103 protein-coding genes (2 of these 103 running past the window's edge) are annotated in these 115,343 nt (G+C 37.2%); 57 read left to right on the top strand and 46 right to left on the bottom strand.

The genetic code is table 11. From position 1 onward, the window contains the following. Both AC6I5C_RS09200 and AC6I5C_RS09195 read right to left on the bottom strand, forming a co-directional pair. On the bottom strand, positions 1-4,177 hold the 5' portion of the coding sequence (locus AC6I5C_RS09200; RefSeq protein ID WP_497904896.1) for a T9SS type B sorting domain-containing protein. The gene continues 818 nt to the left of window position 1, outside the view; the window shows 4,177 of its 4,995 coding nt (coding positions 1-4,177); its start codon is at positions 4,175-4,177; its stop codon lies off the left edge, out of view. A 113-nt stretch (positions 4,178-4,290) separates the two neighbouring features. Continuing rightward, the gene (locus AC6I5C_RS09195; RefSeq protein ID WP_497904895.1) at positions 4,291-6,099 is read right to left on the bottom strand and encodes a LysM peptidoglycan-binding domain-containing protein; all 1,809 of its coding nucleotides are present in this window, start codon (positions 6,097-6,099) and stop codon (positions 4,291-4,293) included. Positions 6,100-6,413: 314 nt separating this feature from the next. Here AC6I5C_RS09195 and AC6I5C_RS09190 point away from each other — a divergent pair, with 314 nt between their 5' ends. The 4 genes from AC6I5C_RS09190 to AC6I5C_RS09175 all read left to right on the top strand — a co-directional run bounded on the left by AC6I5C_RS09190 (position 6,414) and on the right by AC6I5C_RS09175 (position 12,140). Continuing rightward, positions 6,414-9,188, top strand: coding sequence for an alpha/beta hydrolase family protein (locus AC6I5C_RS09190; protein WP_497904894.1), 2,775 nt, complete (start codon positions 6,414-6,416; stop codon positions 9,186-9,188). 226 nt (positions 9,189-9,414) lie between these two features. Next, on the top strand, positions 9,415-9,780 hold the full coding sequence (locus AC6I5C_RS09185) for a hypothetical protein (RefSeq protein WP_053977825.1): 366 nt from the start codon (positions 9,415-9,417) through the stop codon (positions 9,778-9,780). Between the two features lie 61 nt (positions 9,781-9,841). Then, positions 9,842-11,647: an adenylate/guanylate cyclase domain-containing protein gene (locus AC6I5C_RS09180; RefSeq protein WP_497904893.1), complete on the top strand. Its 1,806-nt coding sequence runs from the start codon at positions 9,842-9,844 to the stop codon at positions 11,645-11,647. Then, positions 11,628-12,140, top strand: a complete 513-nt coding sequence (locus AC6I5C_RS09175; protein ID WP_497904892.1) for a Pycsar system effector family protein — start codon at positions 11,628-11,630, stop codon at positions 12,138-12,140. The genes AC6I5C_RS09180 and AC6I5C_RS09175 overlap by 20 nt, the downstream gene beginning before the upstream one ends. A 177-nt stretch (positions 12,141-12,317) precedes the next feature. Here AC6I5C_RS09175 and AC6I5C_RS09170 read toward each other — a convergent pair whose 3' ends face one another. Beyond that, positions 12,318-12,590 carry a hypothetical protein gene (locus AC6I5C_RS09170; RefSeq protein WP_053977828.1) on the bottom strand — a complete coding sequence of 91 codons (273 nt, stop codon included), beginning with the start codon at positions 12,588-12,590 and terminating at the stop codon, positions 12,318-12,320. A 316-nt stretch (positions 12,591-12,906) separates the two neighbouring features. Between AC6I5C_RS09170 and AC6I5C_RS09165 the strand changes: the two genes are divergently transcribed. Genes AC6I5C_RS09165 through AC6I5C_RS09155 form a run of 3 tightly spaced genes read left to right on the top strand, consistent with a single transcriptional unit; the run spans position 12,907 to position 15,684 of the window. After that, positions 12,907-13,794: a carbon-nitrogen hydrolase gene (locus tag AC6I5C_RS09165; protein ID WP_497904891.1), complete on the top strand. Its 888-nt coding sequence runs from the start codon at positions 12,907-12,909 to the stop codon at positions 13,792-13,794. Next, positions 13,794-14,822 (top strand): agmatine deiminase family protein, encoded by a 1,029-nt coding sequence (locus AC6I5C_RS09160; protein WP_497904890.1) that lies wholly within the window; start codon positions 13,794-13,796, stop codon positions 14,820-14,822. Before AC6I5C_RS09165 ends, AC6I5C_RS09160 begins: the two co-directional genes overlap by 1 nt. 13 nt (positions 14,823-14,835) lie before the next feature. After that, positions 14,836-15,684 carry a DMT family transporter gene (locus AC6I5C_RS09155; RefSeq protein WP_497904889.1) on the top strand — a complete coding sequence of 283 codons (849 nt, stop codon included), beginning with the start codon at positions 14,836-14,838 and terminating at the stop codon, positions 15,682-15,684. On the opposite strand, the gene AC6I5C_RS09150 is transcribed toward AC6I5C_RS09155, so the two are convergent. Then, positions 15,681-16,073, bottom strand: a complete 393-nt coding sequence (locus tag AC6I5C_RS09150) for a winged helix-turn-helix transcriptional regulator (RefSeq protein ID WP_497904888.1) — start codon at positions 16,071-16,073, stop codon at positions 15,681-15,683. The two genes, AC6I5C_RS09155 and AC6I5C_RS09150, sit on opposite strands and share 4 nt — an antisense overlap. A gap of 117 nt (positions 16,074-16,190) precedes the next feature. Between AC6I5C_RS09150 and AC6I5C_RS09145 the strand changes: the two genes are divergently transcribed. From AC6I5C_RS09145 to AC6I5C_RS09135, 3 genes are all read left to right on the top strand, one after another. Further along, positions 16,191-16,823, top strand: coding sequence for a nitroreductase family protein (locus AC6I5C_RS09145; protein ID WP_497904887.1), 633 nt, complete (start codon positions 16,191-16,193; stop codon positions 16,821-16,823). Between the two features lie 95 nt (positions 16,824-16,918). After that, on the top strand, positions 16,919-18,028 hold the full coding sequence (locus AC6I5C_RS09140; protein ID WP_497904886.1) for an alkene reductase: 1,110 nt from the start codon (positions 16,919-16,921) through the stop codon (positions 18,026-18,028). Between the two features lie 315 nt (positions 18,029-18,343). Next, positions 18,344-18,967, top strand: a complete 624-nt coding sequence (locus tag AC6I5C_RS09135; RefSeq protein ID WP_497904885.1) for a hypothetical protein — start codon at positions 18,344-18,346, stop codon at positions 18,965-18,967. Between the two features lie 99 nt (positions 18,968-19,066). On the opposite strand, the gene AC6I5C_RS09130 is transcribed toward AC6I5C_RS09135, so the two are convergent. Further along, positions 19,067-19,495: an FKBP-type peptidyl-prolyl cis-trans isomerase gene (locus AC6I5C_RS09130; protein ID WP_053977836.1), complete on the bottom strand. Its 429-nt coding sequence runs from the start codon at positions 19,493-19,495 to the stop codon at positions 19,067-19,069. Between the two features lie 238 nt (positions 19,496-19,733). On the opposite strand from AC6I5C_RS09130, the gene AC6I5C_RS09125 reads away from it, so the two are divergent. Further along, positions 19,734-20,783, top strand: coding sequence for an NAD(P)-dependent alcohol dehydrogenase (locus AC6I5C_RS09125; protein ID WP_497904884.1), 1,050 nt, complete (start codon positions 19,734-19,736; stop codon positions 20,781-20,783). Positions 20,784-20,798: 15 nt separating this feature from the next. Here the strand turns inward: AC6I5C_RS09125 and AC6I5C_RS09120 are convergent, their stop codons facing one another. Beyond that, a complete protein-coding gene (locus tag AC6I5C_RS09120; protein WP_497904883.1) occupies positions 20,799-21,182 on the bottom strand; it encodes a DUF3037 domain-containing protein in 384 nt (127 codons plus the stop codon). After that, on the bottom strand, positions 21,160-21,948 hold the full coding sequence (locus AC6I5C_RS09115) for a HipA family kinase (RefSeq protein ID WP_497904882.1): 789 nt from the start codon (positions 21,946-21,948) through the stop codon (positions 21,160-21,162). The genes AC6I5C_RS09120 and AC6I5C_RS09115 overlap by 23 nt, the downstream gene beginning before the upstream one ends. Positions 21,949-22,106: 158 nt before the next feature. Between AC6I5C_RS09115 and AC6I5C_RS09110 the strand changes: the two genes are divergently transcribed. Further along, positions 22,107-24,137 (top strand): M13 family metallopeptidase, encoded by a 2,031-nt coding sequence (locus AC6I5C_RS09110; protein WP_497904881.1) that lies wholly within the window; start codon positions 22,107-22,109, stop codon positions 24,135-24,137. Between the two features lie 100 nt (positions 24,138-24,237). Here the strand turns inward: AC6I5C_RS09110 and AC6I5C_RS09105 are convergent, their stop codons facing one another. Continuing rightward, on the bottom strand, positions 24,238-24,843 hold the full coding sequence (locus tag AC6I5C_RS09105) for a hypothetical protein (protein ID WP_497904880.1): 606 nt from the start codon (positions 24,841-24,843) through the stop codon (positions 24,238-24,240). Between the two features lie 169 nt (positions 24,844-25,012). On the opposite strand from AC6I5C_RS09105, the gene AC6I5C_RS09100 reads away from it, so the two are divergent. Beyond that, the gene (locus AC6I5C_RS09100; protein WP_497904879.1) at positions 25,013-25,864 is read left to right on the top strand and encodes a winged helix-turn-helix domain-containing protein; all 852 of its coding nucleotides are present in this window, start codon (positions 25,013-25,015) and stop codon (positions 25,862-25,864) included. A 153-nt stretch (positions 25,865-26,017) separates the two neighbouring features. After that, positions 26,018-27,826, top strand: coding sequence for a prolipoprotein diacylglyceryl transferase family protein (locus AC6I5C_RS09095; RefSeq protein WP_497904878.1), 1,809 nt, complete (start codon positions 26,018-26,020; stop codon positions 27,824-27,826). A gap of 35 nt (positions 27,827-27,861) precedes the next feature. Here the strand turns inward: AC6I5C_RS09095 and AC6I5C_RS09090 are convergent, their stop codons facing one another. After that, complete coding sequence (locus AC6I5C_RS09090; protein ID WP_497904877.1) at positions 27,862-28,761, bottom strand: EamA family transporter; 900 nt, start codon at positions 28,759-28,761, stop codon at positions 27,862-27,864. Between the two features lie 199 nt (positions 28,762-28,960). On the opposite strand from AC6I5C_RS09090, the gene AC6I5C_RS09085 reads away from it, so the two are divergent. The 6 genes from AC6I5C_RS09085 to AC6I5C_RS09060 all read left to right on the top strand — a co-directional run bounded on the left by AC6I5C_RS09085 (position 28,961) and on the right by AC6I5C_RS09060 (position 34,398). After that, positions 28,961-30,670, top strand: coding sequence for a hypothetical protein (locus AC6I5C_RS09085; protein ID WP_497904876.1), 1,710 nt, complete (start codon positions 28,961-28,963; stop codon positions 30,668-30,670). 13 nt (positions 30,671-30,683) lie between these two features. Further along, entirely contained in the window at positions 30,684-31,907 is a 1,224-nt protein-coding gene (locus AC6I5C_RS09080; RefSeq protein WP_497904875.1) for a radical SAM protein, read from the top strand. Positions 31,908-32,099: 192 nt separating this feature from the next. Further along, positions 32,100-32,636 carry a sterol desaturase family protein gene (locus AC6I5C_RS09075; protein WP_497904874.1) on the top strand — a complete coding sequence of 179 codons (537 nt, stop codon included), beginning with the start codon at positions 32,100-32,102 and terminating at the stop codon, positions 32,634-32,636. A 118-nt stretch (positions 32,637-32,754) separates the two neighbouring features. Further along, positions 32,755-33,243 carry a MarR family winged helix-turn-helix transcriptional regulator gene (locus AC6I5C_RS09070; protein ID WP_497904873.1) on the top strand — a complete coding sequence of 163 codons (489 nt, stop codon included), beginning with the start codon at positions 32,755-32,757 and terminating at the stop codon, positions 33,241-33,243. An 11-nt stretch (positions 33,244-33,254) separates the two neighbouring features. Continuing rightward, on the top strand, positions 33,255-33,998 hold the full coding sequence (locus AC6I5C_RS09065; RefSeq protein WP_497904872.1) for a hypothetical protein: 744 nt from the start codon (positions 33,255-33,257) through the stop codon (positions 33,996-33,998). A 10-nt stretch (positions 33,999-34,008) separates the two neighbouring features. Further along, entirely contained in the window at positions 34,009-34,398 is a 390-nt protein-coding gene (locus tag AC6I5C_RS09060) for a RidA family protein (RefSeq protein ID WP_497904871.1), read from the top strand. Between the two features lie 325 nt (positions 34,399-34,723). Here AC6I5C_RS09060 and AC6I5C_RS09055 read toward each other — a convergent pair whose 3' ends face one another. After that, a complete protein-coding gene (locus tag AC6I5C_RS09055) occupies positions 34,724-35,152 on the bottom strand; it encodes a hypothetical protein (RefSeq protein WP_497904870.1) in 429 nt (142 codons plus the stop codon). Positions 35,153-35,327: 175 nt separating this feature from the next. Between AC6I5C_RS09055 and AC6I5C_RS09050 the strand changes: the two genes are divergently transcribed. From AC6I5C_RS09050 to AC6I5C_RS09035, 4 genes are all read left to right on the top strand, one after another. Beyond that, positions 35,328-36,152: an OmpA/MotB family protein gene (locus tag AC6I5C_RS09050; protein WP_076663810.1), complete on the top strand. Its 825-nt coding sequence runs from the start codon at positions 35,328-35,330 to the stop codon at positions 36,150-36,152. Between the two features lie 270 nt (positions 36,153-36,422). Beyond that, positions 36,423-38,606 carry a T9SS type A sorting domain-containing protein gene (locus AC6I5C_RS09045; RefSeq protein WP_497904869.1) on the top strand — a complete coding sequence of 728 codons (2,184 nt, stop codon included), beginning with the start codon at positions 36,423-36,425 and terminating at the stop codon, positions 38,604-38,606. A gap of 48 nt (positions 38,607-38,654) precedes the next feature. Continuing rightward, positions 38,655-38,945 (top strand): DUF3817 domain-containing protein, encoded by a 291-nt coding sequence (locus tag AC6I5C_RS09040; protein ID WP_497904868.1) that lies wholly within the window; start codon positions 38,655-38,657, stop codon positions 38,943-38,945. A gap of 1 nt (position 38,946) precedes the next feature. Further along, complete coding sequence (locus tag AC6I5C_RS09035; RefSeq protein ID WP_497904867.1) at positions 38,947-40,197, top strand: mechanosensitive ion channel family protein; 1,251 nt, start codon at positions 38,947-38,949, stop codon at positions 40,195-40,197. Positions 40,198-40,228: 31 nt separating this feature from the next. Here the strand turns inward: AC6I5C_RS09035 and AC6I5C_RS09030 are convergent, their stop codons facing one another. From AC6I5C_RS09030 to AC6I5C_RS09015, 4 genes are all read right to left on the bottom strand, one after another. Continuing rightward, entirely contained in the window at positions 40,229-40,897 is a 669-nt protein-coding gene (locus AC6I5C_RS09030; protein ID WP_497904866.1) for a YiaD family glycine zipper/OmpA-like lipoprotein, read from the bottom strand. Positions 40,898-40,910: 13 nt separating this feature from the next. Continuing rightward, positions 40,911-41,414 carry a hypothetical protein gene (locus tag AC6I5C_RS09025; protein WP_497904865.1) on the bottom strand — a complete coding sequence of 168 codons (504 nt, stop codon included), beginning with the start codon at positions 41,412-41,414 and terminating at the stop codon, positions 40,911-40,913. A gap of 62 nt (positions 41,415-41,476) precedes the next feature. Beyond that, positions 41,477-41,866, bottom strand: coding sequence for an acyl-CoA thioesterase (locus tag AC6I5C_RS09020; RefSeq protein WP_053977853.1), 390 nt, complete (start codon positions 41,864-41,866; stop codon positions 41,477-41,479). Positions 41,867-41,871: 5 nt separating this feature from the next. Then, a complete protein-coding gene (locus AC6I5C_RS09015; RefSeq protein WP_497904864.1) occupies positions 41,872-42,762 on the bottom strand; it encodes a DUF72 domain-containing protein in 891 nt (296 codons plus the stop codon). 189 nt (positions 42,763-42,951) lie between these two features. Here AC6I5C_RS09015 and AC6I5C_RS09010 point away from each other — a divergent pair, with 189 nt between their 5' ends. Both AC6I5C_RS09010 and AC6I5C_RS09005 read left to right on the top strand, forming a co-directional pair. Beyond that, positions 42,952-43,353 carry a hypothetical protein gene (locus tag AC6I5C_RS09010; RefSeq protein WP_053977855.1) on the top strand — a complete coding sequence of 134 codons (402 nt, stop codon included), beginning with the start codon at positions 42,952-42,954 and terminating at the stop codon, positions 43,351-43,353. A gap of 3 nt (positions 43,354-43,356) precedes the next feature. After that, complete coding sequence (locus tag AC6I5C_RS09005; RefSeq protein WP_497904863.1) at positions 43,357-43,803, top strand: hypothetical protein; 447 nt, start codon at positions 43,357-43,359, stop codon at positions 43,801-43,803. Here the strand turns inward: AC6I5C_RS09005 and AC6I5C_RS09000 are convergent. Further along, positions 43,800-44,477: a DUF2461 domain-containing protein gene (locus tag AC6I5C_RS09000; protein WP_497904862.1), complete on the bottom strand. Its 678-nt coding sequence runs from the start codon at positions 44,475-44,477 to the stop codon at positions 43,800-43,802. The genes AC6I5C_RS09005 and AC6I5C_RS09000 overlap by 4 nt on opposite strands. An 83-nt stretch (positions 44,478-44,560) precedes the next feature. After that, positions 44,561-44,743, bottom strand: coding sequence for a hypothetical protein (locus AC6I5C_RS08995; protein ID WP_053977858.1), 183 nt, complete (start codon positions 44,741-44,743; stop codon positions 44,561-44,563). A gap of 375 nt (positions 44,744-45,118) precedes the next feature. Between AC6I5C_RS08995 and AC6I5C_RS08990 the strand changes: the two genes are divergently transcribed. Next, a complete protein-coding gene (locus AC6I5C_RS08990) occupies positions 45,119-45,343 on the top strand; it encodes a hypothetical protein (RefSeq protein ID WP_053977859.1) in 225 nt (74 codons plus the stop codon). A gap of 129 nt (positions 45,344-45,472) precedes the next feature. Further along, entirely contained in the window at positions 45,473-45,910 is a 438-nt protein-coding gene (locus AC6I5C_RS08985; protein WP_497904861.1) for a hypothetical protein, read from the top strand. 50 nt (positions 45,911-45,960) lie between these two features. Here the strand turns inward: AC6I5C_RS08985 and AC6I5C_RS08980 are convergent, their stop codons facing one another. The 22 genes from AC6I5C_RS08980 to AC6I5C_RS08875 all read right to left on the bottom strand — a co-directional run bounded on the left by AC6I5C_RS08980 (position 45,961) and on the right by AC6I5C_RS08875 (position 69,040). Next, positions 45,961-46,746, bottom strand: coding sequence for a tRNA pseudouridine synthase A (locus AC6I5C_RS08980; RefSeq protein ID WP_497904860.1), 786 nt, complete (start codon positions 46,744-46,746; stop codon positions 45,961-45,963). Between the two features lie 38 nt (positions 46,747-46,784). Then, on the bottom strand, positions 46,785-47,381 hold the full coding sequence (gene hisIE, locus AC6I5C_RS08975; protein WP_497904859.1) for a bifunctional phosphoribosyl-AMP cyclohydrolase/phosphoribosyl-ATP diphosphatase HisIE: 597 nt from the start codon (positions 47,379-47,381) through the stop codon (positions 46,785-46,787). A 37-nt stretch (positions 47,382-47,418) separates the two neighbouring features. Then, positions 47,419-48,174: an imidazole glycerol phosphate synthase subunit HisF gene (gene hisF, locus AC6I5C_RS08970; protein WP_497904858.1), complete on the bottom strand. Its 756-nt coding sequence runs from the start codon at positions 48,172-48,174 to the stop codon at positions 47,419-47,421. Positions 48,175-48,178: 4 nt separating this feature from the next. Beyond that, positions 48,179-48,910 (bottom strand): 1-(5-phosphoribosyl)-5-[(5-phosphoribosylamino)methylideneamino]imidazole-4-carboxamide isomerase, encoded by a 732-nt coding sequence (hisA, locus tag AC6I5C_RS08965; protein ID WP_497904857.1) that lies wholly within the window; start codon positions 48,908-48,910, stop codon positions 48,179-48,181. 12 nt (positions 48,911-48,922) lie between these two features. After that, complete coding sequence (gene hisH / locus AC6I5C_RS08960; protein WP_497904856.1) at positions 48,923-49,510, bottom strand: imidazole glycerol phosphate synthase subunit HisH; 588 nt, start codon at positions 49,508-49,510, stop codon at positions 48,923-48,925. Positions 49,511-49,524: 14 nt separating this feature from the next. After that, positions 49,525-50,658 (bottom strand): bifunctional histidinol-phosphatase/imidazoleglycerol-phosphate dehydratase HisB, encoded by a 1,134-nt coding sequence (gene hisB / locus AC6I5C_RS08955; protein ID WP_497904855.1) that lies wholly within the window; start codon positions 50,656-50,658, stop codon positions 49,525-49,527. Beyond that, the gene (hisC, locus tag AC6I5C_RS08950; protein ID WP_497904854.1) at positions 50,655-51,713 is read right to left on the bottom strand and encodes a histidinol-phosphate transaminase; all 1,059 of its coding nucleotides are present in this window, start codon (positions 51,711-51,713) and stop codon (positions 50,655-50,657) included. The genes hisB and hisC overlap by 4 nt, the downstream gene beginning before the upstream one ends. Then, entirely contained in the window at positions 51,710-53,011 is a 1,302-nt protein-coding gene (gene hisD, locus AC6I5C_RS08945; RefSeq protein ID WP_497904853.1) for a histidinol dehydrogenase, read from the bottom strand. Before hisD ends, hisC begins: the two co-directional genes overlap by 4 nt. Positions 53,012-53,031: 20 nt before the next feature. Next, entirely contained in the window at positions 53,032-53,889 is an 858-nt protein-coding gene (hisG, locus tag AC6I5C_RS08940) for an ATP phosphoribosyltransferase (protein WP_497904852.1), read from the bottom strand. Positions 53,890-54,114: 225 nt separating this feature from the next. Next, a complete protein-coding gene (locus AC6I5C_RS08935; RefSeq protein ID WP_497904851.1) occupies positions 54,115-54,723 on the bottom strand; it encodes a hypothetical protein in 609 nt (202 codons plus the stop codon). 36 nt (positions 54,724-54,759) lie between these two features. After that, positions 54,760-55,575: a prohibitin family protein gene (locus AC6I5C_RS08930; protein ID WP_497904850.1), complete on the bottom strand. Its 816-nt coding sequence runs from the start codon at positions 55,573-55,575 to the stop codon at positions 54,760-54,762. An 8-nt stretch (positions 55,576-55,583) separates the two neighbouring features. Further along, entirely contained in the window at positions 55,584-57,620 is a 2,037-nt protein-coding gene (locus AC6I5C_RS08925) for a VWA domain-containing protein (protein ID WP_497904849.1), read from the bottom strand. Between the two features lie 52 nt (positions 57,621-57,672). Further along, positions 57,673-58,419, bottom strand: coding sequence for a 3-oxoacyl-[acyl-carrier-protein] reductase (gene fabG / locus AC6I5C_RS08920; RefSeq protein WP_497904848.1), 747 nt, complete (start codon positions 58,417-58,419; stop codon positions 57,673-57,675). Between the two features lie 150 nt (positions 58,420-58,569). Continuing rightward, positions 58,570-61,539 carry a M16 family metallopeptidase gene (locus tag AC6I5C_RS08915; protein WP_497904847.1) on the bottom strand — a complete coding sequence of 990 codons (2,970 nt, stop codon included), beginning with the start codon at positions 61,537-61,539 and terminating at the stop codon, positions 58,570-58,572. Positions 61,540-61,646: 107 nt separating this feature from the next. After that, on the bottom strand, positions 61,647-62,519 hold the full coding sequence (gene sucD / locus AC6I5C_RS08910) for a succinate--CoA ligase subunit alpha (protein WP_053977874.1): 873 nt from the start codon (positions 62,517-62,519) through the stop codon (positions 61,647-61,649). A 71-nt stretch (positions 62,520-62,590) separates the two neighbouring features. Then, positions 62,591-62,998, bottom strand: a complete 408-nt coding sequence (locus AC6I5C_RS08905; RefSeq protein WP_497904846.1) for a nuclear transport factor 2 family protein — start codon at positions 62,996-62,998, stop codon at positions 62,591-62,593. Then, complete coding sequence (gene lpxD / locus AC6I5C_RS08900; RefSeq protein WP_497904845.1) at positions 62,995-63,936, bottom strand: UDP-3-O-(3-hydroxymyristoyl)glucosamine N-acyltransferase; 942 nt, start codon at positions 63,934-63,936, stop codon at positions 62,995-62,997. Before lpxD (AC6I5C_RS08900) ends, AC6I5C_RS08905 begins: the two co-directional genes overlap by 4 nt. 6 nt (positions 63,937-63,942) lie before the next feature. After that, positions 63,943-64,509: an elongation factor P gene (gene efp, locus AC6I5C_RS08895; protein WP_076663786.1), complete on the bottom strand. Its 567-nt coding sequence runs from the start codon at positions 64,507-64,509 to the stop codon at positions 63,943-63,945. A 4-nt stretch (positions 64,510-64,513) separates the two neighbouring features. After that, positions 64,514-65,299 carry an acyl-ACP--UDP-N-acetylglucosamine O-acyltransferase gene (lpxA, locus tag AC6I5C_RS08890; RefSeq protein ID WP_053977878.1) on the bottom strand — a complete coding sequence of 262 codons (786 nt, stop codon included), beginning with the start codon at positions 65,297-65,299 and terminating at the stop codon, positions 64,514-64,516. A gap of 61 nt (positions 65,300-65,360) precedes the next feature. Then, positions 65,361-66,767 carry a bifunctional UDP-3-O-[3-hydroxymyristoyl] N-acetylglucosamine deacetylase/3-hydroxyacyl-ACP dehydratase gene (locus AC6I5C_RS08885; RefSeq protein WP_053977879.1) on the bottom strand — a complete coding sequence of 469 codons (1,407 nt, stop codon included), beginning with the start codon at positions 66,765-66,767 and terminating at the stop codon, positions 65,361-65,363. Continuing rightward, the gene (gene lpxD / locus AC6I5C_RS08880; RefSeq protein ID WP_497904844.1) at positions 66,754-67,782 is read right to left on the bottom strand and encodes a UDP-3-O-(3-hydroxymyristoyl)glucosamine N-acyltransferase; all 1,029 of its coding nucleotides are present in this window, start codon (positions 67,780-67,782) and stop codon (positions 66,754-66,756) included. The genes AC6I5C_RS08885 and lpxD (AC6I5C_RS08880) overlap by 14 nt, the downstream gene beginning before the upstream one ends. Before the next feature lie 25 nt (positions 67,783-67,807). After that, complete coding sequence (locus AC6I5C_RS08875; protein WP_497904843.1) at positions 67,808-69,040, bottom strand: HD domain-containing protein; 1,233 nt, start codon at positions 69,038-69,040, stop codon at positions 67,808-67,810. A gap of 204 nt (positions 69,041-69,244) precedes the next feature. Here AC6I5C_RS08875 and porX point away from each other — a divergent pair, with 204 nt between their 5' ends. The 6 genes from porX (at position 69,245) to AC6I5C_RS08845 (ending at position 73,790) form a co-directional block, all read left to right on the top strand. Continuing rightward, entirely contained in the window at positions 69,245-70,798 is a 1,554-nt protein-coding gene (gene porX / locus AC6I5C_RS08870) for a T9SS response regulator signal transducer PorX (RefSeq protein WP_497904842.1), read from the top strand. Between the two features lie 99 nt (positions 70,799-70,897). After that, on the top strand, positions 70,898-71,353 hold the full coding sequence (tsaE, locus tag AC6I5C_RS08865; RefSeq protein ID WP_497904841.1) for a tRNA (adenosine(37)-N6)-threonylcarbamoyltransferase complex ATPase subunit type 1 TsaE: 456 nt from the start codon (positions 70,898-70,900) through the stop codon (positions 71,351-71,353). 158 nt (positions 71,354-71,511) lie between these two features. Then, the gene (locus AC6I5C_RS08860) at positions 71,512-71,655 is read left to right on the top strand and encodes a hypothetical protein (protein ID WP_497904840.1); all 144 of its coding nucleotides are present in this window, start codon (positions 71,512-71,514) and stop codon (positions 71,653-71,655) included. Positions 71,656-71,917: 262 nt separating this feature from the next. After that, positions 71,918-72,151, top strand: coding sequence for a hypothetical protein (locus AC6I5C_RS08855; RefSeq protein WP_497904839.1), 234 nt, complete (start codon positions 71,918-71,920; stop codon positions 72,149-72,151). Positions 72,152-72,211: 60 nt separating this feature from the next. Next, positions 72,212-73,411, top strand: coding sequence for an alanine dehydrogenase (locus AC6I5C_RS08850; protein ID WP_053977885.1), 1,200 nt, complete (start codon positions 72,212-72,214; stop codon positions 73,409-73,411). Between the two features lie 7 nt (positions 73,412-73,418). Continuing rightward, positions 73,419-73,790: a hypothetical protein gene (locus AC6I5C_RS08845; RefSeq protein WP_497904838.1), complete on the top strand. Its 372-nt coding sequence runs from the start codon at positions 73,419-73,421 to the stop codon at positions 73,788-73,790. A 92-nt stretch (positions 73,791-73,882) separates the two neighbouring features. Here the strand turns inward: AC6I5C_RS08845 and AC6I5C_RS08840 are convergent, their stop codons facing one another. Further along, positions 73,883-79,573 carry a T9SS type A sorting domain-containing protein gene (locus AC6I5C_RS08840; RefSeq protein ID WP_497904837.1) on the bottom strand — a complete coding sequence of 1,897 codons (5,691 nt, stop codon included), beginning with the start codon at positions 79,571-79,573 and terminating at the stop codon, positions 73,883-73,885. A gap of 416 nt (positions 79,574-79,989) precedes the next feature. Between AC6I5C_RS08840 and murJ the strand changes: the two genes are divergently transcribed. The 14 genes from murJ to AC6I5C_RS08770 all read left to right on the top strand — a co-directional run bounded on the left by murJ (position 79,990) and on the right by AC6I5C_RS08770 (position 96,086). Then, a complete protein-coding gene (murJ, locus tag AC6I5C_RS08835) occupies positions 79,990-81,327 on the top strand; it encodes a murein biosynthesis integral membrane protein MurJ (RefSeq protein ID WP_497904836.1) in 1,338 nt (445 codons plus the stop codon). Further along, the gene (locus AC6I5C_RS08830) at positions 81,320-82,204 is read left to right on the top strand and encodes a glycosyltransferase family 2 protein (protein ID WP_497904835.1); all 885 of its coding nucleotides are present in this window, start codon (positions 81,320-81,322) and stop codon (positions 82,202-82,204) included. The genes murJ and AC6I5C_RS08830 overlap by 8 nt, the downstream gene beginning before the upstream one ends. Further along, positions 82,201-83,325: an O-antigen ligase family protein gene (locus tag AC6I5C_RS08825; RefSeq protein WP_497904834.1), complete on the top strand. Its 1,125-nt coding sequence runs from the start codon at positions 82,201-82,203 to the stop codon at positions 83,323-83,325. The genes AC6I5C_RS08830 and AC6I5C_RS08825 overlap by 4 nt, the downstream gene beginning before the upstream one ends. A gap of 51 nt (positions 83,326-83,376) precedes the next feature. Beyond that, a complete protein-coding gene (locus tag AC6I5C_RS08820; protein ID WP_497904833.1) occupies positions 83,377-84,429 on the top strand; it encodes a glycosyltransferase in 1,053 nt (350 codons plus the stop codon). A 12-nt stretch (positions 84,430-84,441) separates the two neighbouring features. Further along, complete coding sequence (asnB, locus tag AC6I5C_RS08815; protein WP_497904832.1) at positions 84,442-86,289, top strand: asparagine synthase (glutamine-hydrolyzing); 1,848 nt, start codon at positions 84,442-84,444, stop codon at positions 86,287-86,289. Further along, complete coding sequence (locus AC6I5C_RS08810) at positions 86,289-87,371, top strand: glycosyltransferase (protein WP_497904831.1); 1,083 nt, start codon at positions 86,289-86,291, stop codon at positions 87,369-87,371. The genes asnB and AC6I5C_RS08810 overlap by 1 nt, the downstream gene beginning before the upstream one ends. Positions 87,372-87,516: 145 nt before the next feature. Next, the gene (locus tag AC6I5C_RS08805; protein ID WP_497904830.1) at positions 87,517-88,455 is read left to right on the top strand and encodes a glycosyltransferase; all 939 of its coding nucleotides are present in this window, start codon (positions 87,517-87,519) and stop codon (positions 88,453-88,455) included. A gap of 274 nt (positions 88,456-88,729) precedes the next feature. Further along, a complete protein-coding gene (locus AC6I5C_RS08800) occupies positions 88,730-89,620 on the top strand; it encodes a cupin-like domain-containing protein (RefSeq protein ID WP_497904829.1) in 891 nt (296 codons plus the stop codon). 24 nt (positions 89,621-89,644) lie between these two features. Next, positions 89,645-90,790 carry a glycosyltransferase family 4 protein gene (locus AC6I5C_RS08795; RefSeq protein WP_497904828.1) on the top strand — a complete coding sequence of 382 codons (1,146 nt, stop codon included), beginning with the start codon at positions 89,645-89,647 and terminating at the stop codon, positions 90,788-90,790. Positions 90,791-90,798: 8 nt separating this feature from the next. Next, positions 90,799-91,425: a sugar transferase gene (locus AC6I5C_RS08790; RefSeq protein WP_497904827.1), complete on the top strand. Its 627-nt coding sequence runs from the start codon at positions 90,799-90,801 to the stop codon at positions 91,423-91,425. 108 nt (positions 91,426-91,533) lie between these two features. Next, the gene (locus tag AC6I5C_RS08785; RefSeq protein ID WP_497904826.1) at positions 91,534-93,279 is read left to right on the top strand and encodes a carbamoyltransferase family protein; all 1,746 of its coding nucleotides are present in this window, start codon (positions 91,534-91,536) and stop codon (positions 93,277-93,279) included. 47 nt (positions 93,280-93,326) lie between these two features. After that, entirely contained in the window at positions 93,327-94,421 is a 1,095-nt protein-coding gene (locus AC6I5C_RS08780) for a GNAT family N-acetyltransferase (protein WP_497904825.1), read from the top strand. A gap of 9 nt (positions 94,422-94,430) precedes the next feature. Beyond that, positions 94,431-95,072: a sugar transferase gene (locus AC6I5C_RS08775; protein ID WP_497904824.1), complete on the top strand. Its 642-nt coding sequence runs from the start codon at positions 94,431-94,433 to the stop codon at positions 95,070-95,072. Positions 95,073-95,075: 3 nt separating this feature from the next. After that, entirely contained in the window at positions 95,076-96,086 is a 1,011-nt protein-coding gene (locus tag AC6I5C_RS08770) for an ATP-grasp domain-containing protein (protein WP_497904823.1), read from the top strand. On the opposite strand, the gene AC6I5C_RS08765 is transcribed toward AC6I5C_RS08770, so the two are convergent. Beyond that, positions 96,079-97,311, bottom strand: coding sequence for a GNAT family N-acetyltransferase (locus tag AC6I5C_RS08765; RefSeq protein ID WP_497904822.1), 1,233 nt, complete (start codon positions 97,309-97,311; stop codon positions 96,079-96,081). The genes AC6I5C_RS08770 and AC6I5C_RS08765 overlap by 8 nt on opposite strands. A 273-nt stretch (positions 97,312-97,584) precedes the next feature. Here AC6I5C_RS08765 and AC6I5C_RS08760 point away from each other — a divergent pair, with 273 nt between their 5' ends. The 5 genes from AC6I5C_RS08760 to AC6I5C_RS08740 all read left to right on the top strand — a co-directional run bounded on the left by AC6I5C_RS08760 (position 97,585) and on the right by AC6I5C_RS08740 (position 105,079). Next, a complete protein-coding gene (locus AC6I5C_RS08760; RefSeq protein ID WP_497904821.1) occupies positions 97,585-98,709 on the top strand; it encodes an aminotransferase class I/II-fold pyridoxal phosphate-dependent enzyme in 1,125 nt (374 codons plus the stop codon). Further along, positions 98,706-100,601: a polysaccharide biosynthesis protein gene (locus AC6I5C_RS08755; RefSeq protein ID WP_497904820.1), complete on the top strand. Its 1,896-nt coding sequence runs from the start codon at positions 98,706-98,708 to the stop codon at positions 100,599-100,601. The genes AC6I5C_RS08760 and AC6I5C_RS08755 overlap by 4 nt, the downstream gene beginning before the upstream one ends. A gap of 19 nt (positions 100,602-100,620) precedes the next feature. Continuing rightward, positions 100,621-101,424, top strand: coding sequence for a polysaccharide biosynthesis/export family protein (locus tag AC6I5C_RS08750; protein ID WP_307899228.1), 804 nt, complete (start codon positions 100,621-100,623; stop codon positions 101,422-101,424). A gap of 6 nt (positions 101,425-101,430) precedes the next feature. After that, positions 101,431-103,791, top strand: coding sequence for a GumC family protein (locus AC6I5C_RS08745; protein ID WP_497904819.1), 2,361 nt, complete (start codon positions 101,431-101,433; stop codon positions 103,789-103,791). Positions 103,792-103,882: 91 nt separating this feature from the next. Then, positions 103,883-105,079, top strand: a complete 1,197-nt coding sequence (locus tag AC6I5C_RS08740) for an IS256 family transposase (protein ID WP_497904818.1) — start codon at positions 103,883-103,885, stop codon at positions 105,077-105,079. 64 nt (positions 105,080-105,143) lie between these two features. Here the strand turns inward: AC6I5C_RS08740 and AC6I5C_RS08735 are convergent, their stop codons facing one another. After that, entirely contained in the window at positions 105,144-106,319 is a 1,176-nt protein-coding gene (locus AC6I5C_RS08735; protein WP_497904817.1) for a proline dehydrogenase family protein, read from the bottom strand. 93 nt (positions 106,320-106,412) lie between these two features. On the opposite strand from AC6I5C_RS08735, the gene aroB reads away from it, so the two are divergent. Beyond that, positions 106,413-107,489, top strand: coding sequence for a 3-dehydroquinate synthase (gene aroB, locus AC6I5C_RS08730; protein WP_497904816.1), 1,077 nt, complete (start codon positions 106,413-106,415; stop codon positions 107,487-107,489). A 119-nt stretch (positions 107,490-107,608) separates the two neighbouring features. On the opposite strand, the gene AC6I5C_RS08725 is transcribed toward aroB, so the two are convergent. Beyond that, entirely contained in the window at positions 107,609-108,088 is a 480-nt protein-coding gene (locus AC6I5C_RS08725; RefSeq protein WP_053977912.1) for an Lrp/AsnC family transcriptional regulator, read from the bottom strand. A gap of 73 nt (positions 108,089-108,161) precedes the next feature. Continuing rightward, entirely contained in the window at positions 108,162-109,304 is a 1,143-nt protein-coding gene (locus tag AC6I5C_RS08720) for a M14 family zinc carboxypeptidase (protein WP_497904815.1), read from the bottom strand. A 302-nt stretch (positions 109,305-109,606) separates the two neighbouring features. Between AC6I5C_RS08720 and AC6I5C_RS08715 the strand changes: the two genes are divergently transcribed. The 3 genes from AC6I5C_RS08715 to AC6I5C_RS08705 are packed head-to-tail and all read left to right on the top strand — an operon-like array spanning position 109,607 to position 111,214. Further along, entirely contained in the window at positions 109,607-110,005 is a 399-nt protein-coding gene (locus AC6I5C_RS08715) for a helix-turn-helix domain-containing protein (protein ID WP_497904814.1), read from the top strand. Between the two features lie 33 nt (positions 110,006-110,038). Continuing rightward, a complete protein-coding gene (locus AC6I5C_RS08710) occupies positions 110,039-110,425 on the top strand; it encodes a hypothetical protein (protein ID WP_497904813.1) in 387 nt (128 codons plus the stop codon). Between the two features lie 3 nt (positions 110,426-110,428). Beyond that, positions 110,429-111,214, top strand: a complete 786-nt coding sequence (locus tag AC6I5C_RS08705) for a TerC family protein (RefSeq protein WP_497904812.1) — start codon at positions 110,429-110,431, stop codon at positions 111,212-111,214. A 214-nt stretch (positions 111,215-111,428) separates the two neighbouring features. On the opposite strand, the gene AC6I5C_RS08700 is transcribed toward AC6I5C_RS08705, so the two are convergent. The 3 genes in view from AC6I5C_RS08700 to AC6I5C_RS08690 are tightly spaced (at most 7 nt apart) and all read right to left on the bottom strand, a layout consistent with a single transcriptional unit that may run on beyond the window. Continuing rightward, positions 111,429-114,080: a DNA gyrase/topoisomerase IV subunit A gene (locus AC6I5C_RS08700; RefSeq protein ID WP_497904811.1), complete on the bottom strand. Its 2,652-nt coding sequence runs from the start codon at positions 114,078-114,080 to the stop codon at positions 111,429-111,431. 3 nt (positions 114,081-114,083) lie between these two features. Further along, positions 114,084-114,563 (bottom strand): hypothetical protein, encoded by a 480-nt coding sequence (locus AC6I5C_RS08695; protein ID WP_497904810.1) that lies wholly within the window; start codon positions 114,561-114,563, stop codon positions 114,084-114,086. A gap of 7 nt (positions 114,564-114,570) precedes the next feature. Then, positions 114,571-115,343 carry the 3' end of a DNA topoisomerase IV subunit B gene (locus tag AC6I5C_RS08690; RefSeq protein WP_497904809.1) on the bottom strand. 1,084 nt of this gene lie beyond the right edge of the window, so 773 of the gene's 1,857 nt are visible here — the last part of the coding sequence; its start codon lies beyond the right edge, outside the window — the gene reads right to left on this strand; it ends in the stop codon at positions 114,571-114,573.

The raw sequence follows: 115,343 nt of genomic DNA, 5'->3' as shown, positions 1-115,343 counted from the left end.
GTATTCGGGCGTCGGAAATAATAGGACTGTTCACAACAGTGACAATTACAATTGAAGAAACTTCAGTAGTACAACCAGAATTGATAACGGTGTAAGTATATTCTCCTGCAGGATCTATCGTGGGATTAAAAACCCCCGTGCCACTGGCAAGGGCAGGGGACCATGTTCCTCCCATATCAGGAGTTCCACCTAAGGTGTCGAACAAATCTTGAGGGCCATTGTTTTCACAAATTTCCAGTGAACCATCTGTTCCTGCATTGGGGTCTTCAATAATACTAACGGTCACTGATGCAGAAGCATCGCCGCAAGGATCGGTTTCAGAAATGGTATAAGTATAGGTTCCTTCGGAATCCACTGTTGGATCAAAAACTCCTGTACCACTGGCAAGTGCTGGCGTCCAAGTTCCACCTGTATCTGGAATTCCTCCCAAGCTGTTAAACAGGTCATAGGTAGTTGTATCGGAAGCACAAATTTCTAGAGCACCATCTGTTCCCGCATTGGCAGTTGGAATAATGATTACGGTTACAGAAGCTGAACTGTCGCTACAAGGTGCCGTTCCAGAAATGGTATAAGTATAAGTTCCTGCAGAATCCACAGACGGGTCAAAAATTCCCGTGCCACTGGCAAGTGCAGGGGACCAGGTTCCGCCTAAATCGGGAGTTCCTCCCAAACTATCAAATAAATCTTGGGAGTCATCGTTTTCACATACTTCCAGTGTACCATCCGTTCCAGCATTTGGTTCGTCTACAATAGTCACTGTCACGGAAGCAGAAGCATCAGCACAAGAATTGGTTCCTAAAATAGTATAGTTATAGGTTCCTTCGGAATCCACTGCTGGATCAAAAACTCCTGTACCACTGGCAAGGGCAGGAGACCAAGCTCCACCTGTATCGGGAGTGCCTCCCAAACTATTGAAAAGGTCGTAGGTTGCTGTATCGGAAGCACAAATTTCTAGAGACCCATCGGTTCCGGCATTCGTATTTGGAATGATGGTTACCGTTACAGAAGCTGAACTGTCACTACAAGGCGCTGTTCCAGAAATGGTATAAGTATAAGTTCCTGCAGAATCCAAAGACGGGTCAAAAATTCCCGTGCCACTGGCAAGTGCAGGGGACCAGGTTCCGCCTAAATCGGGAGTTCCTCCTAGACTTTCGAATAAATCTTGAGGGGCATCGTTTTCGCAAACTTCCAGTGTACCATCCGTTCCTGCATTTGGTTCGTCTACAATAGTCACTGTTACGAAAGATGAAGCATTACCACAAGGATCAGTTCCTAAAACAGTATAAGTATAGGTTCCTTGGGGATCAACTGTTGGATCAAAAACTCCCGTACCACTAGCAAGTGCTGGCGTCCAAGTTCCACCTGCATCAGGAGTGCCTCCTAAAGTATTAAACAGGTCATAGGCTGCAGTGTCCGAAGCACAAATTTCTAGAGACCCATCGGTTCCAGCATTCGCATTTGGAATAATGGTTACGGTTACAGAAGCTGAACTGTCACTACAAGGCGCGGTTCCAGAAACGGTATAAGTATAAGTTCCTGCAGAATCCACAGACGGGTCAAAAATTCCCGTGCCGCTAGCAAGGGAAGGAGACCAGGTTCCTCCGATATCAGGAGTTCCTCCTAGACTTTCGAATAAATCTTGAGGGGCATCGTTTTCACATACTTCCAGTGTACCGTCCGTTCCAGCATTTGGCTCGTCTACAATAGTTATGGTTACGGAAGCAGTAGCGTCACCACAAGGATCAGTTCCCGAAAAGGAGTAAGTATAGGTTCCTTCGGAATCCACTGTTGGATCAAAAACTCCCGTACCACTGGCAAGGGCAGGCGTCCAAGTTCCACCTGTATCAGGATTGCCTCCTAAACTATTAAATAGGTCATAGGTGGTTGTATCGGAAGCACAAATTTCTAGAGACCCATCGGTTCCGGCATCCGCATTTGGAATGATGGTTACCGTTACAGAAGCTGAACTGTCGTTACAAGGCGCAGTTCCAGAAATAGTATAAGTATAAGTTCCTGCTGCATCAATGGCAGGGTCAAAAATTCCCGTGCCACTGGCAAGTGCAGGGGACCAAGTTCCGCCTAAATCAGGAGTTCCTCCTAGACTTTCGAATAAATCTTGAGGGCCATCGTTTTCACAAACTTCTAGGGTCCCATCCGTTCCAGCATTTGACTCATCTATAATAGTCACAGTTACGGAAGCAGAAGCATCACCACAAGGATCTGTTCCAGAAACGGTATAGGTGTAGGTTCCTTCGGAATCCACGGTTGGATCAAAAACTCCAGTACCACTGGCAAGGGCAGGAGACCAAGCTCCACCTGTATCGGGAGTGCCTCCCAAACTATTGAACAGGTCGTAGGTTGCTGTATCAGAAGCACAAATTTCGAGAGAACCATCGGTTCCTGCATTGGCATTTGGAATGATGGTTACCGTTACAGAAGCTGTACTGTCACTACAAGGCGCAGTTCCAGAAATGGTATAAGTATAAGTCCCAGCTGTATCAATGGCAGGGTCAAAAATTCCCATGTCACTGGCAAGTGCAGGGGACCAAGTTCCACCCATATCAGGAGAGCCTCCAAGAGAGTTAAATAAATCGTATGTTGTGGTGTCTTCTTCACAAATTTCCAAAGCACCATTAATTCCCGCATTAACGGAAGGAATAATGTTCACAATAACAATGGCAGAAGCATCTTCACATGGAGCAGTCCCCGATACAGTATAGGTATAAAGACCTGCGGGGTCCATTGTAGGGTCAAAAATTCCTGAACCACTGGAAAGGGCAGGAGACCAAGTTCCTCCAATATCAGGAGTCCCTCCTAAGCTATCAAATAAATCTTGAGGTGAGTCATTGGAACAGATATCAAATGTATTATCATTTCCTGCATTAGGTTCTGAAATAATGGTAACCGTAACTGTTGCGGTTACATCGCCACAAGGAGGGATTCCTAAGATGGTATAGGTATACACACCGGCAGAGTCCAGAGAAGGGTCAAAAATACCCGTTCCACTATTTAATGCTGGTGACCAGGTACCCCCCATTTCAGGTGCACCTCCTAAACTATTAAATAAATCTTCAGGGTTACCATTGCTACAAAGTACTAAGGTTCCGTCAGTACCTGCATTCGAGTTTTCGGTTACGGTTAGTGTAACTGTTGCTGTAGCGGTAGGGCAATTGGCCGTGTCCTCTACTGAATAGGTGAATACATATGGACTTCCTGTAGCAGTAAGTCCAGTCATATCAATAGTTCCTGTACTTCCATTGGAAGTAGATATTGGACCAGTCCAAGTTCCTGTATTAGAAGGAGACCCTTCCAGGTAATCAAATAAGTTTACGAGAGGATTTGTGATTATTTCATTTTCGCAGACTTCCAAGGAGCCGTCTTCACCTGCCTCATTGGCTAAATTGATCACTACGGTAACTTCAAATCGACCTAAACTTTCACAAGGAGGGTCTATGGTAGTAGCATAATAATTTTCACCATCAATTAAAGGAGTAGATGGATCTAGAGGCAAAAATGAAAAAGATGTAGCATACCAATTATTAGTTCCCGAAGCACTTAAATCGGCAACTGTAGGGTTGGATTCAATACAAAATTCCTGAATAGCTTCTCCTGTTGGAACAGGAACCAATCCTACATTTACTAAAACAGATAATCTTGAGGTTCTACATCCTGTATCAGGATTGGCCTGATCGGCATAATAAATGGTATTGTCCATTAACACTGTTGTGTCTGCCAAAGGGGTTCCTCCCGAAAAAGAAAGGTACCATTGCACATCGTTTCCAATGGCAATCAAATCGGATATTGTAGCATCTTCTGGAGTTTCCACACAAACTCCTTGGAAGTTAAACCCAATTGGAGCTCCATAAATTATGACGGTTACCTGCTGACGTGTGCCACAGGATCCAGAATTGTCATCGGCATAATAATCTTCACCATTTATAAGGCCATCGGTACTAGCCAATGGGGTTGTAGAAGTTGGAGTGTCATACCATACGATACCATTTCCATTATCTTGGGCCGCCAAATCGGATACAAGCACAGATTCAATATCACAAAATGTCTGAATGGGATCATTCACCGTGGGACATTGTGAAAATGAGTTAAAAAGGCCGCCAAATAAAACTATGTAAATGCCCAAAAGGTACTTACTGATAGCGTAGTTTTTACCTTTTCTCATAAATAGGGTAGTTGTTGGTCATTAGTGTTAGGTAACAAATTTGTGCTCTCAAATGTAAAAAAATATTGCAATTTCCTACAGATTTGATTGCTATTGTATGTTACGGGATTGTATCAGTTCAGCTCTTTTAAAAAGCTCTCCGCATCATATTGGATGATATAAACCCCCTTGTTGTCATAACTCCCCTTAGCATTTGGTCTATAGTCAAACTTGATATTTATATATTCCGTGACATTGTTTTTAACAGCATTTTCAAAGGAACCCGATTGCGCCATTCTCAGCAAAGTATCGTAAGTAATGTCAAATCCATAGATGACGTTTTGGGTTGGAGTACTTTTATATTGGTATTTGTATTTTTTGATGAATGCATTTGTAGCATTGGATTGTTTTAAAGCCGTTGCCGAAGGGTACATCATTTTTAAGATTCTAAATCTTTTGGAAGATACTTCTGCATCATCTGGGATTAATTCAGAATCGATAACCGCCAATTGAATGTTGTAGTTGCTCACTTGACTTAACAACAAAGTTGTAGTACTCAAATAAGTACTGTTTTTATCGGTATCAAAAATAATGATATTGTTTTTACTGTTTTGTAAAAGGCCCAATAACTCATCGTCCTGAAAAGTACCATTGCTTTTTACATCCAAAAATTGGGCTTCAGGCAACCAGTTAGAGATAAAGTTTTTGCTTTCTCTTCTATATTTATCATTGATGACAATGACATTGTTGTTAGAGTTGCGCTTTATGTAATTTAAGATGGCCTCACGTTGTGTGGTTTGGGAAGGTACTGCTTCATATATATTTACCAAACCAGGTTTTGTGGAAGTGTTTTCCAAAGTCACTACCGGAATGTCTTGAGTTGCAAACATAAGGGTAGCTTCCTCGGTTTTTGTGTTTTTAAAAGGCCAAATAACCGCACGGGCATTTTTATTTGGATTAGGCTTCAACAAAAGTTTTTCACTTTCCATTTTTACTATATCCAAATCAAATTTAAGTCCCATTTTTTTCAATGAGTCAATTGCCAATTGTGCTCCTCTATAGAATTCCAGATTTTGACGAAGCACAGAATCTTGAACTTCCGAGAATTGGTTCACATTGCGAAGACGATCGCTCATTTCCTTTTGTGAATAAGGGAATAAAAACAACAATTCTGTATTTTTAGAACGGTCTAGTGTGCTTACTAAATTATCGTATTTAGAAGTAGTGGCAGCAATAGTTGCTGTTGTGCTATTGTTTTCTTCTATAGAGGAACTTGCTTTGGTTGTTTCTGTTTTAGGCATTTTAACTATATCACCTTCCTTAACTCCATTAACAAGTTCTGGGTTCAAAATTAGGAATTCTGAAGGTTTCATACCTGCGTCCACAGACAAACTATAAAGCGTTTCCTTTGGTTTAATTTTATATGAGTAGTATTCTACCTTGCCATTTGCTTTTTTTAAGGTTTTCACTGCTTCATCTACTGTAGAAGGATTGGTAGTAGTATATGAAGGCTTTACTGATGTAGAAACTCCAGAGGTTCCTTTGTTGATGGTTAGTTCGTGACCAACCTGTAAACCATCTTTAATTTGCGGATTGTCATGCTCCAATTCGGCAATACTGATGCCAAATTGTTTGGCCAATCCAAATTTGGTTTCTCCTTGCTTAACAATATGTATAAAACTTCCGTTGCTATTTTGTGATGTACTGGTTGTTGTGGAAGAATTTTCTTTCGAAGAAGGAATAATTAACACTTGCCCTACGTAAATACTTTCTGAACTACCGGGATTGAGTTGGTAGATTTGTTCTGGGCTAACACCGTACTTTAAGCCAATACGATACACGTTTTCACCCTTCTTAACTTTGTGTTTTATAGTGTTTTGCTGAGCGTTTGCTAGTTGGAAACAGCATAAGAAAAAGATAAAAACATTGTAAAATATTTTCATGAAAAGGTCTATTATTTGTGGCTTTGTTTAAAAATTAAAATTAATAAAAAATGCCTTATACCGTCATCTTTTCTAGGTTCTTGTCAACAATTTATTAACAATCAAGTGTTTCCATTTAAAATTTTTGAAGAATCTTCATTTTTTGAATTTTATAAAATTAATGAATACTGCTATTTTTTTGGCAATGTTAAGCTATGGTTAAGTTGTGATTGTTAGCAAGAAAAAATAGCTTACATGTTGATTGTTAATGATTTTTAAATTTTGGAGTGTTTTTTCCTAAATAATTATCTTTGTTCTCTTTTAAAAACTACCCAATGAAAATTTACATTTCTGGCCTACTTTGTTTGTTGGCTTTCCCTATGTTTTCCCAAAAAAGAATATTGGACCATGCCGATGTAGCAAATTGGAAAACCATTCAACACACTCAAATTTCACCAAACGGACAATTTGTGGTCTATGATTTGGCTGTTGAAAATTTCAATTCTTCTTTAGAGGTTAAGGACAAATCCGGTGCGTCAATTTTAGAACATGAGCATGCCCAAAAAGGGCAGTTTACTTTTGATTCCAAATATTTGCTTTTTGAAATCAATCCTTTCAAAGATTCTATTTTGGCTATGAGACGCAGGAAAGTAGATACGAAAGATTTGCCAAAAGATTCCTTGGCCATTTTCAATTTGGATCGACGTGCTTTGTTCAAGTTTGGGAATCTAAAATCGTATAAAACTCCAGAAAAATGGTCCGGATTTGTAGCGATGGAATTGGATGCAGTTAATAAGAAATCCAAGGACAGTGAAGGTTCATCAGAGGCTTCGGATAAGAAGGAAAAAAAGACCAACAAGAAAAATGGCTTTCATTTGGTGTTGATGAACTTGAGTTCCTTACAGGGTGATACCATAAAATATGTAACCAATTACACGTTTTCTAAGTTCGGCAATAGATTGGCTTACACAACTACAGGAGATGAAAACAACGAAAATGCTGGTGTATTTGTAGTGGATTTGAACAGTAAAAAAAGTACTAAAGTTCACAATGTAAAAAGAGCAACATATTCACATATCAACTTTAGCGATTCGGGGAAATATCTAGGATTCATTGCAGATCAAGATACTACTAAAGTTCATGCTAGACCCAATGAGTTATTTGTATGGAAAGAAGGAAGTGAAAAAGCTTCAAAAGTAGTGGATAATGCTAATGCTCCTAAAGGGTATTTGGTGTCTTCTCATGAAGATTTAATGTTCTCGAGAGATGAATCCAAATTGTATTTCGGACTTAGAAAACCTCCCGTGGAAAAGGATACGACACTTTTGGACGAAGAGATTGTGAATGTGGAGGTTTGGACATACGATGAACCAAGACTATATACGGTTCAGGAATTGGAATTGAAAAAAGACAGTATCAAGTCGTACACAACAATATTCGATTTAAAGCGTCAAAAAGTGGTGCCGTTGGCTACGGAAGCATTTCCAAATGTTGAATTGGAAGATCACGGGAATGCACAGTGGACCTTGGCTTATACGGAGCAGCCTTATACTTTGGAAAGTCAATGGTCTGGAATGTGGTTAAGGGATTATGCCATTATCAATACAAAGGATGGTAAAACCACTCCAGTTTTAAGTGCTGTTCCATCGGCCAAATTAAGCCCTAAAGGGAATTATGTGTTCGGTTATCATGAAGTTGATAGCACCTGGTTTGTGTACAACATAAAAAAAGGGACAAAAATAGAATTGACCAAAGGAATGGTCTTTGCCGATGAGTTGAATGACGTACCATTACCTTCTTCGGCTTATGGAAGTGCTGGGTGGACGGCAGAAGATAAAGCATTGTTACTTTATGATCGTTACGATATTTGGATGTTCAACCCTGAAACAGGAAAGGGAACAAAACTTACCAATGGAAGAAACTCCAGAAAGGTTTACAGATACATTAAATTGGATAAAGAGGAGGAATCGATTGATCCAAATGAAACTTGGTTGCTGTCCATTTTTAATGACGAAACCAAGGAATCTGGATTTGCTAAATTCAATCCTAAAACAAACAATTTACAAGAATTGGTTTATGGACCTTATAAATTTGGAAAACCAAAGAAAGCAGGCAATAGCGAAGCATTGGTCTTTACACGTGAATCCTTTGAAGAATTCCCAAACCTTAGATTGACAGAAGATTATTTTAAAACAAATGTTCGTTTAAGTGATGCCAATCCGCAGCAATCGGAATTTAATTGGGGAACGATTGAGTTGGTACATTGGAATTCCTTGGATGGTAAACCTATGACAGGGATGTTGGTGAAACCTGAAAATTTCAATCCAAACAAAACCTATCCAATGCTGGTGAATTTCTATGAGCGCAGTTCAGATAATTTATATAAGCATCACACGCCATCGTTTGGAAGGTCTACCATCAACTACAGTTTTTATGCTAGTAGAGGGTATTTGATTTTCAATCCTGATGTTACCTATCGCGAAGGATATCCAGGAGAAAGTTCCTTAAATTGTGTCCTTCCTGGAGTTGCGTCTTTAATTGAAAAAGGTTTTGTTGATAAAGACAATATTGGCGTTCAAGGCCACAGTTGGGGCGGGTACCAGATTGCTTATTTGGTGACCAAAACGAATATGTTTAAAGCTGCTGAAGCAGGAGCACCTGTGCCTAATATGATTAGTGCTTATGGAGGAATAAGATGGTGGACAGGTTTAAGCAGACAGTTTCAGTATGAGCATGGACAAAGTAGAATAGGAGGTACGCCTTGGGAGTACCCGATGCGCTATATTGAAAACTCGCCTATTTTCAATATCGATAAAATTCAAACGCCGCTGTTGATTATGCATAACGATGCCGATGGACATGTGCCTTGGTATCAAGGGATCGAACTGTTTGTAAGTTTAAGAAGATTAGGTAAGCCATCTTGGTTTTTGAATTATGAAGGAGAACCTCACTGGCCGCAGAAATATCAAAACAAAAAAGATTTCAATATTAGATTGGCACAGTATTTTGATTATTTTCTGAAAGGAGCTCCAAAACCGCTTTGGATGGAAAAAGGTGTACCTGCCATAGAAAAAGGTGTGGAACAGGGGTATGAGCTCTTGGAACATTAAAATCTCGTTTAAAAAAAGCCTCCTAATCAGGAGGCTTTTTTGTTGAAGTCTCAAAATGAAATAAATTAGTCTAATTCAGTCAATTGTAGTATATTTAATCTATTCACTTAGGATTTTTGATTGATAGCATAATTAAAAGCCCACATATTTACTTTTAGGTTTACTTATTCATGGTTCTGCTTTCTTAGCAAAGTTTAATTTTTTAATCAATTTAATATTTGTTATCATGAGTAATGCTGTAATTATTACCGTAAGCCTTAAAAACTCCCAATCCAGTACACCTAAACTTAAATTGAAAGATTCCGAGGAAGATTCGGGCGATAACGATTTGACAACAGACGTTAGCCCAGGTGCTAATGTAACTTGGGTGCCCGATTTCAGTAGTGGGATTAGTTCTATTTCTATAACCAAAAAGCCTGATTCGCCTTCCGATTTTCTTACTAATATGCAAACTTTTGCAAATGGAAATGTCCAAGCCACAGTTGCGTCTAATGCCACTAATGGTAGCGAGGAGACTTATAGTATTGGATTTACAATAGATGGAGACAGCGCAAGCTATTCTGACGATCCAAAACTCAAAATAAATAATTAGGAACGTTTTGTTAGTGTATGATTTAAAAAGAAAACCCTATTGTATAATAGGGTTATTTTGTTTGTTTCTCAATTTCGGTATTGCTCAAAACCAGAAAATTGCAGACAGTCTTGTGCAATTATACACGTCAAAAACCTATGGTGAAAACGAGTTGCAGCTCATCAAGGATATTGCAGAAAACCAAGTACAGCCTAGCAGTAAATTGGAATATGCTGAACTACTGATAGCTAAAGCTGTTTTGGCCGATTCGTTAAATTATGTTCACAGTGGGTATTTACAAAAGGGGAATGCTCTGAGGGATTTGGGAAAAAATGTAGAAGCTTTGGAGGCTTATTTCTACAGCTTGAACTTAGCCAAGAAGCTTAAGGATTTAAGAGGAGAGGGAGGAGTGTTGATTTCCATTGCGGATGTCTATTCCATAATGGAAAATTCAGATAATGCCTTAAAATATTACGACGAGGGAATAGCCATACTTCAAAAAACAAAGGATTCTATTAAGTTGGCATCGGCATTGTTAAATGCTGGGGATGAGTTTTTTAATATCAAGGATTACGATAAGGCACTTCACTATTTTGAAAATTCTAGGGATATATTTAAAACGGTTAACCATCCCATCGGGATGGCTTATAATTATGGGAATCTAGGGATGGTTTATGCCAGTTTGGGTAAAGATGAAGAAGCAAAAGTACATATAAATAAAGCCATAGTTATTTTAACAGATTTGGAAGACTATTATCCCATTTCCGTTTATCTTACCTATATGTCGCAGATTTATGAGGAGCAAGGGGATATGGAAAAGGCCCAGGAATTCGCTGAGCAAAGCCTAGAATTGGCAGAGGAATATGGTCTAAAAGAGCAGATGGGGGATGCTTATTTGTTGATTTCAGAATTGAAGGAACAACAAGGAGATATTGAAAATGCTTATGATTTATACAAGAAACATGTGGCCTATCGGGATAGTTTGAACAACATCCAGAAAGTGCAGGATATGGCCGATTTACGTACAGATTTTGAGGTTTCTCAAAAACAGTTGGAAGTGGATTTGCTCAATCAACAAAAACGGACTCAAAAAATTATTGTTATTGCTACAACCATTGCCCTGGTTTTAATTGGTTTGTTGGCCATTGGGCTTTTTAGAAGAAACGCTTTTATCCAGAAAACGAAGCGCATTATTGAAAAAGAAAAACAACGTTCCGATCAATTGTTATTGAATATTTTACCAGAAGAAACCGCAAAGGAACTCAAGGAATCCGGAAAAGTAACCTCGCATAGATTTGAATCGGTTTCGGTGTTGTTCACGGATTTTGTAGGGTTCACCAAATATTCCGAAAGTTTGACACCTGAAGCTTTAGTGGAAACGGTGGATTTCTATTTTTCAAAATTTGATGAAATCATAGAAAAGTATGGGCTTGAGAAGATTAAAACCATAGGGGATGCCTATATGTGCGTGGGCGGTCTTCCTTTTGAAATTGAAGACCATACCAAAAAAATTGTGAAAGCTGCGCTCGAAATTGTAACTTTTGTGGAGGAAATCAGTGAAAACCAACACACAGAAAAGAATTTCAACATCCGTGTGGGGATTCATACAGGGTCTGTAGTAGCAGGAGTCGTGGGAAGCAAGAAGTTTGCATACGATGTTTGGGGGGATACTGTAAATATTGCTTCTAGAATGGAATCCAATTCAGAAGAAGGCAGAATCAACATATCGGCTAGCACTTATCAACTGATTCAAGATGAGTTTGAGTGTGAATATAGAGGAGAGGTAGATGTAAAAAATAAAGGGATGATGAAAATGTATTTTGTTGTGCATCCCAGTAATTCAAAGCAATCAATTAAATCGATAGCATATGGTAATTCAAGATCCTAACAATTATTGGGAACAGTTGGAACGTTTGGAAAAGCTCATCCGTGCCTCCGAATTAAAGGCGGGTGTGGTGTTTTCTTTCCACAGTTTGATTTTGGGAATATTTGTAGATAGGATCAAAACCCTGTCGTATTTGTTTGAAGAAGGCATTATTCCCAAGATTGGCATCATTTGTTGGATGTTTTTTGTGCTACTATCCGTTTTTTATTGTTTTAAATGCTTTAAACCACAGATGGAGCGTGGGTATGAAAAGAACGTGTTTTTCTTTAGCGATGCGGTTTACAAATTTGGTTCCATAGAGGAATATACGCAGTATTTAATTGAAATTTGCGGAAGCCAACAAAAACTATATGAGCAACTGGGGCAACAAATTCATGCCGAGAGCAAGATTATTGATGGTAAGTTTAAATGTGTCCATAGCTCTATTAAATACTTCGCTATTAGTTTTGTCTTTGCGGTTCTTGTTATTATCTATTGGATATTTACATTGTTTTGAACTGTTTGTAACTTATTGAATTTTAATGACTAGAAAGTGTTAATGTTAATTAACTGTAGAAGTACTTGGGAAACAAAAATATTGTTGAGTCAATTACAAACATTGTACATATAGAAAAGATAACAGCCTCCTAATTCTAGTGCATTAGGAGGCTGTCTTTCATAAACTTTGGTTGATCTAGGCGCTGTAGCGCTTTTTCTCAGTAATGGTCTGTTTGATGTGCAATAAACTGTTGACAATACCTATAAGTTCAAACTTTAAAAAGTTTTTGTTCTTTTTACTAAAGTGGTTGATACAGTAGGCATACAAAGGTTGATTTCCTTTTGTAATGTTCACGTAATAGGTGTCCTTTTCGGCATCTAAAACTATGGAGCTCTTAAAGTTACTTTCTATAAGCAACCAATAGGACAAACTGTTGATTTGATTGAACAGCGAAAGATTTGTATCCATACGTTTCGGTTTTTGATAAGATTTGAGCAACCTTATATTTCTATAAAAAAAGGTAGTGAATGAATTCTCTCACTACAAAATTGTTTGTTGTAGTATCTTGTTTTTTAGTTAAAATGCTATCGCTTTGCAGTTTATCGAATTTATTGTTCCTTTTAAAGAGCCTCTAAAAAACAATGTTTAGGTAACCTGTTGAAAATGGATGGGTTACAAATCGATTTATGTAAATAATGTTGTATAAAAGCATTTTTAAAGAAAAGGTTTTTTAAGCGCTTTGTTCTAAAAAATAAGTAATTTTACACCCTTTAATTATCGTAATATGTCTAAGAAAAAATATACCATTGCGGTTATTCAGCTCAACCTTAATGATGTGGCTGAAAACAACCTTAAAAAATGTCTTAGTTGGGTAGAAAAGGCGGCTGGTCAAGGCGCTGAAGTTATCTGCTTGCCAGAGCTTTACAGTAGTCATTATTTCTGCCAAAGTGAGGATACCGATAATTTTGCCTTGGCAGAACCTTTGTACAGTACATCGTTTATAGCCTTTAGTGAATTGGCCAAGAAATTGGGAGTAGTGATTGTAGTGCCATTTTTTGAAAAACGTATGGCGGGCATTTATCACAACAGTGCTTACATTATCGATACTGATGGTACCGAAGCAGGTTTATACCGTAAAATGCATATCCCAGACGATCCTCATTTTTATGAAAAATTCTATTTCACACCAGGGGATCTTGGGTTTAAAAATAACCCTACCAAAAAAGGAAATATAGGGACGCTTATTTGTTGGGACCAATGGTATCCGGAAGCAGCGCGTCTTACAGCACTTAAAGGCGCCGAAGTGTTGTTTTATCCAACCGCTATTGGGTGGCATCCACATGAAAAGGCGCAATACGGAGAAAACCAATATGGAGCTTGGATGAATGTTATGAAAGGACATGCCGTTGCCAATGGCGTTTATGTAGCTGCTGCCAACAGAATTGGTTTGGAGCAATATGTACCTGATACGGAAGGGATTGAATTCTGGGGAGCTTCCTTTATTGCTGGTCCACAGGGAGAGATTTTGGCGCAGGCTTCACATGATCAAGAAGAAATTTTAATGGCAGAAGTTGATTTGGATCTTCAGGAGAACGTACGCCAAAACTGGCCGTTTTTCAGAGACCGTCGTATCGATGCCTTTGAAGATATTACTAAAAGAGCAATAGATTAATGAGAAGGTTTCCTGCAGAATGGGAGCCCCAACAGGGCGTTTTGTTGTGTTTCCCGCACAATGGCAATGATTGGCCTGGTAAATACCAAGCCATTCAATGGGCATTTGTAGAGTTCATTAAAAAAGTGGCTACCTACGAAGAAGTGTTTTTGGTAGTTGCTGATGAGCCTTTAAAGGAAAAGGTAGAAGGCATGTTGACTATGGCTCATGTCAATTTGGAGCAGATTACTTTTATCATCCATAAAACCAATAGAAGTTGGATGCGCGATTCAGGGCCTATTGTAGTTTATAACGAAGGGAAACGTGAAGGACTCAATTTTAACTTCAACGGTTGGGCTAAGTACAAGAATTACCTTTTGGATAGGCATGTGCCGCAAAAAGTAAGCGATACCCTAGACATGCCACTTAGCCAAGTTACTTATAAAGGGAAACCTGTGATTTTGGAAGGTGGCGCCATTGATGTCAATGGAAAAGGCACCTTGTTGACTTCAGAAGAATGTTTGATGGACCCTAATATCCAAGTGCGCAATGAAGGCTTTACCAAGGAGGATTATGAAGCTGTTTTTAAGGAGTATTTGGGAGTTACTAACGTTATTTGGTTGGGGGATGGTATTGTAGGGGATGATACCCACGGCCACATAGATGACCTATGCCGGTTTGTAAACGAGGACACCATCATCACTGTTGTGGAATCCAATACCGAGGATCCTAACTATCATGCTCTTCAGGACAATTTAAAGCGTTTGCAGAATGCTGTATTGGAAAATGGGAAGACTCCCAATATTGTCACTTTGCCAATGCCAAGTCCAATTTTGTTTGAAGACTTGACGCTTCCGGCAAGTTATGCCAATTTCTTGATTTTAAACAATTGTGTGTTGGTTCCTACGTTTAACGATGCTAAAGACAGGGAAGCCTTAAACATTATTGCGGGCTGTTTCCTTAATAGAGAGGTTATAGGTATTAGCGCCATTGATTTAATCTGGGGCTTTGGAACCTTGCATTGCCTGAGTCAACAAATTCCAAAATAACTCAAAATAGCCTATGGCTTTAAAGAAAACCATCACATTCATGATCGTCAGCACTTTTGCGTTTGCGCTTATGAATGTGACGGTTAAATACCTCTCAAACATCAATGCTTTTCAGTTGGTGTTTTTTAGGTCGTTGAGCAGTTTGTTCTTCACCTTTGGGTTCCTTCTGAAAAAACGTATTCCCATTTTGGGAAATCAAAAAAAGCTGTTGGTTCTTAGAGGATTGGCAGGAGTAACTTCTATGACATTCTTCTTTATGTCCATGAAATATTTACCTGTAGCCACCGCAGTTTCCTTACGTTATATTGCACCTATATTCGCCGCAATTTTTGCTGTATTGTTATTAAAAGAGCGTATCAAACCATTGCAATGGTTGTTCTTTTCCATGTCCTTTTTAGGAGTATTGGTTTTGAAAGGTTTGGATACCCAACTCAACACTTATGGCTTGATGTTGGTGTTAATTGCAGCGGTTTTTAGTGGGGTAGTGTATACATTAATCAGTAAAATTGGCACAAAGGACCATCCGGTAGTGGTGGTCAATTATTTTATGATTATTGCCACAATTGTTGGAGGTGTTCTATCCATAAAAGATTGGCAAACGCCTCAAGGTATTGAATGGGGCTTGTTGATGTTATTGGGAGTGTTTGGGTATTTTGGACAAGTATATATGACCAAAGCATTTCAAACGGCAGCTACAGCCCTAGTAGCACCTATGAAATATATGGAAGTGGTTTTTACCTTAATTATTGGCTTGTTATGGTTCCAGGATATTTACACAGTTTGGAGCTTTGTAGGCATTCTGTTGATCATTGGAGGTTTGATTCTTAATATTCTCTACAAAGAGCGTCAAAAGGCGTCTTAGTCGGTTTTTCCGGTGATGCGCTTTCTGTGTTCCTTTCCCCATTTATACAATTCTTCAATTGCAGTGTCCAAGGTTTTACCGTAATCGGTTAGGGTGTATTCTACCACTACGGGAATACTGTCGTAAACTTTGCGTTTTACCAAATGGTTCATTTCCAATTCCCTTAATTCCTTGGAAAGCATGCGGTCACTTATTTTAGGAATTTCCTTGGCAATTTCACTAAAGCGCTTGTTACCAAAGGTCAAAGAAATAATGATGGGAAGTTTCCATTTACCGCTTAATACATAGAGGGCGTCTTGTACGGGTTGAATAATACCTAGGCAGGTATTGTGCGCCTTTTCACTTGTTTTGGCCTTATCGATGAGTTCCAATTGTTCCTGTAATCCCATAATAATTCATTTAATATAAGTTACTATACTCTTGTATAGTACTATACTTTTGTTAAGTACTTACTTTAGTTTAGCAAATATATGTAAATTTGTCGAGAATTTAATAAGTATAAGATTATGAGTTTAGTAGAGAATTTAAATTGGCGCTATGCTGCAAAGGCTATGAACGGCGCTACTGTACCGCAGGATAAAATCGATTATATATTGGAGGCCACTAGATTATCGCCTTCGTCTTCAGGGTTGCAACCTTATAAAGTGTTTGTGATTACTAACCAAGAGTTAAAAGAAAAAATAAGACCTATTGCTTTTGATCAGCCACAAATTACAGATGCTTCCCACTTATTGGTATTTGCTGCCTGGGATAACTATTCTTTGGAGCGTATTGAAGAGGTTTTCAATAAAACCATGAATGAGCGTAATTTGCCTGTAGAAACTATGGACGATTACAAAACGCGCCTTTGGGGAATGTATGAACCGTTAGGAGAGGAGTGGCATGCCAACCATGCGGCTAAACAGGCATATATTGCCTTTGCTATGGCCATTGCAGCGGCTGCTGAACAAAAAGTAGATGCTACCCCAATGGAAGGCTTTATTCCAGACCAATTGGACGAATTATTGGATTTAAAATCCCAAGGACTTAAGAGCAACTTGATTTTAGCTCTAGGCTATAGAGATACCGAAAAGGATTGGCTGGTAGATATGAAGAAAGTGAGAACTCCAAAAGAAGAGTTTGTAACAGAATTGGCATAACCAAAAAGATTATTTTAAGTTTTGAAAAAGCCCTCTACAATCCGAAAACAAAATGATTGTAGGGGGCTTAATGTTTCACCTAAAGCCTAATTATTATGAAAGACAACGCATTATTACAACCTTACCACTCTAAGAATTTAAGTCTTAAAAACCGAATTGTCATGGCTCCTATGACCCGCAGTAGGGCTGTTAATGAAGAACGAGTTCCTACCAATGACCTTCAAGGCTTGTATTATGAACAACGTGCTTCGGCGGGATTGATCATTACGGAAGGCTCTCAAGTTTCTGAGGCCGCTGTAGGCTATGTTAATACGCCAGGCATCTATTCCAAAGCTCAGGTAGAAGGATGGAAATTGGTGACCAAACGTGTCCATGATAAAGGAGGGAAGATCTTTATCCAGTTATGGCATGTGGGCCGTATGTCGCATCCTGATTTTCATCGTGGTGAATTGCCTTTGGCACCTTCGGCCATCAATCCAAATTCACAATCTTTTACTCCTGAGGGCTTCAAGGATACGGTAACGCCAAAAGAAATGACCAAATTTGAGATTGAAGATACCATCAATGATTTTATGAATGCTGCCACGAATGCCATGGAAGCGGGCTTTGATGGCGTAGAAATCCATTCTTCCAACGGATATTTGTTCCATCAATTTTTTAATGGAACTTCTAATGTGCGTACCGATGAATATGGCGGTTCAATTGAAAATAGGGCTAGATTCTTTTTTGAAGTATTGGATGCCATGAGCGAAGTGATTCCTCAGGAAAAAATAGGGGTGCGTTTCAATCCGTCTTTGCACAATTTGTTTGGAATCACCTTGGATAAGGATACCATTCCAACCTTTGAGTATATTATTAAGAAGTTGAACGACTACAATTTGGCCTATGTACATTTATCTGAACCGTTTACAGATGTATCGGAAGTGCCTTATGCCGTTACAGATATAGCCAAACACTTCAGGCCGTTGTACCATGGTACCTTAATGATCAACAACAAATTTACGGCGGAAACAGGACATGAGGTCATTTCGTCCGGTGATGCCGATTTGGTAGCTTTTGGAAAACCGTTTATTTCCAACCCCGATTTGGTGGAGCGTATTGAACAGGATATAGAATGGGCCCAATGGGACCAAGATACGTTTTATACCCCTGGAGAAAAGGGCTATACAGATTATGCTTCTGCTAAAGTAGAGCAATCGTCTTAATTTTATACTGAGCTTGTCAATTTGTGATAGTACAGTTTTTGTTGCGGCAAGCTCAGGTTCACATTTTTTGGGACATGGCTTTTGACTTCTGTTTTTTAAATTCAGGCCAGTTCCAAAGAGAATTCATCGGTTCATTTTGACAGTGTATTGGCTAAACTGCACATTTCCAAGATGAACCGTTTTGTCATTTACCGATGATTTTTTACGTTGGTATGAATTGCGGGTATTACATCGTAAAATTACTACGTTCATAAGATTTTTAATTAGAAAAACACATACTTCTCTAATTTTGAAGTGTTTAAAAATAAATGTCTTATGAAAAATCTACTCGCCTTCTTTTGTGCCGCTTTTTTGATGGGAGTTGTGTATTCCCAAAATGTACAGGATACTGTTTCAGAAGATTATAAAAATAGGAGTCCTATTTACGATTATACAGAAGCTACTTTAAGCTCTGTAGATACCATTCCTGGATATGCAGCGCAAGCCGAAAAACTAAAGATTACAGGAACTATTTATCAAAGTGATGGCGTAACCCCTGCCAAAGATGTTATTTTATTCATTTACCAACCCAATGAAGATGGGGAGTATGATAATAGAAAACAAAATGACAAAAAATATGTGTACCACCGTGCTTGGGTAAAAACCGACGCCAATGGAAATTATACCTTTTACACCTTCGTACCCGGAGCGAGTTATGCGTCAAATGCCTTTCCTAGACGAAGAGGTTTGAAGCATATCCATCCTATTGTGATGGCGCCTGGAGAGGAAGCCTATAAATTGGATGCCTTTGTGTTTAGTGATGATCCATTAATGACCAACCGTTGCAAAAAGAAATTGAATAAACAAGAGTTTCAGGGCATGCTTAATTTGGAACAGGAAGGTGGCTTATTTGTAGCCCATAGAGACTTGGTGTTGAATTCTCAACAAACAGACTTATAATTCCCCAAAATTGGCTCAACCAATTATTATTAGTTGTGTAAAGAAAAAGCCTGATAGTTTTAATTGCTATCAGGCTTTATAGTTCTTTCCTAAAGGGATTTATTTAATATCAACCACTTCCAAATCAAAAATAAGGTCTTTACCAGCAAGAGGATGGTTGGCATCCACTACAATACTATCTTCTTTTACCTCAATAACCAATAATTGGTGTTCTCTACCATCTGGAGCTGTGGAAATTAATGACATTCCCACTTCGGGTGTCAATTCTTCAGGTAATTGGCTTTTTTGAACTTCCTGTATCAATTCTGGGTGCGCATCACCATAGGCTTCATCCTTTGTAAGGCTGATGGTTTTCTTTTCGTTTAGTTTCATATCAATTAATCCCTTCTCAAATCCTGGGATCATCATTCCTTGTCCTAAAGTAAACTCTAAAGGTTCACGTCCTTCCGAGGTGTCAAAGATTTGTCCATCGGTTAGTTTTCCAGTGTAGTGCACCTTTACAGTGTTGTTGTCTTTTACTTGGCTCATAAACGTAGTTTTTTATTAGTCTACAAAGCATGGTATAACTTTTACACCTTGCACTTTTGTAGGTTAAGCTTTCGAGTCCATAAACTACGCCAAATGACAAAATCTGAAATATTGTCATGTTTCTTTTTTCTATTATCACAAAGGAGTAATCAAGAGGTGAAAGCACTCCGCTGACTCATAATATTTACGTAACTTTAAGGTGTTGATATTAAATTAATTAAAAGAAGTGAAGCAAGTCATGGACACAACAAGTATTAAGGCATTTGGCACAGAAGCCGCGGATGCAGCCCTAGGGGAAATGGATATTAAGAGACGAAAAGTAACCGATAAGGATGTAGAAATTGATATTTTGTATTGTGGAGTATGCCATTCCGATTTGCACTTTGCGCGCAACGATTGGGGCTTTAGTGTATATCCCGTGGTTCCGGGTCATGAAATAGTAGGGAAGGTAAAAGCGGTGGGAGGAAGTGTTAGTAAATATAAGCCAGGAGATATTGTGGCAGTAGGGTGTTTGGTAGATTCATGCCGTACCTGTAACAATTGTGAAAATGACTTGGAGCAGTATTGCCCTGAATGGGTTGGAACCTATGGAGGCCATGACAAACATTTGGATATGCCTACCTATGGTGGTTATTCCGAAAGTATTGTGGTAGATGAACATTTTGTATTAAGCGTACCTGAAAATCTTGATTTGGCAGGCGTGGCTCCCATACTGTGTGCCGGTATTACCACATGGTCACCATTGCGTCATTGGAATGTAGGAAAAGATAGTAAGGTGGCCGTTGTGGGCCTTGGAGGATTAGGACATATGGCCATTAAATTGGCGGATGCCCTTGGCGCTCATGTGACCTTGTTTTCTCGCTCCAAAAACAAAATACAAGACGCCATGGATTTAGGAGCCGATGCTGTAGTCATCTCTACGAATGAAGATGAGATGGCAGCCGTACAGGGACAGTTTGATGTCATTATTGATACAGTGCCTTATGTGCATGATGTGAACCCTTATATTGGCACTTTAAGTACCAACGGTACTTTGGTGTTGGTTGGCTATTTAGGGCCATTGGACCCTATGTTAAATTCGGTGCCCATGATCATGGGGCGTAAAAAGGTTGCAGGCTCCTTGATTGGAGGTATTGCCGAAACCCAAGAACTTCTGGATTTTTGCGGGAAACATAACATCACCTCAGATATTGAAGTGATTAACATACAGGATATCAATACGGCTTATGAACGCATGCTCAAAAGTGATGTACATTACCGCTTTGTAATTGATATGGCATCGTTATAACGTTAAAGTACTGTTTTACAATACTACCTCTTCAAACAGTTTTTGTGCAGTGGCTTCCAAATTCGTACTAAAACCAGGGTGCGGTCTAGAAGTTTGAATGACTGAACTGCGCACAGCGGTCAGCCATCTAAATCTGGAAGCGGTATCCATTTGGGCTATCAAACCACAGGCTTTGTCGCCCGCTGCAATGCGTTTAAATGATTCCAAATGCGCATTTAAAGCTTCTATATCCGCTTCTGGACTAAAAGCTGCAATACGAGCTTGGTCTACATGATAGTGCAGGTGAATACTGTTGTGTTGTTTGGCATACAAGACAATGCCTACATTTATAAATTCTTCACGTTCCACTTTAGGGACGTAGCGAATTATGGCGTACTCATATAAGATCTTTTCTGGCATGTATGGCTTGGTTTGTAAAAATTTCAGAATTGGCCAATCTTGTGTTTAAAAACTCAAGATAGCCATTTTTTAAGTCCTGTTCGGTATAGGGATAGCCTTCCCATTGCAACCAAGTGTCCGGAAGGTTGTTCACGATATCACTGATGACCTCTTCGGTCAACAAGGCTTTGAACTCTTGATGCACCCGCTCCAATTCACTAGCTTGAGCCAATAGCACATGGTCTTTGATAAGGTTGAAAGGCGTTATGGCAGCAGTAGGTATGTCTTTCCAGGAATGGTGAAAGTAGAAGGACGCTCCATGGTCTATCAACCATAGGTTTTTGTTCCAAATAAGCATGTTGGTGTTACGGGTGGTGCGATCGATATTGGTGATAAAAGCATCCAACCACACAATTTTGGAGGCCAAAAGCGGATTTGGCGTCAATACCACAGGATCATAGTTTACAGCTCCGGAGAGGTAGTGCAACCCGATATTTAATCCCTGGCTCCATTTAAGGAGGTCCTGTATTTCTTCATCCCCTTCGGTGCGACCAAAAGCTTCATCCAATTCAGCAAAGACCACCTCTGGTATCAATAGCCCCAATTTTCGGGCAATTTCACAGCCCAAATATTCGGCTATGAGTCCTTTTACGCCATGGCCGGCCCCTCTAAACTTCACCACATAATTAAATCCATCATCTGCTTCAGCAATGGCTGGGAGGGAACCGCCTTCTCTTAAAGGGGTGATGTAACGCATGACATTGACATGCCGAATAGCTATTGACATAAGGTAATATTTGAGGCCAAAGATAACGGTTTTGGGAGGAAGTTGAGAGCGGGGAGACCTAGATATTTCCAAATGCCAGTGAGCCTAGGCATTCAAATGTCTATCATGAAATTTAGGTTTAAAATACTTACTTTTGATACTATCACAAACCATTCATTATGAAACCAGTTCTTTATATCTCTTTTGCAGCCGTTTTATTGGTGGGCTGTAAAGAGGATTCAAAGCAGCCTGTGAGCGATGACGCAGCACAGGAATCTGCTCTTATTTTTGAGGGGATTGACCCTTCAATTAAGCCGGGGGATAATTTCTTTGGCCATGTTAACAAAACTTGGTATAACCAAGCCGTAATTGCCGATGATCAAGTAGGGGTGGGCTCCTATAGATTTTTAAATATTCCACAGAAAAAATTGTTGCAGACCATTTTGGAAGAGGTCTCTGTAGGAGACTATCCTAAAGGTAGTATTGAACAGAAATTAGGCGATTTTTATGCCTCAGGGATGGATACCCTAAGCATTGATCAGCGTGGCTTTGAACCAGTAAAGCCAATTCTGGAACAAATTGATGCTTTAGATAGTTCTGCGGGTTTAATGGCTTTTGTAGCCGATCAAATGAAAGTTGGGAATTATTCCTTAATCAATGTGTCTATTTATCCAGATCAAGAGAATAGCGCTTTGAACATTGCCCATTTTGGACAAACAGGATTGGGTTTGCCAGACAGGGATTATTATTTCCAAACGGATCCTTCCTCGGTAGCCATTCAAAAGGCATATCAAAACTATTTAACGACTTTGTTTGAATTGATTGGCGATTCCAATTCAGAAACTAATGCCCAAAAAGTGTATGTCATAGAGAAGCAAATGGCCGCTTCCCATAAAACCCGAGTGGAATTACGGGATACCCAAGCAAATTACCATAAATTGGCCGTTTCTGAACTAGACAAAACACAAGCAAACATAGGTTGGAAGTCCATGTTGGAGCATTCAGAAATGGAGGTAGACTCTGTAGATGTGATGCAGCCGGCCTATTTCGAAACGCTTAACACAATGCTGAAAACAGTGCCTTTAGATGATTGGAAAACCTATTTAAAGGCCAATACCTTGACGGCTTTTGCTTCTATATTAAGTACTCCTTTTCAAGATGCGGAGTTTGCCTATTCCAAAGTGATTTCGGGACAAAGTGTTCAAAAAACTAGGGCTGAGCGCATGGTGCAACAGGTAGACCGCCAATTGGGTTTTGCTTTGGGACAATTATATGTAAAGCGTTATTTTGATGAAAATGCCAAAAAACGAGCATTGGAATTGGTAAACAATCTTCATAAGACTTTGGAAAAACGCATCACCCAATTGGATTGGATGAGCGATAGCACCAAAGTAAAGGCCAAAGAAAAACTACACAGCATAACCAAAAAAATTGGCTATCCGGATGTATGGAGAACCTATGAGGTTGCTATTGACAAGGCGCATTATTTTGAAAATGTATTGGCCTTAAATCAAAACAACTATGCCTATCATTTAGCTCAATTAAACAAAGCACCTAATAGAGATGAATGGTACACCACACCATCTACCGTGACGGCTTATTACAATCCGTCTTTGAATGAAATTGTGTTTCCTGCAGGGATTTTACAGCCTCCTTATTTTGACCCAAATGTTGATGATGCCGTGAATTATGGAGGTATAGGAATGGTCATTGGTCATGAATTTACCCATGCCTTCGACGATCAAGGAGCGCAATACGACAAGGAAGGAAATGTGAAAAACTGGTGGACCGAAGAGGATTATGCCAAGTTTAAGGCCAAGACCCAACAGATCATTGAGCAGTATGATGCTTTTACCGTATTGGACAGTGTCCACCTTAAAGGAGCTTTGACGGTTGGAGAAAACACAGCAGATAATGGCGGAGTTGCCATTGCTTACGATGCATTTAAAATGACAGCTCAAGGGCAGGATACAACCAAGATTAACGGCTATACTCCAGATCAGCGTTTCTTTATGTCGGTGGCGCGTATTTGGCGTGTAAAAACACGCGATGAATATTTACGCAATTATGTAGCAACCGATCCGCATTCGCCACCTATATGGCGTGTGAATGGCCCATTAATGAATATGACGCCGTTTTATGAGGCCTTTGATGTAGCAGAAGGGGACCAAAATTATAAGGCTGAAACCGATAGGATCAAGGTCTGGTAAGTTTTAATTGTAAAATCAAATAAAGACACCTCCATTGGAATGGGCTCAAAATGACCAAAGATTTCCATTGGAGGTGTTTTTTTATATTATGTCTAAAGGACTAACATTTTGTGATAGCAATCTTTAGATTCCCATCTTTATTGGTGATACCAAATGGGATAACTTCCTTGGTGCAACGGGGTTCAATGGTAAATTGTATAAATCCCATGATATAAAAATCCTCAGTGGTGTTTAAATGGAAGGACTGCTTGTAGAACGTGTTTTGTCGTATCCAGTTAGCACCATATCCATTGCAGTGAGGCTCTATGTCTTCTTTTAAAATAGTTGTTTCAGAGAGTGCATCAAACAATTCTATTTTATCGTCGGTTTCAACGTCAAAAGTAAAACGTCCCATGTAGGTATGAGAGGAATTTGGAGAAGCGTAATACGATTGTTCTTTTAAGCCCATGTATACAATAATGTTGTAGTCGTTATTTCCCAAATCTTCCAAATAGATGGAGGTTTCATAGAGTGCATCTATTTGTGTTTGGCCCTCAGTTCTGGGAAACAACACTGGCCCCATGGGGTGTTCTGTTGTAGCCATGGCCAATTGGGAAGTTTCCGCTGTCGATTTTTGGTATTTGTCCGATTGACAGTTGAAAAGAAGGGTGAGTGTGATCCCAAGAATAACGACATACGGCTTTACATAGTAACTAATTGTTTTCATAAGAATTTGGTTTAAATGGAACCTTCAACACGGAAGGTTCGGAGTTATTTGAATGTTATGTTAAAGCTATGGAGGACAGTTCTTAAAAATGTCAAAAAAGTGTCAAAGAACTGTCAATGCTTGTAAAAAGTCCTGAAAATGTTGGTTATTTACGGTACTTATGATACCCATGATGACAAAACTATATTATAAAGTGGCATTGTTGCTGCTAAGTCTACTAGTTGTAGCCTGTTCCGAATCTGTCAAAGAGCATTCTCCTGAACGTATAAAAGTTGGCTTACGAGAGGCAGGGCACCAATTGTTGTTACAATCTGGCGATTCCAGTTCCCGAGTGCTTCCTGTGGTAGCTTTGGACGCTTCTACTTATGAACTATCCTTTGAACAGCCTTTGCAAATTGTACCCGATAGTTTGGTGGCTATTGTGAAGCGTAGTTTGGAACGTGCAGAACTTTCTGAGCGTTATTTGGTAGAAGTACTGCAGTGTGAAGATGCAGAAGTGGCCTATAGCTATGAGATGTGGCTTGAGGGGGAGCAGGGGATCGTCCCTTGCCAAGGCCGTTTGCTGCCCCAATCTTGTTATAGAATCCATGTGAAGTTTATAGAAGGAAAGAGGACGAACTCTAATTTGGTTTGGTTATGGCTACTCCCTGTAGTTGTTTTAGGCGTTTTGGGCTGGTGGTTTTTTGGGCGAAAACAAATAGAGGTTTCAGAGCTTGCGGCCACCAAGGAAGTACCTTTGGGGCGTTTTATGTTTTATCCAGAACAGCACAAATTGGTAACGCCTGCCACCGAAATAGCCCTTTCTAAAAAGGAATGCGAACTGTTGGAACTGTTTGTGGAGCGCCCAAACCAAGTGATTAGCCGTGATGAACTGAGCAAACGGGTTTGGGAAGACCATGGCGTGGTTGTGGGGCGCAGTTTGGACACCTATATTTCCAAACTTCGTAAAAAACTTCAGGATGATGAACGGATCCAACTGGTCAATATTCATGGGGTTGGGTATAAGTTGGAGGTAAACTAGGACCTGAGGATGCACTTATAATTGCTTTCTATTATTATTTTTAGCTTCCTTTTATGGCTGAAAATGCTTATATTTAATATAGTATTTCTTCCATGTTGATATAATAGCTGACCCTCTTCCCGTAAAATACCTATTTAATTAATTGTGTTTATCATGGAAAATTTTGTAGGTAGTCCCAGGGTGCTTTTTCAGTGCTGTTATTTTTTAGCATTCTTGCTCATTTTTTGTGTGGTACTTTATAAAAGTATCAAACGAGGTTTTCATTTACGGTCGGTTCTTTTAATGATGACGACGATTTCGTTGTTTACGGTTTTAGGCTCACGGTTGTTTACCATTCCTTTTGAAGATTGGATCAGGGCTATTAATTCCCATTCTTCCAATTTTAATAATCGGTCGGCCATAGGAGGGCTGTTTTTCGGTTTTTTGGGACTGTTGGTGTCGCAACGAATTTTCGGATTTGGAAGGTTTATATTGAATTTATATGCCTGGATTTGCCCCATAGCTTTAGGAATTATTAAGCTGGGGTGTTTCTTTAATGGTTGTTGCTATGGTATTCCGTCCAATGGGATGTGGTCGGTTCAATATGCCAAGGGAACACATGCCCATTTTAACCATTGGAGTGCGGGACAGATTGCTCCAGAAGCCTTGGCGTCTTTATCGGTGTATCCTGTGCAACTTTATGAGAGTGTCTTGTTGGTTTTGATAGGGTATCTTGTTTGGAAAACCCATAAGCAATGGCAAAAGTCCCTAAGTGCCTTGTTTTTTGGACTGTTCCTGTTTTTTATGATGCGCTTTGGCATTGAATTTTTTAGGGATCCTGCTGGCTCACAGTTCAATACTTTGTATTATGTTGGCTTGCGGTCCTATCAATGGAGTATGTTGGCTTATGGTATGATTGCCGGAATTGTCTTGTTGGTTTACGAAGGCTACGAAGGTAGCGATTGGCTAAGGGGTCGGGAAAATTCTCCGTTTCTGCATGCCGATTTTATGTATATCGTAGTCATTTCCGTATGTCTGTATAGCTTTAGGAACCTGTTTTCAACTTATGAACTTTTGGTAATTTGGGTGAAGTTTTTCCCTGCCATTGTACTTTCGGTTTATTATCTCTATACAGAAAACAGGTTAAAACCTTACAGAATGGCCATAAGTGTGGTGTTATTGATGCCCTTATTTGTTTTTGCGCAAACCATCCCAACCCATAAGACCACTATTAAAACCTACCATCGGGTTGATGTGGGAGGTTCGTTTGGTGATTTTGCCAATACGGTTAGGTATAACCCACAACAAGGAGAGTGTGGCACTACCTATGACTCCGAGGATTACAGACAAACCTATCAGGTTGGAGGACTTGGCTATTCCTATATAAAGGAAAAAAATAACAAAACGCTTAGGCTAGGCGCCAATGTTCATGGGGGGATGGTGAAAAGCACCAATTTGACAAACAATAACACCGAAAAGGATTTTGTGTTTGGACTAAATCCCTTTGTGACTTATGATGGCAAATGGCTAGGAGGAGGGGTTGGCTTTCAATTGGGAAGCTTAAGAGTAAATAAACATCAATTTTATGATGCCACAAATATTGAAGATGCCCAAAAGGAATATGTGTTTTTGCCCGAAGTGCATGCTCGATTTGGTCCAAGAAAATATGTGGATATTGATTATAATTATGGTTTTCTGTTTCCTTCTCCATACCCTACAATATACCATCGTTCCAGTATAGGAAGTAGTTTTGGTTTAAGTCCTGATTATAGTTTACGATATGGGTATATTTGGAATTTGGAAACCAGCTATTTATCCTTAGAAACCTTGATTACCAAAAATATGGGAGTACGCCTTATGTATATTTTTAAGGAACACTATTCAGGACCAGGGCTTTTGAGCGATGAAGTGGGCGGGAAATTTTTATTCTCTGTAAACTATCGGTTTGGGGAAAGTATACATCAAGCAAAAGAAAAGGATTGATTTTTTAATTACTAGAAAATTTTCTTTGTGGTCCTTTATGAATACAGAATCAGGAAGACGCCCGTCATGATGCCCATTAAAGGTACCAGTTTTTTACGCTTGTTTTTTTCCTTAAAGATAAGCCCACCCACTACTACAGCAATGAGTATCTGGCTACGCTTGATAGCAGATAACAGCATGATGAGGGCTTCTGGATCTTGAAGTGCCTTGAAATAAAAATAATCGGCGGCCTGCAGGAGGACCCCGACACCAACAATAGACCATCTAAATTTAAAGGCTTGACGCTTTGCTGCATAAGGAAACCAGGTGAAACCTAAAATGATGCTTAAAATGAGTAGGGTATAGAGGCAGAACCAAAATTGCAGGGTTTGTGGATTGAGCTCCAAACTTTGAATGAGGAATTTATCGTAAAGTCCACTACTAGCTCCTAAAAAAGTGGCAGCTATAATGGCAAAGATCCATTTGTTGCGCTTAAAATTAATGCCCTCCTTTTTGCCAATTCTGGAATAGAGCATCACCGAGAAAATGATGAGGAAGAAGCCCATCCATTGGAACATGTTCGGACTTTCTTTATAAATGACAATTGCTCCTATGAATGTGAAAAATGGTCCCGCCGAACGTATGGGGGTTACGATGGTGATGGGCAGATGCTTTAGAGCTTGATAGGCCAAGACCCAGGAACTGGCCATGATGGCCGATTTGATAAAAATAAAACCATGGGTTTGCCATGGGATGTTTTGAAAGTGAAAGCCTTTGTTTAAAGCAGCTTCAGGGTCTATGAGCGCCAACACATAAAAGGCTGCAATAAATACAAATCCACTGAACACCGTCCCGAAAAGTACTGGGTACACTTCATTCCCTTGAACGGCGTGTTTTTTACATAAGTTGTGTAAGCCCAAAAAGAGCGCCGCCAATAATCCTAAATACATCCACATGGCCGCGAAGATAGTTTTTTAGAGGATTTTAGGAACGGAAATTATGGGGATTTTTGATAAGTTATTCGAAGCAAGGAAGACACGGAGAGGTTTGTCTAAAATTTAAAAAAAGTGTATCTTTAATATAATTCTTCCTTTTTCATAGATTGCTAACACTTAGGTGTTTTTACTTCTCAAATCTAAGGTAAACAAGACTTTCTTGCTATTTTTTCATGTCATGACCGCTTTTTCCAATTCAGAATTCAAGCCCTTACACGTGTTTTATAAAAATATAAAGGTAAGGGTAAGTTTGTCAATTATGTTGACAATCGCCTTTTTAAACCTTATTATAGGTTGTTCTTATTACAACGTGAGGGATATAGCTACCACACCAGACACTATTTCTAATGAAATTGCAAATTTTAATGAAACATACAATTACGTTGTCATCCATACCAAAGGGCATATCTGGCATCTAAATGATTTTGTACTGAACGAAACTGATAAGACCATATCAGGATTATGTGCGCCTTTGGACGAGGCACATATTCCTTTAAAACCTCGGGAAGATGATAAAGTCCATCGTTATACCACTGAACAAAAGCCTTTGAATGAGCTTCATTTTTATGTGAATTCTACCTTAGACCCACAATTTGGGACTAGGGTAAGTTTTCCTTTGTCAGACATTACTTCCATCTCAGTTAATGATAAAAATACAGGGAAAACTGTTGCTAGTGCCCTTGGAGTAACTATTGGGGCAATTGCCCTGATAGCAATTATTGTGGCTCTCACGAAGAGTTCCTGTCCATTTCTTTATGTCAAGAACGGTAATGAGTATCAATTTGCAGGAGAGTTGTATCCAGGAATTATCACGCCAAATATGCAATGTGATGACTATTTAAAATTACCAGATTTGAAAGTAACCAATAACACTTATGACATTAAGGTGACCAATGAACTGAAAGAAGTCCAGCATACAGATTTTTTAGAATTGGTAGAGATTAGTCATTCTCCAGATATTTCAGTACTCATGGATCAAAATGGAAATCCCAAAACATTCTCCAAACTACACGCTCCAAAGCAGGCGGTAGTTGATGGGGAGAAGACCGATTTAGATTTGGTTTTAGATAAGGACAGTCGCCCATTTCAATTTAATAATGAATTGGACTCAGATACGAGTGTGAGAGGAGTGGACTTTCTTTTTGAGAAACCAAAGGTCACAACCAGCCAGGCAAAACTCTATTTAAGTGTTAAGAACTCTTTGTGGTTGGACTATGTTTTTGGAAAGTTTAATGAACAATTTGGAACCTACTATCCAGAGTTTCAAAAGCAACAGCAAACTAGTTCAAAAAGAAAGAGTTTGGATTGGATAGAAGCCCAGCACATCCCATTGTCGATATATGTGAAGACTACAAATGGTTGGGAGTTGGTTGAACGACTTCGTACTGTAGGACCTATGGCATATCGAGATTTGGCAGTTGCTGTAGATATGAGTAAGGTAGAAGGAGAGCACCTTGCTGTTAGGCTGGAAACAGGGTTTATGTTTTGGGAGGTGGATTATATAGGGATTGATTATTCAGAAAATGTAGATTTAGCCATAGAACACATAACTCCATATAAAGCTATCGATCAACAGGGCAAGGATGTTACTGAAACTATATTGACCGCAGATGGCAATTATTTAATACAGCCTAACGTAGGAGACCAGGTTACGGTAAGTTTTCCCATACAATTAAACGAAAGTAACATAAACCGGACCTACTTTTTGAAGAATAGAGGATATTACAATTATATAAGACACTATGATAAGGAACCTGATTTTCAAAAGCTAAAATTGTTTAGGGAAGCGGAAGCTTTTACAGATTTTTCCAAATATGAATATGAGGCATTAATGACATATGAAAAGTCATTTGATGTGGTGGCTAAATAAAATGAATTTGGAAATGATTACTGAGGTCCAAGATTATACAAAACCAAAAGCACAGGTTGCAGAAACTAAGCAAACTATAATTCCTACATCTTATATGATTTCAGGATTGCGAATGCGATGGGTACATTTTAGGCTAAAATTAACGCTTCTTAAGGTAGCAATGGTTTGCTATAGAAATCCTTTGGATTGGCTGCGCTCCCTTCGTTATTTAGTAGCGTTAAGAAAGCGATTTTTGGGCAATTACAGACTCCAAAAGATGGCATGTTTTAATGGTGAATATTTTATGGGCTTATATACGCCCGGTTGGAATAATGATATTTATGAGCGCTTTATAGCCTCCCAATTACACGATTTCAAACCTATAGAAAAAGGTTTGGTAAACAGGTTTAATACGGTTTTTTTGTCTGTTACCAAAAAATGTGCCTTGCAATGTGAACATTGCTATGAGTGGGAGCATTTGAACAAGAAGGATACCTTGTCTGATACCGAACTAATTGACATTATTAAGAAGTTACAAGACCAGGGGGTAAGTCAAATTCAATTGTTAGGAGGGGAGCCACTATTACAAATGGAGACCTTGATAAAGTTGCTGCATCGTGCCGATACAAAAAGTACCAATTTTTGGGTGGTGACTTCAGGGTTTAAATTAAATCTTGAAAATGCCAAACGTTTGAAAAAGGCTGGATTAAAAGGGGTTATTGTGAGTTTGGATCATTATGAAGAAGAAGAACACAATAGATTTAGGCATTTTAAGGATGCCTATTATTGGGTAGAACAAGCTTTGACCAATTCACAAAATGCAGGGTTGGTCACGGCATTATCCTTATGTGCAACAAAAACATTCATTTCAGATGCTAATTTAATGTCATATATGGAATTAGCAAAGATATTAGGGGTGTCATTTGTGCAATTATTGGAGCCTAAAGCTGTTGGGCATTATGCGCAAAAGGAGGTAGGCCTTGATGAAGCGCATATTGCTATTTTGGAAGATTTCTTTTTGAAAATGAATTTTGGTCCAAATTACAGAGATATTCCCATACTGAGCTATCATGGGTATTACCAACGCAGACAAGGTTGTTTTAGCGCAGGACTTAAGGGAATGTACATTGATAGCGATGGTGATATGAATGCCTGCCCGTTTTGTCACAAGAAAACAGGTAAGGTTTTGGATGTAAATTATGAAAACCATTTAGAAGTTTTAAAAGCTGAAGGGTGTCCCACATATCCTTTAATTTAAAGTCCAACTATCATGTTTTATGGGTTTTCACATACCGAGATTTGGTTAATAGGAACACTTTTGTTCATACTTCGCTATGTACTGGTTGCTGGTGTCTTTTTTTATCTGTTTTATGTCTTGAAAAAATCGAGGTTTTCTAAGTTTAAAATCCAAAAACATTTTCCTTTTAAGGAGCAAATTAAACGAGAAGTATTGTATTCATTACTAACATTTTTAATCTATGGCAGTAGTCTTTGGTTATTTGTGTTTTGGGTTGAAAACGGATATACCAAGTCTTATAATAATCTTCATGAATATGGTCTGGCGTATTTTGTTGCAAGCATACTTTTAATGGTTTTTATTCATGACACGTATTTCTATTGGACCCATAGATTAATTCATCATTCAAAATTTTTTAAACATATCCATAAGGTCCACCACAGTTTTACAAGTCCAACACCTTGGGCGGCATTTGCATTTCATCCTTGGGAAGCTTTAATCTCTTTGGGATTCATACCAATAATATTGTTTGTTATTCCTCATCATCAATGGGCATTGGTAGTTTTTATTACATTTTTAACGGTTTATAATGTCTTGATTCATTTGGGATTTAGCATTCCCAAATTGCAAAAATTGAAATTGTTGAACACTCCAGATGCTCACGATTACCATCACCTTAAGTCTAAAAAGAACTATGGCTTGTATTTTACTTTTTGGGATAGGTTGATGGGGACTTACCACTCGAAATGAGTTTTTCTGAACAAACAATTGTATTTAGCTGAATTACTTCAATTTAATACAATTATATCTAGTAAACTATGTAGTCAACTAAGTATTATTTGTTATCTTTAGGTGATATTCAATATTAATGGAAAGAGATTTTATAAAAGCACTAGGGTATAGGGCGTTAGACAATCGCTTGAAGCGCATCAGCGATAGAATGTCCCATGACACCAGAAAATTTTTTAAGCAAATAGCTATGGATGTGGAACCTAGTTGGCATTTGGTGTTCAAATTATTAAAAGAACACGAGATGCTCACTATGGCTGAAATGGCTGAACAGTTGGGCTATACACATCCTTCTATGGTAGTACTGCTAAAAAAGATGACAGCTAAGGGATATGTTTGTTCAGAAAGGGATACCGTGGATAAACGCAAGCAAAACATCAAATTGACGCATAAATCTTACGAGTTACTTCCGGAGTTGGAACATGTTTGGGGCAGTTGTGAGCAAGCTATCTATAAAATGTTGGATGAAGATCTTTCCATATTGAAATCTCTAGATGCCATAGAGGATGCTTTAAAGGAAGTCCCTTTTAATGAGCGTTTTTATAAAGCATATCATAACTCAAATTAAAACAAAAGCGTATGAGACCTTCTAAGTTTACAAGAGACCCATCGCCTCAGGTGTTGTCAAGGAGGCATATGATTTCAACTTTGAGCCTAGGGTTGAGTTTTAGCATGCTTCCTTCCTTTATGGCATCGGCAATGACAGAAATTTCCAAAGAAGCTTTGGACCATGGAGAACGACTTATTCCTTTAGAAGAAAAGGACTATGCAGGAATGCAGCTATTTATAGAACAATGCCTTGAGGCCCAAAAGGAACCAAATCCTCAGGAAGCTGTAAGGGAAGTTTTGGCAAGGGCAATGTCCAATCCAAAAACCATTCTGAAGGCCATTGGAGAACCTCAAGAAGCTGGTTTAAAGGTGTTTTTACGCTCAAAAGAGCTCACCATTTTTGCGGCTTCGTGGACGCCACAAATGAATTTAATGCCCCATAATCATTGTATGTGGGCCAATATTGGAATTTACACAGGGAGGGAAGACAATATTCTTTGGGAACGAGACCAAGAACACTTGAAAGCCTCAGACGTAAAGTGCTTGTTTGCGGGCGACGTGGCGAGTTTGCAGACCAATGCCATCCATTCGGTTACCAATCCGTTACAAAGGTTTACAGGTGGATTACATATTTATGGAGGCGATTTTTTTGCCATTGAACGCAGTCAATGGGATCCTGAAACCTTAGAAGAAGAACCTTCCAATGGTGATGTGATACACAATATATTCAAGAAAGCCAACGAACAATTACTTAAAAGAACCAGCGAGGATTAAATAAGAAATTATGAAACGGGAATTAATATCAAGTGGAAGTCCTTATGAAGACATCATTGGATTTAGCAGAGCTGTACGTGTTGGAGCCCATATTAGTATTGGAGGCACAGCACCTATGGATGCGCATGGAAATACCGTGGGCGTTGGCGATATTAGGCAACAAACCAAACAATGTTTGGAAACTATAGAAATAGCCTTAAAAAAGGCAGACGCCAGTTTGAATGATGTGGTGAGAACCCGGATGTTTTTAACCAATATCCATGATTGGAAAGCAGCCGCTGAAATCAGGGCCATGTATTTCAAAAGTATTAAGCCAGTAGATACTATCATGGAAGTTTCCGGTTTTATTAATCCAGATTGGCTCATAGAAATTGAAGTTGATGCCATTGTAGCTTCGTAGCTTGTTAAGATGAATTACTTTGTTTACTAAAAATGACATCGCTGAGAATCGCGTATTTGAAAATTTCTTGACATTGGTACGGAATTTTAAAAATATGGCGAAGTGGAAATTTTGTTGTATTTAAGCAATAGAAAAGTACAAGAACTTTTTACCGTAATTTCTTTTAACATAATATCTGACGATATGAGTCTAAGACATCATATCTGATATTATGCTAAATAGCCGTGAAATACGGCTGTACAGAAATTAACATATAATTGAACTATAATTTATATTATGTAAAATAGAAATTATCTGATTTTGATATTCCCTTTTTCAACTTCTATTATTTGTTTTCCTTGATACGTCTGATATACACATCCAATACCCTGTTGTAATGCTCCAGATGCTGTTGGTATTGGCTTTCGGTAAGTAAAGGTTTTATTTTGGCATTCACCTTTGTTTTGTCTTCTTCGATTTTAGATAAAATTTCTGCCTGATCGTAATTTTTATCCTTATCTGTTAAACGGCCCAGTTCATAAATATGATCGGATAAAATACTGGCATATGTATTTCTGGTACTTTCTGACAATCCCAATTTGTTGGTCTGCTCGTAAAACCACATTTGGATATTATCCCGTTCATCTGGTGTGAAGACTTCCACTTTGTTGGCCATCCGCTCTTTTTCTTTAGGCGTTAAGGTATTTTGAGCGTTTGTAGAAAGGATTCCTCCTAAGGCCAAAATGGCCAATACATAGGTTTTATTAGCTGCCATATAAAATTGTTTTATGTATTAAATATAGTGTAAAGTCCTCATATTTAACAGTAAACAGTTTGAAAATTATACTTACTGATAGATTTTCCTTAAATTATGTAATCATTTATAATCTATAAGCGCAGTTCATCCGTAGATATACATAAGACATCGAAACATTAATTAAATAACTATTATGAGAAAATTTTCTATTGTAATACTTACAGCAATTGCTTTGACCTCCTGTGTGTCCAAAAAGAAATATTTGGCACTTGAAAAAGACAATGGAGAGTTGAAAAGTGAACTCACCAAAACCAAGGTTGAAAACGAAGAATTGGAAGCGCAATTTGCCGCTATTCAAGCCCGTGTAGATCAATACAATGCCCGAATTAACTCCCTTTCTGAAGAATCTGATGCCAAAATGGTATCTGTTGACGGGGTTGTGATTTCTGAAGATCAAAAGGCACAAATGCGAGAGATGTTAAAGAACGTCCCTCCTGCTTATTTGGCCAATGCCAAAACCTTGAAGGATTCCATGAACGCTGCTATTTCGTACAATGTAAGAAGCAATGTTACCAATATTGATGAAACCGAAGATGTGAGCATGAATATTGAAGGAACTGTTGTAATGATTTCCATTGCAGATGAGCTATTGTTTAGATCTGGAAGCTTCAATATCAGTAATGATGCGGACCATATTTTGAAAAAATTGGCAGATGTTATCAACTCAGAACCAAGTGTTGAAGTAATGGTTGAAGGGCATACAGATTCACAATCTATCAGCAATGTAAAAGTATCAGACAACTGGGAATTAAGTGTATTGCGTGCTGCTTCTGTAGTGAAAAAATTGCAAAACGACTTTGATGTAGCTCCAGAAAAACTTATCGCTGCTGGACGTAGTTTTTACCAGCCTCTAACCGACAATGATACTGCAGAGCATAGAGCTATCAACAGAAGAACTAGGATTTTAATCCTTCCAAACTTGGATAAGTTCTTTGCATTAATATCAGCTGAAGAGTAAATCGCTCTCCTGATAACCTGTTATTTAATTAATCCTGTTAAAAAAGACTACTTCCCTCAAAGTAGTCTTTTTTTTATGCTATTTAAAAAGTCGGAATTAAGTTATTTAAGTAAAATATTGTTTTGGTTGTCAATACCTTATATTGTTTGGTTGAAAAATAACATATTCGCATAAGTTTTTGTTAAAAAAGTGAAAGGTTTTGATAGTTGGAAAACTTTGTTACATTTGAAAGAACCAATATTTAATTAACTAAACACAACCAATTCTTTTATGAGAAAAACTACGCTCTGTTTTTTACTGTTTTTCATATCCTTACACGGTTGGTCCCAGCAATCTGTGGCCCGTGAATGGAATGAAGAGCTTTTATCGGCCATCCGTATTGATTTGGCCAGACCTACGGTACATGCCCGGAACCTATTCCACTCTTCTATAATTATGTATGATGCCTGGGCCATTTTTGACGATGTGGCCGAAACGGTATTTTTAGGAAAAACCTTTGGTGGCTACGATTGCCCTTTTGATGGTATCGCTACTCCAACCGATGTGGCTGCAGCAAGACATGAAATTATTAGCTATGCCATGTTTAGACTCCTAAGCCATCGCTTTGAAAATGCACCCAATAGTGCCGTGAGCGAGGCGTCATTTTTAACCCGTTTTACAGATTATGGTTATGATTCAGAATTTGTTTCTACCGATTATAGTGGTGGGTCTTATGCCGCTTTGGGAAATTATTTAGCTGAACAAATGATTGCTTTTGGGCTACAGGATGGTTCCAATGAAGCCGCTGGTTATGTTAGCAATTATTATGCACCTGTGAACGATCCTTTGATTTTGGATTTATATGATGACAATAGTGGTATTAACCCTAACCGCTGGCAGCCTTTGGCCTTTGATGTTTACATTGATCAAAGTGGGAACGTATTTCCTTTGACAACCCCTTCTTTTGTTGGGCCTGAATGGGGACAAGTAACGCCTTTTGCCCTAAAAAGTGAAGATTTGGATATTTTGAATGATGGCTTTGATTGTTATGTTTACAACGATCCAGGAGCACCGTGGTACATTCAGGAATCGGATGAAGATGGTATCGAGGATCCTTATAAGTGGAGTTTTTCATTGGTAGCCTCTTGGTCGTCGCATTTAGATCCTGCCGATGAGACCATGATTGATATCTCTCCTGCCAGCATAGGAAATTTTGATAGCGAAAACTTTCCGGAAACCTTTGCCGAATATCAGGAATTCTATGATTTTATGGAAGGTGGCGATGCCAGCACAGGACACGATTTAAATCCTGCCACTAACCTTCCCTATGAACCGCAAATGGTGAAACGTGCAGATTATGCCAGGGTTTTGGCAGAATTTTGGGCCGATGGCCCCTCTTCGGAAACACCACCAGGACACTGGTTTACTATTTTAAATTATGTAAGCGATCATCCCGATTTGGAGAAAAAATTTGGAGGTGAAGGCGAGATTTTGGAGGATTTGGAATGGGATGTAAAATGCTATTTGGCCCTTGGAGGAACGGTACACGACTGTGCGGTTAATACTTGGGGAATCAAAGGGTATTACGACTATATTCGTCCAATTTCAGCTATTCGATATATGGCTTCAAAAGGACAAAGTTCTGATGCCTCCTTACCTAGTTACGACCCTCACGGGTTGCCCTTGATAGATGGTAGAATTGAATTGATTCAAACTGGGGATCCATTGGCTGGAGAAAATGATGAAAATGTAGGTCAAATAAAAGTGTATGCCTGGAAGGGGCCTGATTATATTGAAGAACCAGAAACCGATGTTGCTGGTGTAGATTGGATTTTGGGTACACATTGGTGGCCTTACCAACGTCCTTCTTTTGTGACGCCTCCATTTGCAGGTTATTTATCAGGACACTCAACCTTTTCAAGGGGCGCTTCCGAAACTATGACTTTATTGACAGGTGATGAATTTTTCCCAGGAGGAATGGGAACTTTTGACTTAGTGGAGAACGAATTTTTGGTATTTGAGGAAGGTCCTACACAGAATATGACCTTACAGTGGGCTACCTATAGAGACGCCTCAGACCAAACAAGTCTGTCAAGAATTTGGGGAGGTATCCACCCTCCTATTGACGATATTGGTGGACGCGTTATTGGAAAAAAAATAGGCCCAGATGCCTTTTCTAAAGCGGTAACCTATTTTAACGGAGAAACATTGTCTACGGACCCAGTTGCCCAAACTCCAAGTATAAAAATGTATCCAGTTCCATTCCATGACCAATTAACGGTACAACATGGTTATGCGGAAACTTTAGAGTTGAAATTGTTCAGTATGGATGGAAAGCAATTGCTGTCCAGAACACTACAGGCTCATGAAACAGCTAATTTATCTTTGGAACAACTTTCTACAGGCATGTATCTTGCTAAATTTTACAACAGTCAGAACACACCTGTGTTAGTTAAAAAAGTTGTAAAAAATTAGACCAATCCTAAAGCGTATGGTATTTTTGTGACTCCATAAAAATACCATATGCTTTCACTTAAAAACATCTTTCGTATTACAGCCTTCTTGGAAGGAATTTCTTATATTTTATTGCTGTTTATTGCGGTTCCCATTAAATATTTTGGGCAAGACCCTCAATATGTAAAACTATTGGGCATGCCACATGGCTTATTGTTTATTGCCTATATTATTTTTGCCATTATTTTGGGAAGTAGGTTAAAGTGGAACAATAAAATTCTTATTAAAGTTTTAATTGCCTCAATTCTGCCTTTTGCTACCTTTGTTGTAGACAGAAAACTATTAAAACAAGAGGCATAACGTGGAATCATTTTCGCATTATTTTTACGATTATTTTATTTCTTTAGACTTTTCGGAAACGGCAGCCACCTATTTGAATATGGGAGTATTGCTAGTCATTTTGGCTATCATCATTCTTGTTGCGGATGTGGTGACCAAAAAAATATTAGTGAGCACTTTTGAAAAATTTGCCCATAAATCCAAAACCAATTTCGACGACCTTTTAATTTCCCATAAGGCCCCTCGAAATTTGGCGCATTTGGTACCTTTTTTAATCACCTTAAATCTTTTCCCTGTAGTTTTTGTGGACTTTCCAAACTTTGAGGCTCCTGTAGAAGCTTTGATTAAAGTGTATGGAGTCCTACTCTTCATTTGGATTTTAAGAAGTGTTTTAAAGACTTTAGAAGCCTATTTTAAAACCTTGCCTCGCCTTAAGGACAAGCCTATAGACAGTTACATACAGGTTGTAATGCTTTTTGTATGGGGGATTGGTTTGATTCTTTGTTTTGCAATTCTTACCAATATTTCCATTGTTCGATTTTTAACAGGATTAGGGGCTGCTTCGGCGGTTTTACTGTTGATTTTCAAGGATACCATTTTGGGGTTTGTGGCCAGTATTCAGGTTGCAGTAAACGACACCATCAGAATTGGCGATTGGGTGACCATTGAAAAGTTTGGAGCGGATGGTACGGTAATCGAAATCAATTTGAATACGGTTCAGGTACAAAATTTTGACAATACCATTACCAATATCCCGACCTCTGCCCTTATTTCGGAATCTTTTAAGAATTGGCGAGGGATGAGCAATTCCGGCGGACGACGAATTAAGAGATCCTTAATTATTAAAGTGTCTTCGGTAAAATATTTAGACCCTCAAGGTGTGGAAGACCTTAAAAAGATTCAGTTGATTAACAATTATCTTACGACACGTCAAAAAGATATTGACAACTACAATAGCAACCATAATATTGATAAGTCTTTGCTTATAAACGGTAGAAACCTGACTAATTTGGGTGTGTTTAGAAAGTATATACAGACTTATATTGAAAACCATTCAGCCATTAATAAGGATATGATGATCATGACGCGCCAATTGGAGGCTACAGCACATGGTATTCCTTTAGAAATTTATGCATTTAGTAGTGACAAGCGTTGGGAGAATTATGAATATATCATTTCAGATATTTTTGATCATATGCTTGCAGCGGTTCCCTACTTTGGGCTGGAAGTGTTCGAGGTAATAAATGGAAACCTAAACCTTAGCAAGAACTAAAGTTTAGGTTTCTTAATAATAATTTGGTGTACTAATTGGCTTTTGCCTTGGCTTCATCAATCATTTCCTGATTGGCAACGATTCCTATTTCAACGCGTCTATTTTTAATTCTTCCTTCTTCGGTGGAATTGTCAAAACGCGGTTTGGTTTCTCCATAACCCTCTACAGAGAAGCGTCCTCTGGAAACTCCTTTGGCCACTAAATAATCTACTACAGACTGCGCTCTTTTTTTGGATAATGACATATTGTAGGCTTCATCTCCCGAAGAGTCTGTATGCCCTTCAACCAACAGGTTAGTGTCTGGAAATTCTATAAACACTTCTGAAAGTGCATCCAAATTGCTTTTTGCTTCTGGCGTTAAATCTGATTTGTTGATGGTAAAGGTGACGCCACTTCTATCATCAAAAGATAAGTGAATCCCCTCTCCAATACGTTCCACTTCGGCTCCTGGTACCGCTTGTTCAATTTTCTTGGCCTGCTTATCCATAACATTCCCAATAATGGCTCCGGAGGCCCCACCTACGGCAGCTCCAATTAAGGCGCCTTTAAGGTCTCCCCCTATCAAGCCCCCAACCAAAGCACCACCTGCTGCCCCTGCCGCAGCTCCTCTTTGGGTTTTATTTGAATTTTGTATGGCACTACAACTAATCATTAGGGCCGAAATCATTATAACAAGCGTGTATTTTAATTGTATTTTCATGATTTATTGGTTTTTATAAGTTAATGTCGTCCGAAACTTTAGAAAACTTTAGAAGCACATCGAAAGATTTTCCTTCATAGGTAGATGGTACACGCAATACCATATTGGAAGCACTTAAACTTTCAATTTTAGAACGGTATCCCGTTTTGGATTTGTCCAAGGGATGGTTTTTCTCATCCGCATATTTGAATTGAAAGTAACGAGCACCCTCGGTTTCATAAAAGGACCAAATCATACGGCTGCTAGTTACTTGGCAGGTAGAATTACTGGCATTAGTAGTAAAGCGTCCCGTGTTGTTGTTGGGAATAAAAACCCACTCACTACCTCGCAAACAAGCAGAATCGGTGTTATCGAACATATAGGCTTTGTAAAGCCCTTCTTCACCAATGAAATCAATATCTTCAACAGTCCACGTTCCCTTGAGGGTTCGCTCGTTGGTTTTATCGGCCGTAGAAGATGATGAGCCACAACTTAACAAAAATAAGCACCCTAGGAGTGCGACGGTTAATGCTTTCATAATTAATGGTTTAAGTTGCTTAAAGATACAAAAAAATTGATAAGCTGTTGACCGTGAATTAATTAGTTTTGCAATCTATCCTTTACAAATTCAATTTCTGTTTTACCATGTGCTTGGGGCTTGCCATCGGGACCTAAATTCACCATGACAATATTATCGACCGTAAGGATGGTTTCTCTGGTCATTTTGTTCCTGGCTTCACATTTTAGGGTTAAGGAGCTTTTTCCAAACTTGGTAACTTCAATACCAATTTCGATGATATCGCCTTTTTTGGCAGAGCTGGTAAAGTTGATTTCTGAAATGTATTTGGTCACCACTCTGGAATTCTCTAACTGAATTACCGTATACAGTGCCACTTCTTCATCTATCCAAGCCAATAATTGCCCTCCAAATAGGGTTCCGTTAGGATTTAGGTCTTCGGGTTTTACCCATTTTCTAGTATGAAATCTCATAGGTTTTATAATAAGGTTTGTTGTGTATTGTCTTTGTTTGGAATTTTTAGTTGGCAGCCCAAAGCACCATTAAGTTTTTCTATAAAATGTGCAGACAACAAAGGCGATTCTTTCTCAATGTTTTGATGTACAAAGAAGTTGATTTCCTTAATGCCTTGATCTTGCCAATGTTTCAATCTTTCTACCCAGCCTTCCAAACGATTATAGTCTGTGGCATGATTGGCTCCAACATATCTTACAAAGGCTTTGGGCGTTGTTAATCGCATGTGCATGATATCTCTTCTTCCTGCACTATCCACTAGGACGTTGGTGATATTATTCTTCTCCAAAAGATCATATAGTTGATCAGAAATGACAGTGTCATTATACCAGTCGGTGTGTCTAAACTCTATGGCCAGTGGTATTTCCTTGGGCCAGCGTTCTACGAAAGATACTACACGGTCAAAATCCTTGGGCGCAAAATTATTGTGCATTTGCAGGAAGATGGTCCCTAGTTTTTCCTTTAGGTTGGAAGCATTAAATAGGTAATCTTCCACCACAGACTGTACTTCATTAAGGCGTTTCCAATGACTAATTTCCTGATTCAATTTTGGGAAGAATTTAAAACCTTCAGGGGTTTTGTCGTACCAGGCCGAAAATTGTTCCGCAGGGAAAATCCTATAAAAGGTAGCGTTGAGCTCAATGGCATTGAACTGACGGGAGTAATAGCTTAATTCATCTTTGGTGCCTCTTGGGTAAAATCCTTTGAGATCAGCTTTGTTCCATTTGGCACATCCCACGTAAATTTCAGGTACGTTATCATCTTTCACCGAATTCAAGACACGAAGGGTGTCTATATGGTCTTGTGGAATGGTGAAATCTATGCCTTCGGGATTAGGAACGCTTCCAAATTTCATAAAAATGTGGTTTTCAAAAAGTGTCTTTCAAAGATACGGTATTATGAAAATTTGTCCTATGCAAATGGGATATAAAAGGGCAATACGTGTATTCAAACAGTTAATACTGTTGATAAACTAGTTAACAACAAATGGTTTGGGCAACCAAAACGGCTTTTTTAATTTATAACTTTAAGAAAAACAATAGCCATGTCACGATCTTTAGACTTGTTACAGATTCGTCCTGTAATCTCTTCCGCTTTAATTTATGAGAACATGACTCGCGATGAGCACTTCCAAAATCAAACCTTAAGACCCATTATCAAGCTTCAAGGGGAACTGTTTGTTGCTGTGTTTAAAAATTATGTAGATAAACATAAAAATGTATTTTATGAATTATCTTTGTCCAAGCAACTAGACTACATCGAGAATGCCATCCATAAGGATATGAAGTTTCGGAACTCCCTTAAAGGAATGGTAATTGGTCAATTTACGGTTGAAGAATACGAGATCTACATTCAAAATTCTTCAGCATTGAACAAACGCATGATGGGACTGGTCAAGGAACGATTAATTGATTATATACAGTTATTAGAGCCCAAAGTGGCTTGATTTATGAATTTAAAACACGAACTGTTATCGGCATGTTTGGAACATGTCAATAAGCGCATTGTTAGTTACAAAAATGAAATAGAACTAATTAAGGAAGCCATAGAATCCAATGATAAAGGCGGTGATGACGAAGATGACTCGGGAAGCGGAAAGCTGTTTGATGATTTGGAGAAAAACAGCCAGCATATGGCCGATGCTTCCAAAGCTTTGGAAACCCTTAAATTGATTAACCCCAATTTAAAACATGACAGTGTAGTGTTGGGAAGTCTTGTAACTACCAATACAGCCACCTTTTATATGGCTACTAGTATTGGCAAAATAGACGTAGACAATTCACCTTATTTAGTAATCTCGCTAAACTCTCCAATAGGTGCGCTTTTGAAAAATAAAGTTGTAGGTGACTCCGTGACGTTCAACAACACGACCTATACCATAAAGAGCATTAGCTAGATAATAGATTCACCATTTAGGTTGGTAGTAAGTACTTCGCTCATATAGTCAAAATATGGGCGAACTGCTTTAAATGCCTCATTGACATCTTCCAAAAAGCTGTTGGAGAGCACTTCTTTATCGGTGTAATTTTTCACAAAGATGTATTGCTTTTTCTTGATAAGATCTATAGCAGGATCTTCTTTATTGAAGTCGCGTGGCGCACTTTTTAGTTCATCACCTTTTAATTGGCCCCAAACGGACTTAAAACTTGGTGCGTTAATAATGTTGCGCATGATACTGGCATCCATTTCAAATTCCTTTCGCATACGGAAGAGATCCTCTTTGTTGGGCTCCCAAAATCCTGTAGCAATAAAAGATTCGTTGTTTGGGGATATATGCAAATAATAGCCTCCACGAAGCTGTGGTTTCTGTCTGTGAAATGAACCTCCAAAATGGGTTTTATAAGGCGATTTATCTTTAGAAAACCTTACATCACGGTAAATTCTAAAAAGTTTCAAATTATCTAATTCGTCATGGCTTTTTAACAATTCCAGCATGTGGTTATAGGCTGATTTCACTTCCTTTTCAACCGTATTAAATTTTTTTTTATGAGTATTGAACCAATCCCTATCATTATTCTCTTTTAACTGACTTAGAAAATTAAATACTTCGGGTGAAAAGGATGTTGCCATGGTTTTTAGATTTTATTGAGATTTAAAAGTACAAAAAAGTCCCTTTTTTAGAGGGACTTTCTTAGATATGTTATAGTACTGAATTAATCTTTATCAAGTACATCCTCTACTTCATCTTTCACATCATCTGCAGCGTCTTCAATAGCATCGCCTGCATCATCTATGGCATCCTCAATTTTTTCACTGGTAGACTTTTTCTCTCTACAACTTGTAACAGTAGCAGACAATGAAAACAACAATACAATGGCTAAAAATACTTTTTTCATAATACTTATTTTAAAGGTTAGAAAATGTGTTTAGGTATCAACCTAGTTTTACTAAAGGTACAATAAAAGTCTTAGCTACTAATTATTTTGGTTGAAACCCTAAAACTCTCAATAAAAATTACGGTTTCTATATTTGACAGAATACTCCTTTAACATCTTTAACAAACCTTCTATTGAATTAACATAATTTATAAGAATAATTGTACATATCATTGGCGTAAATTAACAGTATGCTTGGTTTTACTAGGGATTGCTTGAGCTTATGTTTTACTTTTAATAATAAAAAGCAACTACTTAATAAACAATAAATTACATTTTACTTGTGTATTGTTTATTTTTTTTTTAAACTGCAATTAAATTAATTGACACAAAGACATGGGCAGACCAGCAACAAAGCCTGCAAAACTCAAAGATGGGTTTTACTTAGAAATAAGAAATAGAGGGGCAAAAGACGGTATCAAGCTATACAGAGATACAAAAGCCAAAATGTTAAGAACCATTAAGGAATATGAACGTGTTAAGGATATTATCATCTTGGGAGAGTCCAAAAATGGGAAATGGGTGAACAAAGAACCCATAGTACATATTGCCGATCACTAATCACTTCTTTTCATTTTTTTCTTCATAAAATTTATAGGTTACCAATAATTTCCTAAATTGTACTGTAGCAGTTTTCCTAAAATTGTACTTACATTCGCGAATATTAACCAATTAATCTATAGAAATTTTATGAACACGACTTTTAAAACAAAACCGCCTATTTGGTTTTGGATTGTAAGTGTTGTTGCCTTGGTATGGAATGCTATGGGGGTTTTGCAATATCTTGGGCAGACCTACCAAACTGAGAGTTTTAAATCTCAGTACACCAATGAACAACTTGAAATTATCTCTAATACACCAGCTTGGGCGATTGCTGCATTTGCCACTGCCGTTTTTGGAGGCATCTTGGCCAGCATTGCTCTGGTTTTAAGAAAAAAAGCGGCTTATCCCCTCTTTCTCATTTCTTTAATAGGTGTAGTGGTTCAAATGATCCACAATCTGTTTTTAGTAAAATCTGTTGACATTTACGGTCCCTTTGCAGTTATTATGACAGGGATGATTATTGTTTTTTCACTTTTATTTTTATGGTTCTCAAAAAAGTCAATTGCGAACCATTGGATTTCTTAAGCTATCATTACAACTTTTCACATAGAGGTATCAGTTTCTGATACCTTTTTTTATTCGTGGAATTCTATAGAATTTAAGATCAATCCAGATGGAGGTGCTATATACTCCACCACGTGTTCACTTCCTGGCAATAAAGATTCCTTGATGAATTCCAGTGAAATTTCTCCTTTTCCAAGTTTGATTAAGGCGCCCATCATCATCCGAATTTGATTTCTTCCAAAGCCTTGCCCCTTCACCTTAAACGCAAAGGTTTCTTCGGGAAAAAAATTGGCCGTAAACATGGTGTTTTCTACAATTTCACTGTGTATGATGGTTCTGTCAAACACACCAGTGTCTGACGCTTTGTAACAGTATGTTTTAAAGTTATGTGAGCCCTGAAACAATTTTGCCCCTTCTTTCATTAACTCGATATTTAAGGGATCTAAAATTGTTGTTAATATTGGCGCACAAAACGGATGGCATTTTTGTCCGTGGGTGAAAAGGTAAAGGTATTCCTTTACTTTGGAGTGTTGGATGACATTGAAATTTTCATCAACCTTTTGCATAGAAAGGGCTCTAATATCCTGAGGTAAATTGTAATTGAACCATTCCAAAAACTCGGTTTCATTTTCAATTTCATGATAGAGAAACAGTTCAAAAGCCGCCTCATTGGCAGATACCATAGCATCGGTTCTTCCTGCCGCCAGAGTTTTGAATTGTTTGCCCTCCAATACAAATTTGAAGGTCCTATCTATCATTAAATGAAGAGTTTTTAGCTTGGGCTGTTTTTGCCAACCGTGAAAACGGTATCCTAAATACTGTATCTTAAAAACGTAGTAAAATCTTTCTTGAAACATGGCGGCAAGTACGCTAATTTTTAGGGGTATCGCAAAATTTAGTGCCGTGTTTTTAGTATGCCAACCACATCCTTTAAAGTGTAACCTTTAGCTTGGAGCAAAATTAAATAATGGAATAGCAAATCGGCGCTTTCGTTTAAAAACAATTCTTCATTGTCATCTTTGGCCTCTATGACCACTTCAACGGCCTCTTCCCCTACTTTTTGTGCAATTTTATTGATGCCCTTTTCAAATAGGGATGCTACATAAGATTCCGACGGTTTAAAATTCTCTTTTCGGTTTTGAATAATGTCTTCTAAAGTTGTTAGAAATCCAAAATTAAGGCGGTTAGGCATGTTCCAGCAGGTATCACTTCCTTTGTGACAGGTCGGGCCAAAAGGTGTAGCCTGAATCAATAGGGTATCACCATCGCAATCAATCTTTATATCTACAAGTCTTAGTACATTTCCACTTTCTTCCCCCTTGGTCCAAAGACGCTGTTTGCTTCTGCTATAGAAGGTTACCAAGCCGGATACTTTCGTTTTTTCTAGGGCCTCTTCGTTCATATAGCCCAACATGAGGACGTTTTTAGTTTCAGCATCCTGTATGATGGCAGGAACTAAGCCATTTTTGTTTTTATCGAAGTTTATTTGCATTCTCTTTCAAGTTTAAAGATGAATTGGGCACCGCTTTCTATAATCTGACGGCAATGCCTTTTTCTTTCAATTTCTGTTTTAATGTTTTGATTTCAATTTCACCATAATGAAATACACTGGCGGCAAGAGCAGCATCGGCATTTCCTTTGGTGAAGGCTTCTTCAAAATGTGCTATGCTTCCTGCGCCTCCCGATGCAATAATGGGGATATGAAGCTCTTTGGATAATTGCGCCAAAGCCCCATTGGCAAAACCATTTTTGGTGCCATCGTGATTCATGGAAGTAAAGAGGATTTCCCCTGCACCCCTATCCTGAGCTTCCTTGGCCCATTCAAAAAGGTCAAGGTCTGTGGGAATACTGCCACCTGCCAAATGAACCTTCCAAATGCCATCAATCTGTTTAGCATCTATAGCTACCACGATACATTGATTTCCAAATTTAGCCGATAACTGATTGATCAAATCCGGTCTTTTCACCGCCGAGGAATTAATCGATACTTTGTCGGCACCACACTTTAACAGGGCATCGACATCTTCAATAGACCCAATTCCTCCTCCAACAGTAAACGGAATATTGACTTGTTCCGCCACATGAAGTACGAGCTCCAAAGTGGTTTTTCGAGCTTCCTGAGTGGCTGAAATATCCAAAAAAACCAGCTCGTCAGCGCCTTTTTTGGCGTATTGTTGGGCCAATTCCACAGGGTCGCCAGCGTCCAATAAATTGACAAAGTTAACGCCTTTAACCGTGCGCCCATTTTTAATATCCAAACAAGGGATGATACGTTTCGTAAACATAATTTTAAATTAGTCTTTTTTCAAGATCCTTCATTTGAATTCGACCTTCATAAATAGCTTTTCCAACGATGGCCCCTTCACAACCAATGGCTTCCAATTTATCAATATCGTCCAAGTTACAAATGCCTCCAGATGCAATAAGTTTTAAGCTTTGGGGACCATCCTTGCATTGAGCAAGGATTTTCTTGTAAAGTTCTATTGCGGGGCCTTCTAGCATCCCATCTTTACTGATATCGGTACAAATAACATACTGTATTCCCTTTTCTTGATACGATTTGATAAACGGCATGATATTCAAATCACTTTCTTCCTGCCAGCCTGATGTGGCGATTTTTTCATCTTTGCAATCTGCGCCCAAAAGGATTTTGTCACTTCCATATTTGCTGAGCCAAGCTTCAAATATTTCAGGATTTTTAACAGCAATGCTTCCTCCAGTAATCTGTGATGCACCCGAATTAAATGCGACGTGCAAATCTTCATTCGTTTTTAAACCTCCCCCAAAGTCAATTTTCAGGTTGGTTTTAGAGGCAATCTGTTCCAAAATTTTATAATTGACAATGTGCTTGCTTTTCGCACCATCCAAATCTACTAAGTGCAGATATTCAACCCCTGCACCTTCAAAAGATTTAGCAACTTCCAAAGGGTCTTCGTTATATATTTTTTTGGTACTGTAATCGCCTTTTGTAAGTCGAACACATTTACCTTCTATAATATCTATGGCTGGAATTATTCTCATGTTTCTATAATTTTAAAGCTCTAAAAAATTAGCTAATAGTTTACTGCCAACTTCACCACTTTTTTCTGGGTGAAACTGGACACCGTAAAAGTTGTTGTGTTGCAATGCCGAAGCATAAGAAGTGCCATAGGTTGTGGTTGCTATGGTTTCTGGACACATTTCGGCATAATAACTATGTACCAAATACATAAAGGCCATTTCATGGATTCCTTTAAACAAATTGGATGTTATATTTTCCACGGTATTCCACCCAATTTGAGGTACTTTTATATTTTGTTCCGTTGCAAATCGTTTCACCTTGGTTTGAAAGATTCCTAAGCCATCTGTATTACCTTCCTCTGTATGCTGACACAATAACTGCATGCCCAAACAAATCCCCAAAACAGGTTGTTTGAGTTTTGGAATTATGGTGTTTAATTCATGGCTGCGCAACATATTCATGGCAGAGCTAGCCTCTCCTACACCTGGAAAAATAACTCTGTCTGCAGCCATAATAGTCTCTTTATTGGAAGATAATGTAGTTTCCACCCCTAACCTTCCAAAAGCAAACTGAATGCTTTTAATGTTTCCTGCGCCATAATCAATAATTACAAGTTTCATTTCTTCTATTTGATTTATAAGACTCCTTTGGTAGATGGTAACACCATTTTTTCAATATCGCGTTTCACGGCCATTTTAATGGCTTTTGCCAAGGCTTTGAAAATGGCTTCTATCTTGTGATGTTCATTGATGCCTTCTGCTTTGATGTTCAAATTGCATTTAGCGCCATCTGTAAAGGATTTAAAGAAGTGGAAAAACATTTCGGTTGGCATTTGCCCAATCATTTCCCGTTTGAAATCCACATCCCAAACCAACCAATTCCGTCCTCCAAAATCAATGGCTACTTGAGCTAAACAGTCATCCATTGGCAAACAGAAACCATAACGTTCCATACCGCGTTTATCACTTAAAGCTTTGGCAAATGTCTCGCCTAAAGCAATGGCGGTATCTTCAATGGTATGGTGCTCATCCACTTCCAAATCGCCATTAACCTTGATCTTTAAATCCAATTGTCCGTGGCGTGCCAATTGGTCCAACATATGGTCAAAGAATTTTAGGCCTGTATCAATAGAGCTTTTTCCTGTGCCATCCAAATTCAGTTCTATGGCTATTTTAGTTTCATTGGTATTTCGAGAGAGTTGTGCTACACGGTCCTTAGCCTTTAGGTACTTGTAAATCTCCTCCCAACTATCGGTTTCCAGTGCAATATAGGGTTGCAGTTCTTCTTCTTTGATAGAGATTTCAGAAGTCCCCAGATTAGTGTGATTGTTAATGTAAATGGCTTTGGAATTTAAGTTTTTGGCCAATTCCACATCGGTTAACCGATCACCTATCACAAAGGATTGGGTCAAATCATATGCTTCTGAAAAATACTTGGTCAACAGACCTGTGTTGGGCTTTCTCGTGGGCGCATTGTCATGGGCAAAGGTACGATCTATAAACTGTTCAGAGAACAGGACATCTTCCTGCTGAAAGGTTTCAATAATGAAATTGTGCACGGGCCAAAACGTATTTTCCGGGAATACTTCTGTTCCCAAACCGTCTTGGTTAGTGATCATCACCAATTCAAAATCTAATTCCCTTGCAATTTTGCTTAAATATTGAAACACTTTTGGGTAGAACTGCAATTTCTCAAATGCATCTATTTGTTCATCTTCTGGTTCTTTTATCAGGGTACCGTCACGGTCTATAAATAATACTTTTTTCATAACGAGGTTTCTAGATTTTTTAGGGTTCGGATGAGTATTTGATTTTCTTTGGGATTCCCAACTGTAATACGCAGGCAATTGGCACATAAGGGCTCTTTGCTCCTATTACGAACCACAATGCCTTTTGCCACAAGTTGCTCATATCGTTTATTGGCATCGTCAACTTTTAAAAGCAAAAAGTTGGCATCTGAAGGATATATTTTTTCAATATATGAAATGTTCTCAAGTTCTTTTTGAAGCAGTTCTCGTTGTTCCAAAATGCTGAACACTTCGTCTTGAACCTGAGCAACTTCCTGTAGTTGACTTAAAGCTTTTTGTTGGGTTAATTCATTGATATTGTAAGGAGGTTTGATCTTGTTGAGCAAGGCAATGATTTCTTTGGAAGCATAGCAAATTCCCAATCGTATTCCTGCCAATCCGTAAGCTTTGGACAAGGTTTGAGTGACGATAAGGTTTGGAAAATCCTCCAATCGGCTGAGCCAACTTTCCTGGGTAGAAAAGTCTATATAAGCTTCATCTATAATTACCAATCCTTGAAATGATTGAATCAACTCTTCAATGACTGATGCCTTAAAACTGTTCCCGGTAGGATTGTTTGGCGAGCATAAAAACAACAGTTTAGCAGTATTGTCTACAGTGTTTAAAATATCTTCTACATTGGGCTGAAAATCTTCCGTAAGCAAGATTTTTATAGTCTTGACCGCATTGACATTGGCCAAAACTTCATACATCCCATATGTTGGTGGCAAAATGACAATGCTATCCTTGTTGGGTTCACAAAAGACCCTAAAAATCAAATCCAAGACTTCATCGCTTCCATTTCCTAAAAGGATTTGTTCCTTAGACACTTGTTTAAGTTCCGATAAGATCTCTTTTAGTTTGTTTTGTTGGGGATCTGGATAACGATTTAAACCATTATTGAAAGGGTTTTCGTTAGCATCCAAAAACACATAGTTGGCATTCATTTCTTTAAAATCATCTCTTGCAGAAGTATAAGGCTTTAATGCCATGACATTAGGGCGTGCCAGTTTTTTTATATCAATCATTGTTTTCATGCTGTTTTAGCTTTTTTCTGGATGTCATTCAAACGAATGGAGACCGCATTCTTATGGGCTCGTAAGCCTTCTGCTTCTGCCATGAGCTCTACGGATTCCCCAATACCTAACAATCCCTCAGGAGTAATCCTCTGATAGGTGATGCTTTTAGTGAAACTGTCCAAATTCACGCCAGAATACGCTTTACTAAAACCGTTAGTGGGTAACGTGTGGTTAGTTCCAGAAGCATAATCACCTGCACTTTCAGGGGTGTAATTGCCAATAAATACTGAACCTGCATTATTGATGCCGTTGACATAAAAATCTTCGTTTTCGGAACAAATGATTAAGTGCTCAGGCGCATATATGTTGATTAAATCCATAGCTTCTTCATCAGTTTTCATAAGAAAGCATTTGGAGTTGGCTATGGCCTTTTCTGCAATACTTTTTCTCGGTAATTGCTCAAGTTGACTTTCTACTTCTTTGATTACTTTATTGATAAAAGATTTTGAAGTGGACACTAGAATTACTTGGCTATCCGTACCGTGTTCGGCTTGACTCAACAGGTCCGAAGCCACATAAGTAGCATTGGCTGTGTCATCTGCCACTACCAATAATTCACTGGGGCCAGCGGGCATGTCTATTGCCATGCCATATTTAGTTGATAATTGTTTGGCTACAGTGACATATTGGTTTCCTGGACCAAATATTTTATAAACCTGGGGAATTGTATCTGTACCAAAGGTCATTCCTGCAATAGCTTGTATGCCCCCTATTTTGATTATCTTATCAATCCCGCATAGATTGGCTGTATAAAGTATTTCGTTAGCGATTGTTCCAGATTTGTTTGGTGGCGTGCATAATACTAATTCTTTACAACCTGCAATTTGCGCAGGAACGGCCAGCATGAGCACTGTTGAAAATAAAGGCGCTGTTCCTCCAGGAATATACAACCCAATTTTTTCAATTGGCCTTTTTTCTTGCCAACAGTTTACACCGGGCAAAGTCTCGACAGATACCTTTGTTGTTTTTTGAGCTTTGTGAAAGGCTTCGATATTGGTCTTTGCTACATTAATAGCCGTTTTTAGTTTGTCAGAAACTAAATTGCAAGCAGATCCTATTTCCTGTTTAGAGACTAAATTAGACTCTAGAGTCACACCATCGAAGAGTGATGTGTATTTTTTTATGGCTTCATCGCTATTGCGCTGTACATCTTCAAATATTTGTTCAACGGTGTGCTCTATAGTGGCCAAACTTTTTGTGGGACGTTTCAATAGCAGTTCCCACTGAGATCTATCTGGAGTTTCAATAATATTCATAATCACTTTTATTTAATTGTTTACAGCACCATGTTCTCGATAGGACACACCAAAATACCTTGCGCTCCCACGCGTTTTAATTCGTCGATAATGTCCCAGAATTCATGTTTATTGATAACTGAGTGCACCGAGCTCCAGCCCTCTTCTGCCAAGGGCAATACAGTTGGACTTTTCATGCCAGGAAGGATTTTAATGATGTCTTCAATTTTATCGTTTGGCGCATTGAGAAGCACGTATTTGGATTGCCTTCCTTTTAAAACGGATTGCAGTCTAAATTGAAGTCGGTCTAAAATTTCCTGTTGCTCCTTTCCAATAAGTGGTGAAGCCGCCAAAACCGCTTCGGATTTTAAAATGACTTCCACCTCCTTCAAATTGTTTTTAAACAAAGTGCTTCCACTGGAAACAATATCTACAATAGCATCGGCTAGGCCAATGTTTGGTGCAATTTCAACAGAACCATTGATAATGTGTAAATTGGCATTGATATTGTGTTTGTTAAGATATTGATTCACAGTGTTTGGGTAAGAGGTTGCAATGCGCTTGCCTTCAAGATCCTGAATACTTTTGAATTTCGAACTTTTTGGAATGGCAACAGAGACTTTACATCTTGAAAATCCCAATTTTTCTACAATGGTGAGATTTCCTCCCTTTTCAATTAAGACATTTTCCCCAATGATAGCAGCATCCACTACACCGTCTTTTAAATATTGTGGAATGTCTCCATTTCTTAAATAAAAGACTTCTAAAGGGAAATTCCGGGCGGCAACTTTCAACTGATCCTTGCCATTGTCTATGGATACCCCAATGTCATTTAAGATTCTCATGGAATCGTCGTGAAGGCGACCTGTTTTTTGAACTGCAATTTTTAATTTACTCATATTATGCTTTTTGATGTTTGAGTAAATCTGGGGCATGAAAGCAAAAAACCCGTTTGATTTACTCAAACGGGTTTTAGATAGTATTTGGATTTATTCAACACATCTTCATCTCGCCTGAGTGCAAGTATGAAAATGATGATGTAATTGAATAAAAGTCATTTCTTTTTAATGATTTGAAGTACAAATATTTGTGAATTAATTTTAGATATCCAAATAATTTAAAATCTATTTTAGAATTTCTTTTTTATAAAGATGGTCCACCAACACTTTAGAAAAACGTTTCGCTCCCTTTTTAACACTAGAAGGTGAAGATACAGAGGATTGTCCTTTCCAAATTAAAGACTCTTCTTTGGACTGCATTGAACTTAAATCATACAGAAAGGCTTCAAACCAATACTTTTTGTTACCGGAGGTGTAATAATCTGGATCTAGCACTTCGGTATAGCGCAAATTAACATGCTGTTCCAAGCGTTGATTGACAGGGGCTCCATACAACACTTCAGTGCTATATTCCGGAACGTCCAAATCGCCTAAATAACTCACAATAATGGCACCATCTACCCTATTTTGTTTAAGGGTTTTAGTAATGTAAGTTTCATTCCAATTGCCTTGGGTGATATTTTCCTTAAATAGTTCCGAACCATAAACCACATTGTCCATGCCATGTTTTTCGAATTTCTGGCCGATATGTTTTTCAAGAATTTCCTTTAATTCTAAATCGGAGCTCACGGCAATCACGGCTATTCGGCCATAATATTTTGGAAGTTCAAGGTTTGGTTTAAGCCAATTTGATGTCATAGATGGTCCGCAGGACATCATCAATAGTAGCATCATCAGTATGAAACCAAACCTTGTCACATCATTTTATTATTATTGATTTCCTAAAATAATAGGCATACCACTGTCTCCCGAACCAATTACAATGACTTTACTGTTTGGAGATTCCGAAAGTTGTATGGTTGCTTCAATTCCTTTGTCTTGAAGGATTTTATCTGTAAGTGAAGCACTCAGAATTTTATTGGCGTCAGCCTTTCCTTGGGCTTCAATTATTTGGCGTTCTGCTTCTTTTTGGGCCGTTACCAAGCGAAATTCATATTCCAAAGATTCCTGTTCTTGCTTCAGCTTACGCTCAATGGCATCTTTTATGGTTGGCGGAAGCGTTACATCCCTTACCAATACTTCGTTCAACTGGATGTATTGGTCATCCACTATCTTTTTGGTTTCCTCAAATATTTCCTGTTGAATTGCATCACGTTTACTGGAATACAATTGTTCTGGTGTATAGCGTCCTACGACACTTCTCGCTGCAGATCTGATAGCCGGCAACAATACGCGTTCACGGTACTTATCACTTTTTTCTTGGTGTAATTTTCCTAAACTTTCGTATTTGGGCTGGAACCAAACCGAAGCTTCCAATTTTATGTCCAATCCATTGGAGGATAGCACATTCATTTTCTCCAGGACTTCCTGTTGTCTTACTTCGTAAATGAAAACTTTGTTCCAGGGGGCTACAACGTGAAATCCTTCTGATAAAGGAGGTTCATCTGTTACTACTCCGCCTCCAAATGTTCTGTAGAGAACGCCAGCTTCACCTGAATCGATGGTTATTGCTGATTTTGTAATTACGATAATTAAAACAACGAGCAAAGCCACGAAAGGCAATGCGATTTTGGGCATTTTTTCCATAAATAATATTAAATTAAACCTTTGTATTTTCTAATAAACCATTCAAGGGAAAGACTTAACGCGATAAGGCCAAGTAAAAATTTCCAGTCTATTAAAGGTACGATTTTTTTTGTGCTTTTTTGTAATGTTTGATACCTAGGATCGTTTTCAAGCAAGGAAAATAAATCTTCAAATTTGGAGGAAAACAAAGATGTACCATCGCTAAGTGAAGCCACTTGCTGAAGCTTTTTGGCATTGGCATTTAAAAATTGCTGTTCCACATTATATTCCAATACTTGCAAAGCACCTTGCTTTGAAATATTTTCATTTTCAACCGAAACGGTAAAGCTGTACTGTCCAGGTGCCAAGCCGCTCAAGTCTACTTGATAGTTGGTGTTTTTTAGAACAAAAGGAAAGTTATAGGTTTCTTCTGTGTTTTGATTTTTCAAGGAAATATTGATAGACACATTGGCATCAAACTCGTAATTTTTGTTGAAAAATTGGGCAGTGATTTTCAAATCGTCATTTCCGTTGTAAAAGGATTCGTAATCAACATTCAAACGACTTTTGTGCTGGTTGCTACTTAGGTACTGAATCAATTTTCCGATAAAGTCATCAAACTTTTGAAATGATTGTTCCTCCAAAAACGATTTTGCACGCCATCTCCAAATGCCTTCACCCACTAAAACAGCCTGTCGTTGGTTTCCGGTTTCAAAAGTGGCCAAAAGTGGTTCTTCCAATTGAGTACCATTGATGGTTTTGAATAAAATAGGTTCTACTGGTACCGTAAAGATAAGAGGGCCAAATTCCGATTCAATTGGAGGAAAGTCATGAAAACCTAAATCCTCCACTATAAAGGTGGCATAATTGGGATTTAATGCCGGTTGGAACTCTTCTGTTTGTCTCGTTATTTTTTGTTGGTAAAATGGTTGGGCAGCATTTAAAAATGTCCAATTGGTTTTCGAGCCCAAAATGACAAAACTGTTGAGTTTTCTTTTTTCAATGTCGTCATAAACCAATTTAAAGCTATTGTTAGGTTGATATAGAATAACCGATTGAAAATCTTGTTCTGAACTCAAATACTCTTTTGTGGTTAAGATGGTTCCAGAACGTTGTTCATTACTTTCAATGGCCTTTTTTAAAGCTCCCAGATCTGGGTGAACCAAATCCGAAATAATTGCTACATTGGTCTTTTGGTCAATCACTTCAACGGCGAAATTTTTATAATTGTTTACCGTGTTTTTTTCGCCTTGCAAAGGGAATAATTCGGCTTTATAGTTGTTGACGCCCTCTTTATTGGCAGGTAAGGTAATTTGAACAATTTTAGAAGTGTTTTGGGTGTCAAATTCAAGATTCTGTGAATGCATCACCGAATTGCCTGAGGTTATTTTTAGCTGTGTACTAACTTTATCCGTGCCTTCATAAACAGCAATAATTTCAACAGGAAACTTATTTTTTAAATAGGCATATTTATTGACGTTTAACTGCTGTATTTTAAGATCTGTGTATTTGGTGGTATCTCCAAGAATAATTGGGTAAATAGGCTGCTTATATACACTGTTGGTGGCATATTCGTAATCATTGCCATAGGTTTGATTACCGTCTGTAATAAACACAGTTGGAGCTATGGTATTTCCATACACCTCAGATAGTCTTTTAAATGCCAAGGACATGTCTGATTGCTTTTCGTCAAAACTCAGAGAATCCAAAGGCTGTAATTGCTTTCCAAAGGTGTAATATGCTACATTGAAATTGGAATTTATGGCTTCATTGGATTTTAATGAACTTATGATGTCCTCAACCGTTTCGGTTTGTTTTAAATACGAAACCGATTCTGAATTATCGATGGCCACCACCAAATTGGGCTTTTCATTGTAATAGGAGACCTTTTCAAACTTAGGGTTAATGAGCAACAACAAAACCGTAAACACAGTAACAAACCTTAAAAATGCCAAGAATATACTGGTTTTTGTGCGTTTTTTGGATTTATATATATACTGAAAAAGCGCTACTAGTAGCGCTATTATTCCAGCAATTATGATATATAAGATTGTTATGTCATTCATTAACAATTGGTTTTGATTGATGTGTTTAAAGGTTGTGTAGAAACACTAACTCCTAGGTTAGCATTCCACCATCCACGTGAAGTGTTTGTCCTGTAACATAAGCACTCATGTCGCTAGCTAAGAACACACATACATTGGCGATATCTTCTGGAGTACCTCCTCGTTTTAAAGGAATAGCATCTCTCCAACCTTTCACTGTGTTTTCATCCAATTTGGCAGTCATTTCGGTTTCGATGAACCCAGGAGCCACCACATTACATCTAATGTTTCTAGACCCCAATTCCAAGGCTACAGATTTAGAGAATCCAATGATTCCGGCCTTTGAAGCCGCATAATTGGTTTGTCCCGCATTTCCTTTAACACCTACAACAGAACTCATATTGATGATAGACCCATGGCGTTGTTTCAACATAGTGCGTTGTACCGCCTTGGTCATGTTGAATACGGACTTAAGGTTCACTTCTATTACTTTATCAAAGTCTTCTTCGCTAATACGCATTAACAAGTTGTCCTTGGTAATCCCTGCATTGTTCACCAAAATATCGATGCTTCCAAATTCTTTAACTACGTCATCCACCAATTCCTGTGCTTGGTTAAAATCGGCAGCGTTGCTTTGGTAACCTTTGGCTTTTACGCCCATTGCGATCAATTCTTCTTCCAAAGCGTTGGCAGCCTCTACAGAAGAACTATAAGTAAATGCAACGTTTGCACCTTGTTGCGCGAATATTTCGGCAATTCCTTTTCCTATTCCTCGGCTAGCCCCTGTAATAATGGCTGTTTTTCCTTCTAGTAATTTCATTTCTATTTTCACGATTGGTTGCTAATTATTTCTAACCAGCAATAATTGTTTACACTATTTTATTAATGTCAAATATAGCAATTACAAGTTGCAAGAAATAAAAAAACCTCACAAATTGTTGTGAGGTTTTTAAACAGTGAGTTGTCGTTATTACAACTTAACTTCTTCTGGTTTTTCGTAATTGAATAGGTAATCGATGTCCATTTCCTGCACTTCTCCCAATTTGGACAGGGCTTTAAAATCGATGTCTTTTTTGTTACCAATTACCATAACGTTATAGTTTTCTCCTTTGATGTTTTCGTTGAAGAACTTACGTAAATCCTCCATAGTCATGGTTTGGATAGAATTGTATATTTCCTCTCTGTTATCATAATCGATGCCTCTTTTCTTCAAACGCTCATAATTCCAGAAAATGCTGGATTTGGTGATACGATCAGCAGCTATTTTCTTTAAGGCAGCTTCTTTTGCCGCATTAAATTGCTCTTCTGCTTCTGGCATGTTGGTCATCAATTCCATCATGGCATCTACAGCTTGTGGCATTTTGTTGGCTTGAGTCCCAATGTAAGCTCTTACATAGTTGGACTTGTCTTTTTCAGAAGCATCGCTGTAATTTGCCCAAGCCGAGTAAGCCAAAGACTTAGATTCTCTTATTTCTTGGAAAACAATAGAAGACAATCCACTTCCAAAATATGAATTGAACAATGTTGAAGCCGCCATGTTTTCTGGCTTGAAAGGTGCTCCTTTTGCTAAGAATAACATTTCAGATTGTACCATATCAAAATCAACAAAGTATACGTTTCCTCCTGTTTCTTGTTCGATATAGGTAGTTTCTTCAGGGTAATCCTTCAATTCGGAAGGAATGGTATGATAGCTGTTAAGTGCCGCTACTGCTGCATCCACATCTTTCCCGTAGTAGAAAATACGTTGGTTAAAGTTTCTCAAATCTTTTACCAATTCCACCAATTCATTAGGATCTTGAGCTTTCAACTCCTCGGCCTGCATGATGTTTCTTAAACGGGAGTTTTCTCCATATTTTCCGTAGTTCATCAAGCCGTTTTGAAGGATATTCCCTTTTTGGGTTTTACCATCTTCTCTTCCCTTAAGGATTTTATCCACATACTTGTCGTAAGATTCTTGGTCAGCTACCGCATTGCTCCATAAATTTTCCAACAACTCCAATCCTTTAGGTAGGTTTTCTTTCAAACCGCTCAATCCCACATAAGATTTGTCATAACCAGTACTCACATAGTAATTGATTCCCAACTTATAGAACTCCTTTTTAAGGTCTTCTGCAGAATAGGTGTCAGTTCCCAAATATTCCAAATATCCAACGGCTAATCCTAGTTTTTTATCATTGTCGCTCCCCATATCAAAAATGATGTTTAGGTTGAATAAATCGTTCAATTCATTCTCGATGTAGGACACTTTTAGGCCATTTGAAGTAGACACTTCTTTTATAGCTTTATTATAATCCACGAACAAAGGCTGCAATGGCTGTGGCTCGATTTTGTTGAAGTTGATTAAATATTCAGAGCTCTTGTCTCTGTTAAGGTTTACAGGTGTAATTCCTGGGTTCTCAACCTTTACAATAGAGCTATCTTCACCTTGACGCTTATAGGTCACTACATAATTGTCTTTATAAAACTGATTGGCGAAGTCTACAACTTGTTGTTTAGTGTAGCCTTTTAAATCCTCCAAGAATTTCACTTTATCTTGCCAATTTTCATGGTGAATAAAGGCATTGTAGTACATAGAGGCCAAAGCAGTACTGTTTTCGTATTGTTGTGTCTGATTTAACTTAAGGTCGTTTACAACAGCATCGATCATCCAATCTTCAAACTCTCCTTTTTTTAATTTTTCAATTTGCGCCAATAGCAACTCTTTCACTTCATCCAAAGATTGCCCTGCCTTTGGACTACCGTTGAACACATGGTATCCATAGTCATTCAAGAAGGTTGGGCTACAACCGGCATATTGTACAACTTGTTGTTGGTTCAGGTTTAAGTCGATAAGACCTGCGTTTCCGTTGGCTAAAATCATATCACATAAAGTGACTAATTTCTCTTCTTCAGTATTCACTCCTTTTGAACGGAAAGCAATTGAAATACTCTCAGATTGTGGCCCGAATACCTCTTTTACCACAGGTGCAGCAATAGGCTCTTCTTTTGGCAATTCTGGGTGTACGACTTCCTTACGCTCCATTTTACCAAAAGTTTCATTTACTTTTTTAATTGTAGCATCAAAATCCAAATCTCCAACCAACACTACCGCCATATTGTTAGGCACATAGTATTTATTGAAATAATTGTGGATATCTACCATGGAAGGATTTTTTAAGTGCTCTCCTGTACCGATAGTTGTTTGTTGTCCGTATGGGTGGTTTGGAAACAGACCATCCAACATAGCGAAATAAGATTTTCTAAAATCGCTATCCTGGCCTCTGTTGAATTCTTCAAACACAGCTTCCAATTCCGTGTGAAACAAACGTAGAACCAATTGGCTAAAACGCTCACTTTCTAAGGCTAACCACTTATCCAATTCATTGGCAGGAATCATGTTTTTATAAACAGTTTCTTCAAACCAAGTATGTGCATTGGTTCCCGTAGCCCCTAAAGAACTTACCATTTTGTCATACTCGTTAGCAACACAATAGTTGGAAGCTTCCAAAGAAACTTCGTCTATCTTTTTATAGATTTCCTTTTTCTTTTCAGGATCGGTTTCTGCTCTGTGTTGTTCGTATAAATCGGAAATTTGCTCCAAATACACTTTCTCCTTCTCCCAGTCTAAGGAACTTATTTGGTCGGTACCTTTAAATACCATGTGCTCCAAATAGTGTGCGAGACCAGTAGATTCTTTTGGGTCATAATTAGACCCGGCTCTTACAGCAATATAAGTTTGGATTTTAGGCTCGTCGTTGTTTTTACTTAAATAAACCTTTAGCCCATTTTCCAAAGTGTAAAGTCGTAAACCTGTTGGGTCATTAGCTACGGTTTCATAGGTTAAACCGCTAGGGTCACTGTGGGTTTCGATGGCATAAGCCACTTCTGATTCCTTGTCCGTCTTACAGCTATACGCCAGCAGAAAGAAGACCAAAAGGTAAAGAGGATTAAATTTTCTCATGCTTTTGATTTGATTAGTATTGGTGATATAAAAAAAAAAAAATTCCGTTGACTAAAATAAGCCAACGGAATGATAACGAGTTTGTTTTATATTTATTTTAACAGTTTTTATGCTAAAACTTCGGCTACTTTTTTACCAATTTCTGCCGGTGAATCCACAACATGGATGCCACATTCTCTCATGATTTTCTTTTTAGCCTGCGCCGTATCATCGCTTCCCCCAACAATGGCACCAGCGTGACCCATAGTACGTCCAGCAGGAGCAGTTTCTCCAGCAATGAATCCTACAACAGGTTTTTTGCTTCCACTAGCTTTGTACCAGTTTGCAGCATCTGCTTCCAATTGCCCTCCAATTTCACCAATCATTACAACGGCTTCAGTTTCTGGATCATTGATCAAAAGTTCAACAGCTTCCTTTGTAGTAGTTCCTATAATTGGATCTCCTCCAATACCAATTGCAGTAGTAATTCCTAAACCTTGTTTTACAACTTGGTCAGCTGCTTCATAAGTCAACGTTCCAGATTTAGAAACGATACCAACTTTTCCTTTTTTGAATACAAAACCTGGCATGATACCAACTTTTGCCTCACCTGGAGTGATGATTCCTGGACAGTTAGGTCCTATTAATCTACAATCTTTATCTTTAATATAATCTGCAGCCAAAATCATGTCTGCAACAGGAATTCCTTCAGTAATTGTAATGATCACTTTAATCCCGGCATCAGCGGCTTCCATAATGGCGTCTGCTGCAAATGCTGGTGGAACGAAAATGATGGTAGTATCTGCTCCTACTTCCTTAACAGCCTCTGCAACTGTATTGAAAACAGGCTTGTCCAAGTGTGTTTGACCACCTTTTCCTGGAGTTACACCTCCTACTACATTTGTTCCATATTCAATCATTTGTCCTGCGTGAAAAGTACCTTCACTACCGGTAAACCCTTGAACAATGATTTTTGAATCTTTATTTACTAAAACACTCATTTATATTTAGTTTTTTATTTTTAATTAAGTTCGAACAAAAGTAAACTTTTAACACCTATTTAAAAGTTTTTTTAAAGTTTTATTTCCAAAAATGATTTAAGACTAGGATGGCTTTCATCGGCCAATTGGCTTATCTCGTGGCCTCTGTAAAGTTTGCCATCTTTCAGCTCCCAAATAGTTATGAAATGAGCCATAGGCTCTTCCTCATCGGGAGATTCAATTGGATGGACATACATGGTATAACGAATGGTTATGAAGTTACCATCTTGAAGCATATGGCTGACTTGATTTCTTGCCGAAGCGTAGGCTTTACCAAAGTTTTTAAACAACAAGACAATGTCCGAATAGTTTAACTGCTTAAAACCAGTACTGCTATTCCAGTTTAACTGACAGTCTTCATGAAAAAATTCCGAAGGATTAAAGGCTTCGTTCCCGAAATCTGAATTATAAAAACTAGTTACAAATTCTTTTGGTGTCATTGCTTTATGTTTTTGATGTCGTCCAAAATTTTAGGTATTTGCTTGATCATGGCCATTTCCTTCAACTTTTGTCTGGATTCTTCCGCAGGATAGCCAAAATAGGTTTTATGCCCTTCTAACGATTTGCTTACCCCAGATTGCGCTAAGATTACCGCCTTCTCACCTATGGTGATACCACTAGTGCTTCCAACTTGTCCCCAAATGGTTACTTCATCCTCAATGACCACACATCCGGCAATACCCGCTTGGGAGGCAATCAAACATTTTTTACCAACAACTGTATCATGACCAATTTGAATCTGGTTATCCAATTTGGAGCCTTCGCCAATGATGGTATCGCCAGTTACGCCGCGGTCAATAGTACAGGCAGCGCCGATATCTACATTGTCCTTGATTACTACACGACCTCCAGATAGCAATTGATCAAAACCTTCCGGACGTTTTTTGTAGTAAAAGGCATTGGCTCCCAATACCGTTCCCGCATGAATGGTTACATTATTACCAATCACAGCATCATCATAAATACTTACATTGGAATGAATAATACAGTTGTCACCAATAGTTACATTGTTCCCAATAAAGCAGTTGGGTTGAATAATAGTATTCTCTCCTATTTTAGCTGTTGGAGCAATGGCAACATTGGAAGCTAGGAAAGGCTTAAAATGATGGGTCAATTTGTTGAAATCTCTAAATGGATCGTCACTTACTAAAAGTGCTTTTCCTTCAGGACATTCCACTTCTTTGTTGATTAGGACAGTGGTAGCGGCCGAGTTCAGCGCCTTGTCATAATATTTTGGATGGTCCACAAACACAATATCCCCTGGTTCTACAACATGAATTTCATTCATCCCCAGAACTGGAAAATCGTCTGAACCAACAAAATCACAGCCAATCAAGGCTGCGATTTCTTTAAGCTTGTATGTTTTTGGAAATTTCAATGAAAGCTATTCTTTAATACGCTCTTTGTAAGTTCCTTTTTCAGTCTCAATTTTAATCTTGTCACCTTCGTTGATAAACAAAGGTACATTGATTTCCGCACCAGTTTCTACAGTTGCAGGCTTAGTCGCGTTTGTCGCTGTGTTTCCTTTAACACCTGGTTCTGTATGGGTAACTTCCAAGATAACACTAGCAGGCATTTCTACTGACAATGGCATGTTATCTTCAGCGTTGATGATTACCGTTACTACTTCTCCTTCTTTCATTAAATCAGGTCTATCCAAAGCACCTTCATTCAATTGAATTTGTGTATAATCCTCTGTATTCATGAAGTGGTAGTACTCACCATCGTTGTATAAAAATTGAAATTTGTGTGTTTCAACACGTACATCTTCAATTTTGTGTCCAGCAGAAAACGTATTGTCCAACACTTTTCCTGAAGTTACACTTTTCATTTTGGTTCTCACGAAAGCTGGACCTTTACCTGGTTTTACGTGTAAAAACTCAATGATTTTATATATATCGTTATTATATCTGATACATAATCCGTTTCTGATATCTGATGTAGTTGCCATAAATTTAATTTGATTTAAAATATCCTTTCATTATTCCTCGCTGAGAATCCTTAATAAATTGAAGTATCTCATCTCGTTCTGGAGTCGCCTCCATCTCTGCTTCGATGATTTCTGCAGCTTGTGTGTTATTGTAATTTTTTTGATATAAAATTCGGTAGATGTCCTGTACCTCCCTAATTTTTTCTGTTGAAAACCCTCTGCGTCTCAATCCTACAGAGTTGATTCCAACATAAGAAAGAGGCTCCCTTGCAGCTTTTACAAACGGAGGCACATCTTTTCTTACCAAAGATCCTCCGGTTACGAAGGCATGGTTACCAATAGAACAAAATTGGTGTACTGCAGTCATTCCTGCCAACACCACGTAATCTCCAACCGTAATATGACCTGCCAAAGTAGAGTTGTTGGAGAAGATACAGTTGTCTCCCACGATACAGTCGTGGGCAATGTGGCAATATGCCATGATCAAACAGTTGTTTCCAACTACCGTTTTCATTCTATCTGAAGTCCCTCTGTTGATGGTTACACATTCTCTAATGGTAACATTATCACCAATAATGGTAAGGGTATCTTCATCTTTATATTTCAAATCCTGAGGAACCGCAGAAATTACGGCACCTGGGAAAATATTACAGTTTTTGCCAATTCTAGCACCTTCCATAATGGTTACATTACTGCCAATCCAAGTTCCTTCTCCAATAGTAACATTGTTATGGATGGTCGCAAAAGGCTCAATAACCACATTTTTGGCTATTTTGGCGCCAGGATGCACATATGCTAAAGGTTGGTTCATTTTATGATTTTTATTGTTTTAAAATCCATTTTCCAATTGAGTTTTCAATCTAGATTTTAGATTATTTAATCTTCGAAATTTGTGCCATCAATTCAGCTTCGGCACATAGTTTACCGTTTGCATAGGCATATCCCTGCATATGGCAGATGCCTCTTCTGATAGGTGTGATCAAGTCACATTTAAAAATAAGCGTATCCCCTGGCACTACTTTGTGTTTGAATTTCACTTTATCAATCTTCATGAAATATGTCAAGTAGTTTTCTGGGTCTGGTACGGTGCTTAAGACCAAAATACCTCCCGTTTGTGCCATAGCCTCTACAATTAGAACTCCTGGCATTACTGGTGCTCCTGGGAAATGTCCGGCAAAGAACGGCTCGTTCATAGTCACGTTTTTCATACCGACCACGCAGCTATCAGACAATTCAAAGATTTTATCAATCAACAAAAATGGTTGTCTATGTGGCAACATGGCCATAATTTGGTTGACATCCATTAAAGGTGTTTGATTTAAATCTATAGTAGGAACGTTATTTCGTCTTTCGTTCTTTATGAGTTTAGACATTTGCTTAGCAAACTGAGTGTTTACAAAGTGTCCAGGCTTATTGGCGATGATTTTTCCTTTAATATGAGTACCTACCAAAGCCAAATCCCCTATTACATCCAAAAGCTTATGTCTTGCGGCTTCGTTTGGATGGTTCAAGGTTAAATTATTCAAGATGCCGTTAGGCTTGATGGTAAGATCATCTTTATCGAAGGCTACTTTTAACTTTTCCAATGTTTGTGGAGACAATTCCTTGTCAACATATACAATGGCGTTGTTCAAATCCCCGCCTTTGATTAAACCATGGTCCAAAAGCATTTCCAATTCATGCAAAAAGCTGAATGTACGACAATCGGATATTTCTTCTTTAAAATCGGAAATATGGTTGAGGGTTGCATTTTGAGTTCCCAATACTTTGGTTCCAAAATCAACCATAGTAGTCACTTGGTACTCCTTTGCAGGCATTACGATAATTTCACTACCAGATTCTTCATCGGTGTACGAAACAATCTCAGTAACTACGTATTCTTCTCTAAAATCGTCCTGTTCTACAATGCCCGCTTTTTCCAAAGCTTCTATAAAGTACTTAGAAGAACCGTCCATAATTGGTGGTTCTGAGGCGTTCAATTCAATAGTGACATTGTCCAAGTCCAAGCCTACCAAAGCCGCCAATACGTGCTCTGAAGTTTGGATTTTAACTCCATTTTTCTCTAGACAGGTCCCTCTTTGTGTATTCGTAACGTAAGTAACGTCAGCTTCAATAACCGGATTTCCTTCCAAGTCTACTCTTTCAAACGTAAACCCATTGTTTACTGGAGCAGGTTTAAACGTAAGGGTTACATCCTTGCCCGTGTGCAATCCAACACCTGTTAAAGACACTTCTTTTTCTATGGTCTTTTGTCTAATGTCTGTTTTAATTATTGCCATTTACCTTTTTTTCGATTTCGTTTATATCTTTTACAATCTTTGGAAGATTTTTAAAGTGCACATAGGATTTGTTATACTCACCGTAGCCTAATGCTGGAGATCCCTGAAGCACTTCATTATCCTTAATATTTCTTCCAATTCCAGATTGTGCCTGTATTTTAACGTTATTTCCAATGCTTAAATGGCCTGCAATTCCTACCTGTCCTCCAATCTGACAATTTTGGCCTATTTTGGTAGATCCTGCAACTCCGGTTTGAGCTGCAATCACTGTATTTTTTCCAACTTCAACGTTATGGGCAATTTGGATTTGGTTGTCCAGCTTTACCCCTTTTCTAATTATTGTAGAGCCTAAAGTTGCTCTGTCAATAGTGGTTGTAGCTCCAATATCTACGTAATCTTCAATGATTACATTTCCTATTTGAGGAACTTTGGAATATTCACCATTTTCATTAGGTGCAAATCCAAAACCATCGGCGCCAATAATGGCCCCTGAATTTATCACACAATGACTGCCAATCACGCAGTCTGAATACACCTTTGCTCCTGCAAATACGATCGTGTTATCTCCAATAGTTACATTGTCTCCAATATAAGCACTTGGATAGATCTTCACATTATCTCCAATCTTAACATTTTCACCAAGATAGGAAAAAGCACCTACATAAATATTTTCACCATATTTAGCCGTTTCCGATACAAAAGATGGTTGTTCAATACCGCTTTTGTTTAATTTAATATGATTGTAATATTCCAACAACTTAGAGAACGATTTGTAGGCATCCTCTACTTTAATCAAAGTCGTATTGATAGGTTCATCCACAACAAAATTATGGTTAACAATTGTTATGGATGCCTGTGTTGAATAAATATAAGGTTTGTATTTTGGATTCGCCAAAAAGGTAAGGGAACCTTGCGTTCCTTCCTCTATTTTAGAGAGTTTATAGACCTCTACGTCTGGATTTCCAACGACGTCTCCCTCTAAAATTTCTGCTATTTGTATTGCTGTAAATTTCATCAGTGGCAAAAATAGAAAAAATGTATCACATTTTATCTTTAGGATAACATATATAATATTTAGTCACGGGTTTGGACAGTGCTTTAATATGGAATTGACCACTAGCCTTTCCTATTTTTACAATTTTGCCAGTTTTCTTTAAAATTTGAATAGGTTGATACTTATGATTGTAGGCTTGATTGGAAATATCTCCAGCAAACACAAAATATGAGGCCTCATATTCTGAAATTCCATACATGTCCCTCAAGACCTGTAATTGCTTTTCAATCTCGTCTTGTTTAACTTTTTTCTCTTTCAACTTTATTTTCAGGAGGCTTCTATTAATGATCATACTGCTTAAATTACTCAACACAAAGTCATCATGATATTGCCATTCCTTCATTGCTGAGATAATGTCGTTATCATCCAACCTAGAAAACAATTCCAAATCCTCTTCACTAAAATTTTCAACGGTTACTTCACGTTCCAAGAAATAAGAAAGAGGTTTGCTAGCGTTCAAATAAATTCCAGAACTAGTAAGTTCCTTAGCCCGCTTCAATACACGAGTTAACAATTGCTCAGCCACCAATCCTGTTTTATGTAAATATACCTGCCAATACATGAACCTACGGGCAATCAAAAACTTCTCTACACTGTAAATGGCCTTCTCCTCTACCACCAATTGATCATTCACCACGTTAAACATGGTAATTAAGCGCTCACTATTCACATTACCTTCCGCAACACCTGTATAAAAACTGTCTCGTTTAAGGTAATCTGAACGATCCATATCCAATTGGCTCGAAATTAATTGGCACATGAATTGACGGTGGTAATTTCCTTTGAAAATGTTTAGAGCAAGCGTTAAACTTCCGTTAAATTCTTCATTCAGACGCTCCATAAATAAGAGAGAAATGGCCTCGTGGGAAACTCCATTTACAATACTATGTTCCATGGCATGCGAAAATGGCCCGTGGCCAATATCGTGTAATAGAATGGCAATATACAACGCATTTTCTTCCTCTTCGGAAATCTCAACGCCTTTAAACCTTAGTACATTCAAGGCTTTTTGCATTAAATGCATACACCCAATAGCGTGATGGAATCGTGTATGGTGTGCCCCTGGATATACTAAATAGGACATCCCCATTTGTGTAATTCTTCTTAGGCGCTGAAAATACTTGTGTTCAATCAAATCAAAAATCAACGAATTGGGAATAGTAATAAATCCGTAAATTGGGTCGTTAAATATTTTGAGTTTGTTTACCTTATTTTCCAAACTTGAGCTATTACATTAATTTAAACAAATATACATGAACCAAGTATGAAGAATATAAAATTACCGTATTTTATCGTATTTATAATAAAAAAAAGAATCTGTCGGTGGAATGTCGGGATGATTACTTATACACAATTGCTTTTTTACCACTTAAACAACACAGAATCAGCCACTTAAATCTGTTAATAAACACATAAACAAAATATGAACCAAATAAATATTCTTTGGGTTGATGATGAAATCGACTTACTTAAGCCTCACATACTATTTTTAGAGAAAAAACAATATAATGTAACCACTTGCCAAAGTGGTACGGAAGCTCTTGAGGTCATCAATAACTCAAATTTTGACATCGTTTTTCTTGATGAAAACATGCCAGGGCTTACAGGTTTGGAAACTTTAACAGAGATAAAGGAAAAACGGGCAAATCTTCCTGTGGTAATGATTACAAAGAGTGAAGAGGAATATATTATGGAGGAAGCGATTGGTAGTAAAATTGCCGATTATTTAATAAAACCCGTGAACCCGAATCAAATATTACTGAGTTTAAAGAAGAATTTGGACCATTCGCGATTAATATCTGAAAAGACCACTTCCAATTACCAACAAGAGTTTCGCAAGATTGCCATGGATTTAACCATGGTAAACAGTTTTGAAGAATGGGAAGATCTTTACCAAAAACTACTTTACTGGGAGCTACAGTTAGAGGATATTGAAGATGTGGGAATGACTGAAATATTGGAATCTCAAAAGAATGAAGCTAACCTACAATTTGGCAAATTTGTAGAAAAGAATTACGCTTCTTGGTTTAACGATGTTGAAGATGCTCCGGTTATGTCGCATAGACTATTTAAGGAAAAAGTAGTCCCAGAACTGAGCAAAGAGCAGCCCACGTTATTGGTGGTTATTGACAATTTACGTTATGACCAATGGAAATCCTTCGAGCCATTTGTAAGCAATTATTATAAAAAAGCTTCAGAGGAGCCGTATTTCAGCATTCTACCAACAGCTACACAATATGCAAGGAATGCTATCTTCTCTGGATTAATGCCCGGTGATATGGAAAAATTGCATCCAGATCTATGGAAAAATGACACTGACGAAGGTGGTAAAAATTTGCATGAAGAAGAATTTTTGGAACATCAGTTGAAACGATTGGGGCTTAGAGACCTAAAATTCGAATATCACAAAATCACAAATCTTAAATCCGGAAAAAAACTGGTCGATAATTTTAAGGCTTTAAAAAATAATGATCTTACGGTAGTGGTCTATAATTTTGTAGACATGCTCTCCCACTCCAAAACGGAAATGGAAGTAGTAAAAGAATTGGCATCAAACGACAAAGCCTACAGATCATTAACACAAAGTTGGTTTAAAAACTCGCCACTTTTGGAAATGATCCAGCAAGCTCAGCTTTTAGGATTTAAATTAATATTGACCACAGATCATGGCACTATTAATGTCAAAAACCCTTCAAAAGTTATTGGTGATAGAGATACAAGCTTGAATTTAAGATACAAAACAGGTAGAAGTTTGACTTATGAAAACAAGGATGTTTACGCAATTAAAGATCCTAAATCGGTTAATCTACCTTCTATAAATATGACTAGTTCTTTCATTTTTGCTAAGGGAGATGCGTTTTTGGCGTATCCAAATAATTATAATCATTACGTAAGTTATTACCGTAACACCTATCAACATGGGGGAATTTCATTGGAAGAAATGATTATCCCATTTGTGGTTCTACAGCCAAAATAATCCATGTAATACAAAAATATCCGACGAAATACTTGTTTTTTTAGGAATTTCATATTTTTATTCCTATTATTGTAATTATAATTATTTAATACATATTGATTGGAAATCGCCTACCAAATACATGATATTGAAAACGTTGCTAATAAGGTTTTAAATGAAATCAACTCAAAAACCATTTTGTTTTATGGTGACATGGGTGTTGGAAAAACAACTTTAATAAAAGCTTTGGTAAAGGCTTTAGGCAGCAACGATACAGTGAGTAGTCCTACATTTTCAATTGTTAATGAATACAAACTTGAAAAAGGCAGTATCTATCATTTCGACTTTTACAGAATAGAAGATGAAGAAGAAGCTCTTAATTTTGGTTTGGAAGAATACCTATTCAGTGATGAATGGCTTTTGATGGAATGGCCTGAAAAAATTCCATCATTATTGCCAGAAGAAGCCGTTTGTATAGAAATTGTAACTGATGAAAATGGCCAGAGAACTTTGAAATTAACACAAAACATAAAACTAACTGGACAAGACAACATGAAGCCTCAAAATTTTTTGTAAAAATTTAAGTGTTTTCCCACCTTGCCATCGCTAAAGACTACGGAAAAACCGTAACATACTCGGGATTTATAAAAAAGATTTTAACATTTCTTTAACAGTTTTTGTAAGCTGTTACGTATAAATTTGAATCAAATTAATTAATTAAATCCCTTGAAATTATGAAAACTAAAAAGTATGTATTAGCGATTGCTATTTTTGGTGGAGTGTTGTTTGCAGCTCAGGCTACAAATTTAATCGACCTAAATGATCAAATTAAAACTGAAATCGAGAAGAAACCAAGACCACTTATTCCTAACGGATAAGAAAGTTACAAGAAGGGTAATTTCAGGAAGCATTATAGCTACTATTATTGCTTTAACGCCCTTTTTATATTCTTTACATGAAAGTGTTCCACAAACAAAAGTGTGGAACACTTTTTTATTTACATATGACAGTAATTTTTGGGAAGATGCTGAATACGCCATGTGGGTTTTCACTAGTAAATTAATCCCTCTTCTTTTGCTTTTAATTTGGTTTTTTACTTGTAAACATTGGTGGTACCATTCTTTATTAGTTCCAATAATAATGTACATCTTTCAAATAATAGTAACCTATAGTACAGAAACTAGATTTATGGACGAATTTCAGTTTATTTATATGCTGCCTGTTATGGCTATTGTCATTCCTTCCATTTATTTAATTAGAGCTAGGATGTTTGACAAAATTAATGAAGCTGATAAAACCATGCAGGAATTGGAAGATGAATTTAAGATTAGTGCTCCTAAAAATTTTAAGGAAAGACTGAAAGATTACTTTTAGTACTAAATCCAATTTTATATCAAAAATTTATTTGTAATTTGAGTTTTTAATTTGACTTAAATGAGCAAACCCTTATCTCCTTTTACAAAGGCACAGCTTTTACCCCTAGAAGAGACTTTAGAAGTATACAAAAAGAAAGGTGAACTTTTCATAGGAATTCCCAAAGAAACCCATTTTCAAGAAAAAAGGGTATGTCTAACACCAGATGCCGTTTCGGCCTTAGTTTCAAATGGCCATAAAGTAATGGTGGAATCTGGCGCTGGGGAAGGAGCCAATTTTAGAGACAAAAGTTATAGTGATGCAGGCGCTGAAGTTACCAGAGATACCGCAAAAGTTTTTGCAAATCCTATTATTTTAAAGGTAGAACCACCTTCTCTTGATGAGATTAAGCTCATCAATCCCCACACATTACTTATTTCAGCATTACAGCTTAAAACACAACAAAAGAAATATTTTGAAGCTCTAGCAGCCAAACGAATTACAGCTCTGGCTTTTGAATTTATTAAAGACGAAGATGGTGCGTACCCCGTTGTAAGATCCCTAAGTGAAATTGCCGGAACCGCTTCTATTTTAATTGCTTCAGAATTGTTGTCTAATATTAATGGAGGAAATGGTTTGATGTTTGGTAACATCACTGGAGTACCTCCTACAGAAGTAGTGATTATTGGAGCTGGTACAGTGGGTGAATTTGCGGCACGTTCAGCGATTGGTTTGGGGGCAAACGTTAAGATGTTCGACAACTCCATTTCCAAGCTAAGAAATGTCCAATTTAACTTGGGCCAAACAATTTATACATCTACAATTCAACCCAAAAATCTTATAAAGGCCTTAAAACGATGTGATATTGCTATTGGTGCTGTAAGAGGATCGAATAGAGCACCCGTAATTGTTACTGAAGATATGGTGAGCTGTATGAAGTCTGGCTCCGTAATTATTGATGTGAGCATTGATATGGGCGGTTGTTTTGAGACTAGTGAAGTCACCAATCACGACAAGCCCACTTTTGATTACAATGGAGTCACTCATTATTGTGTTCCAAATATTCCCGCACGCTATTCTAGATCGGCTTCTGTGACCATAAGTAACATCTTTACACCTTATTTATTGCAGATAGGTGAAGATGGAGGCATTGAAGATGCCATCAGATATGATCGCGGTTTAAAAAATGGGTTGTATTTTTACCACGGAATTCTAACTAATAAATCTGTTGCAGATTGGTTCAGTTTGAGTTACAGTGATGTAAATCTTCTAATTTTTTAAATATTATATGAAATTAATACAACGTATTGGATACTACTTAGGTGGTTTTTCCATTGGATTAATATTTTTAGCCTTTTTCCTTCGGGGAAAAAACACTTCTTGTGATTATGGGCCCAATGCCCGAACTATAAAAAATATAGCACTAAAAAAGAAAGTCTATTCTAAGGAAGCATTGGCAACTATGCAATTACATGATTTGGATACAACTGCTGTTTCTAACCTTATATGGTCTGGAAATGTGAATTTCTCGAAGAGCAACACGAAGCCTGAAGATTGTAAAACTTACGTGATTGAGAATTCTTTGGAAAGCAAAGAAGTTGTTATCGATGTTGAAAATTGCGATTCTCTGGCTACAATAGTTTTGTTGCATTTTAAATAGTCTTTTCTATTTAAAACTAAAGTCATTATATAAAATAAAAAAGCGCGACAATTACGTCGCGCTTTTTTTATACTCTTTTCAAGTTATAACTTTTAATTGAAAACGGTTTTCTTGGTGATTATCTCATTACCATTACAAACTACTTTGATGATAAATGCTCCATTTTTGAAAGTTGATGTATCAACCTCTAAACTGAAATCTTCACCTTCCAAAAGTTGATTTAGATCAATTTGATACACTAAATTCCCTTGCATGTCATAGATAGCAATACTTTGAACACTTTGATATCCCGATAAATTTAATGTCAATATATCAGAATGTTTATCAAAATAGAAGCTAAACTCACCAATGGTAATCTCAGGTCCAACAATCGCACTACAATCAGTAACATTGATGGTAACGGAAGCTTGATCCTCGTCCAATTCATTATAAACAGTTACGGTATATTCTGTAGCTTCTTCAGGAGAAACGGTGATACTTTGCGTTGTTTCGCCTGTACTCCAAAGGTACTCATCACCTCCAGAAGCTGTTAATACAACACTCTCGCCTAAACACACTTCCAAACTTTCAGCTACTATTTCAGCAGAAACTGGCTCAATAACTTTTACAGTTACTTGTTGAGTAGCCTCACATCCATTCACAAATCCAGTTACTTCATAAACTGTAGTCACACCAGGACTTACGGCAATATTTGGTTCGGTAGCACCATTGCTCCAAATGTAGTTACTTGCCCCTGTTACAGATAAGGTTACATAATCTCCTAAAAGAATAGTGACTACTTCACCATTTGTTATACTTACACTTGGAAGCGGATTTACAGTAACAATTACATCATCACTATCCTGGCTATCTCCAACAAAAGCAGTTACCGAATAAGTTGTAGTTGCTTCTGGGCTTACAGTGATACTGGCGGTAGTCTCACCTGTGTTCCATAGGTAAGTATCACCTCCGGTAGCAGTCAATGTCACTGTACTTCCCTGACAGATGGTTTGGTCCTCGCCGGCATTGGCATCAACGATTACAGTAGTGCCCTCCTCAACGGTTACGGTCACTATATCGGTAGCCTCACATCCGTTTACAAATCCAGTCACTTCATAAGTGGTGGTTACAGCTGGGCTTACAGTGATTGTAGCGGCTGTAGCTCCCGTATTCCATACATAAGTGTTTCCTCCGGTTGCGGTAAGCGTTACGCTCTCCCCTTCGGTAATAGTTACGTTGGCTCCCGCATCCACTACAGGCAATTCGTTTACGGTTACGGTAACTTCGTCCGTTCCTTCATTCTCTCCTATATAAGCGGTTACCGAATAAGTTGTGGTTGCTTCTGGATTTACAGTGATGCTAGCAGTAGTTTCACCTGTGTTCCATAGGTAGGTGTCACCTCCTGTTGCTGTCAATGTTACGTTACTTCCCTCACAGATGGTTTGGTCCTCGCCTGCATTGGCATTAACGATTACAATGGTATCCTCCTCAACGGTTACGGTCACCGTATCGGTAGCCTCACATCCGTTTACGAATCCAGTCACTTCATAAGTGGTGGTTACAGCAGGGCTTACAGTGATTGTAGCGGCGGTAGCTCCCGTATTCCATACATAAGTGTTTCCTCCGGTTGCAGTAAGCGTTACGCTCTCCCCTTCGGTAATAGTTACGTTGGTGCCTGCATCCACTGTAGGCAATTCATTTACGATTACTGTTACTTCGTCCGTTCCTTCATTCTCTCCTATATAAGCGGTTACCGAATAAGTTGTAGTTGCTTCTGGGCTCACGGTGATGCTAGCGGTAGTCTCACCTGTGTTCCATAAGTAAGTGTCACCTCCTGTTGCAGTCAGTATCACGTTGCTTCCCTGGCAGATGGTTTGGTCCTCGCCTGCATTGACATTAACGATTACAGTGGTATCCTCCTCAACGGTTACGGTCACCGTATCGGTAGCCTCACATCCGTTTACAAATCCAGTCACTTCATAAGTGGTGGTTACAGCAGGGCTTACAGTGATTGTAGCGGCTGTAGCTCCCGTATTCCATACATAAGTGTTTCCTCCGGTTGCGGTAAGCGTTACACTCTCCCCTTCGGTGATTGTTACATTGGCTCCCGCATCCACTACAGGCAATTCGTTTACAGTTACGGTAACGTCGTCCGTTCCTTCATTTTCTCCTATATAAGCGGTTACCGAATAAGTTGTAGTTCCTTCTGGACTTACAGTGATGCTAGCGGTAGTCTCACCTGTGTTCCATAAGTAAGTGTCACCTCCTGTTGCAGTCAGTATCACGTTGCTTCCCTGGCAGATGGTTTGGTCCTCGCCTGCATTGGCATTAACGATTACAATGGTATCCTCTTCAACGGTTACGGTCACCGTATCGGTAGCCTCACATCCGTTTACGAATCCAGTCACTTCATAAGTAGTGGTTACAGCAGGGCTTACAGTGATTGTAGCGGCTGTAGCTCCCGTATTCCATAAATAAGTGTTTCCTCCGGTTGCAGTAAGCGTTACGCTCTCCCCTTCGGTGATTGTTACATTGGTGCCTGCATCCACTGTAGGCAATTCGTTTACAGTTACGGTAACGTCGTCCGTTCCTTCATTTTCTCCTATATAAGCGGTTACCGAATAAGTTGTAGTTGCTTCTGGGCTCACGGTGATGCTAGCGGTAGTCTCACCTGTGTTCCATAGATAAGTGTCACCTCCGGTAGCAGTCAATGTCACTGTACTTCCCTGACAGATAGTTTGATCCTCACCTGCATTGGCATTAACGATTACAGTATTATCCTCTTCAACGGTTACGGTCACCGTATCGGTAGCCTCACACCCGTTTACAAATCCAGTCACTTCATAAGTCGTGGTTACAGCAGGGCTTACAGTAATTGTAGTCGATGTAGCTCCCGTATTCCATACATAAGTGTTTCCTCCGGTTGCAGTAAGCGTTACGCTCTCCCCTTCGGTGATGGTTACATTGGTTCCTGCATCCACTGTAGGCAATTCATTTACGGTTACGGTTACTTCGTCCGTTCCTTCATTTTCTCCTATATAAGCGGTAACCGAATAAGTTGTAGTTGCTTCTGGGCTCACGGTGATACTAGCATTAGTCTCCCCTGTGCTCCATAGATAAGTATCACCTCCAGTAGCAGTCAATGTCACTGTACTTCCCTGACAGATGGTTTGGTCCTCGCCGGCATTGGCATTAACGATTACAGTAGTGTCCTCTTCAACGGTTACGGTCACCGTATCGGTAGCCTCACATCCGTTTACAAATCCAGTCACTTCATAAGTCGTGGTTACAGCTGGGCTTACAGTGATTGTAGCGGCTGTAGCTCCCGTATTCCATACATAAGTGTTTCCTCCGGTTGCAGTAAGCGTTACGCTCTCCCCTTCGGTAATAGTTACGTTGGTGCCTGCATCCACTGTAGGCAATTCGGTTACGGTTACGGTTACTTGATCTGTAGCAGCACAAGAATTAGATGTTACTTCAACTGAATATGTGGTTGTAGAATTAGGACTTACAGTAATACTTTGGGATGTTGCTCCTGTATTCCACAGATAACTTCCTCCACCAGAAGCAGTCAAGGTTATTGATTCGCCCTGACAGATGCTTACATCATTTCCTGCATCTGCAGTTGGCAGTGCATTTACTGTTACGGTTACTTGGTCAGTGTCAGAGTTACTTCCTGTACTACTATAAGCAGTCACCGTATAAGTTGTAGTCTCTTCCGGAGATACTGTAATACTCTCTGTAGTTGCTCCATTGCTCCATTCATAAGTACTTCCTCCTGTAGCTGTAAGAGTTACAGATTCACCTTGACAAATTTCCTGATTTTGGCCAGCGTCGGCGATTACGCTGTTATCTACCAAAAAAACTGTGACAGTATCTGTGGTTTCACAACCATTACTATACCCTGTAACTTCATATGTTGTTGTTTGTGCAGGACTCACTGTTATACTTTGAGTAGTAGCGCCTGTACTCCAACTATAGGTGTTAGCACCTGAAGCTGTAAGAGTCACACTTTCTCCATACCCGATAGTAACATCATTTCCAGCATTAACTTGTGATAATTCATTTACTGTTACAGTGACTTCATCTGAGTCCGAACAAGAATTAGAGGTTACTTCAACAGAATATGTAGTTGTTGAGTTAGGGCTTACCGTAATACTTTGAGTAGTTGCTCCAGTATTCCAGAGGTAACTACTTCCTCCAGTAGCACTAAGAGTTACACTGTTTCCTTGACAGATACTTACGTCATTCCCCGCATTTGCAGTTGGTAGTGCATTTACCGTAACTGTTACTTCATCTGTGTCAGAGTTACTTCCTGTGCTGCTATAAGCCGTTACTGTATAAGTTGTGGTTTCCTCTGGAGATACTTCAATACTTGCAGTAGTTTCTCCGTTACTCCATTCATATGTCGCACCTCCAGTAGCAGTTAAGGTAACTGTTTCCCCTTCACAAATTGTTTGATCTTCTCCTGCATTGGCGGTAATGGTTTCATTACCGTTTCCCAAGGTCATTCCGTTTAAGTAATACTCTAAATTTGTATAGCCGTCCGCCTGAACAATGTTTCTATCAGATGCATCGTTAGGATTTAAACCATTTGCAATTTCCCACGAGTTTGGCATTCCGTCGTTATCAGAATCAATCGGAGCTGTACCGTTAGCTATTGATGGATAAACTCCAGAAGAAGCCAAAGTACCATTTCCCGCATTATATTGATTTATAATTCTTGTATCAACAGCATCCCTACTTGGTAAATTTGCACCAACAGTTTGTAATATTTGCCCCTCTAAACTGCTTGCACCTACTGCCTCAATTCCTGTAGAGCTAAACGGTGAAGACTCCAAATATGCATTCAATGCTGTATTATTTTGAGAAGCTCCTTGAGCTAAAATATTTCCGTTGATGTAGGCATAGGTTTGCGAAGCATCACCAGCCCCACTACTTGTTCCTTCCACGGCCGCTCCACTAGACATTGAAACTTGACTTGACTTTTTATATTTATTATTTAGAACAGTGAATTTTGCTCCTAAACTAGGCATGGTTGCATATCGAAATCCGTAGATCAAATTGTTGACCATTTCAAAATCCATAGTTCCTGAAACAGGATAGTTTGTTCTAATATTTCTCTCGCTATTGTGAGCAAAGAGATTTTTATAGAATGATAGATTGTAAGTATTTGCACTTCCTAAAACTCCATATCCAGATTCAGAAATAATTGAGTTCTGAAGAGTTACTTTACGAACAACTCCACTACCAACACCTCGAATGTTAAAGTTCTCATCATCTCCCCAACTAATAGAGCAATGATCAAAGATGACATTTTCAACAGTATTTCCGCTCCAAGCTGTTATACTAACAGAATCTGTTCCAGACCCTGCGCTTGGCCCAGATCTAAAACGAATATGCCTCACTATGATATTGGATGCTTCAAATTGGACCATCCCTCCTTTAATAAGAATTCCACCTCCTGGAGCAGTTTGCCCTGCAATAGTCAAATTACCACTTGTAACATAAATATTTGAATTTAAGGTGATAGTCCCCCCTACTTCAAAAACAACAGTTCTCGTCCCTGAGGCCGTAAGAGCAGCCCTTAAACTTCCAGATCCACTGTCATTTAAATTGGTTACTTTAATAACGGTTCCACCTCTACCTCCAGAGGCATATTTTCCAAATCCTTCAGCAGAAGGAAATGCAATTTGTTGAGAAAAGGAAAAAAATGAAAAGAAAAATAGGAAAGAAAAAGATAAAAAATTTACAAAAAGTTTGTGCGTACCATGTCCATGGCAGTTAAAATTTGGGGTCTTCATATGCTATTAATTTTTGGGGCGTACTTAGTGTACAGTCATTAAATGTAATTATATTAAAAAAACGGTTAACAGTAAATTATATTCGACAATATGCTATAGCAAGAACGTTTATTCTTACAATTTATCAAAAAAACATAAAACTTCCTACTTAGCAGATCACCTCTGCTAAAGAAAGGCTTGCAATATTATCTATTTAATTACGAACGGTTTACATCATTAGATGTTTTTCTATCAAAGTTTAACACATGTGAGAAATTTCAAAGTACGTTTTTAAAGTATTCAACTACAAAATATAAGCATAGTCATATTAAATTTTCAATTAGATGTACAGCATTCTAATATTACTAGAAATACAAATTTGATTTAAAATCAAAAATTGGATAAAAATATTTAAATTTAACTGATAAACAGACACTTTGATCCCAACATCTAACTTTAAGAACGTTTTAAAAAAGACTTTAAGAAACCCAACTTTTGGTAATGTTCTCATAGTTGGTATTATTACACTTTTCGTGAAGTGTCTCAGTTTTCTAAAGGAAATTATTATTGCAGATAATTTCGGTCTTTCAGAAGTTTTGGATACGTTTTACATTGCTATTCTTTTTCCTTCTTTGGTTAACAACATTTTTTCAAGTTCATTTAAAAGTGTATTTATTCCTAATTATGTTAATGAGCAAAAGAACGGGAATAACATTGGAGCCTTTCAATCTGCGTGTTTTTTAATTACTTCTGCGGTCACTTTGTTTATCTTAATATTAGCTTATCTATTTACCGATGTATATTTGGAAACATTTTTTTCGGGGCATTCTGAAAGATATTACAGCTTAGTGAAAATTCAATTTTTTTACGTGGCTCCAAGTATTTTGTTTTGGGGTGGATCCTCTTTAATTAATGGCTTGTTAAATATTGAGAATGAATTTCGTTTAACTTCGATAAGTGGATTTTTTACACCTTTATCTATCATAGCCTGTTTGATATTCTTTAAAGAAGAATTAGGAGTTCTAGTCATGGCTGTTGGAACCTTAATAGGGAGTATTACCAGTTTTCTATTTATTCTTATTGTAGCATTAAAGCGAAAGATTATTCATCTTGAGATTCCTCAATTTTATTCTGAAAGTGTAAAAGTTCTTTACAAACAACTTCCGGCTAAACTGTCTTCAAGTCTTCTTAATGGAATTAATCCTTTAGTTGACCAATATTTTTCAGCACAACTTTTTGTTGGCGCCATTTCGGCCCTCAATTATGGAATCAAGCTTCCAACTTTCTTTATAGGAATTGTAAGTATAGCATTAGGAAATGTGCTTTTACCCTTTTTTTCTAAAAAGGCTATTGACAATTTGAAAGGTTCCTTTAATCTCTTAAAAAGAATTATAAAATATTCACTCTTAGCAAGTATTACCATTACGGTTTTAGGAATTGTACTTTCAACACCAATTGTACGATTAGTTTTTGAACGAAATGCATTTCAGAGTTCAGATAGCTTAATAGTATCAGAAATTCAGCAAATGTATCTCCTTCAAATTCCGTCATATGTAATGGGAATTGTTATGGTGAAGTTTTTGACTGCTATCAATAAAAATAATTTTATGGTATTTACTTCGGCAATAAGTTTAGGACTCAATATAATTCTCAATTATGTTCTTATTAAGACAATGGGCGTTTATGGTTTAGCACTGGCAACTTCTTTGGTGTCAATAGTAAATTCCATAATTTTATATAAATACATTATACATTTGAACAAACACAATGTTTAATATTATCACTCCCACATATAATCGAAGCCACACCCTTAACAGGGTTTATGAATCTTTGAAAAATCAAACTTTCAAAGATTTTATATGGTTTATAATTGATGATTGCAGTACGGATGACACCAAAGATCTCGTTGATGAATGGAAAACAGCAAATGAATTGCTAATTGTTTATGAAAAGTTAAACGAAAACAAAGGGAAGTCATCGGCTGTAAATTACGGATTAGAATTATGTAAATATCCTTATACGATTGTAGCCGATAGTGACGACTCATTTGTTCCTGAAACTCTTTCTGAACTTAAAGGTATTTGGGAAGCGATACCAAAACAGGAACAGGATAAGATTGCTTCTATTTGGACGCTAACTATGGATGTTAAGGGAAACATTATTGGAGATAAATTCCCAATGGACTATTGGCAGGTTGGCTTCAAAGATAGAGTATTACATCATAATATTAAAGGTGAAAAATGGGCTTGCTGGAAAACCTCTGTTCTCGTAAAACAAAAAATGTATACCGCCAAAACCTGTCATGTCCAAGAAAGCCATACTTGGAATGCCATTAACAAAAAATACGATTTTCTCTGCGTTAATAAATCGCATAGATTTTACTACTATTCGGATGACGGTCTAATAGCATCTAAAAAAAGTAGAAAACAAACTGCAGCAATTTATTATTTGGGATCTTATTTTGGATTGAAAGATGTATCCCTCAAAGAGATGATTAAGCATGGATATTATAGAAACTTGGCATTTAACTATTGGAAATCAAGCCTATTTTTTAAGGATAAAAAACATAAGCTAAGTACTAGTAAAGCATTGCTTTCTGGCTTGATTTCGATTGTAGTTTTACCCAAACGACTCTTAAAAAGGGGAATATGAAGGTATTAAGATTTGTAATATTAGCATTTATAGTTTGGGGACTCCCTAGCTTCCTTTTAGTTGCATTTGGAGAAACTGTAGGAGCTCTTTCAAGTCACATATCTAACGTTTTACTCCTACTATATTATTTGTTGAGCAAAAAAGGGAAACTAATATTCCCGTTTATCTTTCTTGGAATATTATATTTTTTAATTTCAGGAGCCATTGATGTTCCTGACTCAAAATCCTTTATCAATGATTTTATAAAATATGTCATATTCATTGTTTGCGGTGCAGAAGTTGCCAGAAATACTTCTCTAAAAGATTTAATAGCTTTTCTATTAGTTGGGGCAACCAGTATTTTGGCTCATGCCATCTTTTTTACTGACAACTATGGTAGATACAGCGGATTTTACTTAGATCCAAATGCTGCAGGTTTTGTGAGTTTAATTGGATATTGCTTAGCTTATCAACTATCAAACAACAGTCTTAAATTGATTTTGTTATTTATTTTTACGTTCTCAGGTGCTATTACCTTCTCTCGCTATTTCTTTATAATGTGGTTAATCACAAGTCTTATTGCCATTTTTTCGAATGTTAGGAATTCCCAAGGTATTCTTATGGGACTTGGTTCATTGGTAGTTCTTATTAGTGTTGCATCCATATTACAGTTCAACACCGCAAGATTTTCAATTGTAGAAAATTTATTTGAACGTAAAATTCAAACAACCGCATTTACGGAACACTCTAGGACTGAGCAATGGTCTGCTTATTTAGGGGATATTTTTGATAACCCCATATTTGGCAACGGACACCAAAGCTTTAAAGGTGTTACTGGAGTAAAACAAGGGGTTCACAACACGTATTTAATGGTTATTGGAGAGTCTGGAATTATCCCGTTTTTACTTATCCTTGGCATTTATATTTACATGGTAAAAAGAAGTTTTTCTAGTTTTAAAACAAATGTTTACAAAATTATGATCGCCCTTACGCTTTTAACCTTTCTAATGGTAATCCACAATTATTTCAATAATTATCTTCTTCTGTTTATTTCTGTTTGGCTCTTAGTAAAACTAAATGAAGTTTCAATTGCTGAAAATCAAAATGAAATTAAAGAAGTTATAACTTGGAAAACGACATAAAATTGTTCGTCAAAATAATGCAAGATAAGGGAATCTAAACCTAAATATTACATGACAATAGTACACATATCAAGCAGTTTAGGAGGTGGCGGTGCTGAGCAAATGGTATTCCAATTAGCGAAACAAAGCAATGCAATTACAAAAACTGTGGTAATTTCAATTTCCAAAGTCAACACATTAGAGCATAAATTCAACGATGAGAATATTGAAGTCCATTTTTTAAACATAACTTCTTTCAAAAACCGTACATTGTTCCTGGGGTTAAAAAAAACACATGATATAGTGAATGGCTTGCCCGATGTTGTGTTTCACTGTCATCAATTTCATGGGGGACTCTTTGGTATGCTATACAATATTTGGTATTCAAGAATTCCAATTGTTTACACAATGCACACCAACCAAGTATCATCTTTTGTCAGAAGAGCATGTTTATATGTCTCTAAACCCCTAAGAAAAAGGGATATCATATTTAGCGAGAATTCTAAAAAGTGGTATTTAAAAAACAATGAGATTATTCCGAATGGAGTGGATTTTAAACTCCTATCATTAAATAAGCAACGAAAATATGATTCTAGCCAACCTTTTGTGTTTTTATTTTTAGGGAGGTTGAGCCCCCCAAAAAACCCTTTAGCTTTACCTTATTTTGCTGAAAAATTAAAAGAAAATGGTTTTTTTAATTTTATCATTCACGTAATTGGTGAAGGCAGTTTAAGGGAGCAACTTTGGGAAGAAATATCAAAAAACCATTTGAAAGAGCATTTTAAATTATTTGGTTTTCAAAAGGATGTTAAACAATTTTTAGAGCATTCACAAAGCTTGATTCTTCCATCTCTATGGGAAGGAATGCCAATGGCCGTAATAGAAGCTGCAGCAAATAAGCTCCCAGTAATAGCTACACCTGTAGGCAGCGTCCCCGACTTTTTAAACGAGCATAACGCATATGTTTCGAACTTGGAATCATTTTCTGAGGCCATGATTCATGTTATGAAAAATTATAGTGAAGCTTTAAGCAAATCTGAGCTTCTTTATAAGGAAATTAAAACTATCTTTAGCATTGAAAGTGTTCATAATAAGCATTTTGATGTTTATAGATCTGTTAGATAATTCCAGTTAAATATGTGTGGTATATACGGGGCAACTATTGATTACTCAAGAGCTCAAATTGAGCAGAAACTACTGAGAACACAATTTCGAGGACCGGATAAAATGGGAATTGAAGTATACAAATTTGAAGGCTCTCTCCTAACCCTAGGCCACAATAGGTTGTCAATTATAGATCTGGATGCCAGATCCAATCAGCCATTCACTTACCTTAATCGGCTACATATTGTTTTCAATGGAGAAATCTATAATTTCCAATCTCTCAAGTTACAATTATCTCGAAAAGGATATGAATTCAAAACAACCAGTGACACGGAAGTTATTTGCGCTGCGTATTTGGAATATGGAGAAGATTGTGTTTCTCATTTTAATGGCATGTTTGCTTTTGTAATATATGATGAAAAAACTCAATTATTATTTGGAGCGAGAGATCGATTAGGCCAAAAACCGCTATATTATTATCATAATGGCAAGGATTTTGAATTTGCCAGTCAAATTTCCTCGATCCAACTTTTCCATAAAAACTTATCCATTTCATTAGAGTCTATAAATCTTTATTTTCGATTGGGAAATATACCTGATCCATACTCTATTTTTAATGAGATTAAAAAGCTTAAGGCAGGGTTTTCATTTGTATACAATATACATTCTGGCAGCTTTAAGGTTAAACAATATTGGGATATTCCTCAGAAGTCAAACAATTTATTCACTGGTTCCTATAAAGAGGCTAAAGAACAACTCTCGTTGCTTTTAATGGATGCAGTAAAACTTAGATTATTTGCAGATGTACCCCTTGGGGTTTTCTTGTCCGGCGGTATAGATTCTTCCTTGATAACAACTTTGGCCACAAAAGTTTGCGATTCAAAAATCAATACTTTTTCAGTAAAATTTAATGAAATTAGTTTTGACGAAAGCAAATATGCACTAAAAGTAGCAGAACGTTTGGGAACAAACCATACCGAAATAGAATGTAGTTTTTATGAAGGGCAGGACATGATCCAAAATTTCAACTATTATTATGATGAACCCTTTGCGGATTCATCGGCCATACCCTCTATGTTATTAGCCAAATACACCAAACAAAATGTTACCGTAGCTCTATCAGGTGATGCCGGTGATGAAAGTTTCTTAGGGTATCAAAGGTATGACTGGGCCAAATATGGAGAAATGGCAATGCATTTCCCTTACTTTTTTAGACGTTTCGCTGCAGATATGCTGGCCATTGTTCCTAACTATAGATTTAAAATCCTTTCTAATTACCTAAAGCTACCTAATGTTAATACTGCCTATTTGAACTCAATGACTCAAACAAGCTTACCTGTATCATTCAACCACTCCCCAATTAGGATAGAAGAAGAAAAATATATTTTTAATAAAAATAAACCGCTGTTAGAGCGCATTTCAGACTTTGACCTTAAAACCTATTTAAATTGGGATATTAATACCAAAGTAGATAGAGCTTCCATGGCATATTCCTTAGAAGTAAGGTCGCCATTTCTTGATTACAGAATTGTTGAATTTGCCAAATCTCTTCCGGTAGCTTTTAAATATAAAAATGGAAACAAAAAACATATTTTAAAGGATTTATTATATGAGGATTTGCCTAAAGAAATTTTTAACAGACCTAAATCTGGGTTTACAATGCCATTTTCTCATTGGTTTAGGAACAGTTTGAAAGATTATGTTTTGGACGAGCTTAACGAGAATGGTTTGAAAGCAATTCCTAACCTTAATGTCAAGGAAACACAAGAAATAATCCAACAACATATGGATGGGTCTTGGAACAGGTACCCAATGATATGGTCTCTACTGGTTTTAAAACAATGGTTAAGTGATAATGGCAAAGGGATTTCTATTAAATAATGAATAATTTCAAAATTGACATATTGTTTGTTTTGCCCTCATTAAAAGCTGGTGGAGCCGAAAGAGTTATCAGTTTTATTGCATCCAATTTAAGCAAGGACAAATTTCACCCAACCCTAATAGTAATAGGTAGTTTTAAGGATTCTGTGTACCCTACTGACAATTTAAATGTTTTGTTTTTGGAAAAAGAAAGGGTGTTACATGGAATTCCCTTTTTGTTCACTTACATTTTAAAAAATAGACCAAATATTATTGTTGGCTCTATATCCCATGTCAACAGAATATTGGCAGGCCTTTGTTATGTGATACCAAAAATTAAACTTGTTGGTCGTGAAGCAAGTGTATCTAGTATCATGAGAACGTTTGCAGACACCAAGGGCAAAATAAACATTCCTTTTTTTAGAAATTACCATAAATACTTGGATGCAATAATTTGCCAGTCCAGGGATATGGCTAATGATTTGATAGTAAACTATAATTTGCCGGAAAGAAAAATTCATGTAATTAATAATCCTATAACGGAAGGTTTACCGCACAAAACCATTGTGACTAATGTTAGTCAAAAAAAGAAACTAATTACTATTGGGCGATTAAGTAAAGAAAAAGGGCATAAACGCATTTTATCTGCTTTGTCTAAAGTTAAATTCGATTTTGAATACACCATAATTGGAACAGGCAATGAAAAGGCTTGTATTATGGAATTAGGTGAGAAATTGGATATATTAAACAAAATAAAATTCATTGCGCATACAAAAGAGATTGGTCAGTTTTTACTTACTAACGATATTTTTATCCAGGGATCTTATGTAGAAGGGTTCCCTAATGCGCTTTTGGAAAGCTGTGCAGTAGGCACACCTGTTATTGCATTTAATGCCCCTGGAGGCACGAGGGAGATTATTGAGAATGGTATTAATGGTTTTATGGTAGAGGATGAAAATGAATTTATAGAAAAACTATCCCTGAGCTTATTTAAAACCAACTGGTCTCCGCAACAAATAATATATTCTGTAGAAAAAAAATATAATAAGAATCTTATTATAAATAAATATGAAGATTTGTTTTTAAGCCTTTCAAAATCATAGAAATATGTCAAATATTCTCATTGTAATGCCAAATGACACTTTGGGTGGCGCAGAACAGTATCTTAAAATGGTAGCGAATTATTTTAAAGATAGCAACGTCATTGTCTACTTTCTAAAAGCCTCAAATACCGGTCATTGGGAAGATTTGAAAAATAACATTAAACTAGTTCATTTATCAAAAAGAAGTTTTGGAGAAGGTGGTTTTAAATTTTTAGCATTTGCATTACATAACCGTACTACTTTTGATTATATTTTCTCTTCCCATCTCTATATCAATGCCATTGTCGGAGGTTTAATTAGCCTGAACATTATAAAGACTAAAAAGTTTATTGCTAGAGAATCAACATCTGTATTTCCCCGCTACCACGGATTTAAACTCTTAACTTATAAGTTGGCCTACAAATTAGGTTACAGAAATATGGATGTGTTGATTTGCCAAACCAATCAAATGAAATCCCAACTTTTATCAAAAGTTCCCTACCTTGATAAAAGAACCTTAGTCAAAACTATACCAAACCCAATAGACTTGAATAAGATAACACACTTAGGAAAATCAGAATTAGACTTTATATTCCCTAAAGGATATATTGTTTCTGCTGGTAGGTTCATAAACGAAAAAGGATTCGATATACTAATAAAGTCATTTTCAGAGATAAAAAAGGAATACCCCAACTTGAAACTTGTTATTTTAGGAGAGGGACCTCTAAAGGATTCCTTAAAAATGTTGGTTTCGGAATTAAATGTTACCAAAGATGTTGTTTTTGCAGGTTTTGTAAATAATGTTTATCCATATTTTCGACATGCTAAAGTTTGTGTAGTTTCATCCCGGCTGGAAGGATTTCCTAATGTTTTACTTCAAATGATGTCTCAAAACAATAATGTTGTTTCCACAAAATGTGCTGGAGGAATAGAAAACATACCTGGCATCATTACTTCTGAAACAAACAATCAAAATAGTTTAACCGCTGCCATTTCGTTGGGCCTATCCAATTTTGATAACAAAGAAAATAGACGCTTTTTTGGAGACTATTTAAAGGAAAGGGATATTTCGCAATTCATGATAAATATTTTGTCCAATAATTAAAGCTTCACACTGTTTTTTAATATTTAAAAATCAAAACTTTTTAAAGTATTATTTTTTCAAATAAAAACAGGTTATTATCTAATATTTAGTAAATTAGAGATATAAAACCTGTCTTATGAAACTCCTTATTGCCATCAAAAAGCTCTCTATATTTCTTTAACATTTTTTGAGGTTTATTAGTTTCATTATGTGCTGATATTTTGTTTTAAAATTTATTATACCAGTGCTTAATTTTAGGTTTTGAGTGAGTTTAATTGAGATATCTAGTTTGCTTATGAATGTTGACCTACTAACAAAAATACAATCTTACCTAGACCACACCTTAGAGGAAGTGAACTCCATAAAAAGCATTAATCATTCGGAGTTCTATGAAAACTACATGAAACCGAACAAGCCAGTTGTCATGACGGAAATGATGGACAATTGGGAAGCCTCAAAAACATGGTCACTTGATTATTTTAAAACCATAGGAAAGGATAAAACTACATTTGTTTCCAAAGGCAATAATTTTCAAGAAAACACGAAGTGGGAATATGGGAATTTTTTGGATTCAATCAATAAAATTGAACAGTCTGATTATTCTTCTCAAGGCGGGTATTTAATGAACTTATCCATCCTCCATCTCTTTCCTGAGCTACAGGAAGATGTGGACTTCTCATTAATTTCCAATTATAAAGTAAGGGATTCATTGTCTTTGTGGATTGGACCTAAAGGCACCTTGACAGGGTGGCATACCGATAGATTAGCAGACAATATTTTGGCGCAAATTGAAGGAAGTAAATTAGTATTACTCGCCCACCCCAATCAGACAAAGTACATGTATCCAAGTGACAAGTACGAACCGGGATCCAAACTAAGTCAAATAGATATGAGAAATTTTGATGAAACAAAGTTCCCTCTTTTTAAAAAACATGCAAAAATATCTTATGCTATTTTAAAGCCGAAACAAATGCTCTTTATTCCTAAGCTATGGTGGCATTGTGTTTATGGTCTTGAAATATCCATTAGCTCCAATAATTTTGGGTTTTCATTTACTGACAATATTAAAATGAAAGCCAATGAATTTGTAAAACGAAAACTCCATAATTTGGGTCTTTATGGCAAAGATTGTGTTTGTCATTATTATGATGAACAAGGAGTAAGACATCGTTATCGACATCATTAATTCAAAAGTTATAACCTACGAGCATTGAAAAAAATAATACGTATTACTACCATATCAAACTCTTTGTGTTATTTATTAAAAGGCCAGTTGAAGTTTATGGGGCAATTTTACGAAATGATAGGAGTGTCAGGTCAGGGAGAAAGTCTGGAGCTAGTTCGGAAAAACGAAGATGCTAGGGTGCATGCCGTGGAAATGACCAGAAGCATTACTCCTTTTCAAGACTTAATTGCTACCTATCGGTTATATAAACTGTTTAAGAAAGAGCAACCTTTTATAGTGCATACGCATACCCCCAAAGCTGGAACATTGGGTATGTTGGCAGCAAAAATGGCAGGTGTACCTCATAGAGTCCATACTATAGCGGGACTTCCCCTATTGGAAGCCCAAGGTGTTAAGCGACAGTTACTGGATAATGTAGAAAAATTAACATATGCTTGTTGCACTCATGTCTTGCCTAATTCTTTTGAATTGAAGCGGACAATTGAAAAATTGAAATTTACCTCTAATGAAAAACTTAAAGTAATCGCCAATGGAAGTTCAAACGGTATTGATGAGCTGCATTACGATGCCAACAAAGTTTCAAAAGAACAAAAGGAGCTCCTTCGGAATAAATTAAATATTAAAAATGAGGATGTTGTGTTTATTTATCTGGGAAGGATAGTTAAAGACAAAGGAATCAACGAATTGGTTTCGGCATTTGATCAACTTTCAAAAGAATTCCAAAACAGTAAGCTTTTGATTGTTGGACCTCGAGAAGATGATTTAGATCCTATTTCTCAAGAATCAGAAATCATAATAACTAACAATAGCCAAATAATTGTACCTGGAGCACAATCCGACATTCGACCATTTGTAGCCATTTCGGATGTTTTGGCTTTTCCTAGTTATCGCGAAGGCTTTCCTAATGTGGTGTTGCAAGCAAGTTGCATGGGATTGCCCTGTATTGTAACCGACATCAATGGTTGTAACGAAATTATATCTGACGGAGAAAATGGAATAATTATCCCTCCTAAAGATGTTAAAGCGTTACTGAAAGCCATGAAATTTATGATGGAAAACCCTAAAAATAGGATTAAAATGTCTGAAGGAGCAAGACAGAATATCGTTGATAAATACAAGCAAAGTTTGGTTTGGGACGAATTGTTGAAGTTTTATAAGAGTTTAGAATAATCGTAAAGATGTACAAGTCATTTTTTAAGCGAATGTTGGATTTAATTATAGCAATAACAGGTGCCGTTATAGCACTTCCTGTTTTTGTTGTTATTACAGTCCCACTATTGTTTGTTAACAAGGGGAAACCTTTTTACTATCAAAAACGTCCTGGAAAAAATGAACACATATTTACTATTATAAAATTTAAGACCATGACCGATGATAAAGATGACTATGGTAACCTTTTCCCAGAATCTCAAAGATTAACCACAATTGGCAAATTTTTGAGAAAAACTTCTTTAGATGAGCTTCCTCAATTATGGAATATCATAAAAGGAGAAATGAGCTTAATTGGACCTCGCCCCCTACTGCCTCGCTATTTACCCAGATATAATGACAAACAAAAACATCGACATGATATCAGGCCAGGGCTTACCGGCTGGGCACAAGTAAATGGAAGAAACACCTTGAGCTGGGAGCAAAAATTTGAATATGATTTATGGTACGTAGAAAATGTTTCCTTATTACTCGATGTAAAAATTTTGTGTTTAAGTTTTAAGAAAGTCCTACAAAAGGAAGGAGTTTATTCTGTTGAAAACGATATAACACCAGAGTTTATGGGAACTCAAAATTCGTTGTTTTTTGATCAGTAAAGCGGATTTATGATTTATGAATGTTTCTGTTTACCAGAAATATAAAATAACCTAAACAATAAATACTATAATTCATGTAGCAAGGCTATTATTAAATACACCAACTTTATGATTATACTAGGATTAAATTATTATTTCCACGATTCAACGGCTTGCATTATCAAAAACGGACAATTAATAGCCGCTATCGAAGAGGAACGACTCAATAGGGATAAGCACACAAGAAGCTTTCCTGCACTTGCTGTTGAAAGATGTTTGAAAATTGCAGAGGTGAGCTACGAGGACATCGATTTCATTGCTGTATCCATTAAACCACTTCATAATTTTGGAAAAAAAATAGGCTATACACTAACTCATTTAAAAGCTGCTAAGCAAATAATTAATCATGAGTTAGTGCATGGATACAACAAACAAAAAAGCTTTTGGAATTGGTTTAATTACCATTGGAAGCACAAGAAGTCAGGACCAAAAGTACATTTCATTCAGCATCATTTAAGCCACGCAGCAGGCAGTTTTTACGTATCTCCATTTAACGAAGCAGCTCTATTGGGGATTGACGGCTCAGGTGAGTGGGCAACTACCTGGTTAGGCCACGGAAAAGGGAATGCAATAAGCTGTCTAAGTCAGTCTTACTTTCCACATTCATTAGGATCGTTTTACGAAGCTGTTACACAATTTTGTGGCTTTAGAACAAGCTATGATGAAGGTAAAACCATGGGATTAGCTCCTATGGGAGACCCTAATGTGTTTCTTAAAGAAGTAGATAAAATTGTTAAGGTTACTTCTAGAGGGCAAATTGAATTTGATTTGAGTTACTTCAACTTCCAAAATATGAGCTGGAAGCGTTGCTCTGAAAAGTTTTTTGAAGTATTTGGCCAACCTAGACAGAAAGATGAACCATTTCAAAAGCACCATATGGATGTGGCTGCGGCATTTCAGCGTGTGTTGGAAAATAGGGTTTTAGAAATTTGTGCCTTTCTTTATGAAAAAACCAAAGCAGAATACCTTGTTATTTCTGGTGGCGTTTCTTTAAACAGCGTCATGAATGGCCGAATAGTACGAGAAAGTAAATTTAGAGATGTTTACGTGATGCCGGCCGCTGGAGATAACGGCACTGCTATAGGCGCCGCGTACTATTTGTATAATCACATATTAAACCAGCCTAGAAATTTTGTCCACTTAAATCCTTATGTAGGCACAAAATACTCCAATAAGGATATCGAAAAGGTCTTAAAGGGGGCTAAATTGAATTATGAAAACCATGAAGACATTACTAGCACAGCAGCTGATCTTTTGGAACAAGGATATATTATTGGCTGGTTTCAAGAGGCTATGGAAATTGGCCCTAGGGCCCTTGGAAGTAGAAGTATCCTCGCCAATCCTGCGTTCCCTGACATGAAAGACAAAATAAATAGTGAGGTTAAATTTAGAGAAGCTTACAGGCCATTTGCGCCCTCAGCTATTGTTGAATCTAAAAATGATTTCTTCGACCTTGAGGTAGAAGCCCCATTTATGCTAAAGGTATGTAATGTACTTAAAGACAAACAGGCCATAATACCAGCCGTAACTCACGTTGATGGGAGTGCTAGGCTTCAAACCGTTCAAAAAGAGTTGCACCCAAGATATTATGATTTAATCAAAAAATTAGGTGACCGCACAGGTGTACCTGTTGTACTAAACACAAGTTTCAACATTCAAGGAGAACCTATTGTAGAATCCCCTCAAGATGCAATTAGATGCTTTTTCTCAACAGGGCTAGATTATTTGGTAATAGGAAATTTTTTATTGGCAAAAAGAGGAAATAATGATTTCAAAACAACAGATAAGGAGGAAGTATACGAATTAAGTGTTTAAGATTACATAAAGTTAAAAGTGAGATGAAAAACTATAATTAGTCCTAAATGAAATTATTGGTAGAAAAAATACAAAGTGAACTTGATTTCAACAACTATCTAAAAATTGTAGAATCTTTTAAGGTCAATAATCCATTTTATAGAATTATTGACGCAAACCTCAATGAGTTAAAAGATGGAAACCTGAGGTATTTTATCATGCAAAACCAAGATGAGGATAACCTCATTGTAATGCCTTTTTTATTGAGAAAAATACAATACATTAATCAAAAGTACCAATATTATGATGTCATTTCTCCTTATGGTTATAGCGGCCCTCTATTTAATCAAAATTTATCAAGAGGATATCTTATTTTATTTTGGGAGCTGGTAGATGAGTGGTATAGAAAAAACAATGTTGTTTCGGAGTTTGTTAGATTCAATCTGTGCAATAACTATGATTTTTACTCAGGAACTTTAATCCCTACACTCATTAACGTAAAGGGCGCTATAATTGATTCCCATGTTCAATGGAGCAATTTTAAACAGAAAGTCAGAAACAATTACAGAAGAGGAATCAACAACAATTTAAAAATTGAAATTGCTTTTGAAGACATCGATGACTCGACAATTCAATTATTTCATTCCATTTACATTAGAACAATGGCAAGAATACATGCTGAAGAGGAATACTTCTACTCAACTAATTGCTTGAAAAATGTTATCAAATTAAGTCAACGTAAATGCTTAATTGCTTTTGTGTATTTTGAAGACATCGCCATTTCCGCCGAATTAATATTGATTTCAGGCACATCACTGTATTCGTATCTAGGAGGCACATTGTCGGATTATTTTAGTTTAAGACCGAACGATTTTTTAAAGATAGAAGTGCTTAACTGGGCAAGAAAAAATGATATGGAATATTATATATTAGGCGGAGGCAGAGAGGATTATGACAGTTTGTATAACTATAAAAAATCATTTTTCCCTCATGATACAGATGTTATTTATTATACCGGAAGGAAAATTGTGAACAAACAGATTTATGACAATTTATGCAACATATATAATGTTGAAGTTTCTGATAAAGAAAAAAATACAACTGAATATTTCCCCATATATCGTAAAAACAATGAGTCAGTAAAACGATGTGTATTTAGATAATATGTTAACATGGTAAAAACGCAATTACTATACAGTAAATTTATCAAAACCATAATTGACGTGGTTTTGGCTGTATTTGGCGTCTTAATGCTATCACCTGTTTTTTTTGTTATTCTAATCCTTCTTTGGTTTTGCAATAAAGGCAAAGTGTTCTTTTACCAGGATCGCCCGGGCAAGAATGAACGGATTTTTAAAATCATCAAATTCAAAACCATGAATGATAAAACAGATGCACAAGGTCAACTGCTCCCTCCCATAGAAAGATTGACAAAAACAGGTATGTTCCTTCGTAAATATTCTTTAGACGAAATCCCTCAACTTATAAATGTCATCAAGGGAGATATGAGCCTTATAGGACCAAGGCCTCTTCATGTAAGATATTTACCGTTGTATAATGATTTTCAAAAGCACAGACATGACGTAAAACCCGGCATTACAGGTTGGGCTCAAATAAATGGACGCAATTCCATTTCTTGGGAAAAAAAATTCAATTATGACGTTTGGTATGTTCGTAACATTTCACTCTGGTTAGATCTAAAAATACTAATTGGTACCTTTTTAAAAATATTTAAAAAGGAAGGAATTTATTCTCCTGAAAATGATATTGTACAAGATTTTACAGGCACATTACAAAAAGAAAACAGCTATTAAACTATGCTCAATATATTATTCACTTGTGCAGGTAGGCGCACCTACCTAATAAATTACTTTAAGGAAGCCTTAAATGGCAAAGGTTTAGTTTTCGCTGGGGATTTAAGCCCTACTGCTCCTGCCTTGGTTGAGGCTGATAGAGCCATAGTTTTCCCTAGTATTTATGATTCTAATTATATAACCGAACTGAAATTAGCTATTGTTAAGTACAATATAAATGCAGTAATATCCTTAAATGATTTAGAGCTACCGCTTTTAGCCAAACACAAATTGGAGCTAGAAACTACGGGAACAAAAGTTATTATTTCCAGTGAAAGAGTCATTGACTTGTCGTACGACAAAATGAAAACGCACAGTTTTATAGAATCCATAGGTTTAAATTCTCCAGCCACTTACACTAATTTAGAAACCGTAAAAAATGCCTTAAACAGCGAAGAGTTAAATTTCCCATTGGTCATTAAGCCTCGTTGGGGAAGCGCATCATTAGGTTTAGAATTTGCCAACAATATGGAAGAACTTGAGCTAATATTAAAGCTCCAAACTCTAAAAATAAACGACCTCCTAAAAGAAGCTAAAATTCCATCTACCTTTAATGAATTAATCATTCAGGAAAAAATTCCGGGACAGGAGTATGGAATGGACATTGTTAATGATTTTGAAGGCAATTATGTAGGAACTTTTGTTAGAAAAAAAATGAATATGAGATCTGGCGAAACAGATAAAGCCGTCTCCATAATAGACCCTAAATTTGAGGAGTGTGGAAAAAAAATTTCAGAGAAATTGGGACATATCGGCAACCTAGATTGTGATGTTTTTCAAGTGAAAGACAAACTTTACGTGCTAGAATTAAACCCTAGATTTGGTGGAGGTTACCCTTTTTCACATGAAGCAGGGGTTAACACTTCGGCTATGTATATAGAATGGCTTCAAGGCCATAAAAATATTTCTCAATTTATAAATTACAAACCCAATGTAATGTGCTCTAAATGCGACAGATTATTACGTATCAATTGAGAATAATCCTTTGAGATTTTTCTGCACCATTGATAATAAGAGTATCTCCATTAATTTTTTTATAAACCTTAATATTCTCAATAGGTTCTGGGTAGGCAAATAGAAAGGAATAAACAAATTTTCTGTAAAAATCAGATTTATAATCGTTTAAATCTACCTTGGCAAAGCTTTGATCTAATTGAAAATTGTCAATAGTTTCAATTTTTATCTTGGAATTATACAAACGATCCCTCCTCGACTTTAATTGAAAAAGTAAACGTCTGTATAGTATGTTCACGTTCTTTTCTCTCAAATAGCGTTTGAATTTGAAAAACACCCCTAATTTCCATGCTATGGTTTTTGCAAATAAGGACTTTGAATCATATAGAATGTGATAGTCAAAATGATATTGCACGTTCCCCCACTCTTCTTTAAAATCAAAATAGCCCTTCGAAAAATCAGCTATTTTCATATTATTTTCATAACACCATTCTATAATCTTTATTATTGAAATTTTCCCAATATTGAATTTATAGTAATCCGTATCAAAAACTGTTATAGACACAAACACCACAGTATCCGAGTTAATGTTTAAAGTTATAGCTATGGGGATGTCATCGTTGTAAATCACAAATAAGGTGGCCTGCTTTTTCTGAAGCATCTCAAAAACGTATTCCCGGTAGAATGCCCATTTATCAGATCTTAAATGGTGATAGTTAAACTGCTTGTCTGCAAACCGTTTAGTTAACAAACCATGAAACTGCTTAAAGAGAATTTCAAATGATGACCGGTCTAAATCGTCAGAATGAAATTTGTATGAAATATTAAAACAGTCTTCCAATCGTCTCTTTCTGGATTTATAGCCGCGGATATTTTTTGAGCTAATCCTACTCTTTATGTAATCCTGAGAGGTTTTATAATTTTCAAAATCCAACAAAAACCCATCATATTGATAAATTGACTTACAGCGCAAATCGGTCTTTGATGGATCTAAATTGGGGACTTTAAAAAATTCCGGAATATCATATATCAAAAACACCTTGTTTTTAAAGTCGGTAGCTTTATAATTAAGCTCATAATAAATTCCTTTGGTTAAATTTTTTCCAACATTGGTGCAGAACGGCTCCCAAGATCTTTTAAAAAAACTCACATTCGTTAGAAAGTCAAAGTTTACCGATTTTTTATTATGATTGAAATATTTAGACCATAAATGGACGAAAGTACTCGAGGTAAATGGGCTTTTCATGACGCAATAAAATTAAAGGCTTATCAATAATTCTATTCTAAAATAATAAATTTTAAACAACATTGCATTGACAAACAATTACTTAACATTGAAATCGTAAAAAACAATCCATTTATCGGTTTTATTTCAAATGAGTCACCCGATTGATTGATATTTAAGGTTGAAAACTAAAAAAATACGAAGTATTTGTTTTTCAGCCCTCATTTAGTCCGTAAATTTGATAATCGATTTGAAGAAACGAGATGACACTGTATTAACCAACAAAGCAACCGGATGAACCCTAAAATATGGCTTTCCTCGCCTCATATGGGCGGAAATGAGCAACGGTATATTAATGAAGCTTTTAAATCTAATTGGATTGCACCCTTAGGGCCAAATGTAACTAGTTTTGAAGCTGATATTGAATCCTATTTAGGACAAAACAGCCATGCTACTGCGGTTAGTTCAGGGACAGCTGCCCTTCACCTGGGACTTATGTTGCTTAATGTTGGCCCGGGAGACGAAGTGATTTGCCAAAGTAAAACTTTTGCAGCTTCTGCCAATCCCATCACATACCTTGGTGCATCTCCTATTTTTGTGGATAGTGAAACGGAAACATGGAACCTCTCTCCTGAACTTCTGGAAGAAGCCATTAAAGATCGTATTGCAAAAGGAAAACGACCAAAGGCAATCGTTACCGTGCATCTTTATGGCATGCCCTATAAGGTTGATGAAATTCACGGGATAGGCTCTCGTTATGAGATTCCAATCATTGAAGATAGTGCTGAAGCATTAGGAAGTTCTTGCAAAAATCAAAAATGCGGTACCTTTGGAACCATTTCAATTCTGTCTTTTAACGGTAATAAAATTATTACAACCTCTGGTGGTGGCGCACTTATTAGCAAAACACGATCCTTGAATGAAAAGGCTTTATTTTTGGCCACTCAAGCCAGAGATAGTGCTCCAGAATATCACCATACTTCAATTGGCTACAACTATAGAATGTCTAATGTGCTTGCAGGAATTGGTAGAGGACAAATGGAAGTATTGGAAGAGCGAATCGCACTAAGAAGAAATAATTATCATTTATACAACAGTGCATTAAAGGGTATAAACCAGTTAAGTTTTCTAGAGGAACCAACAAACTACCTAAGCAATCGTTGGTTGACCTGCTTTTTAACAGATTCTGAAGCAACTAGGGAGGGCTTAAGAATGTATTTGGCAGAACAAAACATTGAATCACGTCCACTTTGGAAACCTATGCACTTACAACCTGTGTATCAAAAATGCCCTGCGTATATTAATGGAGTGTCCGAAGATCTTTTTAAGCGAGGTCTCTGCATACCAAGCGGATCCAATTTAACTGAAAATGAATTAAATAGAGTGATATTGGCAATAAAAATGTATTTTAGAGTATGAATTTGGAATTTGTAAATAAACTAACCCAAAGATACGCCTCCAAATGGTTGGTGCTTATCTTTGATTTATGTGTGGTTGTTTTTACTTTCCTCCTAGCTTATTTAATCCGGTTTAATTTTAAGTTTGATTTTGAAGTTTTGCTGGTATTAAAACAATTGCCTTTTGTTATTTTGGCGGCGACCCTAAGTTTTTTAGCAGTGGGATCACATAAAGGAGTTGTTAGATATACCGGTTACAAAGACATTATCAACATTATTATTGGTGTTAATTTATTAGCCACCATTTTAATAATAACTACTTTTTTTAGCAGAAAATATAACTACGAAAGCATATTCAACATCTCTGGTTCAGTAATCTACATTCATTTAATGCTGAATATCCTTTTTTTGATAGGTTCAAAACTTTTTATCAAATCCATCTACAATAGTTTAATTCAAGATTTAAAACCTATTACCAATGTCTTAATATATGGAGCAGGAAGTTCTGGAATGATTACCTACGATGCCATTACAAATGATCCAAAAACCAATCATAATGTTGTTGGATTTATTGATGATAACGAAAGAAAAGTAGGAAAGAAAATAGACCTCCTCTACGTATATAGTCTCATTAAAATAAATCAAGAATTCGTCTCCAAAAATAAGGTTGACGAAGTAATTATCTCCATACAAAGCATAGACCCTACCCGACTTATGAATATTACAGGGTATTTGTTGGAGTTAAAATTAAAAGTGAAAATTGTCCCTCCTGTGCAACAGTGGATTGATGGAGATTTGAGCATAGGGCAAATTAAAGATGTCAAAATTGAAGATTTATTGGGGAGAGAACCTATTACTATCGTAAATCCTGAATTAGAAGAACAATATAGCGACGAAATTATTTTGATTACGGGCGCAGCAGGTTCCATAGGTAGTGAAATAGCTCGCAAAATAACCCAATATGAATATAAAAAGTTAATTCTTGTAGACATTGCGGAATCTGCTTTATATGATATTCAACAAGAGTTTATTAGGAAAGGCATCCAACGATTTACAGCTATAGTGGCTGATGTTAGGGATGAATACAGAATGGATGAAATTTTCAACAGGACGAAACCTAAAATCATATTTCATGCTGCCGCCTACAAACATGTTCCTTTAATGGAAAACAATCCTTACGAAGCTGTAGGTGTTAATATTGCCGGCACCAAAAACATAGCAAATCTTTCCGTTAAGTATTCTGTAGATAAATTCATTCTCATTTCTACCGATAAGGCTGTTAACCCAACAAATGTGATGGGAGCAACAAAACGGATTGCAGAACTTTATATAAACTGTCTTCAAAATGGACCAGGGCACACCAAATTTATAACAACTCGCTTTGGTAACGTCTTAGGTTCCAATGGTTCCGTAATCCCTCTGTTTAAGAAGCAAATTGAAGAAGGAGGGCCGATAACAGTAACCCACAAGGAAATTACTAGGTTTTTCATGACTATTTCAGAAGCCTGTCAATTAGTGCTTGAAGCAGCAACTATGGGTCAAGGAGGGGAAATATTTGTTTTCGACATGGGCTCTTCGGTTAAAATATTTGATTTAGCCAAGAATATGATTGCGCTTTCCGGTTTGAGATATCCCGAAGACATTGCTATTAAAATAACAGGATTAAGGCCTGGAGAAAAGATATATGAAGAGTTACTGGCAGATGGCGAAAAAACAAAGCCTACCTACCACGAAAAAATAATGATTGCCTTAATAAAACCTATAGATATAGAGGATGTTAGCTGTAAAATTATTAACTTATGTAACATTTACTCTAAAGTTCAAAATTTAGAAATTGTATCTCAGATCAAGGAGATTATTCCCGAATATCTGTCCAATAATTCAAAGTTTGAAGTTTTAGATATAAAAAACTAACCTTAAAAGTCCCGTTTTTATGAACTTCATAATGTTTAGAAAATTTTATGCGCACAAAAACGCCGTAAAACTACTTATTCTTCTTGCTTTGGTTACCGTTTCATGTGCCAGCAGAAAAGACTTTGTTTATTTCCAGGATGAGCCCGTTAAAAAAGAAGACATTAGCCTTGTAAATACGGAATTGGTTTACGGAACCGACGACCTATTAACAATTGATGTGTCCTCATTAGATCCCGAAGCTTCAAGGCCATTTAATCTTCCGGTAGTATCCTACTCCCCTACAGTTATTGGAGCCCAGGGACAATTAAAAATGCAGACCTACCTAATCGATATTAATGGAAACATCGAATTTCCCGTGTTGGGAACCATCAAACTAGGAGGATTAACGCGAACAGAAGCTACCGCTTATCTTAAAGAGCGCCTTTCCGAATACATCAAGGATCCAATTGTCAACATTCGACTTGCTAATTTTACCATTACCGTTCTAGGTGAAGTCAATAGGCCCGGAACCTACACCATTCAAGATGAAAGGATATCCGTAAGTGAAGCTTTGGGACTTGCAGGCGATTTAACCAATAATGGCAAACGAACCAATGTGTTTTTAATAAGAGAATCTGGAGGAGAAAAACGATTTGCAAGATTGGATCTTACCTCTGTCAATTTAGTCAATTCTCAACTTTATTATATGGCACAAAATGATGTGCTGGTTGTTGAACCCAATAGAGCCAGAAGAAATGCTTCTACATACAATCCCAACACAGCAGTAATTATTTCGGCCATTTCTACCCTAGCTACAATTACAGCAATTTTTGTAGTTAAATAAACAGCCATGGAAAACCAAAATGTTAATACCAAAGAATTAGTCAACAGTATTGTAGGAACTTATTTGTCCCGATGGAAACTAATTGTGGCTTGTTTGATTGCGGCATTTATCATAGCATTTTTAAAAATAAGGTATACTGCTCCTATGTACCAAGCTACAGCAAGTTTAAAAATTAAAGAAGATAAAAATTCAAACAAACTTGCAGAAATCTCTACTTTGCAAAATTACGGGATGTTTTCAAATAACTTTTCCAATGTAAATGATGAGATAGAGATAATTAAATCCCGTACAATTATTGCTGCAGTTGTAAAAGACCTTAAACTGAATATTAAACAATATGTAAGTGGTAAAATTTTGGATGGAGAAGCTTACACAGCACCCCCATTTACTATTAATTTTCTTGAAAGCGATAGCATCATCGACAAGGTTGGAAAATCTTTATTCATAAAAGTCCTTTCCCCTCAGCAGTTTGAGCTTTCCTATACAGATAACTACAAGCTATTTAAATTAAAGGGCGATCCTTCTGAGATTTATAATTTTGGGGACAAAGTGTCTTGGAATTACGGAGAATTCATCCTTACACCAAATATTGGAGTTTATGGAACAGCAGTAGATTCCTATGTTGAAATAAGAATTACTCCTTTAGATAATGTAATCGAAGGGTATCTTGGTAAAATAAAAATAGAAAGCAGCAAGGAATCCAATGTCATTAAGGTATCGGTTACCGAAGAAATCCCTGAAAAATCGGTCGTCGTCTTAAATAAGCTAATTGAAAAATACAATCAAGATGTCATCAATGATAAAGAACAAATCATAGAAACAACCTCGGCTTTTATTACCAATAGGTTGGATATGGTTTCAAGGGAATTGGAAGAGGTTGATTTTACGGCTGAAAGCTTACAGAAATCCAATAAGTTAACCGCTCTTACTTCTCAGGCTAACATCTATTTGCAAAGTGAAAAAGAGACAGAGTCAAGAATAATCGAAACCTCAAACCAATTAGAGCTTATCGATTATATGCAAGACCATTTGGATGATCATAGTAGCAATTCGGATCTACTTCCAGCCGATATTGGTATTTCAGACAATTCTGTGGGTCAAATCACTAAAAGCCACAATGAATTGGTCCTTCAAAGAAATAGAATTCTCAAAAATTCTAGTGAAAAGAACCCTACTGTTATCAATTTAAACAATCAAATATCGGCGCTCAAAGAAAATTTAAAACAGAGTCTACAAAATATAGAAAACACCAATAAAATCACCCTTAACAACCTTAATAATGAAGAGGCAAGAATAAATGCTCAAATATATTCTGCCCCAACCAAAGAACGCCAATTCCGTGATATTAAAAGACAGCAAGATATCAAAGAATCACTATACCTTTATTTACTTCAAAAAAGAGAGGAAACTGCAATAACATTGGGAATGTCAGCGCCAAATGCTAAAGTTATAGATCAAGCCTATTCCCAATCAACTCCTGTTTCTCCAAAGAAAAAAATTATTTATCTTGCAGCATTTCTGCTAGGTTTGGCTGTTCCTATTGGCTTCATATACGTAAAAGACCTCTTAGATAATAAAGTGCATGACAAAGATGACGTACAACGAATACTAAGCGCACCATATATTGGGCATATTCCAAAGTCAATTCGTTCCAAAAATAAATTGATTAAAAAGATTGACTATTCTCCAAAAGCCGAGGCTTTTAGAATATTAAGGACAAACATTAATTTTTTATTAAAAAATAAGAAGGAAAAGGGTAAAACAATTTTTGTAACCTCTACAACTAGTCAAGAAGGCAAATCACATACCTGTGTAAATCTAGCTTCATCCATATCCTTTTCTGGACAAAAGTGCTTAATTGTAGAAACCGATATTAGGGTGCCAAAAGTAGATGACTACCTTAATATTAAAACGCATAAAGGTCTTACAGATTTTATAAGTGATTCCGAATTAAAAATCAATGATATAACAGTAGCCATGAAAGGGAATGATAACTTATTTTTTATTCCTTCTGGAACTATACCTCCAAACCCTGCAGAGCTACTCATGAGCGAACGTGTAGGTGACCTATTTAATGAAGTCAAAAAAGTGTATGATTACATCATTGTAGATACCGCTGCGGTTGGACTAGTAACAGACACTCATTTAATTAGTCAATATGCAGATATGTTTCTTTATGTTGTAAGCGCAGACAATGTAGACAAACGCCAATTACACATAGCTCAAACCCTGTATAAAGAAGGAAGACTACCTAATATGGCTGTTATACTAAATGGCACCCTATCCAAAAATGGCTACGGCTACAGTTATGGATATGGTTACGGCAAAAATCCAAACAAAAAGAAATGGTATAATTTCAAGAAATAATTGGTAGTATCTCACTAAGTGTGTAAAGTTTAAATATCGAGGGTTAAGAGCTCTCGATATTTTTTTGTTTAATTTTAAAATTTACACACTTATGAAGAAAGAAGATTTTCTAAACGACGACTTTTTAAAACAGTTCAAAACAGGAGACGAACTGACCTCCTTTCTGAAATCCATCCAAAAACGGGGGATTGAAAAAATGCTCGAAGGCGAGCTTGATGCGCATCTGGATTATGATAGGCACCAACAATCCGATAACAGCAATACCCGTAACGGCTATGCTTCCAAAAAGATAAAAACAGCTCTGGGAGAGACCAACATTAAAGTTCCCAGAGACCGTGAAGCCTCTTTTAACCCTATGCTTGTCCCTAAGCGAACCAATATGGTCGATGGTATCGAAAATGTGATCATCAGTTTATATGCCAAGGGCATGAGTAACTCCGATATAGAAGAGCAGATCCGAGAGGTCTATGATTTTGATGTGTCTACATCCACCATATCACGCATCACAGATAAAGTTACCAATGATATTGTTGCCTGGCAGAACAGACCATTGGAGTCCGTATATCTGATCACTTGGATGGATGGTATTGTGTTCAAGGTTCGGGAGAACTCCAAGGTCATCAACAAAACCATGTACATTGCCGTAGGACTGCGCAGGGACGGCAAAAAGGAAGTCCTGGGACTTTGGCTGGGCAAGAATGAATCGGCAGCCTTTTGGATGAGTGTCCTGACCGATATAAAGGCCAGAGGTGTGCAGGATCTGCTTATAACGGCCACAGACAATCTCAACGGTTTTACCGACACCATCAAAAACGTTTTTCCCGAATCCAAGACCCAAATCTGCGTGGTGCACCAAATTAGAAACGCCTGTAGATACGTGGTATGGAAGGACAAAAAGGAATTTACAAAGGACATGAAAAGCATCTACGATGCACCTACCAAAAGCGCTGCAAAAGCAGCTCTGGATGACTTTGCACAAAAATGGGAACACAAGTACTCTTACGCGATTAAAAGCTGGAGGGATAACTGGGAGGAGCTTACCGCTTTTTACGAATTTCCTTTGGAAATCAGAAAAATCATTTACACCACCAATCTTATTGAAAACCTCAATGGAAAAATCAGGAAATACACCAAGAACAAGCTCTCGTTCCCAACGGACGAAGCCGTAATGAAGTCCACTTTTTTAGCCCTTAGAGAGGCTACCAAAAAATGGTCGATGCCCATTAGAAACTGGGGCATTATTTTAAACCAGTTTTTGACTATATTTGAAAAAAGGGTTCAGCTTTAAAAAGCCAAACCCTCGATTTATAACTTACACACTTTTCGGGATAGTGTCAAATAATTCTTTTAAACTATTCTAATTTTCTTCTTGAACGCTCTTTTGATAACAAATTGAGCTCCCTAGTGGTTTGCCCTGCTACAGAAGTGTTCTCCTCTGCCCTTCTGATTAAATATGGCATAACATCCTTAACAGGACCAAATGGCACGTATTTAGCAACGTTATAACCTTCTTTGGCAAGATTGAAGCTAATGTGATCACTCATTCCATATAATTGCCCAAACCACACACGATTGTCATCTCTTTCAATCTTATACTGGTCCATAAGATCCATAGCTAAGTAGCAACTATATTCATTATGGGTACCTATAAACACAGCTATATCATTTAAATTTTCCAGACAATAAGTCAATGTGTCATTAAAGGTTTTGTCTGTCAACTCCTTGGTTTCACAAATTGGTGATGGATATCCTTTATCTTCTGCTCTCTCGCGCTCCTTTTCCATATAGGCTCCTCTTACAATCTTTACACCAATTTTAAATCCATCCTTTTTAGCATGTTGATGCAACTCTTTTAGGAAATCTAAGCGATCCCATCGGTAAGTCTGAAGCGTATTGTAAACTATAGGTTTTTCTGTATTGTAACGGCGCATCATTTCTTCAACCAAGGCATCTGCTGCATTTTGCATCCAGCTTTCTTCTGCGTCAATCAAAATCTCAACATCTCTTTCTTTCGCAAGTTTACATACGGTATCAAAACGTTCTACAACACGGTCCCACTCCTTTTGCTCTGAATCAGTAAGTGTTTTTCCTTCTCCCAGTTTTTGATATAAATGAAATCTTCCAAATCCTGTTGGTTTGAAAACAGCAATTGGCATTGCCTTCCTTTCATCTGCAAAGCGGATGATTTTCAAAGTGGTTTCCATAGCTCCGTCGAAATGGGCTTCGGTTTCTTTTCCTTCGACAGAAAAATCCAAAACAGAGCACACACCTTTGCTATACATCTTGTCAATGACATTCAAACAATCCTCTTCATTTACACCTCCACAAAAATGATCAAAAACAGTTGCCCTTATCAATCCTTCAACCGGTAAATGCGCCTTCAAAGCAAAGTTAGTTGCCGCAGTCCCGATCCTCACCAAAGGCTCATGGGAAATCATTTTAAACAAAAAATAGGCGCGTTCTAATTCGGAGTCACTTTTTAACTCAAAAGCAACTTTTGTGTTGTCAAATAATTGTTTTGTTGTCATTTGAAAAAAATAATGCAAATATATTTATTCGTCCCCTAATTTTATCCTAAAAACTGCTTATTTTCACATCATATTATTAACTTTTTTTGCACAATGAAATCCATTATATCAACATCTTCCAAAGTTCACTTTAATGACGAAGCTTATACAGAATTAAATCATTATTTATCGAAAAATAGGTTCTCCAAAATTTTTGTGCTGGTAGATTCAAATACCCACGGATTGTGCCTCTCTCAGTTCTTACCAAAAGTTGAAACAGATGTGGAAATTGAGATTATTGAAATTGAACCTGGAGAACAACACAAAACCATTGAAACCTGTTCTGGAGTTTGGAACGTCCTTTCGGAATTGGGGGCTGATAGAAAAAGTCTACTACTAAACCTTGGTGGCGGTGTTGTAACGGATTTGGGAGGTTTTGTGGCGTGCACTTTTAAAAGAGGGATTAAGTACATCAATATCCCCACTACCCTCTTGGCCATGGTAGACGCTTCTGTTGGAGGTAAAACTGGAGTAGACCTTGGAGCCTTAAAAAATCAAATTGGAGTAATTAGTTCGGGTGAAATGGTCTTGATAGACACTTCCTTTATCAATACACTTCCCAAAAACCAACTAAAATCTGGTTTGGCAGAAATGTTGAAACACGGGCTTATTTACAACAGGGCCTATTGGGACAAAATGAAAGATTTAGCCCATCTAACATTGCACGACCTAGACGATTTAATTTACGAATCGGTTCTTATTAAAAACGATATTGTAGAAAAGGATCCCTTTGAAAACAATGTGCGAAAAACTTTAAATTTCGGGCACACGTTAGGCCATGCCATTGAATCGTATTTCTTGAACCATCCTGAAAAACCTGAATTACTACACGGTGAAGCGGTTGCAGTTGGGATGATTTTGGAATGTTATATTTCATCTGAACTTACAGGATTGTCCAAAAAAGATCTAGAGGAAATTCAAAACGTAATTAGTAAAATCTATGAATATGTAGAGATTGAAGAAGCCGATTTTGAAAGTATTATAGAGCTTTTAAAATACGACAAAAAGAATGAGCACGGTAATATCAACTTTGTGCTTTTAGAAACTATAGGCATACCTAAAATTGATTGTGTTGTTGATAACCAACTCATCATAAAAGCTTTCGAATATTATAAAAGTTGTTATAAGTAACGAGCCTTTATGATTTCACAGTGATAATTTTCATTACCCAGAATAATACTTCTTTATTCTATAAAAAAAGGACTATTACATTAATAGCCCTTTTTGAAAAACGTAACGTTATTAATCTATTACAATTCATTAAAGATTGTATGCATTAAACGCTTTTTGTCGTTGATACTTTCTTCCAAAGAAATCATCGTTTCTGTTCTGTAAACACCATCTATATCATCCAGCATAAAAATAACATCCTTGGCATGGTCCGTGTTTTTAGCTCTAATTTTACAGAAAATATTAAACTTACCAGTTGTAATATGCGCTACAGTTACATATGGAATTTGGTTGATACGCTCCAAAACAAATTTTGTTTGTGAAGTGTTTTGAAGGAAAACCCCAACATATGCAATAAAGGAGTATCCCAGCTTTTTGTAATCCAATGTTAATGAAGACCCTTGGATAATCCCTGCTTCCTCCATTTTTTTAACTCTCACGTGAACAGTTCCTGCGGAAATAACCAATTTTTTTGCAATGTCTGTAAAGGGAATCCTAGTATTATCGATCAACATATCCAAAATTTGGTGATCGATTTCGTCTAATTTGAATTTAGCCATATTTAAGTTCTGTTAAATTTAAAACAAAAATAATAGATTTTCTTTGAAGATAATACAGTATATCACATTTTTTTTACATTATTAATGATATTTTATGATTTTCAATGAAAACGAAATCGATTTCGCTACCCTCCTTAAGCTCTGTATTTTCAGTAGTTAACACCCTCTGTTTCTTAGCGTTATACACTTTATGAGCATGCAATTCCCCTTGTTTCGAAAAGCGCTCAATTTTAGGTGTAAATTTAACACTTAATTTTTCAAGTAGCTCTTCATACTGCACACAAACATCACAAATTTTTCCATTCACTAAAGCATCTCTTATAATGATGTCATGAAAGAGTTTTTGATTTTCCGGAATCGTGAAATATGGCTCATAATTATCACCTTTTATATCATTATTAGCGATATATTGAAAAGACAGCATTAAAGCATAGTAAATAAGCTTTCTGGTCTCCTCTCTTGCATAATCATTCGGATAGTGACCAGCCTCAAATAATATGGTAGGCACTCCCAAATGCTGAAACGTATCCCCTACACAGTTAATATTAAAACTATCGTCATATATCCCCACTTGATTTGGGATAACGGTTTGTAAGTGTTTGTTCATCTCGGCTATGATCTCCATAGCGACCTTTCTATTGGGTGTTAACGACCGCTCCTCATCCTGAGATGGCGACAAAAAAGATACTATGGCAGAATTATCGCTAGCTCCTGCACTAAATATGGTACGTTGTCCATGCAAATTATAGCAATAATCCGGTTGAAACGTTTCAAAACAATTTTTAAGCACCTTACTTTCTGGTTGCGTAAGGTTTTGGGCATCCCTGTTAAGATCTACTTCGTTCGCATTTACCCTTGTGTAGGCTTCAGCTCCATCCGGACTTAGAATAGCAATTACTTTATATGTACAATTCTCCAGTAATTGTCTACTAATTTCTGAAGGCTGTTTAAAGAAGTTAAATACATCAAAAAGAGCCTTAGTGGTCGTACTCTCGTTTCCGTGCATTTGAGACCATAAAAGAAGTTTTTTAGGCCCATTACCAAATGTTATGGAATATATGTTTTGTCCTTTAACAGAAGTACCGATAACATCCAGCTTAAAAAATGAAGGCAGCTGTTTAAGCAAGGGCTCTATTGAAGTATTGGTAATGTATCTATGCTGAAGTGATTTTTCGCAAATCAAATCATAGTCTCGAGATAGGCTGTCTATAGTCATTGTGAAATTTTAAGTTACAAAGGTAAACAAAGAGATATTTACAACTGTAAACAATAAAATCGAGGCTTTTAGTATACGTTTGTAACATTTTAATCATAGCTAAAAAGCTGTTTATTAGTTGGTATTACGAATAATTCAATGCACACATCAAATAAAACTTAAATATCTGTTTTCTAGAGACTTAATAATATTTATTTAAAGCTAAAATTAAGCATATATTGAACTATTTTTCAGTTATTTCACCAATGTAACCAATATTGTTTTACATTTGTAACAACAACCTAACTAACACTTTGTTTACAATGATAAACAACGATGACTTTGTTAAACGGCTACAAAAAGTGATGGATTACTATAGTGAAAGCGCCTCTTCCTTTGCTGAAAAGATGGGAGTACAACGTTCTAGTATATCCCATATCCTCTCAGGAAGAAACAAGCCTAGTTTGGACTTTGTTCTTAAAATACTTCAGGCTTTTCCTGAAGTAGAATTGTATTGGCTATTGAATGGTAAAGGAACTTTTCCTGCTGGTAGGGAACTCTTTTCTGGGCAAACGTCCCTTCCTATTGTTGAGCGTGAAGACCCCCTAAAACAAGCTCCAAAACTCCCCCCTTCCGTCTTAGAAAAACCCCTTGACAAGGCTATTGAACGCATCGTCATTTTTTACACTGATGGAACTTTTAAAGAATATCAAAAAGAATAAAATTCTTTCTTAATTTTGCTTCAAACTATAACGATGAAGATAATTTTTGCCCTTTTTGGCTGTTTGATATTGACCAGCTGCTTTAATATAGATCGCAATTGCGCCGACTATAAAACAGGTACTTTTCAATTTAATTACCTAGAAGATGGCATTGAGAAAACAGGGAAATTTGTACGTACCGAAGCTTACAGCATTGACTATTTTGATGGTAAAATAGACTCTTCTTCCGTACGATGGATCAATGATTGTGAGTTCATCTTAACCAACTTAAACCCTAAATCCAATCAGGAAAAAAGGGCCATTCACATGAAAATCATCAGTACTACCGAAGATACGTATACCTTTGAATATAAATATGCCGTAAAGGAAAGCAACCGCCCCAACAGAGTCGTTAAAGGCACCGCCAAAAAAGTAGATTAGTCCATGCTTGAATTTTTGTTGTCCGGGGAAGCTATTATGGCACTACTCACCCTCACATTTCTTGAGGTCATCCTTGGTATTGACAACATTGTATTCATTTCCATAGCTGCCAACAAACTTCCTGAAACCCAACGCTCAAAAGCAACTACTATAGGGCTTCTCTTGGCTATGTTTCAGCGTATTGTATTATTGTTTTTTGTGTCGTTTTTAATTGGTTTGGACGATCCTTTTTACACCATTGATACCTCTTGGCTGCACATTGGCATCAGTTGGCAAGCCATAATTTTGTTCTCTGGAGGCCTGTTTTTAATTTACAAGAGCACTTCTGAAATTCGAGAAAAAGTTGAGAATCCTACCCATGATGAACACTCCGTAAAGTCAAAAAAAATAAAATCACTGGCTCAAGCCCTTGTTCAAATATTGATTATTGATTTTATTTTTTCCATCGATTCAATCCTTACGGCAGTTGGAATGACCAACGGCCTACACCCCAACCATAATTATGCTTTAATATTGATGATTATTGCGGTGGTAATTTCCATAGGAATTATGATTGCTTTTGCAAATCCCGTAAGAAGATTTATAGACAACCACCCCAGTATGCAAGTTTTGGGATTGGCATTTATTATCCTTATCGGTTTTATGCTAATCACCGAAGCGGCGCATTTATCGCACACTTCTATTTTTGATCAAACCATTGGTGCTATTCCAAAAGGCTACTTATATTTTGCAATCGCCTTTTCACTTTTCGTGGAATTATTGAATTTTAAAACTTCCAAAAAACGGTAAGTCCAAAATAATTTCACTTCAAATAAAAATCACCTTAAAAAATCAAAATGAGCAAATTTTCCTACTTGCTCATAATTCGCGTATTTAATTTTTTCTTTACCGATGTACTGAATACGCAAAGTATAGCGATGAAGATAAATCTTGATTTTTCGTACAAAAAAAGGTCAAATGCTAAAAATTGATTTGACCTTTTAAAAATTATTTGTTGTAGAAATTAGAACAAGGTAGTTTGCCCTTGATCATCATCCTCTAATTCCGAATTGTCTTGTTGAGAAACATTTTCTTCGGAAGCTTCATTTTTCTCTGTAACATCAGTTTCGTCTACCACTTCCAAATCATCGGCATGAACTTCTTCCGGAGCTTCATAAGGCAAAGGATCCAACAAGCCTATTTGGTTGACTTTGTATTTGGTCAACTGATTTCCTAGAGCCGAAATTCCTTTTACACCAATAAATTCTTCAAGGTTCACCAAGAGATTCTCTTTCCTGTCTTTACCCCGCTCCTTCGTAAACTCCACTTCGGCCATAGGTTTCCAATCGGTAGAAACTATTTCAAGTTGTGAATTTGGATGGTCCGGAATAAAGCTTTCTTCCCTACTTTCGTTTTCTATAAAAAATCGCTTCACATAATACAGTTCCTTTTCACCATTGTAATAGATGGCAGAAATTGGTTTTTTAGGAATCCATTTTTCCATGACAACCATGTCATTTCCAAAATGTGCTGTCAATTCAGGAGTAATGGTTTTTGCTACACCTGCTTGATTAATGATCAAGATGCGATCCTCGCCTCTAAATTCCCCTAGTAACTCGCCTCTTCCGTCAACATTTAAACGTTGTACAGCGTCATCAAACCAAATTTTTCTAGGCTTCAAAGTAGATACCCCTTTCTCTTTAAGCTCGATACGCTTCACAGAATATTTGGTTACCAAATTACCTTTGGAAGCACGCCCTTTTATCAGGATTTCGGCAAAATCCAAATCCCATTTTAATTTCTTGATACTGCCCACTTGACGTAACAACACCGTTACCACTTCGGCTTCCCCATTTGGATTGGCCGAAAAATATAACACTGCAGAATTTTTTGCGCCGTTGGTAAGGTCATATTCCCTGTCGCGCGTAATGGCTGTAACGTTAAAGCGCTTTACATAGGTAGGGCCACCCTTACCATCTCGGTACATCATGTTATAAATGGTGCGCTTATCCTTCTTCTTGAATACAGCCACATGGATGATATCCTTCCCTATAAAAGTCTTGGAATCCACCTTGGTAATCATCATTTTACCATCGGCTGTGAATACGATAATATCATCAATATCACTACAATCGCAAACATATTCATCCTTTCTCAGAGACGTACCAATAAATCCTTCTGCTCGATTTACGTACAACTTAGTGTTTCTAATCACCACTTTTGTTGCATCTACATCATCAAACACACGGATTTCGGTTTTACGTTCTTTTCCTGGACCGTACTCTTTTTTCAGTCTTTCAAAATAAGCTATCGCGTAGTCTATAATATTGGCTAGATGATGCTTTACTTCTGCAATTTGACCTTCAAGAGCTTCTATTTTTTGAAGTGCTTTATCAATATCGAATTTAGAAATACGTTTGATTCGTATTTCTGTCAAACGCACAATATCTTCCTCAGTTACAGCTCTCTTTAAATGCTTTACATGAGGTTCCAGTCCTTTGTCAATTGCTTGAATGACACCTTCCCAAGTTTCTTCTTCCTCAATATCGCGATAAATTCTGTTTTCAATAAATATGCGTTCCAAAGATGCAAAGTGCCACTGCTCTTCAAATTCTTCCAACTTGATTTGAAGATCCTGTCTCAACAATTCAACCGTATTATCAGTAGAACGTCTTAACATTTCCGACACCCCTATAAAGAGTGGTTTGTTGTCTTCAATAACACAGCCCAATGGCGAAACAGACATTTCACAATTTGTGAATGCATATAGCGCATCAATGGTTTTATCAGGAGAAATTCCTGCTGGTAAATGCACCAAAATTTCAACTTCCGCAGCTGTATTATCTTCTATTTTTTTGATTTTAATCTTGCCTTTATCATTGGCTTTAAGAATAGAATCTATTAAAGTAGATGTATTGGTTCCGAATGGTATCTCGGTAATAACCAGTGTGTTTTTGTCGTATTGAGAAATTTTAGCCCTTACCCTAACGCGTCCACCACGGTTACCATCATTATAGTTGGTAACATCTGCAATTCCCGCTGTTGGAAAGTCTGGAAAAATAGTGAAACGTTTCCCATTTAAATGCTTTACGGAAGCATCGATGAGTTCGATAAAGTTGTGAGGTAAAATTTTAGTAGACAATCCTACTGCAATACCTTCTGCACCCTGGGCCAATAACAATGGGAACATTACCGGAAGGTTTATAGGCTCCTTTCTCCTTCCATCATAAGAAGCCTGCCATTCTGTAATTTTAGGATTATAGACTACATCCAAAGCAAATTTAGACAAACGGGCTTCAATATAACGCGAAGCTGCAGCACCATCACCCGTTAAAATATTCCCCCAGTTTCCTTGGGTGTCAATCAATAAATCCTTTTGGCCAATTTGTACCATAGCATCTCCAATACTGGCATCCCCGTGTGGGTGATACTGCATGGTGTGTCCAACGATATTAGCTACTTTATTATAACGACCATCATCCAAATCTTTCATGGAATGCATGATTCTTCGCTGCACGGGTTTGAAGCCGTCTTCTATGGCAGGCACGGCCCGTTCTAGAATTACATACGAGGCATAATCCAGAAACCAATCTTTGTACATCCCCGTAACACGAGTAATGGTTTCCTGTTGATCGTCTCGTTCATTATTGAGCAAATCGTCGTTATCTTCTGTCATTAATTATTTAGATTTTCTATTTAGTTTAATCATTTTACTCAAAGACTGTTTAACATATTTCCGTTTTCTTCGAGATACCAAAGTGATGTTAAAGCTTTCTTTGTTTACGTTGCCACGCTTGTCTTTTATATAAAGCACCAAGGATTTGTAAACTATAAAATTGTTGATTCTAAATCTTACCAACTGTTCTTTGGTAAATTCAGCTTTATGCTCCCTGTAATTAAAATAGTCTGCCAACAATAGCCCTCTATTAATGACCACTACTTTTACACCATCGCTATCATATTCAAAATATCTGGAAATATAGTAAACAATAGAAAAAAGCACTATAAAACCTCCAGTAACCAAAGTAAAGGTGATAAATGGATTATCGCTCACATCTGAAAAAGCACTAAAAACCGTAGCTAAAAGTATAGCCAAAACAATCAGTATAAAATATACCGAAATGATAACATTCTTTACTTTAGCATTATTGGTTCTCATAGATCCCCTACTTTTCTTCCAGTACGTCTAACTCTACCTTAAGATTGTTAATGATGAATTCTTGTCTGGTTGGCGTATTTTTCCCCATATAGAACTCCAAAAGCTCTTCAATGGACTTATCTTTATCCAACATTACAGGATCCAAACGGATGTCCTCGCCTATAAAATGTCTGAACTCATCGGGAGAGATTTCACCTAATCCCTTAAATCGTGTGATTTCCGGCTTTGGTTTTAATTTATCAATGGCATAATGCCGTTCTTCGTCGGAATAACAATAGATGGTTTCTTTTTTATTACGAACCCTAAACAAAGGCGTCTGCAATATATATAAATGCCCTTCTTTAATTACCTCAGGGAAAAATTGTAAAAAGAACGTGATCAGCAATAGTCTAATGTGCATTCCATCCACGTCGGCATCGGTTGCTATTACAATATTGTTATAACGCAAATCTTCAAGTGATTCTTCAATATTTAAAGCTGCTTGCAACAGATTGAACTCTTCGTTCTCGTAAACAATCTTTTTGGTTAAGCCATAACAGTTCAATGGCTTTCCTTTTAAACTGAATACCGCCTGCGTGTTCACATCTCTGGATTTTGTGATACTTCCAGATGCCGAATCCCCCTCGGTTATAAATATCGTGGTTTCTAGATTTCGCTCATTCTTTGTATCCCCAAAATGAATCCTGCAATCACGTAACTTTTTATTGTGAAGATTGGCTTTTTTAGCTCTGTCTTTCGCCAATTTACGGATTCCAGAAAGCTCCTTACGTTCGCGTTCTG

The organism is Mangrovimonas sp. sgz306409, assembly GCF_059735265.1.
The sequence above is the reverse complement of the archived record's forward strand: the minus strand, read 5'-3'. Positions and strand labels throughout refer to the sequence as shown.

What these genes read in the sequence shown, in the direction of transcription:
- AC6I5C_RS09195 (WP_497904895.1), bottom strand. Translation starts at nt 6,099, where the DNA reads ATGAAAATATTTTACAATGTTTTTATCTTTTTCTTATGCTGTTTCCAA.
- AC6I5C_RS09190 (WP_497904894.1), top strand. Translation starts at nt 6,414, where the DNA reads ATGAAAATTTACATTTCTGGCCTACTTTGTTTGTTGGCTTTCCCTATG.
- AC6I5C_RS09185 (WP_053977825.1), top strand. Translation starts at nt 9,415, where the DNA reads ATGAGTAATGCTGTAATTATTACCGTAAGCCTTAAAAACTCCCAATCC.
- AC6I5C_RS09175 (WP_497904892.1), top strand. Translation starts at nt 11,628, where the DNA reads ATGGTAATTCAAGATCCTAACAATTATTGGGAACAGTTGGAACGTTTG.
- AC6I5C_RS09170 (WP_053977828.1), bottom strand. Translation starts at nt 12,590, where the DNA reads ATGGATACAAATCTTTCGCTGTTCAATCAAATCAACAGTTTGTCCTAT.
- AC6I5C_RS09165 (WP_497904891.1), top strand. Translation starts at nt 12,907, where the DNA reads ATGTCTAAGAAAAAATATACCATTGCGGTTATTCAGCTCAACCTTAAT.
- AC6I5C_RS09160 (WP_497904890.1), top strand. Translation starts at nt 13,794, where the DNA reads ATGAGAAGGTTTCCTGCAGAATGGGAGCCCCAACAGGGCGTTTTGTTG.
- AC6I5C_RS09155 (WP_497904889.1), top strand. Translation starts at nt 14,836, where the DNA reads ATGGCTTTAAAGAAAACCATCACATTCATGATCGTCAGCACTTTTGCG.
- AC6I5C_RS09150 (WP_497904888.1), bottom strand. Translation starts at nt 16,073, where the DNA reads ATGGGATTACAGGAACAATTGGAACTCATCGATAAGGCCAAAACAAGT.
- AC6I5C_RS09145 (WP_497904887.1), top strand. Translation starts at nt 16,191, where the DNA reads ATGAGTTTAGTAGAGAATTTAAATTGGCGCTATGCTGCAAAGGCTATG.
- AC6I5C_RS09140 (WP_497904886.1), top strand. Translation starts at nt 16,919, where the DNA reads ATGAAAGACAACGCATTATTACAACCTTACCACTCTAAGAATTTAAGT.
- AC6I5C_RS09135 (WP_497904885.1), top strand. Translation starts at nt 18,344, where the DNA reads ATGAAAAATCTACTCGCCTTCTTTTGTGCCGCTTTTTTGATGGGAGTT.
- AC6I5C_RS09130 (WP_053977836.1), bottom strand. Translation starts at nt 19,495, where the DNA reads ATGAGCCAAGTAAAAGACAACAACACTGTAAAGGTGCACTACACTGGA.
- AC6I5C_RS09125 (WP_497904884.1), top strand. Translation starts at nt 19,734, where the DNA reads ATGGACACAACAAGTATTAAGGCATTTGGCACAGAAGCCGCGGATGCA.
- AC6I5C_RS09120 (WP_497904883.1), bottom strand. Translation starts at nt 21,182, where the DNA reads ATGCCAGAAAAGATCTTATATGAGTACGCCATAATTCGCTACGTCCCT.
- AC6I5C_RS09115 (WP_497904882.1), bottom strand. Translation starts at nt 21,948, where the DNA reads ATGTCAATAGCTATTCGGCATGTCAATGTCATGCGTTACATCACCCCT.
- AC6I5C_RS09110 (WP_497904881.1), top strand. Translation starts at nt 22,107, where the DNA reads ATGAAACCAGTTCTTTATATCTCTTTTGCAGCCGTTTTATTGGTGGGC.
- AC6I5C_RS09105 (WP_497904880.1), bottom strand. Translation starts at nt 24,843, where the DNA reads ATGAAAACAATTAGTTACTATGTAAAGCCGTATGTCGTTATTCTTGGG.
- AC6I5C_RS09100 (WP_497904879.1), top strand. Translation starts at nt 25,013, where the DNA reads ATGATGACAAAACTATATTATAAAGTGGCATTGTTGCTGCTAAGTCTA.
- AC6I5C_RS09095 (WP_497904878.1), top strand. Translation starts at nt 26,018, where the DNA reads ATGGAAAATTTTGTAGGTAGTCCCAGGGTGCTTTTTCAGTGCTGTTAT.
- AC6I5C_RS09090 (WP_497904877.1), bottom strand. Translation starts at nt 28,761, where the DNA reads ATGTGGATGTATTTAGGATTATTGGCGGCGCTCTTTTTGGGCTTACAC.
- AC6I5C_RS09080 (WP_497904875.1), top strand. Translation starts at nt 30,684, where the DNA reads ATGATTACTGAGGTCCAAGATTATACAAAACCAAAAGCACAGGTTGCA.
- AC6I5C_RS09070 (WP_497904873.1), top strand. Translation starts at nt 32,755, where the DNA reads ATGGAAAGAGATTTTATAAAAGCACTAGGGTATAGGGCGTTAGACAAT.
- AC6I5C_RS09065 (WP_497904872.1), top strand. Translation starts at nt 33,255, where the DNA reads ATGAGACCTTCTAAGTTTACAAGAGACCCATCGCCTCAGGTGTTGTCA.
- AC6I5C_RS09060 (WP_497904871.1), top strand. Translation starts at nt 34,009, where the DNA reads ATGAAACGGGAATTAATATCAAGTGGAAGTCCTTATGAAGACATCATT.
- AC6I5C_RS09055 (WP_497904870.1), bottom strand. Translation starts at nt 35,152, where the DNA reads ATGGCAGCTAATAAAACCTATGTATTGGCCATTTTGGCCTTAGGAGGA.
- AC6I5C_RS09050 (WP_076663810.1), top strand. Translation starts at nt 35,328, where the DNA reads ATGAGAAAATTTTCTATTGTAATACTTACAGCAATTGCTTTGACCTCC.
- AC6I5C_RS09045 (WP_497904869.1), top strand. Translation starts at nt 36,423, where the DNA reads ATGAGAAAAACTACGCTCTGTTTTTTACTGTTTTTCATATCCTTACAC.
- AC6I5C_RS09040 (WP_497904868.1), top strand. Translation starts at nt 38,655, where the DNA reads ATGCTTTCACTTAAAAACATCTTTCGTATTACAGCCTTCTTGGAAGGA.
- AC6I5C_RS09030 (WP_497904866.1), bottom strand. Translation starts at nt 40,897, where the DNA reads ATGAAAATACAATTAAAATACACGCTTGTTATAATGATTTCGGCCCTA.
- AC6I5C_RS09025 (WP_497904865.1), bottom strand. Translation starts at nt 41,414, where the DNA reads ATGAAAGCATTAACCGTCGCACTCCTAGGGTGCTTATTTTTGTTAAGT.
- AC6I5C_RS09020 (WP_053977853.1), bottom strand. Translation starts at nt 41,866, where the DNA reads ATGAGATTTCATACTAGAAAATGGGTAAAACCCGAAGACCTAAATCCT.
- AC6I5C_RS09015 (WP_497904864.1), bottom strand. Translation starts at nt 42,762, where the DNA reads ATGAAATTTGGAAGCGTTCCTAATCCCGAAGGCATAGATTTCACCATT.
- AC6I5C_RS09010 (WP_053977855.1), top strand. Translation starts at nt 42,952, where the DNA reads ATGTCACGATCTTTAGACTTGTTACAGATTCGTCCTGTAATCTCTTCC.
- AC6I5C_RS09005 (WP_497904863.1), top strand. Translation starts at nt 43,357, where the DNA reads ATGAATTTAAAACACGAACTGTTATCGGCATGTTTGGAACATGTCAAT.
- AC6I5C_RS09000 (WP_497904862.1), bottom strand. Translation starts at nt 44,477, where the DNA reads ATGGCAACATCCTTTTCACCCGAAGTATTTAATTTTCTAAGTCAGTTA.
- AC6I5C_RS08995 (WP_053977858.1), bottom strand. Translation starts at nt 44,743, where the DNA reads ATGAAAAAAGTATTTTTAGCCATTGTATTGTTGTTTTCATTGTCTGCT.
- AC6I5C_RS08990 (WP_053977859.1), top strand. Translation starts at nt 45,119, where the DNA reads ATGGGCAGACCAGCAACAAAGCCTGCAAAACTCAAAGATGGGTTTTAC.
- AC6I5C_RS08985 (WP_497904861.1), top strand. Translation starts at nt 45,473, where the DNA reads ATGAACACGACTTTTAAAACAAAACCGCCTATTTGGTTTTGGATTGTA.
- AC6I5C_RS08980 (WP_497904860.1), bottom strand. Translation starts at nt 46,746, where the DNA reads ATGTTTCAAGAAAGATTTTACTACGTTTTTAAGATACAGTATTTAGGA.
- hisIE (WP_497904859.1), bottom strand. Translation starts at nt 47,381, where the DNA reads ATGCAAATAAACTTCGATAAAAACAAAAATGGCTTAGTTCCTGCCATC.
- hisF (WP_497904858.1), bottom strand. Translation starts at nt 48,174, where the DNA reads ATGTTTACGAAACGTATCATCCCTTGTTTGGATATTAAAAATGGGCGC.
- hisA (WP_497904857.1), bottom strand. Translation starts at nt 48,910, where the DNA reads ATGAGAATAATTCCAGCCATAGATATTATAGAAGGTAAATGTGTTCGA.
- hisH (WP_497904856.1), bottom strand. Translation starts at nt 49,510, where the DNA reads ATGAAACTTGTAATTATTGATTATGGCGCAGGAAACATTAAAAGCATT.
- hisB (WP_497904855.1), bottom strand. Translation starts at nt 50,658, where the DNA reads ATGAAAAAAGTATTATTTATAGACCGTGACGGTACCCTGATAAAAGAA.
- hisC (WP_497904854.1), bottom strand. Translation starts at nt 51,713, where the DNA reads ATGAAAACAATGATTGATATAAAAAAACTGGCACGCCCTAATGTCATG.
- hisD (WP_497904853.1), bottom strand. Translation starts at nt 53,011, where the DNA reads ATGAATATTATTGAAACTCCAGATAGATCTCAGTGGGAACTGCTATTG.
- hisG (WP_497904852.1), bottom strand. Translation starts at nt 53,889, where the DNA reads ATGAGTAAATTAAAAATTGCAGTTCAAAAAACAGGTCGCCTTCACGAC.
- AC6I5C_RS08935 (WP_497904851.1), bottom strand. Translation starts at nt 54,723, where the DNA reads ATGATGCTACTATTGATGATGTCCTGCGGACCATCTATGACATCAAAT.
- AC6I5C_RS08930 (WP_497904850.1), bottom strand. Translation starts at nt 55,575, where the DNA reads ATGGAAAAAATGCCCAAAATCGCATTGCCTTTCGTGGCTTTGCTCGTT.
- AC6I5C_RS08925 (WP_497904849.1), bottom strand. Translation starts at nt 57,620, where the DNA reads ATGAATGACATAACAATCTTATATATCATAATTGCTGGAATAATAGCG.
- fabG (WP_497904848.1), bottom strand. Translation starts at nt 58,419, where the DNA reads ATGAAATTACTAGAAGGAAAAACAGCCATTATTACAGGGGCTAGCCGA.
- AC6I5C_RS08915 (WP_497904847.1), bottom strand. Translation starts at nt 61,539, where the DNA reads ATGAGAAAATTTAATCCTCTTTACCTTTTGGTCTTCTTTCTGCTGGCG.
- sucD (WP_053977874.1), bottom strand. Translation starts at nt 62,519, where the DNA reads ATGAGTGTTTTAGTAAATAAAGATTCAAAAATCATTGTTCAAGGGTTT.
- AC6I5C_RS08905 (WP_497904846.1), bottom strand. Translation starts at nt 62,998, where the DNA reads ATGACACCAAAAGAATTTGTAACTAGTTTTTATAATTCAGATTTCGGG.
- efp (WP_076663786.1), bottom strand. Translation starts at nt 64,509, where the DNA reads ATGGCAACTACATCAGATATCAGAAACGGATTATGTATCAGATATAAT.
- lpxA (WP_053977878.1), bottom strand. Translation starts at nt 65,299, where the DNA reads ATGAACCAACCTTTAGCATATGTGCATCCTGGCGCCAAAATAGCCAAA.
- AC6I5C_RS08885 (WP_053977879.1), bottom strand. Translation starts at nt 66,767, where the DNA reads ATGGCAATAATTAAAACAGACATTAGACAAAAGACCATAGAAAAAGAA.
- lpxD (WP_497904844.1), bottom strand. Translation starts at nt 67,782, where the DNA reads ATGAAATTTACAGCAATACAAATAGCAGAAATTTTAGAGGGAGACGTC.
- porX (WP_497904842.1), top strand. Translation starts at nt 69,245, where the DNA reads ATGAACCAAATAAATATTCTTTGGGTTGATGATGAAATCGACTTACTT.
- AC6I5C_RS08860 (WP_497904840.1), top strand. Translation starts at nt 71,512, where the DNA reads ATGAAAACTAAAAAGTATGTATTAGCGATTGCTATTTTTGGTGGAGTG.
- AC6I5C_RS08855 (WP_497904839.1), top strand. Translation starts at nt 71,918, where the DNA reads ATGTACATCTTTCAAATAATAGTAACCTATAGTACAGAAACTAGATTT.
- AC6I5C_RS08850 (WP_053977885.1), top strand. Translation starts at nt 72,212, where the DNA reads ATGAGCAAACCCTTATCTCCTTTTACAAAGGCACAGCTTTTACCCCTA.
- AC6I5C_RS08845 (WP_497904838.1), top strand. Translation starts at nt 73,419, where the DNA reads ATGAAATTAATACAACGTATTGGATACTACTTAGGTGGTTTTTCCATT.
- AC6I5C_RS08840 (WP_497904837.1), bottom strand. Translation starts at nt 79,573, where the DNA reads ATGAAGACCCCAAATTTTAACTGCCATGGACATGGTACGCACAAACTT.
- AC6I5C_RS08830 (WP_497904835.1), top strand. Translation starts at nt 81,320, where the DNA reads ATGTTTAATATTATCACTCCCACATATAATCGAAGCCACACCCTTAAC.
- AC6I5C_RS08825 (WP_497904834.1), top strand. Translation starts at nt 82,201, where the DNA reads ATGAAGGTATTAAGATTTGTAATATTAGCATTTATAGTTTGGGGACTC.
- AC6I5C_RS08820 (WP_497904833.1), top strand. Translation starts at nt 83,377, where the DNA reads ATGACAATAGTACACATATCAAGCAGTTTAGGAGGTGGCGGTGCTGAG.
- asnB (WP_497904832.1), top strand. Translation starts at nt 84,442, where the DNA reads ATGTGTGGTATATACGGGGCAACTATTGATTACTCAAGAGCTCAAATT.
- AC6I5C_RS08810 (WP_497904831.1), top strand. Translation starts at nt 86,289, where the DNA reads ATGAATAATTTCAAAATTGACATATTGTTTGTTTTGCCCTCATTAAAA.
- AC6I5C_RS08800 (WP_497904829.1), top strand. Translation starts at nt 88,730, where the DNA reads ATGAATGTTGACCTACTAACAAAAATACAATCTTACCTAGACCACACC.
- AC6I5C_RS08790 (WP_497904827.1), top strand. Translation starts at nt 90,799, where the DNA reads ATGTACAAGTCATTTTTTAAGCGAATGTTGGATTTAATTATAGCAATA.
- AC6I5C_RS08785 (WP_497904826.1), top strand. Translation starts at nt 91,534, where the DNA reads ATGATTATACTAGGATTAAATTATTATTTCCACGATTCAACGGCTTGC.
- AC6I5C_RS08780 (WP_497904825.1), top strand. Translation starts at nt 93,327, where the DNA reads ATGAAATTATTGGTAGAAAAAATACAAAGTGAACTTGATTTCAACAAC.
- AC6I5C_RS08775 (WP_497904824.1), top strand. Translation starts at nt 94,431, where the DNA reads ATGGTAAAAACGCAATTACTATACAGTAAATTTATCAAAACCATAATT.
- AC6I5C_RS08770 (WP_497904823.1), top strand. Translation starts at nt 95,076, where the DNA reads ATGCTCAATATATTATTCACTTGTGCAGGTAGGCGCACCTACCTAATA.
- AC6I5C_RS08765 (WP_497904822.1), bottom strand. Translation starts at nt 97,311, where the DNA reads ATGAAAAGCCCATTTACCTCGAGTACTTTCGTCCATTTATGGTCTAAA.
- AC6I5C_RS08760 (WP_497904821.1), top strand. Translation starts at nt 97,585, where the DNA reads ATGAACCCTAAAATATGGCTTTCCTCGCCTCATATGGGCGGAAATGAG.
- AC6I5C_RS08755 (WP_497904820.1), top strand. Translation starts at nt 98,706, where the DNA reads ATGAATTTGGAATTTGTAAATAAACTAACCCAAAGATACGCCTCCAAA.
- AC6I5C_RS08750 (WP_307899228.1), top strand. Translation starts at nt 100,621, where the DNA reads ATGAACTTCATAATGTTTAGAAAATTTTATGCGCACAAAAACGCCGTA.
- AC6I5C_RS08745 (WP_497904819.1), top strand. Translation starts at nt 101,431, where the DNA reads ATGGAAAACCAAAATGTTAATACCAAAGAATTAGTCAACAGTATTGTA.
- AC6I5C_RS08740 (WP_497904818.1), top strand. Translation starts at nt 103,883, where the DNA reads ATGAAGAAAGAAGATTTTCTAAACGACGACTTTTTAAAACAGTTCAAA.
- AC6I5C_RS08735 (WP_497904817.1), bottom strand. Translation starts at nt 106,319, where the DNA reads ATGACAACAAAACAATTATTTGACAACACAAAAGTTGCTTTTGAGTTA.
- aroB (WP_497904816.1), top strand. Translation starts at nt 106,413, where the DNA reads ATGAAATCCATTATATCAACATCTTCCAAAGTTCACTTTAATGACGAA.
- AC6I5C_RS08725 (WP_053977912.1), bottom strand. Translation starts at nt 108,088, where the DNA reads ATGGCTAAATTCAAATTAGACGAAATCGATCACCAAATTTTGGATATG.
- AC6I5C_RS08720 (WP_497904815.1), bottom strand. Translation starts at nt 109,304, where the DNA reads ATGACTATAGACAGCCTATCTCGAGACTATGATTTGATTTGCGAAAAA.
- AC6I5C_RS08715 (WP_497904814.1), top strand. Translation starts at nt 109,607, where the DNA reads ATGATAAACAACGATGACTTTGTTAAACGGCTACAAAAAGTGATGGAT.
- AC6I5C_RS08710 (WP_497904813.1), top strand. Translation starts at nt 110,039, where the DNA reads ATGAAGATAATTTTTGCCCTTTTTGGCTGTTTGATATTGACCAGCTGC.
- AC6I5C_RS08705 (WP_497904812.1), top strand. Translation starts at nt 110,429, where the DNA reads ATGCTTGAATTTTTGTTGTCCGGGGAAGCTATTATGGCACTACTCACC.
- AC6I5C_RS08700 (WP_497904811.1), bottom strand. Translation starts at nt 114,080, where the DNA reads ATGACAGAAGATAACGACGATTTGCTCAATAATGAACGAGACGATCAA.
- AC6I5C_RS08695 (WP_497904810.1), bottom strand. Translation starts at nt 114,563, where the DNA reads ATGAGAACCAATAATGCTAAAGTAAAGAATGTTATCATTTCGGTATAT.